The organism is Xanthomonas sp. WHRI 7064, from assembly GCF_040202355.2.
Lineage (GTDB): Bacteria > Pseudomonadota > Gammaproteobacteria > Xanthomonadales > Xanthomonadaceae > Xanthomonas > Xanthomonas arboricola.
In genome coordinates, this window is record NZ_CP167821.1 from 3,896,846 (window position 1) to 4,012,188 (window position 115,343).

The window sequence follows — 115,343 nt, forward strand, 5'->3', positions numbered from 1 at the left end:
TGAACTGGTTGTAGTCGCGCGCATTGTTGAAGGTCATGCGCCCCCCCAGGAACAACTGCGGCGCCACCTGCCATTCGGCCGCACCACTGAGGTTGTAGGACACCCCGGTGCGGCTTTCGCCCGCATACACCGGGTCGGTGTAGCGGTTGACCAGCCCGAGCAAGGCCGCCAGCGAGGCGGCATCGTAGGCGGCCTGCTGCAAAGTCGGATCGGTCGGGAAATACGGCGAGGCGTCGGTGCTGAAGTGCTGCACGCCGATGCTGGCATCGACCTTCCAGTTGACCGTCTGACCGGCGCTGCGGCCGCTCCAGTGCACCGGGAAACCCAGGTCCACATAGTCCTGCGGGCTGAAGTAACCGCCGTGCCCATAGGTGAAGCCGCTGAGGTTCCTGTCGTACTGCATGGCGGTGAGATTGACGCCGGCCGTCAGCGACTGGTGCTGGGTCTCCAGTGCGTGCACGTAAAAGCCAAGATCGACCTGGCGATGGTCGTTGTCGGCGACGTTGTTGCCGAGCAAAAGGTGCGCGGCAAGATTGGCATAACCGCCCAGCAGCCCATTGTCGGCAGTGGCCGACAACGACACGCCATTGCTGGTCACCCCGCCCCATTCGCGGCCGCTGCGTGCGTCCTGCGCGCCGGCAAACGACAGTACGCTGTCGGTCACCGCGCGCCGCGAGGCTTCGGCCGACCAGCTCACCGCATCGCCAAGCTCGCCGCGATAGCCGACGCCGCCGATGACGTTCTGTTCCTGGAAGCCGATCGGGGTGCTGCCGATGTCGGCACTGAACCCGCCATTGCGATAGCGCACACCGACGCCCACCCCGGTGTCGTCCTGGCTGAGCCGGCGCGTGCCATTGCCGGTGGCGGCCATGGTGTTGAGCGTGGCGGCCAGCCCGGTTGGGGTCTGTTGTGCGGCGGCCGTGCTGCCGGCCAGCGCACGCAACGCGGCCGCATCGCCGACAGCCAGCTGTTCGCTGAGCGCGGCGTTGCCGAGGATGTCGCGCGCCAGTTGGGCGATCGGCGTGTTGGAGGCGTTGATGCCGAGCAGGTAGGCCGGCAACGGTTCGTTGGCCAGCGCCGCCACGGCGGCGGCATTGCTGTTGTTGTTCTCGACCAGCAGCTCGTTGAACAGGCCGGTGTTCAAGGCGTAGCGACGCAGACGTTCGCGCGTGGCGGCGGTGTCGCCTTCGGTGGCGAGCAACTGGTACATCGACGAGCTGACCAGCGTATCGATCGGGCCGCGATCGGCCGCCAGCGCATCGTTGAGGGCGGTCTGCGGGCCGCTGCCGAAGCGGCTGGCGGTGACGTAATCGGTAGTCAGCGTGCCGGCATCGACGATGGTCGGGGTCAGGGTGACACCGAGCTTGCCGTCGCCGACCGCGAATTCGGCCTGGACCGGCATTTCGATATCGTCCAGGCGCCCCAGACCGTCTTCGCCATCGCGCGAGCGGTACAACGCGCCGCCGGCGAGGTTGTCGCTGTTTTCCGACTGCACCGCACGCAGTTCGTCGAGCACGCCGTTGCCGCTGCCGAGCGGCGGCAACGCCTGTGCGGCGGGCTTGGTCAGACGTGGACCAGCGTCTGCGGCGATCGGCGCAACCGCGCGCGCGGCAAGCAGCCCGTCGCCGCGCGACGACCCGCGCATGCGGCCGCTGGAGACCGGCAGCATAGCGGGCGCAGCGCCGGAGCTGACCGGCGGCGGCAACGTATCGCCGCCGTTGTCGGCAGACCCACCGACCGGCGCGGCAGTGGCGAACCGTGCAGAGCCCGGCGACGCCGCCACCGGTGCAACCGCCACGTCGCCATAGGCGCTACCGGCATCCATGCGCTCGGACAACACCGCCGGCGAGCGTGGCATGCCGCCGGTCATGCCGGAGAACGGATTGAGCGGGCGGCTGGAGGACGCGACCGCGGACGGACCGCGCGCGGACGGCAGGCCATTGTCCAGTTGCCCGGCCTGGCGCTGCTGCGCGGCCAGCGAGGCACGGAAATACTGCTCGGCCTTGCGGTTCTTGCCGGCGCTGCGATACACGCGGCCGGCCGCGGCCAGCACCTCCGGCGACTCCGGTGCCTGCGCCAGCGCGCGTTGCAGGTAATGCTCGGCATTGCGCAGGTCCGACTGCGCGGCCGCGCTGTTGGCGGCGGCAGTGAGCGTGTCCAGGTCGTCGGGATGACGCTGCAGGATCTGCTGGTAGATCGCCAGCGCCTGACGCTGGTCGCCGGAGGCGGCATACAGCCGTGCGAGCGCGGCCTGCGCATCGCGGCTGTCCGGCTGCTGGGCCAGGATCGGCGACAGCGCGTCGTAGGCGCCTTCCAGGTTGCCGAGTTCGCGCAGCGCATCCACCTGGCGCAGCGTGTAGGCGCTGCGCAGGCGTTGATAACGACGCAGCTGTTCCGGGGTCAGGGTGGTGGCCTGCAACTGGCGCAGCACCGCCGACAGTTCGGCGTCCTGGTGCGCGCGCAGCAGCACGCCGGCATATTGCAGGCGATCTTCGCTGCGCACCGTGGCGCCGGTGACCAGGCGCTGGGCCAGGGTCAGCGCGCGCGGGGCGTTGCCGGCATCGGCATGCGCGCCGGCCAGTGCGGCCAGCAACTGCGGGTCGTCGAGCTGATTGCCCAGCGCGGTTTCGGTGCGCGCCAGCAACTGCTGCGCGTCGCCCGGCCGGCCCTGCTCCACCAGCAACCGTGCCTGACGCGCCTGCAGTTCGATCCAGGCGGTGGTGCGCAGCTGGGTCATTTCCGGCGTGCGCGATGCGACCGGAATGCGCTCCAGGCTGTCGTAGGCGCCCTGCCAGTCGCCGCTTTCCTGCGCCAGCAAAGCGTTGGCATGCAGCGCTTCGGGTTGGTCGCCATGCACGGCGAGCAGGCCATCCATCACGCTGCGGGCCTGATCGGGGCGGCCGGTCTGTTGGTACAGGCGGGCCAGATCCAGACGGATCCAGGCATCGCCCGGGCGCTCGACCATCGCCGCTTCCAGCTCAGTCTGCGCGCTGACCGCATCGCCGGCTTCCAGCGCCTGGCGGGCGCGCGCGCGCTGCACGTTGGAACGCAGCAAGGCTTGCCCGCCGGCTTTGGCACGTTCTGCGGCAGGCAGGCGATTGAACAAGTCGCTGGCTTCCTGCATGCGGCCCTGGCGGCTGTACAAACCGACCAGGCCCTGCAGCGCGCCGGCATTGTCGGCGTCGTGCGACAGCGCCTTGCGGTAGCTGGCCTCGGCGGCGGCCGGGTCGCTGGCGGCCTGCAGGCCGCCCAGCGCCACCTGCGCGGCCGGTTCGTTGGGCAGCAGCTGCACCGCCTGCTCCACCAGCTGGCGCGCCTGGGCCAGATCGCCACGTGTGCGTGCGGCCTCGGCCTGCTGCAGCTGCAGCCAGTAGCGCGCGCTATCCAGCGCACCTTTCCATTTGCCGTTATTCGCCGCCGCCGGGCGCAGCAGTTCCTGCGCTTCGGCAAAGCGTTGCTGACGCAGGCGCACCGAGCCCAGGCCGCCGAGCGCTTCCGGATCCCGTGCACGTGCGCGCAACACCTGCGTGAAGCGTTGTTCGGCAGCTCCCAGATTGTTGGCGGCCAGCGCACGGAAGCCTTCGCCCAGCAGCACGCCATTGGGGTCGGCCGGCGCGGCGGCGGCCGCGCTGCGTTGTTCGCGCAGCTGGCCGAGTTTGGCGGTGACTTCCGCATCGGCCGGGGTGCCGGCCAGGAATGCCTGGTACAGCGGCGCATCGGCCATGCCGGCGTTGAGCCACAGCAGCGCCTGGCGCCAGCTGGTACGCGCCGGCCCGCCGACATCGGCGCGTTGCGCCAGCGTGCGCAGCTGCGCGATGCCGTCGCGGCGGGTGGGTTCTCGGTAACTCAGCACCTGCGCCAGCGCCAGCTGCACGGACGGGTTGCCCGGTTCGCTGGATTGCAGGCGTTGCAGGCCGTCGCGCGCACGCTCCCAGCCGGTGGGAGTACCGGCCAGCGACTGGTAGTACTCCAGCGCCAACGCCGGCGGCGGCGGCTTGCCGGCGAACAGCGCTTCGTAATTGCGCGCGGCTTCCACATAGCGCCCGGCTGCGGCGGCGCGGCGTGCGTTGCGCAGGTTCGGATCTTCGCCGGCAGCGCTGCTGCCACGGGCGCCGATCGCCACGCGCAGGCGCTGTGCCTGCGGCGATTGCGGGTGCGCGGCGTCGAGTTGCTGCAGGCGCTTGCGTGCTTCGGATTGACGGCCCTGCGCCAGATCGATCTGCGCCAGGCCGAGCAAGGCGTCGGGCTGATCCGGATCGACGCCGAGCAGCTTGCGCCAGGTGTCGGCGGCCAGATCGTCGCGGCCCTGGTCGTGCCAGTAATTGCCCTGCCCGACCAGTTGCTGGGTGGCGCTGGTCTGCGCCTGCACCGGCGAGGCGAGCAGGCACAGGTCGATCATGCCGACGAGGTACAGCGGGGTCAGTTTTTTGCGGAGCATGCAGGCGTTCTCCAGGCGGGCAGCAGGCGCCCGTCTGCGGCAAAGCGGTAACGGTTCTCAAGCCAGCCCTGTCCGAACAGGGCCAGCGTGCGTTCGAAGTACGGCAGCGCAGCGGCTGCGGCTTGCGCGGCGGCGGGAATGCGCTGCGCCTGCGCCTTGAGCAGCGCGGGCTGGCCCATCGCACTCAGGTACGGCAACAGCGCGGCAGAAAACCCGACCGGCAATGCACCGCTGCCCACGCCGCGCGCGGTGTCGATCTTTTCCGCAAACGGGGTCTGTGCAGCGAGCAGGTCGGCCGGGCCGGACAGGTCGCGCAGCAAGCCGCTGCGCAGCGGCTCGCCGGCATCGAGCATGCCAGCCCACAGATACACGCGGATCGCGTCGTAGCTGCCGACGTTGCCGCGCTTCGGATCGGGGCCAAGGCGCTCGCCATCCCACACCGTCCAGTCCGGCGCAAAGCCCACCGGCGCGCTCTCGCGCAACACGCGTGCAGCGTTGCTGGCGATCGCCGCCCACGGCCCCTTGGGGTCGGCGTTGGCGCAGCGCCGCAGCACCTGGATCGGCAGGTAGCTGGGATTGAGCGTCCAGCGCTGCTTCTCGGCAAAGCCGGTGCGGCCGGGCAGCAACATCGCGCCCAGGCCCGGCAGCGTGGCCACTTCCTGCTGGCGCATCAGTTGCAGGATCTGTTGGCCGGCCTTGAGGTAACCGGGCCGGCTCCACAGCCGGCCGGCTTCCAGCAGCGCGTAGGCAATCCACAGCTCGCCATCGCTGGCGGTATTGGCATCGAGCACGCGCCAGCTGCCGCTGCCATCGCGCCCCCACAACCATGCCGGCAGATTCAGGTCCGGACGGCCGCCACACAGATTGTGGCGGGTCCAGCCCAGCACCTTCTCGAACAGCACCTGGTCGTTGTTGACCAGGGCGAAGAACAGCGCATACGACTGACTTTCGGAGGTCGAGCGCTGGTCCGGATTGAGGAAATCCACCACCCGCCCGTCGGGCTGGATGTGCTTGTCGACGAAGGCATTCCACAGCGGCCACGGCCCGCATTGGCTGGCCGCCGCCGCTGCGCGCGTGGGCAGCAGCGCGGCCAGGCCGGCCAGCGCACCGGCGCGCAGCAGGCTGCGGCGCGTCATCGTCGCGGCGCTGTCGTGCGCGATCATGCGCTGCCGCCTTCGTTGAGCCGCTCGGCGGCATGCCGGCGCAGCAGCACGCGCGCGGCCAGCGCCAGCAACAGCGCCAGCAGCACTACGGTCAACGCCAGCCACACCGGGTGGTGCGAGAAGTACCAGCGCAACCAGGTCGGGAGCGGCAGATGGCCCACGTAATAGGTCTGGTTGCCGACCAGGCTGATGACCTTTTTCTGCTGCAGCAACACCACGCTGCCCTGGAAGTCCTTGAGCAGGGTCGGGTCGAACCAGGCGTCGAACAGCCGGCTCATGTTGGCCGGGTCTTCGCTCTGGAACGCGACCACGCTGCGGCCGGACTTCAACGGCGATTCGAAGCCCATCAACAGCACATCGTCAGGCTGCGGTTGCAGCGCGATTTCGGTGGTGGTCGGCAAGTCGGTGCGTTGCGCATCGAAGGACAGAAAGCGCGGCAGTTTTTCGAACACCCAATCGGTCAGTACAAAGCGGGTCGCCTGCCCGTCCTGGCCCACCGGCAGCTGTGCGCGCCATTGCTTGAACAGCGGCTGCGACTGCGCACTGCCGAGCAGCAACAGATCGCGGTCGGCGTGTTGCTGCACGGCGCCGGCACCGATGATCTGCGCATGCAGCGCCGGATACCCGGTGGAGGCGCCGAAGCGTCCGAGCAGGGTCAGCACATTGCCCAGGTCCTGGTCGCCCGGATTGTCCGGTAGCACGATGGTGGATTCGGACAGATCGGCCAGGCGCGTGAACGGGTAGCCGGCATTGGCGAACGCGGCCAGGTTCGGCATCGCCATGTAGTGGTGGAAGCCGCTCAGGTCGATGCTGGAATCGGCATCGATGGCGCCGGACACGTCCGGAAAGGTGTTCTTGCACTCCTCGCCCTGCGGGCGATCGAAGAAGAAGTGAAAGCGCAACTGGCTGTTGGCCGAGAACGCACCCACCGGCAATGTCAGATCCTGATGCACCGGCATGCTGCCGCGTGCGCCCAGGCTGTTCCACCAGCGCCTCGGGGTGGACTCGGCGAACGGGCGGCCGGTCAGCGGCAGCGTGGTCACGAACGACTCGTTGATGCTGACGTTGAGCGCGGACTTGTTATCCACGTCCGGCACCGTGTAGCGGTATTTCAGCGCAACCGGAATGCCGTCGCGCTCCCACACGAACAGGTCCGGCGGCAGCTGCAGGCCGACCCGGATCAGGTCCGGGTGATAGCCGCTGACATTGAGCTGGCCGGGCTGGGTCACCAGATCGCCGAAGCGCACCGGATGCTGGCTGGACACCCACTTGGGCGCGTCGTACGGCTGACGCGGCGCCGGCGCGCTGACCTCGCCGATGCGGGCGACCGCCCCGGTCAACGGCGCGCGCAAGGCCAGCGCGGTGGCGGCGCGTTGCAGGTCTTCGCTGTTGCGGCCGAGCACCAGCAGCAGCTTGCCATTGGGATCGGTCGGGTTGACCACCACTGCCACGGTCGGGCCACGGATATCGGCCACGCCACTGTCGGCGGTGGCGAACTGCTCCGGCAGCGTGCTGGGCGTGGCGAACACCACTGCGTTGCCGGTGGCCGGCAGCGCTTCGGTCGAGGCCGGGAACACCGCGCCGCGGTAACCGGCCAGGGTGCCGAACCACGAGGCCACCACGCCAGCCGCCTGCAGCGTGGCGTTGTCCGGGCGCTGCGGAAAGTAGAACGGCAATTCCAGCCGGCGCGTGTCGCGCACATCGAAGAACGGCACCGGCAACAACGCCAGGTTATTGGCCAGCGCCAGCGGCGTGGTGGTCAGCGACAGGCTGGTAGCCGCGTCCACATTCGCCCACAGGCTGCTGTGGTCCGGGTCTTCGCACTCGCGCGTGTAATGGCCGATCAACTGCAGGTTGAGCTGGTTGTAATCGGTGACCAGGCGCGGGTCGATCGGCAGATCGGCCGAGAGCAGCTTGCCGGCATTGGCCTTGTCGGCCGGCAAGGTGCCCACGGTGACGCCATTGATGGTGACCTTCAGATGCGACAGGTCCGGTAACAGCGCGGGCGAATAGCTGTATTTGAGGTTGAGCGTGGCGGCGGTGACGATCTCGTCGCTGCGCACGCTGAAGGGCACGCCGGCACTGCCCTGCACGCCGCGCAGGGTGATTTCGTAGTCGATGCCGAGCTCGCGCAGGCTGGAGCTGCGGGTGCTGCCAGCCGGCATCGGTGCCGGTGCGGGCGGCGCGCTCGCGGCGGTACCGGCCGGCCCGGTCGGCCTGGTCGTCGCCGTTGCCGGCACGGCCTGCTGCGCCTGCGCCAGGCCGGTCAGCAGGGTGAGCACACAGGTCAACACGGCCGGGGACATTCGCATCGGTTGCTTCTTGGCAGGGAAAAGGGAAACGGCAGGCATCACGCTCACGACTCCAGATCCAGCGCGCGCGCCGGGCGGAAGCCCTGACGCGCACTGAGCGCGATATGCCCGCCCAGGCGTCCGAAACCGCGCGCGCTGGCAGCCAGCACCTGGCCCATCGAACGCCAGAACGAATCGCGGTCGTGCTGGCCCCATTGCGATAGCCAGATGTCGGCGCGCGCAAAGGTCGAGGCCACCAGCCAGCGCTCCTGTTCCATCGACATCGCGGTGAACTGCACGCTGACCTGGCCATCGCGGTCCTGGCGTACCACCGCCGGCAAGGTCTGCTCCACGCCGCGATGACTCAGGCCGATCCGCACCGGCAAACCCGGCTCGATCGGCTGCGGCTGGGCGAGCCTGATCGCCATGCCGCCGGTGGAAAAATTCAATGAGCGGCTGGGCAGCACGCTGCCATCGGGCAGATACAGATTGACCGGGACATCCAGCGGCACGCGATGGGCGCTGCGCACCTGGCGGGTTTCGCTGGCGGTGGCGATGGTGGCGCCCAGCAGCACCATGTTGTAGAGCGTCCAGGCCAGGTTGAACCAGATCGTCTGCTGCTCGCCGCTGCCGCCGACATAGATCAGGCGCAGCACGCCGGCAGCCACACCGGCCAGGTTGAGCAACAGCAGGAACAGGTACGGCTTGGCGATCTGCGCGTCGAAATAACTGCGCGCCACCAGCCCGCCCTTGGGCGTGACATTGAACTTGCCCAGCTTGGGGTTGAGCAGCGCGACCAGGGTGGGACGGAAGATGTACCAGGCCAGCGTGGTCTCGTAGACCTCGTTCCACAGCAGATGGCGGAAGCGGCTCTGCACCCGCAGGTTGGTCAGATTGGCCTGCAGGAGGTGCGGCAACGCATAGGCCAGGATCATCAACGCCGAAGCCTGGATCACGTGCGCGCCGAAGAACAGATAGGCCAGCGGCGCAGTGAGATAGATGATGCGCGGCAAGCCGTAGAAGAAGTGCAGCATCGCGTTGAGGTAGCACAGCCGCTGCGAGAGCCTGAGCCCGCGCCCCAGCAGCGGATTGTCGATACGCGCGATCTGCGCCATGCCGCGCGCCCAGCGGATGCGTTGCGCCACATGCCCGGACAGGCTCTCGGTGGCCAGGCCTGCAGCCTGCGGCACCGCCAGATAGGCGGTGCGATAACCGCGGCGCTGCAATTTGAGCGCGGTGTGCGCATCTTCGGTCACGGTTTCCACCGCCACCCCGCCGACTTCTTCCAGCGCGCTGCGCTTGATCACCGCGCAGGAGCCGCAGAAGAACGTGGCGTTCCACTGGTCATTGCCATCCTGCAGCAGGCCGTAAAACAGCTCGCCTTCGTTGGGCACCTTGCCATGCGTGCCCAGGTTGCGTTCGAACGGGTCGGGCGAGAAGAAATAGTGCGGCATCTGCACCAGGGCCAGCCTGGTGTCGCGCAGGAACCAGCCCATCGCCACCTGCAGGAAACTGCGGGTGGGAATGTGGTCGCAATCGAAGATCGCCACGTACTCGCCGCTGCATTTCTTCAGCGCGGCATTGATGTTGCCGGCCTTGGCGTGCGCGTTGTTGGTGCGGGTGACGTAGTTGATGCCGACCTCGGCACAGAAGTCGCGGAACGCGTCGCGGCGGCCGTCATCAAGCAGATGGATGGTGATCTTGCCGGCCGGCCAATCGATCACGCTGGCCGCCAGCACGGTGGTGCGCACCACCGACAACGGCTCGTTGTAGGTGGGAATGAACACGTCCACGCTCGGCCACAGCGACTGGTCGGCCGGCAACGGCACCGGCTTGCGATCGAGCGGCCACAGCACCTGGAAATAGCCCAGCACCAGGATCACGAACGCATACAGCTCCGCGCCCAGCAGGCCCAGACCCAGGATGAAATCCACCGCGCTGCCCACGCCCATGGTCTGGGTCGTGCGCCACCAGATGTAGCGGCACGACACCGCCAGCGACATGCCCATCATTGTCAGGATCACCACCCGCCCGCCGCGCTTGCGCACCGCCAGCGCGACGGCGAACAGCACCCCTGAGAACACCAGTTGCTGGGTGACACCCATCGGCACGGCGACCACGAACACCAGCAGCAAGCCGCCCAGCAACCATAGCGCCCAGGTCGCCAGCGTGGGCAGCGGTGATCCGGAACGGAGGCTGGTAGCAGTCATCAGATAATCCTTCAAGCGTGGCGGCGTGCGGCAAAGCAAGGCGAAACAGGCGAGCGCAGTGGCGCTTGCCGGAAGTCACACGGTGGTGCTGATCAACGCGAGCGCAGTCGCTGCAGCGGGCTTTGCGTCGCGCTGGGCGCATCGGCCTGCAGCAGGCGCTGGAACAAGCGCTCCAACGGCGTCTGCGCCTGGCGCTCGCCCGGCTGCGCTGCAGGCGCTGCGGGCTCATCGAGCTGGCGCAATTTGCGCAGCGGCGCGAGCGCATCGAGCGGCGTGCCTGCCGTCTCTTCGACAGGCACTGACCGATGCGCCGCCGGCACTGATTGCACGGAAGGCACTGATGCCGCGGGCGCCGGCAGCGTCGCTGGCGTCTGCGCGGTATCCGTCGCAGCGGGGGTCTGTTCGACCGCTGCCGGGACCGGGGTTTGCGTCACTCCCGGCCTGCGCGGCGGCAGCTGGGTGTGGGCGAAATCCTGATAACCCTCGCTCGCCGGCGTCCCCAACCGCGCGAACAGGCCGGACACATCGTCATGCCCGGATGCTGCCTTGTTGTTCTTCGGTGCCATCACACTCCCCTTGCCCGACTTCAGCCCTTCATGCCGTCCGCATCAACACGAAGTTGCGCAGATCGACGCTGTCGCCTGGCGCGGTCTGCACCGCCAGGCCTGCCAGCATCCCCAGTTGCTGGAACCATCCTTCGTACACGCCCTGCAGGAACCCATCGCTCCACGCCGCGCCATCCAGTGCCACGCTCAACGGCGCGCTGGCGTGCTGGATCCGCACGTGGTCGGCGTGTTCGTGCATCGTGCACCGGCCCCAATCGCAGCGCTCCCACACTGCGTTGGCGGCCTGCTGCATCTCGTCCAGGGTCGTGCAGTGCGCCAGCCGGTGCTCGCGCGCGAAGCGCCGGCCGATGCGCGCCATCAACGGCGCCAGATCATCCTCGGGCAACTCGGCGCCGAACTCGGCGGCCATCGCACGCACAAAGCCCAGCCACTGCCGGGAGCAGCTGCGCGCGCGGTACAGCGACAATGGGTCGGGTGCAGTCATTGAGACGTCGCGCGGGAAGGAGGCCGTACATCAACATCGCGTGCATCAGAAGTGAAGCAAGCGTGATGCCAATGTTAACGAACCCATGCGGCCAATTGAGCGCTGCATCGCATTTTTTTCGGCCATTCCCTGACAGCTCTGTCAGGCCTCGGCACAAGCTGCCGCTACACGTCAGTTACTGCCGCGGGTGGTCACCCGCTTCCGGCATCGGCGGCAGGCCGAACACATCGCGCAGATAGCGCAGGTAACCGGCGTCTTCGCACATGCTCTTGCCCGGCGAGTCGCTGAGCTTTGCCACCGGCTGGCCATTGCAGCGGACCATCTTGATCACGATCTGCAGCGGTGTCGGCCCCAGGTCGTTGGTGAGGCTGGTACCGACCCCGAACGCCAGCCGACAGCGCGTGTGGAAGTGCGCGTACAGCCGCATCACCTTGTCGATGTTGAGGCCATCGCTGAACACCAGCACCTTCGTCGCGGGGTCGATGCGGTGTGCCTGCAGGTGGGCGATGACGCGCTCGCCCCATTCGAACGGGTCGCCCGAATCATGCCGCATGCCGTCGAACAACTTGCAGAAATACAGATCGAAGTCGCGCAGGAACGCGTCCAGCCCAACCACATCGGACAGGGCGATGCCCAGATCGCCGCGGTACTCGCGCGCCCACGATTCCAGCGCGGCCACCTGCGAGTCGCGCAACCGCGGCCCCAGTGCCTGGAACGCCTGCAGGTACTCGTGCGCCATCGTGCCCAGCGGGGTCAGGCCGTAATGCTTGGCGAAATACACATTGCTGGTGCCGACGAACTGCTCGCCCAGGCCATCGCGCAGCAACGGCAGCAGCTCACCGTGCCAGTGCCGCGAATAGCGCCGCCGGGTGCCGTAGTCGGCGATCTTGCAGCCGGCCGGCATGCTGCGCAGGCTGCTCACTTTCTCGCGCAGGCGGCTACGGCCTTCTTCGTAATCCGGCTCGGAGGTGTTGCGGAACCACACCTCGTTGATGATCGCCAGCAACGGCACTTCGAACAGGATGGTATGCAGCCACGGGCCGCGGATGGTCAGTTCGATCTCGCCCGGGTGGGTGGTCGATGCCGACAGCTGCAGGTATTTGCGGTCCAGATGGAACAGCGCCAGGAAGTCGGCAAAGTCCGGCTTGATGAAGCGCAGGCCGCGCAGATAAGCCACTTCGTCCTCGCGCAGCCGCAGCCGGCACAGCGCATCGATCTCGCGCGAAATTTCGTCGATGAACTGGGCCAGATCCACGCCGGGCGTGCGGCACTTGAAGCGGTAGTCGACCTGTGCGGCCGGATGCTGATGCAGCACCGCCTGCATCATGGTGAATTTATACAGGTCGGTGTCGAGCAGCGAATGGATGATCATGCTGCCGGATTATGCCCGCAGCGGCGATCGCACTGCGTGCAAATCCGCTGATGCCTCGGGAAGCGCTGCGCTGCGCAGCGGCGGTGCGCCTGTCGATTTGCCAGGCAAGTCACCTCGGCAATTGCGCCTGGCACTTCCCTGGAGAGTGCCAGGCGCCATCGCTCAGCGCGCCAGCACCTGCTGCGCTGGTTTGCCCTGCACGGTGAAGTCGCTGTCGCCCGGGCCACCGGCCTTGGGGTCGGTGTACCAGCACCACAGCGCGATGCCTTCCACGCCATGCGCCTGCAGCACCTTGCGCCACTGCTGCAACACCTGCAGTTGCAGGCGGGTGTCCACTGCAGCGGCGCGTTGCTCCGGGCTCTCCCAGGGCGCGGCCAGGCTGCCGCGTGCAGAACGCAGGCCCAGCTCTGCCACCCACACCGGCTTGCCGACGCGCTGGCCCAGTTGCTGCAGGCGCTGCGCGGCGGCGTTCATCTCGGCCGTGCGCGTGCCGGCCGCTTCGGACAGACGCGGATACAGGCTGGTGCCCACCGCATCGAACAAGGACCAGTAGCGGAAGCTTTCGGCGTGCTCCATGCCGTCGGCCACATACAGCAGCTTGCCGTGGTAGACCTTGCGCACTTCCGCCACCAGACCGGGCCACTGCGGCGCGTCTTGCAGCTTGCGCAGTTCGGTGCCGATCACCAGCGCTTCGGCGTGCTCGTCTTCGGCCAGTCTGGCCAACGGCAACAACGCGTTCTGATACGCTGCAAACCAGGCTGCCTGGTCGGTGGGCGCGGTGTCGCCGGCCCAATGCCCGGGGATCCACACATGCACCTTGAGCGTGGCCTGCAGGCCGGCCTGGTGGCTCTGCCGCAACGCCGCGCGCATGGCCTCCAAGCTGCTGTCGCTACCCAGCACCGGGTCGTTCGACTGCGGGTTGGCCTGCCACACAAACGCGACCAGCAACGCCTTGCTGGCGCCGGTCTTGGCCAGCGCGTCCAGCGACTGCCCCGCCGCCTCGCTTTCCCACGGCGCATTGGCCGAGACCTTGACGTTGGCGCCCATCCACGTCGATGCATCGGCGTTGCAGCCATTGACCAGCATGCACGCCCCGACCAGAAACGCGGCGCTCAGAACGCGTTTGAACATGTGGCAGATGCCTCGGTGGTGGACGCGGTCGTGGTAGGCGCACAGTCCATTGCACCGATGACCGCAGTGTTCTTGTCCGGCTGCACCATTGCAGCGGTGTCAGCAGGCGTGGTGGCACCGGCAGCGAGCTGCGTGGGTGCGGCCACATTCGCGGCAGTCGCAGCTGTGGGCTGCGCCTGCACGGCGTCCGCTGCCGGCGTCGCCGCGCCGGTCGGCAACGATACCGGCGCGCGCATGACCACCGGCTCGCCCTGCAGCAAGGATTGCGCATCGGCAGGCGCCGCACGCATCCAGCTACCCCACCCCTGCGGCTGTACCCAGGCCGCACCGATCAGGCCCAGCAACAGCAGGCCAGCGGCCTGACTACGCTGATCGGCATGCAGTGCGCGCAGCAGCAACGCTGCCGGCACCCACAGCAGCAGCAAGGCGTCGAACCCGGCCCAGCCGAAGGCGAACGACAACGCCGCCGCACAGATCACGGTGCCGGCACTGGCCAGCACGCCGCGCGTGAGCGCACTGCTGCGGCTGCGGGCCAGCAACGCCAGCACCGGGAAGCAGACCACCGCCGCCACGCCCCAGCGCACGGCCGGCAACCAGCCTTGCGCATGCTCGGCCAGCGGCAACGGCAGCGGATGCGCACCCTGCCCGATGCTGGACAGCGTCGGCCACGGTGCGTTGAACACGGTCAGATTGACGTAGGCCCACATACCGACCAGAAACGCGAACGGCAGGTAGCACACCAGGTAGAACGAACCCGGCGCCTTGCGCAGCATCTGCGGCGGCATCACCAGCAGCAACCACGGTGCCACCATCGTCGACAGCGCCAGTGTCTGCAGATCCAGGCACAGCAGGATGCACAACCAACCGGCGATGCGCAGATAGGTGAAGGCCTCTACCGGCGTCTGCAGGCGGCGCAGGGTGCGGCACAAGCCGTAGAACGCCAGCAGACCCACCGCCTGGCTTCCGCCTGCGGCGATCGGCAGCAGGAACAGTGGATTGCAGCCCACCAGCAGGGTCAAACCACTGGCCCAACCGCGCCCGAACACACCGGCCAGATCGCGCCACAGCAGCGACAGGAACAGCGCGTTGGCGGCGACCGCCAGGAATGGCCAGACCTGGAACGGCAGGTTCCAGCTGTCCAGCCCCAGATTGATCGCCCACGACAACAAGCCGGTTGCCGGCAAGCCGGCTGCTGGTGCGATTGCCGGTGCGGCGGAGCCGACCGACTGCAGCAGCAACGGCTGGCTCAGCAGCGACAGGGCCACCACGGCAACCAGAAACGCCGGCAGCCCGCTGTGACGACGCGAAACTGCCGACTCACTCTTCGAGTGCGGCGCGGCGCTCGTTTTCCGAATGCTTGCTGATGCCATGAGTGGTCTTCTCCCAGTAGAACGGATTGTGGATCAGCTGCCAGAGACCCTTGTAAGCGGCGATCGACTGCAGCGCCCAATAGAACGGCACGGTCAGCGCGTAGGGCGCCAGCTTGAAGTAGTCGCGTTTGAACGCAGCCACCAGCGTGATGTAGATGAAGAACGCATTGGCCAACAACAGATTGACCAACGACACGGTCGCCAGCCACGGCGGGAAAAAGCGCTCGAACGCGGTTGTCCCGGTGACTGCCCAGACCACATACAGCGCCCACAGCACCGGCACGCCCAACGCGGTGAAGAAACCGCCGCCAATAAAGAACTGAAAGCCCCAAAAGCCCTTGAACCCGGTGCTGCGATACAGATGCACCGGGTCGCGCATGTGCACCAGCCAGGTCTGCATATAGCCCTTGAGCCAGCGCGAACGCTGCCGGATCCAGTTGGGAATGCTGACGTTGGCTTCTTCGAACGTGGTGGAATTGACCACGTTGACGCGGTAGCCGTTCTGGATCAGCCGCACGCCCAGGTCGGCGTCTTCGGTGACGTTGTACGGGTCCCACGCGCGCACTTGGCGCAACACATCCAGACGGAAGTGGTTGGAGGTGCCGCCCAACGGAATCGGAATGCGCAGGTATTCCAGCGCCGGCAGGTAGAAATCGAACCAGAGCGTGTACTCCAGCGTGAACATCCGCGTCAGCCAGTTCTCGTCGGCGTTGTAGTAGTTCAACCGCGCCTGGATGCACACCACATCCTTTTCGGCCTTGCGGAACGCGGCCACCACGCGCTTGAGCTGATCCGGCTCGGGCTTGTCTTCGGCGTCGTAGATGGTGAGCAGTTCGCCGCGGGCAAAATGCAGCGCGTAGTTGCAGGCCTTGGGCTTGGTCTTGGGCTGCGACGGCGGCACCCGGATGATTTCGAAGAACGCCTCCAGGCCGAGTTTCTTGGCGGCCTCGATGGTGTCAAAATCGTCCGCCTCCAGCACCAGCTTCACGTCGAGCTTGCTGATCGGGTAATCCAGCTTGCGCAACGCATTGGCCAGGATCGGCAGGACTTCCGGCTCCTTGTACATCGGCACCAACACGGTATAGACCGGCAGGTCGTCATCGCGCAGCGCGGCCACTTCATCTTCGGTGACCTTGATGTCGATGCGGTGGCGCGAGCCGAACCACACCAGCAACAGCTTCAGCCCGAAGGTCGCCAGAAAGCCCAGCGCCACCAGCACGTTGACGGTGATCAGGGCCGGCACCGGAAACAGCACCATGGCGATCACCAGCACCGCGGCGATCGCCCACAGCGTGAACTTCTGTCCGCGCGTGACTACCTGGCGCGCCGAATAGGTCGGCGCATGCGCGGCGAGCAGGTTCAGTGCGTTGTCGGTGAGCTGCTCGTCGGCGTAACGCTGCAGGCTCCAGATGATGTCGAACTTGGCGGTGCCGACAAAACGCACGTCCTCGCCATAGTGCGCACGCGCCCAGGCAAACACCGCCGGGTCGGGATCGGCCACGGCCAGCACCAGCACGCCGTCTTCGCGACGCCACGGCAGCAGCAAGCGCTGCGCGTAACTTTCCAGATCGCCGGGAGTGAGCAGTTCCGGATCCGGCGGCTGCTGTACCAGATCGATGAACTCAAGGCCGAAGTGCGCGGCAACGATGGCGTAGAACCGCTGCGCCGGCACGCCGCGCTGGGCCAGGATCACATCGCCCAGGCGCGAGTTCCAGCGTTGCTGCAACGCCAGCGCCGAGCGCAGCTGTTCGTCGGTGATGACGCCTGCCGTGACCAGCGCGCGACCCAACAGACCGCGTTCGCGGCCGATGTCCGGTGCTCGTCCCAGCGCGTCCATTTCGCAGGTGACCGTCATTGTCGTGGCGTCCTTAGAACCGCCACCAGGCGGCCACAAATGGCCCACCTGCGGCAGCGGTGTTGCGGCCCATCACTGGTTGCTGATATCCCACCTGCCACTGACTGCCGCCCGGCGCGGTGTACAGCGTGGACAGCTGCAGCTTGGTGAGGTCGTAGTTGGTGCCGGTAGCGACGAAGCCGACGCCGCCAGCAGAGCCGGGCACGTCAAAGTTGTTGCGTCCGTTGCCCAGACCCTGGATCACGTTGACTTCGCCGAGCAGCAACCAGCTCGGGGTCAGGCTCAGGCCGGTAGACGCGTCCACCCGCACTTCGTCGGAAGCGGCACTGCCGCGCAGGCGCACCGCGCCACCTAGATCGACGTAGCCGTTGCGCCCGCCCAGCGTGTAACCACGGCCGCGGCTGTACCGCAGCTCCAGGCCATAGTCGCCAAGGCCAAGCGCAGGATCGGAATTCGCTTCGGGATTATTCGGATGGTAGGTCTTGCTGCGGCCGTAGGCCGGGATGCTGACCAATGCCTGCACCGAGCTGCGCCAGACGTCCTCTTGCGCGCTCGGCAGCGCATAGCGCAGGCCAACTTCCTGGTCCGCGAGACCAGTGGTGCTGGTGCGGGTCCGGCCATCGCCGCCGTAATTGCTGAAACCGACTTCGGTGAAATAGAAATTGCCGATGAAGCTCAGCTTGTCGGTCAAGCCATGCTCGACGTAGACATTCAGCTGGTCCTGGCGGCTACGCCCGTTTCCGTCGAATTGTTGGCCGTCACCAAACGTGGTGCGGTGATGGCTGTCGTCGAACCAACCGCGGCCATCGCTATGCAGCGCCTTGACGATCACCAGGGTGTCGCCCTGCGGCTGGGTCCAGGCGCCTGCCACGGCCGTGTCCGGCAAGGCCGCCATCAGGCAGCTCAGCGCGAGCGCCGACAGCGCAGCCACCGGCACGCGGCGAGCGGTTGAATCTAGAGAAGAGGGCGAGACAACCGGACTGGACTGCAGCGCGGCGGCGCACGGCTGACGTACCCGCAATTGTGGGTCGTTCTGTAAGGACATTTGCACGATTCCTGATGGGGGACCCGGAAGGGACAGGAAGCTAGTGATTGATCACACTTCGAGGCGAAACGTATCACAGTTAAGTGCCGCCACCCATCACTGATTTATCACAAATTTAACGCGAGCGAGCTCATCTCTTTTGCAACAATCGCGGCACCTGGGCGGCGGCGTGGGTCCAGATCGCCAGCCATACGCCAAGCCAGGTGAGCAGCCCCCGCTGGCCCGCCTCGAACTTGCGGAAATAGCGCCACAGGCCGCGGTGTTTGTGCCACTCGACAAAGAACGGCCGCGCACGACTGGACACGCCGCGCACGTGCACGACCCGTAGATCGTTGGCCACCGCCACCAGCGCGCCGGCCTGACGCGCACGCCGGCACAGGTCCAGGTCTTCGGCGTGCAGGCGGTAGGCACCGTCCCAGCCGTCGAGCCGGTCGAACAGGCTGCGTTGCATCAGCATCAAGGCACCGGAAATGGCGTCCACCACCTGCAGGGGCGCAGACGGATCGGCCGGCACCGCCAGCTGGACGGCCGCGCGCGGTGCGCGCAGCATCGCCGCAAAATCCGGATCGCGGCGGCGCACCGCGGCATCCGGCTGCCCGTGCTCGTCCACCTGCTCCACGCCCAACAGCACCGCCGTGTGCCCGGACGCGCGTGCGCACAGTTGCGCCAATGTGTCGCGCTCGATCATCAGGTCCGGGTTGATGAACACCAGCCAGGGCGCCTGCGAGTCGCGCGCGCCCTGGTTGCAGGCGCTCGCAAAACCCGGGTTGTCGGGATTGGCGATGAAGTGCAGCCGCGCATCGGCCAGCGCATGCCGCTGCACGACCACCAGGGTGTCGTCACTGGAAGCGTTGTCGACCACCCGGATCTCGCTGATGCCCTCGGCCGCGCGCAGCCGCGCCAGGCACGCATCGATGGTGCTGCTGCTCTGATAGGTGACGACGACGGCGGCAATCTGGACGGGAGTCATCCGGCCATTATCCGGTGCCGGGGCGGCGCAACGCCATCGTGCGTCTGCCAGCGCCGACATGGCGGCTGGCAGCAGCAGCAGGCATACTGCGCGCCCGGAACCGCCCAGCGGTTTTGCGCAGGCGCCGCCCACGGCGCGTCCCACATTTTTTAGTGTCGAGATGACGGCCAGCGACCTTTCGGTGTTGCGCTGCCTTTTCATCCCCTGCAGCGCAACCGCCTGATGGCGCGCGCGCCGCAACGACGGCCTGGCAGCGCCGTCCGTGTTGTCGCCGGCGCGCGCGCCGGGTCCGCCGCTTCGGCACCGATCGACTGGTCTATACCACTGACTCGCACCGCATTGCCGGAGCCGGGCGCATGAGCACCTCGCATCAGGTGCATGGCATGAGCCTGGAATTGGCGCTGCCCGACTGGCCGGTGTTGACCGCCGACGAAATCCGTCGCGTGCTGCAGCACTTTTCCGTTCCCGTCGGTGGCGAACTGATTCGCTGGCATAGCGCCCGCCCGTTTTCTGCCGCCGCCTGCGTGGACACCGCCAGCGGCACGCTCATCGTCAAGCGGCATCACCGCAGCGTGCGCAATGTCGCTGCGTTGCGCGAAGAGCACGTCTTCATGGCGCATCTGCGCTGGGCCGGCGCACCGGTGGTCGAGGTGCTGCACGATGCCGCGGGCCGCACCGCCCTGGCCGATGCGGACTGGGTCTACGAAGTACAGCGCGCAGGGCTCGGCCAGGACCTGTATCGGGATGCCTTGTCGTGGACGCCCTTTACCAGCGCCCCGCATGCGTCGGCGGCGGGTGCCGCGCTGGCACGCCTGCATCTGGCAGCGCAAGGGTTCGATGCGCCGCCACGCCGCAGCAGCGTGCTGGTGGCCAACCTGGCCCTGTTCGCGCAGGCCGACCCGCTCCGGGCGGTGGAACAGGCCTTGCTGTCGCGCCCCGGCCTGGCCGCCGATTTTCAGGACCGGCCCTGGCGCCGCGACCTGACCGACCACCTGCTGCCCTGGCACGCCCGGGCCTGGCCGGTGCTGTCGGCGCCCGGCGCCCTGCCGCCGCTGTGGACGCATGGCGACTGGCATGCCTCCAACCTGCTGTGGCGCACGCACGACGATGGCGACGTCGAGGTCAGCGCGGTGTTCGACTTCGGCCTGTGCGACCGCAGCTTTGCGATGTTTGACCTGGCCACGGCGATCGAACGCAATCTGATCCCATGGTTGAACCTGGATGCGGGGCAGCGCGCGCAGCCGCAGCTGGAGCAACTCGACGCCTTGCTGGATGGCTACGCGCGGCACTGCGCGCTGGGCGCCGCGCAGCTGCGGCAGCTGGCGGCCTTGCTGCCGATCGTGCATGCCGACTTCGCCCTGAGCGAGATCGAATACTTCGCCGGCATCACCCGCTCGGACGACAACGCCGATATCGCTTATCACCGTTACCTGCTCGGCCATGCGGACTGGTTTGCCAGCGCCGATGGCCAGTGCCTGCTCGATCACCTGCGCGCACGCGCGCGCCGGGTGCCATGAGCGTTTTTCCTCTTCCTTTTCGAGCCCTGCGCATGCACCTGCCCGCCCTCCTGCCCCACCGCCGCCCGCTTGCACTTGCACTTGCGCTGTGCATCGCCACGCCTGCACTCGCGCAGCAACAACCCGGTGCCGAGGCGGTCGAACTGGATGCGGTGAACGTGCGTGGCGAACGCGCCGACGCCAACACGGCCTTGACCGGCTTTGGCGCCACGCGGCTGCTGGATGCGCCGGCCTCGATCGCGGTGATCGAGCGCCAGCAATTGCTCGACCGTCAGGCACGCGTGCTCAGCGAGGTATTGCGCGCCGATGCCTCCGCCGGCGACGCCTACGCCCCGATCGGCTACTACGAGAATTTCGTCGTGCGTGGCTATTCGCTCAACGCCGCCAACAGTTACCGCATCAACGGCCTGAGCGCGGTGGGCGAGCAATCCATCGCGCTGGAAAACAAGCAGCAGGTGCAGATCCTCAAGGGCCTGGCCGGGCTGCAATCGGGTGTCAACGAACCGGCCGGGCTGATCGACTACCGCACCAAGCGGCCCGAGCACGTGCGCAGCGTGACCCTGGGCACCGACGAGCAGGGTTCGCGCTATGTGGCCGCCGACCTGGGCGACTGGTTCGGCGCCGAGCGCAGCCTGGGCCTGCGCGTCAATGCCGCGCGCGAAGACATCAACAGCTATGTCGACCACGCCGACGGTTATCGCAATTTCCTATCGCTGGCCGGCGACTGGAAGATCAGCCCGCAGTCGCTGCTGCAGCTGGATGTGGAGTATCAGCATCGCCAGCAACGCTCGGTGCCGGGTTATCAACTCTTGGGCGGCACCCAGGTACCGCGCGACATCGATGTGCATCGCCTGCTCGGCTACCAGCCGTGGTCGCGGCCGGTAGAGATGGATTCGCTCAATGCGCAGCTGCGCTACGCCTACCAATTCAACGACAACTGGCGCGCCACCGCTGAAGCGTCACGCAGCCGTTCGGTGATCAACGATTTCTCCGCGTTCGCCTGGGGCTGCTATGGCGCGGCCAGTTGCGCCGATATCGTCACCCCGAACTTCTTCAGCGCGCAAGGCGAGTACGACGTCTACGACTACCGCAGCCCCGACGACACCCGCGTGCACGATCAACTGCGCGCCACCGTGGAAGGCCATGTAGTCACCGGCGCGCTGGATCACCGCCTGAGCATCGGCGGCGATTGGCTGCGCCGCACCATCGATCACTTCGGTTCGGTCAATGAATTCGTCGGCAGCGGCAGCATCGACCGCGACCCGGAGGTGTTTGCACAGACCGACGTCGCGCTGGACCCGAAGCAACGCCGCCTGGACAGCCGCCAACGTGCCCTGGTGGTCGCCGACCGGATCGGGCTGGGACCGCAATGGGAGCTGTCGCTGGGCGCGCGTTACGTGCGCCTGGACGAGCGCAGCTTCGACCGCGATGGCGTGCTGGAGCGACGCACGCGCAAGGACACGCTGCTGCCGCAGGCCGCGCTGCTGTTCAAACCGCAGCAGCAGGTATCGCTGTACGCCAGCTACGCCAAGAGTCTGGCCGCCGGCGGCACCGCCCCGTGGTTTGCCGACAACGCCGATGAGATCCTGCCACCGACCAATGCCTACCAGCTGGAGACCGGCGCAAAATTCGAGCTCGACGGCCTGCGCCTGGGCGCGGCGCTGTTCGACATCCGCCAGGCCTACCAGTTCACCCAGCCGCAGGTCGATGGTGGCCTGCGCTATGTGCAACAGGGCCGCCTGCACAACCGCGGCCTGGAGTTGTCGGCCGATGGCGCGGCCACCGCGCAGCTGCGCATCTTCGCCAGCGTCGCGGCGATCCGCGCGCGCGCCGAAGACACCGACATTGCCGAGTACGAAGGCCATCAGGCCATCAACGTGCCCAAGCTGCGCGCCAGCCTGCAGGCCGATTACAGCGTGCCCGGCATCGATGGCCTGGCGCTGCTGGCAGGCGTGCAATACAGCGGGCGCAAGTTCGCCGACCGGCTCGGCAATGCCAGCGTGCCGGCCTACACGGTGGCCAACCTGGGCGCGCGTTACGCCACCGCGCTGGGCGGGCTGGCCACCACCTGGCGCCTGAACGTGGACAACGTGTTCGACAAGCGCTACTGGCGCGATAGCGGCGAATACCAGGGCGATGCCTATCTGTTCCCGGGCGCGCCGCGCACGGCGCGTCTGACTGTGCAGCTGGACTTCTAAACGCAGCCGCTGCGGCCATGCGATCCGCTGACGTCCGAGCTGCATGGGTTACGCGACAGCAGTGCTGCGCGGGCCGAGTGCGCTGCAGGTATCGGCTACAGGCGGTGAATGCGCTCGGCCTGCTCGCACGATTGCGTTGAACTGTTCTGCGTCCCTGCCCTCGATCCTTCTTCCATCAGACATCCTCCCCCAGACCTTCCATGTCATTGCTCGAATCTGCCGCCGTCGTGATCAACCTGCTCGGTGTCTGGCTGACCGCGCGGCGCATTCGCTGGTGCTGGCCGGTCGGCATCGTGGCGGTGGCGCTGTATGCATGGCTGTTCTATCAGTGGAAGCTGTACTCGGACATGCTGCTGCAAGGCGTCTACGTGCTGACCCAGCTGTACGGCTGGTGGCAGTGGCAGCGCGGGATGGCCGCACAGACACGCATTCGCCCGTTGCCGATGCCGCAGGCGGAGCTGTGGATCTCGCTGTGCATCGGTGCGGTGTTCGCCGCCGCGCTCGGTGCCTATATGCATCACCGCACCGATGCCGCACTGCCGTGGCTGGACGCAGCGCTGGCCAGCTTCAGCCTGGTCGCCAGCGTCTGGGCCGCACGCAAGCGCATCGCCAACTGGATACTGTGGGTCGTGCTCGATTGCGTCTACGTGGGCGTGTTCGTCAGCAAGGGGCTGTACCCCACCGCACTGCTGTATGCAGGCTTCGTGCTGCTGGCGCTGTATGGATGGCGCAGCTGGAAAACCCAACAGCAGCAGAACCCGGCAGGCCTTGCCTGAGCCACCTGCAGTTTGCGGGCGCGTTCTTCTTTACCATCGCCGCATGCACCTCTCTCACCCAACTGCCTTGCACCTGCGCCGCAGCCACCATCGGCGGATCGCCGCATGAGCGCGTCGCGCCAACACGCCATCACCGAAATCGTCTCCGCGCAGATCGCCGCCGGCGAATGGGGCCCGGATCAGCGCCTGCCGGTAGAGCGCGAGCTTGCCGAACGCTTCGGCTGCACCCGCATCACCTTGCGTGAGGCCTTGCAGCAACTGGAAGCGCAGGGCCGCATTTACCGCGAGAACCGGCGCGGCTGGTTCGTCAGCGCACCGCGCGTGCGCTACGACCCCACCAGCATCGCCGGCTTCATGCAGTACGTGGCGGCGCAAGGGCGCAAACCGCGCACCGAGTTGTTGAGTGCTACCCGTCAGGCCGCGGGGGCCGCCTACGCGGCCGCACTACGGCTGGAGACGCCGTACGAAGAAGTCTTCGTGCTGCAACGCCGGCGCTGGATCGACCGCCGCGCGGTACTGCTGGAAACCAACGTGGTGCTGGCCGCCTGGGCACCGGGCCTGCTGGAGCACGACCTGGCCGGCTCGCTGTCGAGCGTGTTCAACCAGAAACTCGGGCTGTTCCTGAGCCGCGCGCAATTGTCGATGCATCCGGCCGGGCTGGATGCCGCGCAAGCCCTGTTGCTGCAGTCCACCACCGGCACACCCTGCTTCCGGCTGCAGCGGATCAGCTTCGCCGAAGACGGCCGCGCGGTGGAACTGGATATCGAATCCTGGCGCCACGATGCGCTGGATGTGGTGGTACGCACCGAGGCACCGATGCGGTCGGCGCTTTAGCGCCGGGAATCGGGAATCGGGAATCGGGAATCGATGGTGAGCATCACGCGCTGCTTTCTTCGTTGCATCTGTAGTGCATCGTTGCGATCTCTTTGCGGCTGACAACGCGTCGCAAACGACCGAGCTGGATGCCGGTGCACGCTCAAGAAAGCGATGGATGACGCAGGCCGCAGCATCTGTGCCCGCCTAACAACTGCATTGTTGTTCGTGTCAGTCGCTCTTGGTCATTCCATCGCCGCTCCCGCCCAACGCAGCGGGCAGGCTCGGCCGCGACACCGCTATGCGTCGAACAGCGTGCGCTGCGGGTCAGGCGGCGGCAGGTCGGCGAGGAGTTGCGCGAGTTGATCGCGCTGCGCACGCAGCGGGTCGTGCATCAGGAAATTGGCCAGGCGTGCGTGCCAGGCCGGCCAGCGTGTGGCCAGTGCATCCATGTCGCCATCGGCAGGGCGGCCTTCGTGCGGCGAGGCGACAAAGGCGGTGTCGCACAGCACGTTGCGCCATCCCAGACCAGCCATGCGCAGGCTCAGGTCCACCAGTGCCGCATACCAGGAGCCATAGCTGCTGGCGTCCAGGCCGCCGGCCTTGCGCCGCGCGCTGCCACGTAGCAGCACCGCGTGGCCGATTGCCGACGGCAGTTCCGGATGCAGTGGCGGCATCGCTGCGCACGCAGCGGCGAGCCGCTCCGGCGCGGCAGGCATCGGATTGAGTTCGCCCAGGCGTGGCCAGCTGCAGGCTTCGCCCACATTGCTCCAGGGGGTGGCGGTGGCGATCGCCGCATCACGCGCAAAGCAGGCGTCGAGCTGATTCAACCAACCCGGCAGCGGGCAGGCATCCACACCCAGCACCACCACATCGGCATCGCCGCAGCCGCTGAGCATTTCGTCCAGATGGGCCACCTCGCCGAGCATGCGCTGACGACGGGTGTGATGCGCCTGCAGCCGCGTGCGCGCCAACCAGTGCGCGATCACCGCGCGGCCGCGCGGGCCGGCCTGCGCGTCGTCGGCCAGCCACACCCGCGTGCCGGCGGGCGTGGCGGCATCCAGTGCGCCCAGGCAGGCATCCAGGGCCTCGTCGTCGGTGCCGACCGGCACCAGCACGACGGGCAATGCCGCACTCATTGCGGCTTCTGGCTGGGTTTCAGCGGCTCCATGGCCTTGAACTTCTGACCGTATTCGTCGGTGAGATTGCGCGCTTCCTGCGGGTTGCGCACGATCGACGGGGTGATCAGCACGATGACTTCGCGGCGGTTGCTGTTACGGCTCTTGGATCCAAACAGCGCACCAACAACCGGCAATTTGCTCAGGAAGGGAATTCCGCTACTGCCATCACTGGTCGTGTCGTCGATCAAACCGGCCAACATGATCGTATCGCCGCTTTGTACGGCAGCTTCTGTCTTTACACGACGCGTATTGATATCGACGTTACAAGCGGCGGCATTAACTGTCGCAGTAGCCGAAGTACAGGCGGCGGGACGATCACCAGGACTGCTGACTTCCTGCACGATATCCAAGAACACCATACCGTCCTTAGTCACACGCGGACGCACTTTCAAAATTACACCCGTGTCGATGTACTGCACCGAGGAAAAGCTGCTGTCGCTTCCGAGTCCGGTATTGATAGACGTCGAATTGATCGCAATACGTGAGCCAACATTCAGCGTTGCCTCTGCGTTGTTGCGCACAAAAACAGAAGGTGTTTGCAGAAGACGAACATTGGTCACCTCATCAAGTGCATTGATGATCGCGGCCGCATTCTTGCCCAGGAACGTCCACTGAGCGCCACCTGTACCGGTGATCTTCCCCGCGATATCGCCCCAGATGTTTCTACCCGCTGCGCTTGCCAAGCCGGCACCAGCGCCAATTCCGGTGCCATTGACGGCCGAGTCTGCTGCAGCATTCACTGCATTTTCGAAGTACCAATTCACGCCGTAGCTTAGTTGGCCGGTCAAATTCACCTCAGCCACCTGCGCTTCGATATGCACCTGCATCGGCATCACGTCGAGCTTTTCGATGACGTCGCGGATCGAACTCCACGACTGCGGGGTGGAGCGCACCAGCAAGGTGTTGGTTTCAGCAACCGCCGACACGCCGACCTTGTCGCCTGCTACTTCCAGCGTCACCGCGCCATTGCCGTTGCTGCGCGGCGACAGTTGCAGGCTGCCGTTGCCCAGTCCACCGCTGCTGCTTCCACTGCCACTGCTGCCGCCGAAGCTGCTGCCATCGCTGCTCTCGCCGATGCTGCCGCCGGTGGTACCCGAGCTGCCGCCCATGCTGCTGTCGCGGTTGCCCAGCGCGCCGCCGAGCACGCTGGTTTCCGAGCCCGGGGCCAGCGATGCGTTGGAGTCGCTGTTGTTGCCGCGCCCACCGAACACTTCCGACAGGCGGTCGGCCAGGTCCTTGGCCTTGATGTACTTCAACTCATACGAGAACAGCCGCACGCCGCCGCCGGCGCTGTCGATGCGGTCCAGCCACTGCTGGATCTGGTCCAGGTAGCGCGGCTGCGGGGTGATCACCAGCACCGCGTTGGCGTTTTCCAGCGGCATGAAACGGAACATGCCGGCACTGGGCGTCTTGCTCTGTTCGCCGAATACCTTCTCCAGATCGGCCGAGACCTTTTCGGCCTTGCCGGACTGGATCGGGAACACGCCCACCGACATGCCCGACAGCCAGTCCACGTCGAAGATCTGCACGGTGCGCAGGTAGTTTTCCAGCTCGGCGCGGGTGCCGCCCAGGGTGATCACGTTGCGCGAGGGATCGGTGCCGACGATGGCGTTCGGGCGCGCATAGGGCTCGAGCACCTTCTTCATTTCGCTGGCGGAGATGAACTTCAACGGCACCACGCGCACTTCGAAACCGCGCGCGGCCGACGGCGATGCGGTGCTGGGCGCGACGGTGCCGGCCAGCGCCTGGTCGGCCGGCACGATGTTGTAGCGACCACCGCTGAACACCATGCGTGCGTTGTTCCAGCCCAGCACCATTTCCAGCAGGTTCAAGGCCTGCGCCGGCGAGACCGGATTGGGCGTGGCCAGGGTCACGGTGCCCTGCACGCCAGGGGCGATGACGTAGTTCTGCCCGAGCATGTCGCCCAGGATCGCCTTGACCACCGCCTGCACCGACTCGCCTTCGAAGTTGAAGGTGGCGCTGCCGCTGCTGGCCATGCCCAGCGTCGGTGCCGGCGCGCTCGCCGCGCTCTGGTTGATCATGGTGCCGCTGCCACGCCGGATCACCGGGGTGGGCTTGGCGCTGGCATTGCCCTCGGCGCGTTGCTCGGCGCTGGTCTGGGTGGCGCCGGCAGCGCCGACTTGCGGGTCCAGGCGCGCGTCGCGGCGCACGTCCGGCGGCGGAGTGGTGGCGCAACCGGCCAGCAGGCCGATCAGCAGGGACACGGGAAACAGGCGCTGCGTCATGCGTTCACTCATTGGGTCTGACCGGGGGTAGAGCCGCTCTGGCGCTGCTGTTGCAGCTGGCGGCGTCGGGCTTCGATACGTTCGCGGATGGCGCGCATCTGATCATCGGAGGGGCGTGGGGCTTCCTGGGCGCCATCGCTGCGCTGCGGCGGCACCGTCGGCGGTGTCTGCCCACCGGGCTGCTGTGGCGGCGTGGTGGGCTGGGTCTGCGGCGGCTGGGTCGGTGCGACCGCGGCGGCATCGGGCGACGGTAATGGCGGGACGGCGCCGGCAGCGCCGCGCGCGCCCGCATTGGCGGTGGGCGGTTGCCCACCCAGGCCGTTGAACACGTGCAGCTCCAGTGTCTGGGTGCCGCCGGGGCCTTCGATGGTTGCGCTGCGCGGCTGCAGGGCGAGCAGGCGCCAGCCCTTGACCGCTTCGCCGCCCAGCTGCACACGCACCGAATCCTGCGGATCCAGCGTCAGCGTGGCCATCTTGAAGTTGTCCGTCAGCAGCACGCCGGTCAGGCGCACCGTCGAGGCGGCGCTGCTGCCGTCGTTGCCGGACAGGAAGAACGGATGCGGCAGACGGTCTTCGGCGAAGGCCGGATGCGCGGCGATCTCCGAATATTTTTCGAACGCGCCCAGCCGTTCCGGCGCCGGTGCCGGCAGGGTGGGCAGGCGCTGCACCAGCGCCGGGTCGTCCGGCAGCAGCTCCACGCGCTTGCCCAGCCCGGCCACGGCCAGCACGCACACCAGCAGCGCCCAGCCGACCACGGTGGCCAGCAGCCAGGTGCGCAGGCCGATCATGTCAAGGCGCATTGCTGGCCTCCGCGGCGTCGGGGGCGGCGGGCGCGGCGTCGGTGTTCAACGGTGCGGCGCTGGCGCCAGGGCGCAGGTAGCCGGCCAGTTCGAAGGCGATATCCAGGCCGTTGCCGCTTTCGTTGGGCGAGAGTTGGTAGCGCTGCGCCATCACGTTGAGGTTGTCCACGAACAGGCGCGGGGTGCCGTTTTCCAGGCTGTACAGCACCGAGGCCAGCTCCGGGGTGCCGCAGCGCAGGCGTACCTGCACCGCAACGCGGGTGAAGCGGTCCTTGCTTTCCGGCTGTAGCGGCGAGCGGTTGCTGATCGCGCAGCTGCGGTTGCCGGGGCTGGCTTCCACCACCGCGCGTTCCAGCCGCTGCACCAGACCGGCCGAGGCCAGTTCGGCCGAGGTTTCCGGCAGGAAGCCCGGGCGGCTTTCCAGGGTCTGGCGCGCCTGCTGTAGCCGTTTGCTGATTTCCGGCGCCTGCTGCAGTTGCACGCGCACGCGTAGCTCGCGCTCGCGCAGCGCTTGCAGGTCGTCCTGCACGGCGATCATCGGCTGGGTGAACCAGGGGTGCACCAACACCAGATAGGCCACGCCGATCACCAGCAACAGCAGGCCCAAAGCGATCCAGCGATCGCGCTTAACGCTGCGTGGCATCGGCCGCCTCCTTGGCATCGGGACCGGCCAGTTCGGCGGTGATGGTGAAGCGGTCGACGTTGCGACCGGCATCGCTCTGCAACACGCCGGTCAGCGAGGGCGTGCGCCACAGCGGCGAGCCTTCCAGGCGCCGCACCAGCGAGGAGGCTTCGTTGCTCAAGCCGATCAACTGCAATTGCCCGCCTTCGACCGAGAATTTTTCCAGGTAGGTGCCGCCCGGCAGACGCCGGCTCAGCTCGTCCCAGATTTCCACCGAGGTGGGGCGGGTGGCGCGTTGCTGCTGAAAGAAGTTGGCCCCTTCGACCAGATCCAGCAATTGCTGGCGTTCGGCGGCGACCTGGCGCGCACGCGCGGCGTTGGCCTGCACCTTGGCACGCAAGTCGTCGGCGGCCTGGCGGCGGTTGTCCAGCAGCAGCCAGCCGGCCACGGCCAGCAGCACCAGTGCGGCGGCCGTGAGCAACAGATTCCAGCGCTGCATCGGGTCGCTGCGCCGCAGCCGCCGTGCCGGCGGCAGCAGGTTCACGCCCAATGGCAGGCCCTGCGCATTGGCGACATCGATGCCGGACAAGGCGCTGGCCCATGCGTCGGGCACGCCGTCCGGGCCATCGATCAGGCGCCGCGGCACCACCACCAGTTCGGCATCGAGCTGACCGTCTTCGCGCACGTCCAGCACGCGCGCATCGAAGTAGACCTGGTCGGCAGTGAACGGGGTTTGCCGATCGATCTCGAAGCGCGCCACATCCTGCAGGCGCGCCGCTGCCGCAGCAGGCAGGCGCAACGGACGACGCAAGGCATGCGCGGCCGGCAGCAGCCAATGCCGTGGCAGGCCTTCCAGCGCGGTCGGCAGCAAGGCATGGACTTCCTGCGGCTGCACCGGCCACGGCAGGCTGGCGATGGTCTCGCTGCTGTGATCGCGCTGACGCAGCAACTGCAATGCCTGCCCGTCGGGCTGCAACAACAGCCGCGACGGCGACAGGCCCAACTGCCATTGCCAGCGCTGCGGCAGCCAGGCCAGCAGCGATTGTTGCCACCAACGCCAGAAGCCTCCGGCTCCCGGCATGGCGCGTACGCCGATACGACCCAAGGTGTCCCGCCATGCGGTCATTGCACTGCTGCTCCCTCTTCCCAACGCAACACGGTATATGCCGACCCAGGTAATGCGGACGCACTGGTGGAGACCACCGCCCGCAACACAGCCTCGCGTCCCTGACTCAGTCGCGCCCGGCTCTCGATACTATAAGTGTCCGACCCACCGACCGTCGCCTCGCTGCCCGGCAAACCCGGCGGCGCGTCACGCTGGGCCAGCAGTTGCCGCGCATCCAGGCCCATCGCGGTCAGCACCGGGCCCGGCGCAAAGCGCGCTTCGGGGCGCGAGCGTCCGCTGTACAGGGTGAGGTTGGGCAACAGCTTGCGATACAGCTCGCCATCCATTCCCAGCACCAGGCGCAACTCGCCCAGCGTTTCAAACGGGCCATCCTTGGCACCGTACGGCAATCCGGCATCGGCATAATCGCGATCTTCCGCGCCGCCGCCGGGCTGGCTCAGCGAATCGCCATCGCGCCAGTCGACGATCGCGCCGGCAATGCGCGTATCGCGGCCCTGCTCGCCACCGACCGCGCGTACCAGGCCAGCCAGCAGCGCGGGCTCGGCCATGTTCAAGTCCACCTTGCCGCTTTCGTCGGTAATGCGGATCTCCACCGTGGCATCGTCCATCTGCCAACGATAGCGCCGGCCGTCTGCAAGCCAGCGCGCCTGGGTGTCGGTGCTTTGCAGGCGGGACAGTGCGTATTCCAGCCCGGAGCGCGCATATTCCTGCGCCTGCGCGCCATTGCGCAGCATGCTGCCCTGCAGCGCTTCCACCCGCGCGGTCAGCGCAAATGCGCCGATCATCGCGGTGAGCAGCGCAATCAGCCACAGCACCAACACCAGCGCGGCACCGCGCATTGCGCTCATTGCCCTGCTCCCGGGTTGCTGGATTGCGGCAAGGCCACCACCAGCGGCGGCCAGGCGGCACCGCCGCTACGGATCTCGATGCGCACCAGCAACGGCAGACGGTCGTGCCATTCCCACTGCGGCAACCATGCGCTCAGGCGGCCGCTCTGCGGATCCATGCCGCGATACCGAAAGCTCACCTGCTGCACGTCTTCGGCGAGTGTTTCCGGCGGCAGCGTGGTGCCCTCTTCGATCGACTTGCCCGATTGCAGCATGGTCAATGCGATCCGCAGCGTGCGCTGCTCGCCATCGCCGGCCACCGACAGATCGTGCAGGTACGGCCCGCCGCGGCCCAGGTAATCCGGTACATCGGCGGCAAAACGCATGCGCTGCGGCTCGCCGATGAACAGCATCGGCTGCTGACTCTGCGGGTCGATGCCCATCGCGATCGGCAGTGCCGCTGCCAGCCGCCGGCGCAGGAATTCTTCCACCGCACGCACGCGTTCGCTGCGCTGGGCGATCGCCTCGCCGCGCTGGCTGACCGCACTGGCCGAGCGCAAGGTGGCAAACGCCAATGCCAGCCCGCCGACCAGCAACATCGTCGCCAGCAACACTTCGATCAAGGTGAAACCGGCACTGCGCGAGCGACTCATGGCGCGCTGCCCGGCTGCGCCGCAGCCACCAGCCGCAAGGTGCGCCACTGCAGGACCTGGTTGGGCTGCTCGCCCCAGCGCACCACCAGGGTCAGCTGCAGCAGCGTGTGCGCACCGGGGGATATCGGCGCCTGCGGATTGCGTCGTGGTTCGTCGTACGGGCGCACATCCATCGACCAGCGGAAATGCCCGTCTTCGAAGGTGCCTTGTTGCTGCTCGGGCACCAGCGGCTTATCCATGCCCTGCGCTGCCAGCAACGATTGCGCATGCAGGGTGGCGCGCGTGCTCTCGTCAGCCGCACGCACCTGACGCGCGGCACCGGACAGCGATCCCAGCAACAGGCTCAACGCCAGCGCCAGCAACGCAAAGGCGACGATCACCTCGATCAGCGTGTAACCGCGCTGGCGCTTCATGGCGCCGGCGTCCGCAACTGCCCGGAACGCACTTCGCCGGTGATCCAGCCCACGTCCACGCGCCAGGTCGCGTCCTTGACGCGCAGATCGATGCGCCCGCCGGTGGACGCGCCATCGGGGAAGAACTGGATGGCGCCCTGATCCTGCCGCGACTGCACCTGGCGCGCGCCGGTGAAACGCACCTCCAGCGACGACGGCAGATCGCCGTGATGGCCGCCGGGGGCTTCCCAGCGGCGCTGCTGCGGATCGATCAGAAACCGTTGCGGCGTACCGGTGGCAATCGCCTGGGTGCGCGTATAGCGCAGCTGCGAGGCGATCGCCTTGCCGGCGGTGCGCAGGCGCATGCCGTCGATCCCGCCATTGAGCGCGGCGGCGGCCAGTACGCCGGCCATCGCGATCAGGGCGATGACCAGCAACATCTCCAGCAACGAACTGCCACGCGTGCGGGGACGACCAGGGCCGACCACTCCATGCGGATGACGCAACGGCTGACACGCAACGCGCATGGCGAACGGCTTATTGGTACTTGATGTCCGCGTCGTAACTGCTGCCACCGGGACGGCCGTCCTTGCCCAGGCTGATCAGATCGAACGGCTGGCCATCGCCGGGCGCGCGGTATTCGATGGTGTGGCCCCACGGGTCGTTGAGTTCGGCCGGCTTGGCATACGGGCCGAGCCAGCCGCTGCTGCCGCCGGGCTGGGTCACCAGATCATCGAGCTTGCTCGGCAACTTGCCGGTGTCGAGCTGGAAATTCTCGACCTTGCCGGCCAGGGTCTGGATCTGCGACTTGGCCAGGTTGGCCTTGCCGCGATCGGCACCACCGAGCACACGGCTACCGACCAGGGTCAGCACCGCGCCGATCAGGACGATGACGATGATGATTTCCAGCAGGCTCATGCCGGCCTGGCCTGCACGCGACGGACTACGGGTGATGGAGCGCTTGATCATGAACGATTTCCTTGCACGTCGATGAAAGATGCTGCCGCCAGAAGATGACACGGCGGGCATTGCAATGGTTCCCGCATGGGTGTCGCGCGGTCACCGGAAAGTTGTTGTGAATCCACCGCCACGTTATCCGATGGCATTGGTCAGGTCATACAGCGGCACCAGCACCGAAATGATGACAAGCCCCACCACCGAGGCCAGCACCAGCGTGATCAACGGCACCAGTGCGGCCAGCGCGCGGTCGATGGCTTGCGCGGTTTCCAGCTCGAAGGTGTCGGCGGTCTTGAGCAGCATCGTGTCCAGGGCGCCCGATTCTTCGCCGACCTGGATCATCTGCAGGGCCAGCCGCGGGAAGCGCTTGCCGCGTGCCAGCGACATCGCCAGACCATGGCCGTTCTTGACGTCGTCGGCCGCAGCGTCGACATCTTCGACCAGCGCCAGATTGGACATTACATTGCGCGCAATGCCGATTGCCGCCAGCAGCGGCACGCCGTTGCGCAGCAAGGTGCCCAGGGTGCGCGTCAGCCGTGCGGTTTCCAGGCGCGCGATCAGGCTGCCGACCACTTTCTGCCGCAGCAACCACTCATCCAGCGCGGCACGGAACGCGGCATTGCGGCGTTTGCGATCCAGCCACAACCCCAGCACGCCCGGCACCACGATCAGCACCACCCACCAGTCGCGCACCAGCAGGCCCACGCTCAATACCGCCTGGGTGAACCACGGCAAGGCCACGTCCAGGCTTTCGTACATCTGCGCGAACTGCGGCACCACATAGCCGAGCAGGAACAGCAACGCGCAGCCGACCACCGCCAGCAGGATCGCCGGATAGATCAATGCGTTGATCACCTTGCCGCGCAGCGCACGGCTGCGCTCCAGGTAATCGGCCAGGCGCTGCAGCGTGTCCTGCATGCTGCCGCCGGCTTCGCCCGCACGCACCATGTTGATGTAGAGCTTGGAAAACAGCCCGTGCTGGCGTTCCAGTGCCGAGGACAGCGGCGCGCCGCCACGCACGGTGTCGCGCACATCGCCGATCACGCGCCGGCTTTTGTCGTCTTCGGGCAGATCCATCAGGATCGACAAGGCGCGGTCCAGCGGCTGGCCGGCACCGATCAGCGTGGACAACTGCTGAGTGAATTGCACCAACGCGGCGTTGTCGAACGGCTTCTTGCGCAGCAGCATGCGCAGCGACGGCGAGTCGTTTTCACCGGTCGCCAGGCGCGTCTCCACCGGCAGGTGGCCCTGCTCCTGCAGGCGCAGCGCAACGTCCGCGTCGCTGGCCGCTTCCATCTGGCCATCGAGCATTTCGCCATGGGCGTCGAGCGCTTTGTAGCGGTACAGGGGCATCAGGCTGGAAGGCCGGGAGTGGGGAATCGGGAATCGGGAATCGGGAAAAGCAGGATCCTGCGCTGCGTTGGCGCGAGTAGGCGCAGCTGTGCGCGTGCGCGACGCGTTGCCGGGACCTTGCCCTGCTTATCTTCCGATCCTGAGCATCCGATGCTCGCTGTGGCTCCGTTGACTCTCACGCATCCTCCGTCACGCGCAGCACTTCTTCGATGGTGGTTTCGCCGCGCAAGGCCTTGGACAGGCCGTCCTCGTACATGGTGCGCATGCCGGCCTTGCGCGCCAGTTGTTCGATCTCGCCCATGCCGGCGCGGCGCATTACCGCGCGCCGCAATTCGTCGTTCATCACCAGGAATTCGACGATGGTGGTGCGGCCCAGGTAACCGGTCGGCGCGGCAGCCGAGGCACGCGGACGATACAGGTAAATCTCGCCGTCCGGTTGCAGCCGGCGCAGATTGAAGCGTTCGATCTCTTCCGGCGATGCCAGGTAGCGCTCGGCGTTGGCCAGGTCGAGTTTGCGCACCAGGCGCTGCGCCAGGATGCCGTTGATGGTGGAGGTGAGCAGATAGTCTTCCACACCCATGTCGAGCAGACGGGTGATGCCGCCGGCCGCGTTGTTGGTGTGCAGCGTGGACAGCACCAGATGGCCGGTGAGCGCGGACTGGATCGCGATGCGCGCGGTTTCCAGATCGCGCATTTCGCCGATCATGATGATGTCCGGATCCTGACGCACGATGCTGCGCAGCGCGTTGGCAAAATCCAGCCCGATCTGCGGTTTGGCCTGGATCTGGTTGATGCCTTCGATCTGGTATTCCACCGGGTCTTCGACGGTGATGATTTTCACATCCGAGGTGTTGAGCTGGCTCAACGCGGTGTACAGCGTGGTGGTCTTGCCCGAACCGGTCGGGCCGGTCACCAGCATGATGCCGTGCGGTTGCTCCAGCACCTTGCGGAACTGCGGCAGAAACTCTTCGGTGAAGCCGAGCTTGTAGAAATCGAACACCACCGTTTCGCGGTCGAGCAGGCGCATCACCACGCTCTCGCCGTGCGCGGTGGGCACGGTGCTGACACGCAGATCCAGCTCCTTGCCCTGCACGCGCAGCATGATGCGGCCGTCCTGCGGCAGCCGGCGTTCGGCGATGTTGAGCTTGGCCATGATCTTGATGCGGCTGATCACCGCGGCGGTGAGCTTGGCCGGCGGGCTTTCGCCTTCCACCAGCACACCGTCCACGCGGTAACGCACCTTGAGCCGGCTTTCGAACGGTTCGATATGGATGTCCGAAGCGCGCAGTTCCACGGCGTGCTGGATCACCAGATTGACCAGCCGGATCACCGGCGCTTCGGACGCCAGGTCGCGCAGCGCTTCGATATCGTCGCTGCTGTTGGCATCGCCATCGGCGGTTTCCACGATGGTGCCCATCGCGCTGCGGCCCTGGCCGTACCAGCGCTCGATCAGGTCATCGATTTCCGAGCGCAGGCCGACCTGCAGCAACAACGGGCAACCGGTCGCAAGCCGCACCGCGTCGATCGCGTAATCGTCGTAGGGATCGGCGATCCACAACTCCAGCCGGCCATCGCGTTCGCCGACCGGGCATAGATGAAATTGTTTGAGGAAGCGCAGCGACAGTCCCTGCACTTCCGGCAGCATTTCCGGCGGGGTATCGCCGAGCTGGCGTGCATCCACCAGCGGCAAACCCAGCACATCGGCGCAGGTCTCCGCATGATCGCGTTCGGACACCAGGCCCAGACGGCCCAGCAAGGCCAGCAGGCCCATACCGGATTCGGTCTGCAACTGGCGCGCGCGCAGCAGATCGGTGTCTTTCAGACGACGGCGTTCAAGCAGCGCTTCGACGATGCGTGTCTCCGCACTGCGATGCTCAATTGGATCGACGGCAACCGCGTTCACACTCGTCTCCACTGGTCCGGCGCCGACTGTAGCAGTTTGCCGCGACGATCAACCGTACGCATCTGAATCGTCCTGAAAAACGATGCCCCCGGTGGTTGGCCGGGGGCATCGGTCACACTATGGAACGGCTTACTGTCGTGCGACGAGCGTCAGCTTCGCGTAGTCGGCAGCGCCCACCAACTTGATGTAGTAGGTGCCGGCCTTGGGGGCGGTGAAACGCACGGTTTCGCTGTTGCCCGGGCGGGTCGACTTGGCGTCATAACTGGTGGCGCTGGGCTCGGCTTCATAGCTGACGTAGACCGACACATCGCCGGTGCCGCCATAGGTCATGAAACTGAGCACGGCACCGGCCTTGGCTTCGAAGCTGTACAGCGTGGAACTGGCGTAAGCACCGCTCAGGCCGGTCAACGGGGCCTTGTTGGTCAGGGCGATGGCGGTCGGCGCGCAGCTCTCGGTGGCCGGATCGCAGGGCTCCACCAGCACCGCTTCCAGCGCTGCCTTGGCATCGACGATACCGCTGCCGATCGGGGTGCTGGCCGGCGGGGTCACCGGGAAGCGACGGCTGGTCTGCTTGAGCAGAGCTTCCACCGCGGCCGGGGTCAGCGGGCCATCGCCCAGACCGATCGCCGCGCTCTGCACCAGGGCGACGACACCGGCCACGTGCGGCGATGCCATCGAGGTGCCACCCAAGCCCATATAGGTATAGGTGCCCGAGGTCGGCGTGGTCGCACCGGTGTAGCCGGCCTGCCAGATGTAACCGCCCGGATTGCCGTCCACGCTGCCACCGCCGCCCGGGCCGGACAGGTCGACCTTGCTGCCGTAGTTGGAGTAGTAGGTGATGCCGCCGGTGATGCGCGTGGCACCCACGGTGATGGTGTTGTTGCAGCTGGCCGGCGAATGGTTGGCCGCATCCTCGCCGCTGTTGCCGGCCGCCACCACCACGGTGGTGCCGCGCGCGACCGCGCCGTTGATCGCCAGCTGGGTAGCCGAATCGCAGGGCTCGCCACCGCCCAGGCTCATGTTGATCACCTCGGCCGGGTTGGTGTTGGCCGGCACGCCAGCGACCGTGCCGCCGGACGCCCAGACGATCGCATCGGCGATGTCGGAGGTGTAGCCGCCGCAACGGCCGAGCACGCGCACCGGCAGGATGGTCGCCTTCGGCGCCACGCCAGCCATGCCCACGCCGTTATTGGTCGCCTCGGCCACGGTGCCCGAGACGTGAGTGCCGTGCCAGGAGCTTTCCTGTGCCACCGAGCCGTCATAGCAGACGTTGTCGGCCTCTTCCCAGTCGCCGTAATCCAGCGCGCCCGGCACGCGGGCATCGGTGGGACGACGCGAGACTTCGGCATCGGTGATGAAGTCGTAACCCTGCAGCAGGTTGCCGGCAAAGTCCGGATGGCCCGGCAGGATGCCGGTATCCAGCACTGCCACCACCACGCCCGCGCCCTGCGACAGATCCCATGCGGCCGGTGCATTGATGCCGCCGTTGGGGTTGCTCAGATGCCACTGGTACTGCGCGTACAACGGGTCGTTGGGGACCAGTTGCGGGGTCACGTCGGTGGCCGCAACGCTCTTCTTGATGTCGACCGGGCGCAGCATGCGATCGATCTGCACATCGGCCACGGACGGGTCGTTCTTGAGCTCGACCACCACCTTGTCCACCTGGGCGGTGGTCAACGTGCTGGACAGCTTGATCAGGTCCGAGCCGATGCCGAGCTTGCGCACATACGTCGCCTTGGCGGCGGCTGCGCTGCTGCGTGCGCCGGTGCTCGCACCGACACGGCCGACCGCAGCCTGCACCGCGCTCAGCTTGCTGGCGCGATCAGTCGCGGCAGCAGTGTTGTCCTTGTAGCGCACGATCAGGCGGCTACTGAACGCAGCGCCGGCCGATGCTGCCTGGGTCGGTTCCTTGACCAGCAGTTTCGGGGCAGCAGCGAGCGTGCCCGATGCACCGAGTGCCATCATCAGGATGGCGCCGGTCAGCGGGGAGAGACGGAAATTCTTGTCGATCACGGTGAAGTCCTCTTCGTGTTTTTCGTCGATCAGCTGGGAGCGGTTCTCGAACTGCGGCGCAACTGCGATGCAGCGCGCTGCGTTCGATCAGCCACTCCTGGTAAGGCCATCACTCCATCGAATCCGTTGGCCGGCCCAGCCACGGTCCTTGCCCGCCCCCTCGGGCCTTGCTCTGGCGCGGCGGCGCACATCGGCGCCGCCGCGTGTCATGCAGCGGCGCGTTACCAGCCGAAGCCGGCGCCCACACCGATCGAACTGTCGTCACCGCTGAGTGCGCCGCCTACCGTCAGGGTGGCGCGTGGGCTGATCGCACGCTGATAGCCCACCGACAACGCCGACTCGCCGTTCTGGAAACCGACGCCGGCACCGACGCGGTTCTGCGTGGCGATGCCACCGACGCTGGCGGCCATGTTCAACATCGCCGAGCTCATCGCGCCCTGACGATCCAGGCGACGGTTCTGCCGACGCAGACGGTCTTCGATGTCGCCCTGGTAGGTCTCGAAGCTGTCGGCCATCGCGTTGTAGCGGCTGTCGGTATAGCTGTTGGCCGCGGCAACGCCGTTGTCCAGCTGGCCCTTGTTGACCGCATCGGTGGCTCGCGTGCCGGCGGCCACGTTGGCCACCTGACGCTCGCCGCCGACGCTGCCCACCGACACCGTGTTGGCACGATCGGCAACCGAGCCCTGACCCAGCGCGACCGCACCCTGCGCACTCGCACGTGCGCCCTGGCCGATCGCCGTGCCGGAGGCCGCACTGACCTGCGCGCCTTCGCCCATCGCCACCGCATTGGTCGCCACCGCGGCAATCTGCGTGTTGGCGCCGACCGCGGTGCTGCCATCGGCATTGACGCGCGCATTGCTGCCGATCGCGGTGTCGTTGGGGCCGTGCGCATACGCGCTGCCGCCAATCGCCGTGCCGGTCACGTGGTTGGCCACTGCCGCCGTGCCGACGGCGGTGGAGCTTGCGGCCGGGGTGATGCTGCCGACCACTGCGGCGGTGGGTGTGCCCTGCACGCTTGCGCCGGTATCGGCAACGGCATTGCTCGATGCGCTCACTGCGCTCGCAGCCACTGCAGGCACCCCTGCAGTGCGCAGCGACAGCGTGCGCGCCGCGGTGCTGGCCGTTGCGGTACCACCGCGTGCATCCAGCTCGGTGACCTTGCTGTCCAACGCGGTCAATGCCGCACCGACGTTGTTGTAGCTGGCACCCTGGATCACGTAGGTCGGCGCGACGAACACGCCCTGCGCACCGATCGCCGCGCCACCGCCGAGGAAGCTGGCGGCGTTGCTCAACGACTGGAACAGCTGGCCGCCATTGATCGCATCGGTACTGGCACCGGCAATCGCACCGTTGCCGACATTGACGATGCGGCGCGTGGCCGGGCCGCCGCGGCCATCGCCGCTACCCACCGAGACCACGTTGGCGTCATAGGTACGCGAGCCCGAGCCCAACGCCACCGAGTCGGCACCACTGGCACCGGCATTGGCACCCAGCGCCACCGCGTTGGCACCGCTCTGGCGCACGAAGGAGTTGTAGCCCAACGCCACACCGTTTTCGCCGATGGAATTGGTCTGCCGGCCCATCGCGGTGCTGTTCACGCCGCTGGCGCTGCTGTCCACACCCATGGCGCTGGCGCCGGTGGCCGAGGCGCGGCTGCCGGAGGCGATCGCCACGCTGCGTGCGCCGCTGGCGGTTGCGCCGGCGCCCGCCGCAGTGGCGCGATCACCGGTTGCGCTGGCCACCCCTTCACCGGTGGTTTGCACCATGCCGTTGGTGGTCTGCACATCGGCCGCCAGGGCATCCAGCTGGCCCTTGTTGACCGCATCGGTCGCCGCCTGGCCGTCGCTGACATTGACGATGCGACGCGTGGCCGGACCGCCGCGGCCATTGCCGCTGCCGATCGACACCGTGTCGGCTTCGTAGGTGCGCGAGCCCGAACCCAGCGCCACCGAATCGGCACCGGTCGCACCGGCGTTGGCACCCAGGGCCACACCATTGACCGCGCTCTGGCGCACGAACGAGTTGTAGCCCACCGACACCGCGTTCTCGCCGATCGCATTGACCTGACGGCCGACACCGGTGCTGTTGATGCCGGTTGCCGATGCATCCACACCGACCACGCTGGCGCCGACCGCATCAGCGCGGCTGTTGCCACCCAGGGCCAGCGTATTGTCGGCAAGGGCCGCCGCGCTCTGACCGAGCGCGGTGGCATTGACGCCGTCGGCATACGAATTCCAGCCGATCGCGGTGGTGTAGTCGGCCGTGGCCCACGCGCCCGCACCGAATGCAGCAGCGCCGGTGCCGGAAGCACGCGCCGGGATGAAGCCGAAGAACGTGCTGCCGCCGACGGCCACGCTTTCTTCGCCGGTAGCTTCGCTGAATTCGCCCACGGCCACTGCACTTGCGCCGGAGGCCAGTGCGGCGGCACCCACGGCGGTGCTGTAGTCGCTGGACGCCACCGCACCATAGCCCAGCGCCGACGACAGCCTGCCGCTGGATTCGCTGTAGCCACCGAAGGCGGCGCTGCCGACATTGGAGGCGGTGCTGCGGAAACCGGCCGCGGTGGCCTGGTTGTCCGATGCGACCGCTTCGCTGCCGAGCGCGGTCGCATAGGTCGAAATCGCCTGCGCGCCGGCACCGTTTGCGCTGGCGCCGACATCGCTGGCCAGGGCATTGCTGCCGACGGCGCTGCTGTTTTCGCCGGTGGCCTGGGCGTTGTTGCCCACCGCCGCTGCGCCGGTTCCGCTGGCCAGCGCACTCACGCCAACAGCCGTTGCATTATCGACCACCGCCTGCGCACCGGCACCCAACGCCGTGACGCCGGTACCGGTGGCATTGGCGCCCTCGCCTGCGGCCAGGGCGTTGTCGCCCTCGACGTAGGCGCCGGCATCGCTGTCATCGCTGCCGCTGGCCTGGAAGTACTTGCTGGTGGATTGCGCGGTTTCGGCAACGGCGTTGAGCTGATCCAGGTTCACCGCATCGGTGCCCTGCGTACCGGCGGCCACGTTGGTGATCTGACGCTCGTTACCGGCGCTGCCCACCGAGACCGCAAAGTCGCGATCGGCCACCGAATCGGCGCCCAGCGCCACGCTGCTTTCGCCGGTGGATTCGGCAAAATTGCCAAGCGCGGTGCTGTTGAGGCCCGGTGCCCATGCCGCACCGCCGAGCGCGGTGGAGAAGTCGCCGGAGGCTTCGGTCGGCAACAGGCCGAGCAGGGCGCCACCGACCGACACGCTGTTGTAGCCGCTGGCCACGCTGCCCTGGCCGGCCGCAACGCTGTAGTCGCCGGTTGCGGTGGCATCGCCACCCACGGCCACGGTATTGGAGCCGCTGGCGGTGCTGAAATTGCCCAGCGCGGTGCTGTTGAAACCGGTCGCACTGGAATAGCCGCCCAAGGCGGTGGAGTAGTTGGAGGTGGCCTCGGCACCGAAGCCGAACGCGGCTGCGCTGGTGCCATCGGCCACGCTTTCTGCGCCGACCGCAGTGGCCGACTCACCACTTGCGCTGGCGAAATAGCCCACCGCGGTGGTTTCGCTGCCATCGGCCACGCTCAGCGTGCCGGCGGCCAGGGAACCATCGCCATACGCACCTGCCGCCGCACCCAGCGCGGTGCTCTGCGCGCCGGTGGCTTCGCTCTCGCCACCCACGGCCACGGCGTAATCGCCGCTGGCCTGACTGAAGGCGCCGTTGGCGATGCTGCCGTAGCCACTGGCAGCGGCGTTGTAACCGGCCGCATTGGCGTACTGCGCGGTGGCGCTGGCACCGCTGCCGATGGCGACGGCGCCGATCGCAGTGGCCTGGCTGCTGGAGCCGAACGCGCTGCTGTAATCGCCGTCCGCGGTAGCGTTGGAGCCGGCTGCAGTGGCGTCCTCGCCCTGCGCATCGGCGGTGCCGGTGCCGGTGCCGGCAAATAGACGCGCAGTGGTTTCGGCGGTTTCGCCGACTGCGTTGAGCTGGTCCAGGTTCACCGCATCGGTACCCTCGGTACCGGCGGCGACATTGGTGATCTGGCGCTCGCCACCGACGCTGCCGACCGCCACCGTATTGTCGCGATCGGCAACCGCGCCGGCGCCCAGCGCCACGCTGTTGTCGGCGTAGGCCACGCTGTCAGTACCCAGTGCCGTGCTGCCCTGGCCCCACGCCACGCTGGCCACACCCACCGCAGTGGATGCAGCACCGTTGGCAAGGCTTTCATAACCGAGTGCGGTTGCGCCGCGCCCGCTGGCGATACTGCTGGCACCCAGCGCCGTGCTGTTATCGGCGAGCGCCGACGCATCGGAACCTGCCGCAACGCTGTCGGCGCCTTCGGCAATTGCGGTGCCGTCACCGGTGGCGACGAACGTGCGCGCGGTGTTGGCGGCGCCATCGGACACTGCCGTGAGCTGATCCAGATTGACCGCATCGGTGCCCTCCGTACCGGCAGCGACATTGGTGATCTGACGCTCGCCGCCAACCGTGCCCACCGACACCGTGCTGGCGCGATCGGCCACTGCGCCGACGCCGAGCGCAACGCTGTTGTCGACCGCAATCCGCGCGCCGTCGCCGATCGCAATGCTGTCTGCGCCTTCGACGACTGCTTCGGTGCCCAGCGCAATGCTGCGATCGCCATACCCGACTGACTGCGAACCGATGGCGATTGCACGCCCACCGCCGGCATAGGCGTTGTCGCCGATGGCGACCGAAACGCTGCCGCTGGCGGCCGAGGTGATGCCCACCGCGACGCTGCCCGCACCGTAGGCGGTGCTTTCCGCACCCACTGCGGTGCTGGTGTCGCCCCAGGCCACGCTGGCAAAGCCGAGCGCGGTGGATTCGAGGCCATTGGCGATGCTTTCGAAACCGATCGCGGTACCGCCACGACCATTGGCCACGCTGGTGCCGCCGACTGCAGTGCCATAGAAGCCCGATGCCGTGCTGTCGGCACCCACGGCGGTGGCATAGCGGTCGCTGGCGATACTGTTGAAGCCGAGCGCGGTGGCATTGTTGACATTGGCCACCGCACCACTGCCGACCGCCGTGGTGTTGACCGCTGACGCCAGGCTGCTCGAACCCAGCGCAGTGCTGTAATCCTCGTACGCCGATGCATTGGAACCGGCCGCAGTGCTGTCCACGCCTTCGGCAATCGCGGTGCCATCGCCGGTGGCCACGAACGTGCGCGCGGTGGTGGCGGCGACGTCGGACACGGCGGTGAGCTGATCGAGATTGACCGCATCGCTGCCTTCGGTACCGGCGGCGACGTTGGTGATCTGACGCTCGTCGCCAGCCGCACCCACCGACACGGTGTTGGCGCGCGTGGCCACCGAATTGGCGCCCAAGGCCACCGAGTTGGCGCCGCGTGCGGTGCTGTAGTAACCCAGCGCGGTGCTCAGCTCGCCGCTGGCCCAGGATTCCGGACCGACCGCGGTGGCACCTTCGCCAGGTGCATAGGCGAAGTAACCCACCGCGGTGGCTTCGGTGCCGGACGCTTCGCTGAGCGTGCCCACGGCGGTGGTGTAGCTGCCCGATGCGATCGCACCGGCGCCGAGCGCGGTGGAGGCTTCGCCGCTGGCCTGGGTCTGTACGAAGAAGCCCAGACCCGGGATGTAATCGACCGGACCACCGACAGCGGTGCTGCTGGTGCCGCTGGCGCTGGTCTGCGTGCCCACGGCGGTGGCGTAATCGCCTGCCGCGTTGGCAACCGCACCGAACGCGGAAGACTGCGCACCGGCCGCATACGCACCGACGCCGAACGACGAGGCGGCAAAGCCATCGGCATTGGCGCTGGCGCCGACTGCGGTTCCGCCGACGCCGGCACTGGTGGCGCCGGTGGTGACCGGCACGCCGCCACTGGTGATCAACGGCTCGCCGTCTTCGTCCACCGCAGCGCCGCCCACGGCCACGCTGCCGGGGCCGTTGGCCTGCGCGTTATGGCCGAATGCCGCGCTGTTCTGCCCGGACGCGAGTGCATTGGCGCCGACCGCGGTGGCATTGTCGGCCACCGCATTGGCACCGGTCCCCAGTGCGGTGGTCGCCGTGCCCACCGCATTGGCGGCATCGCCGGCAGCCAGCGCGCTATCGCCTTCGACATAGGCGCCGACGCTGTCTTCGCCCGGAGTCGCCTTGAAGAACGTGGCCGTGTCTTCGGCCACATCGGCCACGTCGCGCAACTGCGCCACGTTGACCGCGTCGGTGGCGTTGACGCCGGCGCTGACGTTGGTGATGCGGCGCGTGGCCGGGCCGCCGCGGCCATTGCCGCTGCCGACCGACACCACATCGTCTTCGTGGGTGCGCGAGCCTGCGCCCAGCGCCACCGAGTTGGCGCCGGTCACGCCGGCGTTGGCGCCGAGCGCCACGCCGTTTTCGCCGCTCTGGCGTACGAAGCTGTTGTAGCCGATGGCCACCGCGTTCTCGCCGATCGCATTGGTCTGGCGGCCGATCGCGCTGCTGTTCACGCCGCTGGCGCTGCTGTCGGCACCGCTGGCGAGCGCGCCGGTGGCGCTGGCGCGACTGCCGGCGCCGATGGCAGTGGCGTTGGCGGCAGGTGCTGATGCGCCGCGGCCGACCTCGACCGATTGCGCCATTGCAGAAAGGGGGAGTGCGATGCCGGCGCTACCCAGCGCCAGGGCGATCGCGGCAACCAGGCAACGGCTCTGGCGGCGGTCGATGAATGCGGCGGTGCTCACTGCGCCCGGGCTGTCGCCGCTGGCCAATTCCGATGCCACGGCCCACACGCCTAACGATTTGTTCCAGACCTTGCGATAAATCCGATTCATCGACGCACTGCTCCTGAATGTTGGGACTGGTTTTTTGACGAACACCCACCATCGCGAGGGCCTTCCAGCCGCTGCGATCCCCGTGGTGATTGGCGCCATGGGCCAAATGGCGGTGCGCGGGAAGCTGCACCCTGGATAGTCAAAAAGTGAACGCTACCCAACCATAGAACTGAGCGAAGTGTTAACAGCGGTCAAATCAGGCGTCAAGTTTTTGACAGAAAGCGAAGCTGAGTGTGTTTTCCATCACACTTCGGCTTGCTTTTATTCGTTTTTTGATAATTCTTTGGAAAACAGCGATCTAGATCATGCCCTGGAAGACATTTCCAAGCTGAATACGCATGTCCACAGCAGACAAAAAAGCCCGCTGGCAGGACGCCAGCAGGCTTGGTTGCGCAAAACCGCGCGCCGAACAGGTCAGAAATCGGGTCAGCGCTCCCCGCGCCGACCACTCAGCCCATCACGGTCCACAACGAGAGCGGTTTTACCCGCATCACTGCGCCAGGAAACCGACGTCAGCGCTCCCTCGCGCCGCCATGTGTCGGATCACTGGCGCGCCAACAGGCTCACTCCATCGAAGCTGCTGCCGTCGAGCCGGATGAAATAGGTTCCGGCACGCGGTGCGGTGAAGCGCACCGTCTGGCTGGTTCCGCTGCGGCTGGACATGCCGTCGTTGTCGGTCGCGCTCGGCGCGCGGCCCAAGGCGACATACAGCGCCGCCTGCCCGCTGCCGCCGAAGCTGATGAAGCTCAGCACCGCACCTGCGTTCGCTTCGAAGGCGAACACACCGGCGTCGCCGGCCACATTGGACAAGCCGCGCTCGGGCACGCTGTTGCGCAGCGTCTGCGCATCCAGCTGGCAACCCAGATCGCCGCTGTCGCAGCGGCGCAGTGCGCGATCGATCGCCGCGCCGGCATCCACGATGCCGCTGCCGGCCGGCGTGCTCAACGGCAACTGCACCGGAAACGCGCGCGCACTGCGCTTGAGCAGGCGTTCCAGCGCCGCAGGTGTCAGCGGCGGCTTGCCATCGGCGATCAGCGCGCTCTGCACCAGTGCGGCAGTCCCCGCCACGTGCGGGGAGGCCATCGAGGTTCCGGCAAAGCCAGGCCCGATGTAGTCGAACTGGCCGGACGTGGGCGTGGTCTTGCCGGTGTAACCGGTCTGCCAGATCCAACTGCCGATCGGGCCGTCGTACAAGGTGTCGGTTGCCAGATCGCGCGCACCGCCGCCGGGTGCGGCCAGATCGATCAAGCTGCCGAAATTGCTGTAGTACGCCAGGCCGCCGGTCAAGCGGGTGGCCGCCACCGACACCACATTGGCGCAGTTGGCCGGCACCGCACTGGACACATCCGAGCCATCGTTGCCGGCCGCCACCACCACGGTGGTACCACGCGACACCGCACCGTCGATCGCCGCCTGCGTGACCGAATCGCAGGGACCAAAGCCGCCCAGGCTCATGTTGATGATTTCCGCCGGGTCGCGATTGTCCGGCACGCCCTCCACATGCCCGCCGGACGCCCACACGATGGCATCGGTGATGTCCGAAAACGACCCGCCGCAGTGACCGAGCACGCGGACCGGCAGCACCTTGGCCTTGTAGGCCACACCGGCACCGCCAATGCCGTTGCCGGTGGTTTCGGCGATCGTGCCGGCCACGTGCGTGCCATGCCAGGAGCTGTCATGCGCCGCGGAAAAAATGCCGCACTCGCCGTCTTCGGCTTCCCAGTCGCCACGGTCCAGCGCACCCGCCACGCGTGCATCGGTCGGACGTCGCGACCGGCCGGCATCAGTGATGAAGTCGTAACCCTGCAGCAGATTGCCGGCCAGATCCGGGTGCGCCGGCAGGATGCCGGTGTCGATCACCGCCACCACCACGCCCTCGCCCTGCGCGATCTTCCACGCCGCCGGCGCATCGATGCCGCCGACCGGATCGGTGAGATGCCATTGATTGCTGGCCAGCAGCGGATCGTTGGGCAAGCTGCCGCCGCTGCTCTGCAACGGATAGGCGCGTGCATCGATCTGCGCATGTTCCACCGCCGGATCGGCTTGCAGCTCGCGCACCAGGCGGTCGGCGTCGCTGCGGCTGAGTTGCGTGGGCAGCCGGATCAACTCACCGCCCACCGCCAGGGTACGCACATGCGTCGGCGCCGCCTGCGCGCCGCTGCGCGCGGCCGGTGCCAGGCGCACTGCCGCGCGTGATGCCGCCGCAGTGATGGTGGCCGTGGACGCGGCGCCGACGTTGCGCGCGCTTACTGTGCCGCTGCGATAGGTGACGATGATGGCGTCGACCGGCGCGTCGCGCATGGCCTGCACCTGTTGCGCGGTGCGCATGCCGGCATCCGGTGTGGCGGCGCTGGCGATGCCGCTGGCGAGCGACAGCACGGCGCTGCAGGCAATAGCGAGGGTTCGGGAACGATGGGTCTGAATCACTATGACGTCCTCTTCAAGATGAAATGCAAATGAGTGAGCACGCAGCCGCCGCAAGCGCAGCCGCTGCGATGGCAAGAGCTGCGCTACCAGCCGAAGCCGGCACCCAGGCCGATCGACCGGTCGTCACCGCTGAGTGCGCCGCCCACCGTCAAGGTGGCGCGCGGGCTGATCGCACGCTGATAGCCCACCGACAACGCCGACTCGCCGTTCTGGAAACCGACGCCGGCACCGACGCGGTTCTGCGTGGCGATGCCACCGACGCTGGCGGCCATGTTCAACATCGCCGAGCTCATCGCGCCCTGACGATCCAGGCGACGGTTCTGCCGACGCAGACGGTCTTCGATGTCGCCCTGGTAGGTCTCGAAGCTGTCGGCCATCGCGTTGTAGCGGCTGTCGGTATAGCTGTTGGCTGCGGCAACGCCGTTGTCCAGCTGGCCCTTGTTGACCGCATCGGTGGCTCGCGTGCCGGCGGCCACGTTGGCCACCTGACGCTCGCCGCCGACGCTGCCCACCGACACCGTGTTGGCACGATCGGCAACCGACCCTTGCCCCAGCGCGACCGCACCTTGCGCACTGGCACGTGCGCCCTGGCCGATCGCCGTGCCGGAGGCCGCACTGACCTGCGCGCCTTCGCCCATCGCCACCGCATTGGTCGCCACCGCGGCAATCTGCGTATTGGCGCCGACCGCGGTGCTGCCATCGGCATTGACGCGCGCATTGCTGCCGATCGCGGTGTCGTTGGGGCCATGCGCATACGCGCTGCCGCCGATTGCGGTACCGGTCACGTGGTTGGCCACTGCGGCCGTGCCGACGGCGGTAGACGTTGCAGCCGGGGTGATGCTGCCGACCGTTGCGGCGGTGGGCGTGCCTTGGACCGCGTTGCTTGCGGCAAGCCCGCTCGCCGTTGCGGTGACTGAAGACACCGCGCTGTCGGCCATGCCGTCAGCCGCCAGCGATGTCGACAGCAGGCCATCGTCTGTCGCATCTGCGGTAGTGGCGACAATTGAGGCGTCCGCAGCAGGGGCTGGCGCCGTTGCCACACGCGCCGCAACCGAACGCGCCGCAGCGCCAGGCGTCGCCGTACCACCACGCGCATCCAGCTCGCTGACCTTGCTGTCCAGCGCAGTCAGTGCCTCGCCCACATTGCGGTAACTGCTGCCCTGGATCACGTAGGTCGGTGCAACGAACACGCCCTGCACACCGATTGCCGCACCACCGCCGAGGAAGCTGGCGGCATTGCTCAACGACTGGAACAGCTGGCCGCCGTTGATCGCATCGGTACTGGCACCGGCAATCGCACCATTGCCGACATTGACGATGCGGCGCGTGGCCGGGCCGCCGCGGCCATTGCCGTTGCCCACCGACACCACGTTGGCCTCGTAGCTGCGCGAACCTGCGCCCAGCGCAACCGAATCGGCACCGCTGGCACCGGCATTGGCACCGAGTGCGACGGCATCACGTCCACCCTCGCGGGTAAACGCGTTGTAGCCCACTGCCAGACTGTTGTTGCCCAGCGCATTGGATTGCACGCCCAATGCCACCGCCGCGCTGCCCGTTTCACCGACGAACACGCCCACGTTGGCATTGCGCCCGATCGCGATCGCATCGGGTGCATCCGCCTTGGCGTTGGTTCCCAGCGCGATATTGTCGCCATAGAGGATCGACGTATTGGCACCGCTCCCGATCGCGATGCTCCTGCTGGAGGTGGCACGCGCGTCATAGCCGATGCCGATGCCCTCCGCGCCCTCGGCCGATGCCAATGCCCCCAGCGACACCGTGCGCGGAGCGAACGACGCGGCGCTATGGCCGATCGCCACCGCGTCGGTATTGTTGTCGTTGGAGAACACGTTGGCGTTGTAGCCAAGCGCAACGGCGTAATCGCCGTCGCTGCGCGCACCGGCGCCGATGGCAACACCACCGACCCGGAACGCACCCGCCGGCCTGAGCGTGGAGCTGATCAGCGACATGCCGCCGAGCGTCACGCTGCGCTCGCCGGCGGCAACCGCCAGACTGCCCACGGCAACACTGCTCTCGCCAAGACTGGAGGCATTGAAGCCCACCGCCGTGGTCATGCTCGCATCGGCCCGCGCACCAAAACCGAAAGCCGACGCCGCCGTACTGCGCGCGGTCGAGAACGCACCCACCGCGGTGGCAACATCATCCTGCGCACGTGCGCTGAATCCCGCCGCCATCGATTGCTCACCGCTGGCCGCTGCGCCCGTGCCGACCGCGGTGGCGAAGCTGCGCGTGGCAATCGCCCCGCTGCCCAGCGCCGCTGCGCCGCGCGCCTGGGCCAGGGTGGCCTGTTCCTGCGCACCGACGATGGAACCCGCCGCATCGAATACCGGCACGGACGCGACGCCACCCACTGCAACGGCCGAGGCATCGGCCGCGCTGGCGTTGCGGCCGACGGCCACGGCATCGCGCCCGAGCGCCAGACTGCCCGAACCCAGCGCATTGGCACCATCGCCGATCGCGTTGCTGGCGCTCCCCAACGCCAGCGCATTGAGTCCGTCTACATGGGCAGCGACTTCGCCCGTATCGGTCTTGCCAATGGCCAGCGTGCTGTCGAGACGGTCGGCCACCGCACGCACGCTGTCGAGTTGGGCGACATTGACTGCGTCATTGGCCTCGGTGCCTGCCGCCACGCTGGTGATCTGCCGCGTCAGCCCCGCCTGCACATCGCCAACCGACACCGTGTTGCTGCGGTTCGCGTAGGAATGCGCGCCCAGTGCAACGGCACTGGAGGCAGAGCGGTTCCAGGCATCATCGACAAAATCGCCCACACGCGCGCCATAGCCGATCGCCACCGCATCGATGCCATTGGTTTCGGAATCTGCACCGATCGCGGTGTTGTTGCCGTTGAACCACGAGGTGCCGGCACGTGCGCCCAATGCGATGCTGTTTTCAGTGTAGGCGGTGCTGTCGTGACCGATCGAGATGCCACCATCGCCCATCGCCAATGAGAAGCCACCCAGCGACACCGTGCGTGGTGCGAACGAACCCGCGCTATGGCCGATAGCCACTGCATCGGTATTGCCTGGCGCATTGGGAAAGATGTTGGAATCGTAGCCAATGGCAATCGCATAATCGGACTGGCTCTGCGCACCTGCGCCGAGCGCGATGCTACCTGTTCCGGTGGCAGCGGTGATCGAGCCGAAGTTGCTGATGCCACCGACCACCACGCTCTGCACGCCACTGGCCAATGCGGTATCGCCCACCGCGATACTGCTGCTGCCTTGGCTGCGCGCCCGGTAACCGAAGGCCGTAGACGTGTCTCCGCTGGCACGCGAACTGTAGCCGCCGGCGGTGGAAAGAAAACCACTGGCCGTGGACAAGCCGCCGATGGCGGTGGCGCCGTCGTTGAAGGTCTGTGCGCGATAACCCAGCGCGCTGCTCTGCACGCCAGTGGCGCTGGCGCCGCTGCCTACAGCGCTGGAAAACGGATCCCCAGCCACTGCACCGCCGCCGACGGCGGTGGCCCCCACACCGGACGCCTGCGTGGCCTGTTCGCGTTGCCCGATGACAAATCCGGATGCGTCGTAGTCGTAGACCGTTGCCACGCTGCCGACGGCGGTTGCCGACTCCCCTGCGGCCGACACGTTGTGTCCGATCGCGGTGGCGTCGCGCTCCAAGGCCAGGCTTCCGCCGCCGAACGCGCTGGTTCCATCGCCCAGCGCATTACTCGCATTGCCCAGGGCCAGCGCATCCTGCCCATCCGCAAACGCCGGTGCATCGGCATCGGCCGCAGGCGTTGCCGCTGCTTGCGCGCTCGCTGTTGCAGGCGCGGCGCTGTCGCTTGTCGCCGCATCGGTGTCGCAACGCTGTTGGCCTTGGACCACCGTGCAATGTGCAAGCGCGTCGGCTTGCGTGGTCGTGGCCTGGGCAACTCCAGCCATGCCGGCAAGCGCCAGCAGCATTGCCGCCGCCAGCCTGCCGCGCGCATGCCCCGCAGATCGATATAGCGCTTGATTTCCCGTGTCGCGGGCAAGCCTTACCGTTCGGCGATGAGCACGCTGCTCACCACCGGCATCCAATTGAATTCGCTTCATTAACGACTTACTCCCCATTGGTCTGGCATGTAAAAACCGACCACCGTGCGATTGCATCGCACGGTCCCCCTGAGGTTTATCGAAAACGCACTCGCCCTGCTTCTGCAGCGGGAACTACCCGCGCAAAAGCATCCACGATCAATCCATAAAGTGCTGCAGAAACGCCACGAATCGAAGATTCATAACGTGGTCTGAATCTATTGAAAAACCAAAAGTTCAATTGAGATTGACGTCACACAAGCAGCATCACCAGATACTTCAACTAAATACCTAGTAGTTTTGATAGTTACTTAAAGTAAACCATGTTTCGACCTTCACTAAATGCAGTTCATCGCAACTGCGCCAATGCGACCGCAGGCGTTCGCCCCCATCGGCAACGCATGCAACGTGATGGCGACAAGCCTTGTGCTGGCCGCAGGCCAGGCTGGGAAACCGCGTTTTTCTCGAGTGTCCTGCCGATGCGCGCGCTGCGTGCAAGGACGTGGCAGCCATTGGCAGCTGCTTCAGGCGAGCCTGGCTCTTTCGGAGCCTGCAGTCGACCCAACCGCGGCCATGCATTTTCTTGCTCATAAAGCACCACGCATCGCCACGCTGCTCGCGGCAACGGTCGAATGACTCGATACCAACGCAAGCAGTCACGCAGCCCCGACACCGGAAACGACAACGGCCGTGTGCATCGCTGCACACGGCCGTCCAATGACACGGTTGGTACGGCGCTTCAGCTCACGCCGCACACCTCCCTACCCTCAACCGCACCAGACCCGCGCGTTGCGGAACATGCGCAGCCACGGCGAGTCCTCGCCCCAGTCGGCCGGGTGCCAGCTCAGGTTTGCTGTGCGCGGGGTGCGCTCCGGATGCGGCATCAGGATGGTGGCGCGGCCGTCGCTGCTGGTCAGGCCGGTGATGCCGTCCGGCGAGCCGTTCGGATTGAGCGGGTACTGCGATGCGACCGCGCCATCGCCATCGATGAAGCGCAGGGCCACACGGGCAGCCGCCTGATCCACCACGGTGTCGAACTCGGCGCGGCCTTCGCCATGCGCCACCGCCACCGGGATCCGCGAACCGGCCATGCCGCGCAGGAAGATCGACGGCGACTCCACCACCTCCAGCAAGGCGGTGCGCGCTTCGAACTGCTCGCTGCGATTGCGCAAAAAGCGCGGCCAGTGCTCGGCACCGGGAATGATGTCCTTGAGCTGGCTGAGCATCTGGCAGCCGTTGCACACGCCCAGCGCGAAGGTATCGCTGCGCGCAAAGAACGCGGCGAACGCGTCGCGCAAGGCCGAGCGCTCCAGGATCGAGGTGGCCCAGCCACGGCCGGCACCCAGCACGTCGCCGTAGCTGAAGCCGCCACAGGCGGCAAACCCGGAGAACTGCGCCAGATCCACGCGGCCTTCGATCAGGTCGCTCATGTGCACGTCGAACGCACGGAAACCGGCGCGCTCGAAGTTGTAGGCCATCTCGATCTGCCCGTTGACGCCCTGCTCGCGCAGGATCGCCACCTTGGGCCGCGCACCGGTCGCCACGAACGGCGCGGCCACGTCTTCGGAGGGATCGAACACCAGCTTCGGACGCAGGCCCGGCGCCTTGAAGTCGCGTGCCAGCGCGCGCTCTTCATCGGCGCTATCCGGGTTGTCGCGCAGTTTCTGCATGGCGTGCGTCACCGACCACCAGGCATCGAACAATTCTTCCCAACGCCACTCGGCCAGCACCCTGCCCTGCCCGCTCACGCGGATGCGTGGCGCGCCGGTAGGGCGTGCAATGCGCTGCGCGCACTCGGTCAGCGCATGCCGCTCGACCAGATCGGCAAACGCGGCGCGGTCCTCGCTGGCGATCTGCACCACCGCACCCAGTTCTTCGTTGAACAGGCTGCGGAACGCATCGTCGCCCCAGGCATCGAGGGTGATGTCCAGGCCCTGCCGCGAAGCGAACGCCATCTCGCACAGCGCCGCAAACGCACCGCCATCGCTGCGGTCGTGGTACGCCAGCAACAGGCCGCTCTCGCGCGCTGCGCGGATCAGTTCAAAGAAGCTGCGCAGCCGCTGCGCATCGTCCAGATCCGGCACCTCGCCGCCGAACGCCGGCAGCGCCGCAGCATCGGCATACACCTGCGCCAGCACCGAACCGCCCAGGCGCTGCTTGCCGCCACCCAGCCCGATCAACCACAGCTCGCTCTCTTCGTCGCTACGCAACAACGGCGTCAACTGCGTGCGCACATCGCCGACCGGCGCGAATGCACTGATGATCAATGAGACCGGTGAAACGCTCTTGTGGGTTTCACCGGGAATGGGGAATGGGGAATGGGGAATGGTGGAAGCGGAGGGCTGCGGCGTTTTGCCATTCCCGATTCCCGATTCTCCATTCCCGACAACCCACTGCGCCTGCATCGACAGCGAGTCCTTGCCCACCGGCACGCTCAGCTCGAGCGCCGGGCACAGCTCCATGCCGATCGCGCGCACCGCGTCGTACAGCAGGGCGTCTTCGCCGGCGTGACCGGCGGCGGCCATCCAGTTGGCCGACAGCTTGATGCTGTCCAGCGTCTGCACCGGCGCGGCGCACAGGTTGGTGATCGCCTCGCCCACCGCCATGCGCGCCGACGCGGCGGCGTTCAACAACGCCAGCGGGGTGCGCTCGCCGATCGACATCGCCTCGCCGGCGAAGGTGTCGAAGCCGGCCAGGGTGATCGCGCAATCGGCCAGCGGCAGCTGCCACGGCCCGATCATCTGCTCGCGCGCGGTCAGGCCGCCCACGCTGCGGTCGCCGATGGTCACCAGAAAGCTCTTGGACGCCACCGTGGGATGCGCCAGCACGCGCAGGCCGGCCTGCTGCAAGTCCAGCGCGGCGGTCTGCAGCACCGGCCACTGCGGCGCCGGCGGATGCACCGCATCGCGATGCATCTTCGGTGCCTTGCCGAAGAGCACGTCCATCGGCAGGTCGATCGGGAGCGGGGAATCGGGAGTGGGGAATGGGGAATGGTGAGAAGCGACATCGGCAGCCGGCAGCGTGCTGTTGCCATTCCCGATTCCCGAATCCCGATTCCCGGCGTCGAGGACGCCATAGCCAACCACCAGCCGCTCCTCGGCCGTGGCCACGCCGACGGCGGCAAACGGGCAGCGTTCGCGCGCGCAGATGGCGGCGAATTCGTCCAGGCGTGCCTGCGGTACGCCCAGCACGTAGCGCTCCTGCGATTCGTTGCACCACAGTTCCAGCGGCGACAGCGAGGGGTCGTCGGTGAGCACGCGGCCCAGGTCGATGATGCCGCCCACCCCGGAGTCGTGCAGCAACTCGGGGATGGCGTTGGACAGGCCGCCGGCGCCCACGTCGTGGAACCAGCGGATCGGGTTATCGGTGCCCAGCGCCACGCAGCGGTCGATGACCTCCTGGCAGCGGCGCTCCATCTCCGGGTTTTCGCGCTGCACGCTGGCGAAATCCAGCGCCTCGGCACTGTCGCCGGCCGCCACCGAGCTGGCCGCACCGCCGCCCAGGCCGATCAGCATCGCCGGGCCGCCCAGCACGATCACCGCATCGCCGGGCTGCAGGCGCAGCTTCTCGACCTGATTGCGATCGATCGCGCCCAGGCCGCCGGCCAGCATGATCGGCTTGTCGTAGGCGCGGGTCAGGCCCTCACCTTCGGCAAGCTCGAAACTGCGGAAATAGCCGAGCAGGTTCGGCCGGCCGAATTCGTTGTTGAACGCGGCGCCGCCGAGCGGGCCGTCGAGCATGATGTCCAGCGCCGGGGCCATGCGCGGGTTCAGCGCGCGCGGCGCCTCCCACGGCTGCGGCAGGGTCGGGATGCGCAGATGCGACACCGTGAACCCGGTCAGCCCGGCCTTGGGCTTGCCGCCGCGGCCGGTGGCGCCTTCGTCGCGGATCTCGCCACCGGCACCAGTGGCGGCGCCGGGAAACGGCGCGATCGCGGTCGGGTGGTTATGCGTTTCGACCTTGATCGCAAACGCCGACGGCAGCACCGCCTCGGCACGGTACTCGCCACTGGCCGGATCCGGGCGATAGCGCGCGGCCGGCACGCCTTCCACCACCGCCGCGTTGTCACTGTAGGCCGACAAGGTGTGCTGCGGGGTCTGCTGGTGGGTATGCTTGATCATGCGGAACAGCGAGCGTTCCTGCGGCTTGCCGTCGATGGTCCAGCTGGCATTGAAGATCTTGTGCCGGCAGTGCTCGGAATTGGCCTGGGCGAACATCATCAGCTCGACATCGGCCGGGTCGCGGCCCAGCTCGGCAAAGCGTTCGCGCAGGTAGTCGATCTCGTCCTGCGCCAGGGCCAGGCCGAGGTCGCGGTTGGCCTGTTCCAGCGCCGCCAGCGGCACGCGCTGCAACTGTCCGCGATCGGGTACGTTGAACAGCGCCTCGGCGGCCGCGGCCGAGCCGAGCAGCGACTGCGTCATCGGGTCGTGCAGCAGCTTGGCCACGGCGGCCTGCATCGCTTCGTCGGCCGGCCAGCCGGCCAGATCGATGCGGGTGCCGCGCTCCACGCGCTGGATCGGCTGCCCGGCCCCGCGCACCAGTTCGGTGGCCTTGCTCGACCACGGCGACAAGGTGCCCAGACGCGGCACCACATAGCGCGAGGAAGCATCCTCGGCCTGCGGCGCGGGGGCGGCTTCGGCCTGCAGGATCCGCTGCAAGGTGGCCTGGTCGGGCGCTTGCCCGGCCTCGGCGCGGATGAAGTACACGTGCCAGGCGCCGGTGATGCGCAGCGCGGGAACGAGGGTTTGCAGGCGGGTTTCGAGCCGAGCGCGGCGGAACGGCGAAAGGGCGGAAGCGCCCTCGAGGACCATCATGTCCGGGGAACCGTGTCAGAAACGGGGCTGCAGATTGTAACGGAGCTGATGCGTCGGCGCCGGACCCGGCGTGGGTGGGCCACCGATCCATGCGGTGATCATTCGCACAGCCCGGGCCGGATTCGGTGCGTGCCGGCCGATGCGGCGACGGCAAAGGCGGATGGCGATGCCAGCAGGGATTGTCGCGCCCAGCTGCCTTTGGGCCGGTCTCCGCGATGGCAACGTCGGCAGCGCAGGCCAATGCCAGCCCACCGCCGCTCTCACCGCATCAACCGTGCAGCCAGCCCGACCCTGAAACGCAAGGAGGCCGGAATGCATGCATTCCGGCCTCCTGATCGATCACACCGACCGCCGCAGCGGCCAGCATCCCGGCGCCGCTGCGGGATACCTCAGCGGCTGCCGCCGGCAGTGCTGACCGCGCGCTTTTCCAGCGCCTCACGCAGCTGCGCCGGCGGCAGGTAGCCACCGAGCTGGGTGCCGTCCGGCGCAAAGATCGCCGGGGTGCCGTTGACGCCCAGACGCTGGCCCAGCGTGTATTCCATCGACACCGGGTTCTTGCAGTCCTTGGCATTCACCGGCTGCCCGGACTTGGCCGCGGTCAGTGCCTGCTTGCGGTCGGCCGCGCACCACACCGCGATCATTTCCTTGTGGTCCTGGCTGCCCAGGCCCATGCGCGGAAACGCCAGATATTCCACCGCGATCCCCTGCTTGTTGAGCTCGCCGATCTCGCTGTGCAGCTTGCGGCAGTAGCCGCATTCCACGTCGGTGAACACCGTCACGGTGTACTTGGGGTTTGCCGGTGCGAACACGATGCGGTCGGCCTTGGGCACGGTCTCCAGCTGCTTGCGGCGGTAGGCCAGCAGGCCCGGGCTGGCAGCGAACTGCTTGTTCTGGATGTCGAACGGCTGCGCCTGGATCAGGTAACGGCCGTCGTCGCTGACGTACAGCACCTGCCCGCCGACCACCACTTCGCGGAAACCGGGAAACGGCGCGGCGCCGATGTAGTCCGGCTTGAAATCCGGATCCAGCGCCTTGAGCGCGACGCTCACACGCTGGTCCACATTGCCCGCAGCGGCGGGAGCAGCGGCGGCAGCTGGCTTGGCGCCGGCATTGCTTGCCGCAGGCTGCGAGGATTGCGCGCAGGCGGTAAGGCTGATTGCGCCCAGCAGCGCGGCGATGGCAAGACGATACATTCACGCATCCAGTGGAATGGGGTGCCTGGATTCTCGCACAGCGCAGATGAAGCCAGGCAGCGAGCGGGACGCTTTGTTTGCCGGCGGAGCCGCTGAATGGGCCGCGGGGGGGATGCCGCTGCGCCTGCGACCGCAGTCAGCCGCGCGGATGATGGGCGGCGTGCAACTTCTGCAGGTGCTGACGCGCCACCAGGGTGTAGATCTGCGTGGTGGACAGCGAGCTGTGACCCAGCAGCATCTGCAGCGCGCGCAGGTCCGCACCGTGGTTGAGCAGATGGGTGGCAAAGCTGTGCCGCAGCCCGTGCGGGCTGACCGTGGCGGGGTCGATCCCGGCCACCGCCGCATAGCGTTTGACCAGCGCCCAGAACTGCTGGCGGCTGGGCGGCTGCCGCGCTGCATCGATGAACAACGGCACCTGCCCGTCCACTGCCGCCACTGCCTTGTGGCTGGCCAGCAGTGGGCGCGCCTGGCTCAGATACCGCTCCAGCCAGTGCTGGGATTCCTCGCCCAGCGGGACCAGCCGCTCCTTGCTGCCCTTGCCGGTGACACGCAACACGCCCTGGCGCAGGTTGACCCCCACCGCCGGCAGGTTGACCAGTTCGCTGACGCGCAGGCCGGCCGCATACATCAGCTCGAGCATTGCGCGGTCGCGCAGGCCCAGCGGCGTGTCGATCTCGGGCGCGGCCAACAGCGCCTCGATCTGCGTTTCGGTCAGCGCCTTGGGCAGCGAGCGCGGCAAACGTGGCGGGTCCAGCAGTGCGGTGGGGTCGTCGCTGCGCAGGCCATCGCGCAGACACAAGCCATAGAACGCACGCAGGGTCGACAACAGCCGGGCATTGCTGCGCGGCGAATAACGCGCCTCGGTGCGCCAGCGCAGATAGTCGAACAACGCCGCCCGATCGACACCCAGCAGGCCGCCGCCAGCACCGTCGCGCCAGCGCGCCAGCCCTTCCAGGTCGCGCTGGTAACTGTCCAGGGTCTGCCGTGCCACGCCCTGCTCGGCCCATAACCGGTCCAGGAAGCGTTCGATGGCGGCAGCATCGGCGGCCTGCACCGGTGGCAGGTGTTGCGCCAGTTGGCGACGTTCGGCGGGACTGCTGGCTGACATCGCAACAGCATAGAGCGTGACATGCGATTTGCGGCGCGCCGTGTCGGCCAGGAGCGGGATTGGCGGTGCGGCTTGCCTCGACAAGCCACCCAGCACATCGCTCCTGACTCGACGCACAGGCCCGGCCCGGCGCGGGATTGCCGCAGCGCGACGTTGCCCGATCGCCTGCGCCGGCTATGCTCGCGGCATGACCTCGTCCCCTTCACCGCGCAGCGCGCGCCCGCCCGCCCTGGTGGTCTGGCGCCTGCTGGCCCTGTGCTACGACGCCTGGCCGGTCCTGGCGCTATGGATGCTGATCTCCGCCGCGTTCACGCTGGGCTTTACGCTTGCCGGGCACCCGGCCCGCGAAAACATTGCCCCCTTCAGCGGCTGGCAATGGCTGCTGTGGCTGTGCTGCTGGATCGCCGCCGGGGTGTACGCCACCGTCAGCTGGCGACGGGGTGGCCAGACCCTGGGCATGCGCCCGTGGCGGTTGTCGCTGGTCGGGCCGCAAGCCTCCTGGCGCGCGCTCTGGATCCGCTATGCCGTCGGCACGCTGTCGCTGGCCCTGGCTGGCGCAGGGTTCTGGTGGGCCTGGCTGGACCGCGATCGCCTGGCCTGGCACGACCGCGCCAGCGGCACCCGGCTGCAGCGCACGCCCAAGCGCTGAAACGACCAGGCCGGCCTCTTGCCGATCTTTACGCCAGGCGCCGCAGGAGTGCGGCGGTCATGCGATCTACTGACCGCCTACACGCGTGGAGCGGCAACCGCTGCTCAGAACAGGCAGAGCAAGGTTCCGAACACACTGAACCGCCGCATCGGCGTCAGCTACTGCGCCGTCGGAACAGCCATGCCGACACGCCCAGCATCACCATCGGCGGCAGCGCGTAGGCGATGCGGTAATCCAGCTTGAGTGCGCCGGCCATGCGGCCGAAGAACAGCTGCAGCAGCCAGAACCCCAGCGCGAACAGGATGCCCAGGAACAGCCGCTTGCCCAGGCCGCCGCTACGCAGCGAACCGAACGAGAACGGGATTGCCGCCAGGCACAGCGCCAATACGTTGAGCGGATAGAACCAGCGGCTCCAGTACTGGTCTTCGTAGTCGCGTGCGTCCAGGCCGTTGCGGCGGCGGTACTCGATGCTCTGTTCCAGATCGCGCGCGGATAGGTTGCGCGGCTTGGCCAGCCCGGCCGCCAGTGCCGCCGGGCTGAGCTGGGATTGCCACGGCAGCTCGGGGAAGGTTTCGCGCTGCACCGAGCGCTCCTGGAAGGTGTCGCGGCGCACCTGGCGCAGCGTCCAGGTCCCGTTGCGGTTCTCGGCCAGCGCGGCGTAGGTCAGCTGCTGCATGCGGCCGCTGGCATCGAGGTGGTACAGCCGCACATCGTGCAGGTCCAGCGCGGTGCCGCCGCCGTCGAGCAGCTTTTCTTCGCCGCTGAGCGCATTGAGGAAGGTGTCGCCCTCGCGCGCCCACAGGCCGGAATAGCGCGAGCCGGCCATGTTGCTGTTGTAGCGGGCGCTGGTCTTGAGGGTATCGGCCTGGTTCTGTGCCCACGGCCCCACCGTCTCGCCACTGATCACCATGGTGGCGGTCAGCAGCGCCATGGCCGCCACCACCGAGGCCGACATACGCTTGCGCGACACGCCCAGCGCGCGCAGCGCGGTGAGCTCGGACGTTGCCGCCAGCTGGCCCAGGCCCATCAAGGCGCCGATCACCGCCGCGGTGGGAAACAAGGTGTAGGCCCGGCGCGGCACGGTATAGGCCACATAGGCCACCGCATGGCCAAAGCTGTAGCTGCCCTGGCCGATGCTTTTGGCCTCGCTGGCGAAGGCGTTGACCAGGTCCAGGCCGAGCAGCACCGCCCATGTCAGCAGCACGGTGAACAACACCGCACGCCCGATGTACCAGTCATGCACCCGCGGCATCAGCCTCATGCGCGCACCCTCGGCCGACGCACGCGGCCATCGCGCGCATACGCCCAGATCGCCACCGCCAGCAGCGGCAGGGTTAGCCACCACAGACCGAGCGCGGCCGGCGTCTTGCCATTGGCGATCCACTGGGTGCCGACGATCATCAGATTGGTGCCCACCATGTACGCCAGGAAGGCCAGCATGATCCGGCCATACCGCTGCTGCCGCGGCGCGCTGCGCGACAGCGGCAGGGTCAGCAGCGCGAAGGCCAGCGCCAGCAGCGGCGGTGCCAGGCGCTCATGCAGCTGCGCGCGCGCGGCCGGGCGCTGGTCCGACAGCAACTGCGTGGTCCACATCACTTCCGGGTCGTTGGCATCGTGCACCTGGGTCCGGTCGGGCAAGGCCACATCGTTGCTGGCGAACTTCATCAGGCGGTAGTCCAGGGTATTGCCGGCGGCCGGGCCCTCGATGCGGTAGCCGTCCTCCAGGCGCAGATAACGGTCGGCCTTGCCTTCGAAGAACATCGCGCCGCGGTCGGCGGTGACCACATCGATGCGGTCGTCCTTCTGGCGCTGCATGAAGACCTTGCCCAGGCCCTTGCCGTCGGCCGAGATCGTGGTCAGGTACACCACCCCGCCACCAGACAGCGGGGTGAACTTGCCCGACTCCAGGCCGGCCATCACGATGCTGCGGTTGGCGTCTTCCAGCATGGTCTCGGCGGTGCGGCTGGCCCAGGGGCCCAGCCACAGCGAGCACAGCCCGATCACCACCACCACCGGCACCACCAGCATCAGCATCGGCCGCAACATGCGCCGCGGGCCCACACCGATAGCCGTGATGACGGCCATTTCTGAATCGCGGTACAGCCGCGCCAGTGCCAATAACAGCCCCAGCATCAGCGCCAGCGGCAGGATGATCGGCAGATACGCAACGAATTGCAGGCCCACCTGAGACAGCAGCAAGCGAGCAGGGATGCGGCCATCGGCGATATTGCCGAGGATATCCACCAGCACACCGCCGACGCTGACGACCAGCAGCACGATCAAGGTGGCCAGGAAGCTCTGGGTGAAATCGCTAAGCAGGTATCGATCGAGCTTCGGCATGGGGTGGGCTTGTTTTAAACTCTCGGATTCGTTCGCGGCGGCGCCAGCCTAGTCCGGTTGGCGTAAACAGCCCGCGATTGTACGGATTTGCCTACGGAATCTGATCAATGGCCCTGCAATTCACCCTGAACCAAGACGCGCCGGCAAGCGCCGCCGTCGACTGCATCGTGGTTGGCGTGTTCGCCGACAAGACCCTGTCGCCCGCTGCCCAGGCACTCGATAGCGCCAGCCAGGGCCGTCTGACGGCCCTGGTGGCACGTGGCGATGTGGCTGCCAAGACCGGTAGCACCAGCCTGCTGCACGACCTGCCCGGCGTCGCCGCCCCGCGCGTGCTGGTGGTCGGCCTGGGCGAGGCCGGCAAGTTTGGCGTGGCGCCGTACCTCAAGGCGATCGGCGACGCGACCCGCGCGCTGAAGACCGGCCCGGTCGGCACCGCCCTGCTCACCCTGACCGAATTGCCGGTCAAGGCGCGCGACAGCGCCTGGAACATCCGCCAGGCCATCATCGTCAGCGACCACGCCGCTTACCGTTACACCGCCACGCTGGGCAAGAAGAAGGTCGACGAGACCGGCCTGACCACGCTGGCGATCGCCGGCGACGACGCCCGTGCACTGGCCGTGGGCGTGGCCACCGCCGAGGGCGTGGAATTCGCCCGCGAGCTGGGCAACCTGCCGCCGAACTACTGCACCCCGGCCTATCTGGCCGAAACCGCCGCCGCGTTCGCCGGCAAGTTCCCCGGCGCCGAGGCCGAGATCCTGGACGAGACGCAGATGGAGTCGCTCGGCATGGGCTCGCTGCTGTCGGTGGCGCGTGGCTCGGCCAACCGCCCGCGGCTGATCGTGCTGAAGTGGAACGGCGGCGGCGACGCGCGTCCGTACGTGCTGGTCGGCAAGGGCATCACCTTCGACACCGGCGGCGTCAACCTCAAGACGCAGGGCGGCATCGAGGAAATGAAGTACGACATGTGCGGCGGCGCCAACGTCATCGGCACCTTCGTGGCCACCGTCAAGGCCGAGCTGCCGATCAACCTGGTGGTGGTGGTGCCGGCGGTGGAAAACGCCATTGACGGCAATGCCTATCGCCCCTCCGATGTGATCACCAGCATGTCCGGCAAGACCATCGAGGTCGGCAACACCGACGCCGAAGGCCGCCTGATCCTGTGCGATGCGCTGACCTACGCCGAGCGCTTCAACCCCGAAGCATTGGTGGACGTGGCCACGCTGACCGGCGCCTGCATGGTGGCGCTGGGCCACCAGACCGCCGGCCTGATGAGCAAGCACGACGACCTGGCCAACGAACTGCTGGCCGCCGGCGAGCACGTGTTCGACCGCGCCTGGCGCCTGCCGCTGTGGGACGAGTACCAGGGCCTGCTGGATTCCACCTTCGCCGACGTCTACAACATCGGCGGCCGCTGGGGCGGCGCGATCACCGCCGGCTGCTTCCTGTCGCGCTTCACCGAGAACCAGCGCTGGGCGCATCTGGACATCGCCGGCGTCGCCAGCGACGAAGGCAAGCGCGGCATGGCCACCGGCCGCCCGGTGGGGCTGTTGACCCAGTGGTTGCTGGACCGCGCCGAAGGTGGGAATTGAAAATCGGGAATAGGGAATCGTGAAAGCCCTTTCCTTTCAGGCACCGCCGCGACCTTCGAGGTCGCGGCGGTGCCGTGACCATTCCCAATTCTCCTCTCCCGATTCCCTGCCCTGATGCCCCGTGCCGACTTTTACCTGATCGCCAAACCGCGCTTCCTCAACGAACCGCTGCGGCTGGTCTGCGAGCTGGCGCGCAAGGCCAACGACGCCAACCTGTCCACGCTGATCCTGGCGCGCGACGCCGCGCAGGCCGAGGCACTGGACGACCTGCTGTGGGCATTCGACGACGAGGCCTACATCCCGCACCAGATCGCCGGCACCGATGAGGAAGACGAACTGGCGCCGGTGCTGATCGCCGCGCCGGAGTTCGATGCCCCCTCGCGCCCGCTGGTGATCAACCTGCGCGACGACCCCTACCTGGGCGCCTGCGACCGCGTACTGGAAGTTGTCCCGGCCGACCCCGCCGCCCGCGAACCGCTGCGCGAGCGCTGGAAGCAGTACAAGGCCCTGGGCCTGGAACTGACCAAGTACGACATGTGAATCGGGAATGGGGAATCGAGAATTGAACGTCGACTGCCCCGTAGACCTTCACTTTTCAACACACCTGCTTTCCCCATTCCCTATTCCCGACTCTCCATTTCCCGCCTTATGACCACCCTCGCCTCCAGCTACGAACCCTCTTCCTTCGAATCGCGCCTGTACGCGCAGTGGGAGGCGGCCGGTTATTTCGTGCCGTCCGGCAAGGGTGAGCCGTATACCGTGCTGCTGCCGCCGCCGAATGTGACCGGGACGCTGCACATGGGCCATGCGTTCCAGCAGACGCTGATGGACGCGTTGGTGCGCTATCACCGCATGCGCGGCTTCGACACGCTGTGGCAGGTGGGCACCGACCACGCCGGCATCGCCACCGAGATGGTGGTGTCGCGCAACCTGGCCCTGGAAGGCAATGGCGAAACGCGCGACTCGCTCGGGCGCGAGGGCTTCATCGCCAAGGTGTGGGAATGGAAGGCCGAGTCCGGCGACACCATCGAGCGCCAGATGCGCCGGCTGGGCACCTCCAGCGACTGGTCGCGCAGCACCTTCACCATGGACCCGCAACCGTCGGCCGCGGTCAACGAAGCCTTCGTGCGCTGGTACGAGCAGGGCCTGATCTATCGCGGCCAGCGCCTGGTCAACTGGGACCCGGTGCTGAAGACCGCGATCTCCGACCTGGAAGTGGAAAACGTCGAAGAAGACGGCTTCCTGTGGTCGATCCGCTATCCGCTGGCCGATGGCGTGACCTACGAGCACGTCGAACACGATGCCGACGGCGCCGAGACACTGCGCGAAACCCGCGATTACCTGGTGGTCGCCACCACGCGCCCGGAAACCATGCTGGGCGATACCGCAGTGATGGTGCATCCGGAAGATCCGCGCTACGCCACGCTGCACAGCGCCCGCATCGTGCTGCCGCTGACCGGCCGGCAGGTGCCAGTGATCACCGACGATTATGTCGACCGCGCCTTCGGCACCGGCGTGGTCAAGGTCACGCCTGCGCATGACTTCAACGATTACCAGGTGGGCGTGCGACATGACCTGCCGCTGATCAATCTGTTCACCGTCACCGCCACCATCAACGAGAATGCGCCGGAGCGCTATCGCGGCCTGGATCGTTATGACGCCCGCAAGCTGGTGCTGTCGGAACTGGAAGACTTGGGCGTATTGGTCGAAACCAAGCCACACAAGCTGCAGGTGCCGCGCGGCGATCGCACCGGCCAGGTGATCGAGCCCTATCTGACCGACCAGTGGTTCGTGAAGATGGACGCGCTGGCCAGGCGCGGCCTGGAGCTGGTCGAAAGCGGCCAGGTCAAGTTCGTGCCGCCGAACTGGATCAACACCTATCGCCACTGGATGGAGAACATCCAGGACTGGTGCATCAGCCGTCAGCTGTGGTGGGGCCATCGCATCCCGGCGTGGTTCGACGAGGCAGGCAAGTGCTATGTCGGCCACGACGAAGCCGAGGTGCGCGCGAAACACGGCCTGGGTGCCGACGTCGCGCTGCACCAGGACAGTGACGTGCTGGAAACCTGGTTCTCCTCGCAACTGTGGCCGTTCTCCACGCTGGGCTGGCCGGATGCGAGCGCGATGGCCGAGCGCGGCTTCGAGCGCTACCTGCCGTCGTCGGTGCTGGTCACCGGCTTCGACATCATCTTCTTCTGGGTGGCGCGCATGATCATGGCCACCGACAGCTTCACCGGCCAGGTGCCGTTCCGCGATGTCTACATCACCGGCCTGATCCGCGATGCGCAGGGCCAGAAGATGTCCAAGTCCAAGGGCAACGTGCTCGATCCGCTGGATATCATCGACGGCATCAGCATCGAAGACCTGGTGGCCAAGCGCACCAACGGGCTGATGCAGCCGCGCATGGCCGAGAAGATCGAAAAAGCCACGCGCAAGGAATTCCCGGACGGCATCATCGCCCACGGTGCCGACGCGTTGCGCTTCACCATCGCCGCGCTGGCCACGCATGGCCGCGACATCAAGTTCGATCTTGGCCGCGCCGAAGGCTACAAGAACTTCTGCAACAAGCTATGGAACGCCACGCGCTTTGTGCTGATGAACACCGAAGGCGCGCGCTTTGCCGGCGTACCGCAGCCGCGCACCGAAGCCGAACAGTGGATTCTGGCGCGCCTGGACAAGGTCACCGCAGAAACCCACGCGCACTACGCCAACTACCGCTTCGATCTGCTCGCGCAATCGCTGTACGAGTTCGCCTGGAATGCGTTCTGCGACTGGTTCGTCGAACTGGCCAAGCCCGCGCTCAATGGCCAGGACTGCGAAGCTGCCGCCAGCACGCGGCATACCCTGCTCTACGTGCTCGAAGCATTATTGCGCCTGCTGCACCCGCTCACCCCATTCGTCACCGAAGAACTGTGGCAGCAGGTCGCACCGCGCCTGGGCATCACCGCCGCCACGATCTCGCTGCAGGCATTCCCGCAGGCCGGCGATATCGATACCGCCAGCTACGCCGGCGCAGAGGCCGATGTCGAATGGCTGAAGTCGATGGTATCGGCACTGCGTCGTGTGCGCAGCGAGTTGAACGTACCGCCGTCCAAGCAGGTACGCCTGCTGCTGCAGGCCGGCACTGCCGACGATCGCGCCCGTATTGGCCGCTTTGCCTCGCAGCTGTCGTTTCTGCTCAAGCTCGAAGCGATCGACTGGCTCGATGCCGGCCAGGACACCCCGCCGTCGGCCACGGCCATCGTCGGTGAGCTGACCCTGCTGGTGCCGCTGGAAGGCCTGGTCGACATGGATGCCGAACGCACGCGCCTGGACAAGGAAATCAAGCGCGTGGAAGGCGAGATCGGCAAGTGCAATGGCAAGCTGGGCAACGCCACCTTCGTGCAGAACGCGCCGGCCGTGGTGGTCGAGCAGGAACGCGCGCGCCTGAACGACTGGACCACGCAGCTGACCGGCCTGCGCGAACAACGCGCTAAGATCTAGCGCCGCCAACACACACAGCGCCCGCACTGATGCGGGCGTTGCGGGAAAAGTGCAACGCTGCACGCATCGCAGCGTTGCCTGTAGCAGACGCGTTACAGCTTGCCTGCGCCGGCCTTGGCCTTGACGTCTGCAGCCACCTTGTTGGCGGCCAGCAAGCTATAGGTATACGGCGGCTTCCAGCCGATGTTGCTGTTCCACGAGCAGTTCAGCGCCTTGCCGTTGAGCAGCGAACCCTGGTCGCGATATACGCTGCCCTTGTAGTCGCCGGCGATCTTGTCGCAGCTGCTCACGCCGCTGATGTCGAACGCATTGTTCTCCGAGAAGATCTTCGACTCCTTGCCCACACCGTGCGCGTGCGAGAACGGATAGACCTTATTGCTGGTGCTGCCGACGTGGTAGTTGTTGTACAGGTGCACCTGGCCGAAACGCACACGCGGCGCGCGTGCCGAGATGTTCTCGAACAAGGTGTTGTGGATGGTCACCTTGAGCTTGCCGCTGTCGGTGCTGGAGGCGCTGTCGCTGGAGCCGATCAGGCTGTTCTTCTCGTGCGACTTGAACGCCGAGTAGGAGATGGTGACGAAGTTGGCACCCTTCTTGACGTCCATCGCACCGTCGTGATGCTGCTTGGGGCGGCCGTTGGCGGTGCCGTTCTGGTCGTCGGTGCGGCGACCGTCGGTGAAGGTGACATGGTCCACCCAGACGTTGGTGGCCGCTTCCACGGTCAGGCCGTCGTATTCGGAATTCCAGTTACCGTTATCGCCGTCGTCGGCATCCCACTTCGGCTCCGGATCCCACGGATTTTCGATGGTGAGATTGCGCACGATGACGTCGTTGGCCTTGATGTAGAAATAGCCCTCGCGGATTTCCGCATTGGTACCGAGGCCGATCAACGTGGTTTTGGTCGGGATGTCCAACCGCGCACGGGTCTTCATGTCCGAGGTCTTGGTGTACGCCTTGCCTTCGCTGATGTCGATGACACCCTTGACCTTGATGATGCGGCCGTTGCTGCCCGCCTTGGCTTTCAACGCGGCCTTCAACTGCGCTGCCGTGCTGACGGTGTAGATGTCCGCCGCCGCGGCTTTGGAGCCACCCTTGGTTCCGCCGTTCTGGGTAGCCCAACCGGTGGTGGCCACGTCCAGCGACGGATCTGCAGCGTAGGCTGCAGGAGACAACAACGCAGCACTCAGAACGACGCCCACAACGGTACGACCAACGACTGTCGATGCTTTCGACATGGTGATGAATTCTCTTGGATGAGTGACGCGATGGCGCGCCGCATGAGACGACGCGCTCCCCGATGCAATCGCCCAGGCCATCAAGGCCAGTCCCCTAGCGAACGCGACTCGATCCTAATGCTTATGAAAAGTATTGAATAGTCTGTTTCTGAAAATTATTTTTCTGTTTGCATGTACTTCGCATGCAGCGCACACACGTAAATGCAGCACCCGTTTTGCGGGCGCTGCATTCGGTGTTGCGGTGGTAACGCTTACAGCTTGCCGGCGCCGGCCTTGGCCTTGACGTCCGCAGCGACCTTGTCGGCCGACAGCAGGCTATAGGTATACGGCGGGGTCCAGCCGATGTTGCTATTCCACGAGCAAGTCAGCGCCTTGCCGTTGAGCAGCGAGCCCTGGTCGCGGTACACGCTGCCGCCGTAATCGGCCGCAATCTTGTCGCAGCTGCTCACCCCACTGATGTCGAACACGTTGCGCTCGGAGAAGATCTTGGACTCCTTGCCCACGCCGTGCGCGTGAGAGAACGGGTAGACCTTATTGCTGGTGCTGCCGACGTGGTAGTTGTTGTACAGGTGCACCTGGCCGAAGCGCACCCGCGGCGCGCGTGCGGAAATGTTCTCGAACAAGGTGTTGTGGATGGTCACCTTGAGCTTGCCGCTGTCGGTGCTGGAGGCGCTGTCGCTGGAGCCAATCAGGTCGTTCTTCTCGTGCGACTTGAACGCAGAGTAGGAAATGGTGACGAAGTTGGCGCCCTTCTTGACGTCCATTGCGCCGTCGTGATGCTGCTTGGGGCGACCGTTGGCGGTGCCGTTCTGATCGTCGGTGCGGCGACCGTCGGTGAAGGTGACATGGTCCACCCACACATTGGTTGCGCCCTCGACCGTGAGGCCGTCGTACTCGGAATTCCAGTTGCCGGCACTGCCGTCATCCGGATCCCAGACCGGCTCCGGATCCCACGGATTTTCGATGGTGAGGTTGCGGATGATGACGTCGTTGGCCTTGACGTAGAAGTAGCCTTCGCGGATCTCCGCGTTGCTGGTGATGCCGATCAGCGTGGTCTTGGTCGGGATATCCAACCGCGCGCGGGTCTTCATGTCCGAGGTCTTGGTATACGGCGTGCCCTCGCTGATATCGATGATGCCGCTGATCTTGATGATGCGCCCGTTGCTGCCCACGCTGGCCTTCAGCGCGTTCTTCAGCTCGGCGGCAGTCTTGACCGTGTAGATGTTGGCAGCGGCCGCCTTGGAGCCGCCCTTGGTCCCTCCGTTCTGTGTTGCCCAACCAGTGGTTGCAACTTCCAGTGCAGGATCGGCGCAGGCAACGCCAACGACCAGCAACGACCCGACAAACAGCGACGCGGCGGCCGCCGTTGAAAATTTCGGCTTCATCTTGATGTCTCCCTCGGATGGGTTCGATGCGCCGCGCGGCGGCACACCCCTCGTCTAGCAGGCGCGGAACATACTTTTCATCTCTGTAATGTTCAGTTCCGCGGCACCGATACTAGGAGCATCGCAATGGCTTGTATCTAGCCGATGCATCGATGTGCACGCGCAGTCACGCAAACGGTTGCGGGACACGCAAGAGAAGACAAAACGCTGCAATCAAGACACGCAGAGACAGGCGTAAGGACACTGCAGCGCAGCATGATCCGCATCGCAATGCAGACGGACACAGGTCCAGCACGGTGTGCCGCCACGATCACATGCCTGCGTGTTTTTTCTGACGCATACAGCGGCCGCAATGCGATGTATCGCCATCGTGCGGCGTCGCGCACGGCTGGACGCAATTGATCACGCCGCTGAAAACGTCAAATACGAGATGGCGAAATAATCACCATGACGCACGCAAGCGCGTCATGGCAGATGACGGCGCGCAGGCGGCCGACCCAAACGCTGCGATGGAGGAAAAGTGCGGCCTGTTGCGATCGATTGCAGCGACATGCAAGGCTCAGGTCACGGTGCGCGATTGCCTGATTACCCGAGCGTATTTCGTAACGACAAAGCCGCATGCTGCGAACCGAAAGCTCCGGAGCGGTCGTCTGACCGTGACCCAAGAGCAGACTGGCGTCTCCAGGTCGTGAGCCCCTTCAACAGGGCAACCGCGCGGCAGGTATCAGGTGTATGCGCGCGGTTCAAGCAGCACGCGCGAAACCACTCCCATCAGCTACCGCCGATGGCGCTCAGGAAAACCCTTCGAAGGACAACTCGATCGCCATCACCAACGCATCTTCGCGACCGGTGTTGGAGGGGTAGTAGCGTGGGCGCCGTCCGATTTCATTGAAACCTTCGGAGTGATACAGCGCAATCGCCGACGGGTTGGACGGGCGTACTTCCAGAAACGCGCGACGCGCGCCGCGATCGCAGGCACCCTTGATCAGCGCGCGCAACAGCACCCGGCCATGCCCCTGCGATTGCGCCTCCGGTGCGATGCAGACATTGAGCACGTGCGCCTCGTCAGCGGCGATGCTGATCACCCCGTAGCCAATGACCTGCCCGCCCTGCTCCATCACCCAGCCCGGATAGCCGGCCTGCAGGCAGTCGCGAAAGATGCTGCGCGTCCACGGGAACGGATAGGCGCGGTGTTCGATCTCCATCACCACATCCAGATCGCTCTCGCGCATGGCGCGCAGCGAGGTGGGCAGCGGCACGTTCAAGGCGCTCATGCCGGATCCCGACGCCGCCGCAGCGCACGCAGTTGCGGCCACAGCGCGCGCTTGGCTGCCGGATTGCCACGTAACTCGGCCAGCGGCCAGGACGCCATCAACGCCTGGGTATTCGGATCGCCCGGATTGCAGCCGGAGGCGCGCAGCAATGCCATCTGCAGGCGATCGGGCATGCCGACCCGGCTGCGCCGTTGCGGCGCCGTCGAAGCCGCAGTCGTGACCGCCTGCGGCACGTCGGCCGGTGCGGCCGGTGCGCTGCGACGCACCACAGGCGGTGCCGCAGGCGCCGGCGTTGGCAGCGCGCGCTCCACGCGCGGCGGTGCCGCCGCCGGCGCACGCTCGCTCGTCTCGTCAGGCGCCGCCGCCACGTCCACGCTGTCGCGGTCCAGATACACCGTGTGCCCCAACGCCTGCAGGTACGACACCTGCAAATCGGACCACATCGGCTCGGAGGCCAATTGACTCATGGCAGCTCGGGCGTGCGCCGCCAGCGCCGCCACAGCCACATTACCGGGCCGGACAGCGCATACAGCACGCCAATCACCAGCAGCGAACGCGCCAGATCGATCACCAGCAACGCGATCACCACCGTGGCGATCGCCAGTGCCAGGAACGGCACACGGTCGGCGCGCGGACCACGCGCGCCGCCCTTGAAACTCCAGAACCGGATCCGGCTGACCATCAGCAAGGCCGCCACCACGGTGACCGCAAGCGCCAGGTAACGCAGCTGCTCGCCATCAAAGCCCAGGCTGTCGTCGGCAAACGCCCACACGAAGGACATCATCAGGCCGGCAGCCGCCGGGCTGGCCAGGCCGATGAACCAGCGCTTGTCGACCACGCCCACCTGCGTATTGAAGCGTGCCAGCCGCAGCGCCGCGCAGGCCGCATACAGAAACGCGGCCGACCAGCCGACCCGGCCCATCACGTTGCTGTCGTACTTCAATGCCGACAGCGACCAGTGGTACATCACCAGCGCCGGGGCCATGCCGAAGCTGACCAGATCGGCCAGCGAGTCGTACTGCACGCCGAATTCGCTGCTGGTATTGGTCAGGCGCGCGACCCGGCCGTCCAGCCCGTCCATCACCGCGGCCACGAACACCGCCATGGCGGCCTGGACGAATTGCCCATTGGCGGCGGCGATGATGGCGTAGAAACCGGAAAACAGCCCGGCGGTGGTGAACAGGTTCGGCAGCAGGTAGATCGTGCGCGAGCGCGGGGGCGGTCTCATCTCATCCATCCGGCAAGTGTAGGGCCTGAGGTCCGTCCGGCGGTAGCGCGCTTGCATCGTACGCGCCCGCCCGCGGCGTCACTTGCCAGCGCGGGCCGCGGATGCTGCAATCGCCGCGGGAATCATCCAGGGGAAGCCATATGCACCTGTCGTCCGGGCTTTGCGCCCTGCTGATGCTGGTCAGCGCCGCCGCCGGCGCCACCGATCTATATAAATGGAAGGACGCCAAGGGCGTCACCCACTACACCGAAACCCCGCCACCGACCGGCCAGCGCTACGAAGCGCGCCGGATCGATGCGCGCAACGGCACCGCCGCCATCGCCGCGCCGGAAGCCGCCACGCCCGAATCGGCCGACTGCCTGACCGCACGCCGCAACCTGGAACTGCTCAGCGGCAAGGGCGAGGTCACCATGGGCGCCGGTGCCGACGGCAAGCCTGGCACCCCACTGGACCCGGACGCCCGCGCGGCGCAGCGCAATCTCGCCGAGGCGGCCGCCAAGGCCTATTGCAAGCCGGCAGCGAGCGGCAATCCGGCTATCTGAACCGGCCCGGGACCGGCCACCTGCCGGTCCATGCATCCGGCCGATCGGCCGGTGCCACTGACCGGCAGGGCGCGAGACTGGCAAACTATGGGCTTTCCGCCCAAGCGAAGCCCGATGCGTCTTTCCCAGTTCCACCTGCACACCACCAAGGAAACCCCGGCCGACGCCGAGCTGGTCAGCCACCGTCTGATGCTGCGCGCGGGCATGATCCGCAAGCTGGCCTCCGGGCTGTACACCTGGTCGCCACTGGGTCTGCGCGTGCTGCGCAAGGTCGAGGCCATCGTGCGCGAGGAGATGAACCGCGCCGGGGCGGTGGAAGTGCTGTTCCCCACCATCCAGCCGCGCGAGCTGTGGGACGCCACCGGCCGTTGGGAGAAGTTCGGCGGGCAGTTGCTCAAGATCAAGGATCGCAAGGAGCAGGAGTTCTGCTACAGCCCGACCGCCGAAGAGGCCGCGGCCGAATTCGCGCGCCAGGAGATCAACAGCTACAAGCAGCTGCCGCTGAACTTCTACCAGATCCAGACCAAGTTCCGCGATGAGATCCGCCCGCGCTTCGGCGTGATGCGTGCACGCGAATTCCTGATGAAGGACGCCTATTCCTTCCATCTCACCGATGCCGACATGGCGCGCGAGTACGACAACATGCGCGCGGCCTATACCCGCATCTTCACCCGCCTTGGGCTGGAATTCCGCGCCGTGCAGGCCGACTCCGGCGCCATCGGCGGCGACGCCTCGCAGGAATTCCATGTCATCGCCGCCTCCGGCGAGGACTCGCTGGCGTTCTCCACCGGCTCCGATTACGCCGCCAACGTGGAAACCGCCAGCGCCGCCCTGCCCGCCCCGCGCGCTGCGGCTGGCGAGGCGATGCGCCAGGTCGCAACGCCCACCCAGAAGACCTGCGAAGACGTCGCCCAGTTGCTGGGCATCGCGCTGCAGCGCACGGTCAAGTCGGTGGCGGTGATGACCGAAGCCGGCTTCGTGCTGGTGCTGGTGCGCGGCGATCATGCCGTCAACGAGATCAAGCTCGGCAAGGTCGCCGGCCTGGCCGGCTACCGTCTGGCCAACGAAACCGAAATCCGCGACCACCTCGGCTGCGAGCCGGGCTTCCTGGGCCCGGTCAATACCGCGCGCCCGGTGCGCGTGGTGGCCGATCGCGATGTCGCGGCACTGGCCGATTTCGTGGTCGGCGCCAATGTGCCCGGCGCGCACCTGGTGGGCGTCAACTGGGGCCGCGACCTGCCCGAACCGGAAACCGTTGCCGATGTGCGCAACGTCATCGACGGCGAACGCGCGGCCGATGGCGGCGAGCTGCGACTGGCCCGCGGCATCGAGGTGGGCCATGTGTTCCAGCTCGGCAGCCAGTATGCGCAGGCATTGCAGGCCACCGTGATCGACGAGAACGGCAAGCCCGCAGTGATGAAGATGGGCTGCTACGGCATCGGCATTTCGCGCATCGTGGCCGCGGCGATCGAGCAGAACCATGACGATGCCGGCATCGTCTGGCCTGCGCCGATGGCACCGTGGCAGGTGGTGGTCTGCATCATCAACCCCAAGCAGGATGCGCAGGTGGTTGCCGCCGCTCAGGCATTGCTGGACGAATTGATCGCCGCAGGGATCGAAGCGGCGCTGGACGACCGCGGCCTGCGCCCGGGCGCGATGTTTGCCGATATGGAACTATTGGGTATTCCGCATCGGGTGGTGGTCTCCGAACGTGGATTGGCCGCTGGTACATTTGAATATCGCGCCCGCACTGCAGAGGCAGCAGAAAACCTGGATAAGGCCGGGTTATTCTCCCGCCTGGGTCGTTGATCAAATCACCCGAAACTACTTCAATTGGATGAACACAAGGCGCCGAATTATTTCGGCGCATTTGTCACTTGGGTTTTCTGACATTATGATGACCAGCGCTGCCACGGACCGGCATTCTTTTCTCTCTCATCTTCCGGAGTAGTGATGTCGATCGATCTTAGCGGCCTGTCGGCCAAGCAATTGGGTGCACTGATCAAAAACGCGAAAAAGCAGCAGACCGTGGTTGCCAAGCGCGCCCCGATTGCCAAGGTTCGCACGCAGCTGACCCGCGCGGCAAAAGCCCAGGGTTATTCCATCGAAGAATTGTTTGGCGCCAGCGCCGGTCCGGGTCGTCCGGCTGCCGCTGCCAAGCCGGGCCCGCGCGCTGGCCGCAAGCTGGGCAAGGTTCCGCCGAAGTATCGCAACCCCGCCAATCCCCAGGAAGCCTGGACCGGCCGCGGCAAGCAGCCGCGCTGGCTGGCCGAACTGACCGCCGCCGGCAAGAAGGTCGAAGACTTTCTGATCAGCAAGGTCAGCGCCAGGAAGACCCCGGCCAAGAAGGCCGCGCCGCGCAAAGCCGCCACCAAGCGCGCGACCAAGAAGCCCAAGGCGGCTTGATTGTTACCAATAAAAAACGCCGGCAGTGCCGGCGTTTTTTATTGCGCGTTTTTCTACCGGTCATAAATTCTTGCGGGCCGGAATCAACAGATTGCCGAACAGCAATCCGGCCATCAAGGCCATCACGATATTGGTCACCGCCAATAGCGCGGCCTGTCCGACGCTGACATCCTGTTGCTGTACCAGGGTCAGAAAGCCACGCAGGCTGACACTGCCCGGAACCAGCATGATGATGCCGGGCAAACGGATCAATGCCCCGGGTTTTTGCACCACACGCCCAAACAGATTACCGGCGGCGGTCAATGCCATGGCCGATGCAAAGACGCCGGCCGGGCCACCCCAGGCATGCCCGGCATAGCGCGCGATGACATACCCGGACATGGCCGCCGCCATGATCCATAAATAATCGCGTCGATTGGCCTTGAACAACACCGCAAACGCATAAGCGGCCACCAGCAGCGAGGCCCACTCCACCCAGCCGGACTGTGGGCGCAATGCGGCCACCTGCGGGTGCAGGCCGAGCACCTGGGTCAGCGTCACCGCGATGACCGCACCGACGGTGAGCTTGAGCACCGTGGTCACCGCACCGGCCAGCCGCGCCGTGCCCGAGACCCAGTGCTGGCTGGCCAGCTCGTTGAAGGCATTGGTCAACGACATGCCGGGCAGCAGCACCACCAGCGAGGCGATGATCACCGTATTGAGGTTCAGTGGCCCGACCAGCGAAGCCACCACGGCGGCCACCACCCCGGCCAGCAGGCCGGCCAGTGCCTCGCCGGCTTCCTTGGTCGCCGGCCGCCTGTCGGTGTACTGGGTCAGCAGGCCGATCGACATCCCGATCGCGCCGGCGGTGGCGATATCCAGCCAGGGCAGTTTCCACAGCCCTGCCACGCCGGCGGCGGCCAGCCCGAATGCCAGCACCTGCATGGTCTTGCCGCGCCGATCGACCTCGCGGTCCAGCCGCCGCAGCGCGGTGTGGCCCTGCGCAATGCTCATGCGCCCGTTGGCCACGCCGTCGGCCACGTAATCGGCCACGCTGAGCTTGTAAAGGTCATTCTCGCCCGGGGCCAGCCGGATCACCCGGGTGATGTCGCTGGAGCCGATGGCCTTGGTCGGGTCGCTGAAGCTCAAAATGATCCCGGTGGGATTGGACCAGGGCTCGCAGTCCAGGCCCAGCTTCTGCGACAGTCCGACCACGGCGGCCTCAAGACGCTGCGCAGTGGTGCCGTAGGAATGCAGGCGTCCGGCGATTTCCGAAACAAAGGCGACGCGCTGGGCATAGGTGGCGCTGGCGGACGGTTGGACGACGGTGGCAGCGGACATGCGTGGCGGGTCGGATCGGAGAAACGCCGTCTGGCGAGGCCGCCAGTGTATGCCGCAGCGCACCTGGCCGGCGTGCCGATTGTCTGTGCCGGGACCGCAGGTGCGAAGCGTCCCCATCATTCGCTCACGCCGGGCGCGGTATGCTGGCGCCACGGACAGGCCACCCATGATCAAAGCGCAACCTCCACGCATCGAACAAGACTCGCAGGATCACGCACAGGTCCGCCTTGCTGGCAGTTGGGTCCTGGCGACCGCATTGCCCCAGGCCGAGCTGCTGCAGGCCGTGCCCGAAGGGGTCCGGCGCATCGACGCGCGCGGCATCGGGCAGCTGGATTCGGCCGGCGTGCTGCAGCTGCTGCGCTTCGCCAGCCGCATGGGCCTGAAGGAAGATGCCATCGATTTCCGCGATGAGCACCAGGCGCTGGTGTGCACCATCGAGGAACTCAACGACGAACGCCCCAAGCCCAAACGCGACTACGGCTTCGTCGCCGCGCTGGACCGTCTGGGCCGCACCACCCACGGCGTCGGTCAGGGCATTCTGGAGCTGAACAGTTTTCTGGGCGAGAACCTGGTCAAGATCGCGCGGCTGATCCACGAGCCGCGCCGCTTCCGCCTGACCTCCACCGTGCACCACATGGAGCAGGTCGGCCTGGATGCGGTGCCGCTGGTGGTGCTGCTGTCGTATCTGGTCGGCGCGGTGATCGCGTTCCTGGGCTCGACCATCCTGCGCGACTTCGGCGCGGAGATTTACGTGGTGGAGCTGGTGTCGATCGCCTTCCTGCGCGAGTTCGCGGTGCTGCTGACCGCCATCGTGCTGGCCGGGCGCACCGCCAGCGCCTTCACTGCGCAGATCGGTGCGATGAAATCGCGCGAGGAAGTGGATGCCATCCGCACCCTGGGTCTGGACCCGATCGACTTGCTGGTGATCCCGCGCCTGCTCGCGCTGATCTTCACCCTGCCGCTGCTGACCTTCATCGCGATGATCGCCGGCCTGGCCGGTGGCGTCACCGTGGGCGCGTTCGATCTGGATATCCCGCCGCAGATGTACCTGGCGCGCATGCACGACACCATCCAGCTGCGGCATTTTCTGGTCGGGCTGTCGAAGGCGCCGCTGTTTGCGCTGGTGATCGGCCTGATCGGCTGTCTGGAAGGCCTGAAGGTCAGCGGCACCGCGCAGTCGGTTGGCGAGCGCACCACCTCCTCGGTGGTGCAGACGATTTCCTTGGTCATCATCCTCGACGCGATCGCCGCGCTGTGGTTCATGAAGATGGGGTGGTGATGAGACCGGGATTCGACATTCGGGATTCGGGATTCGTGCAAGGCACAAGCGCAGCTGGCGCCCTGACACTCGGGAGAGCCGTGCTGTGACCAATCCGGAATCCCAAATCCCCAATCCCGGCACAGAGATCGACGCCGACGACGACCAGCTGGCGATTTCGGTACGCGGGCTGACCAATCGCTTCGGCAGCCAGGTCGTGCACGAGGAGCTGGATCTGGACGTGCGTCGCGGCGAGATCCTGGGCGTGGTCGGCGGCTCGGGCACCGGCAAGTCGGTACTGATGCGCAGCATCCTGGGCCTGCGCGAGCCGGACGCCGGCAGCATCCAGGTGCTGGGGGCGGATGCGCGCTCGGGCCGTTTCGCCGACCGCCAGCACATCACCCGCAATACCGGGGTGCTGTTTCAGGACGGCGCGCTGTTCTCGTCGATGACCGTCGGCGAAAACGTGCAGGTCCCGCTGAAGGAACATCACGGCGAGTTTCCCGAGCGCTGGTATTTCGAGCTGGCGCTGCTGAAGATCAAGCTGGCCGGCCTGCCGGCCGATGCACTGGACAAGCTGCCCTCGCAGCTGTCCGGCGGCATGCGCAAGCGCGCCGGCCTGGCGCGGGCGCTGGCGCTGGATCCGCCGCTGCTGTTTCTGGACGAGCCCACCGCCGGGCTGGACCCGATCGGCGCGGCCGCCTTCGACCGGTTGATCCGCACCCTGCAGCAGGCGCTGGGCCTGACCGTGTTCCTGATCACGCATGACCTGGATACGCTGTACGCCATCTGCGACCGCATCGCGGTGCTGGCCGATCGCAAGGTGATCGCCAACGCGCCGCTGGCCGAAGTCGAGCAGATCGACCACCCCTGGATCCAGGAATATTTCCACGGTCCACGCGCCCGCGCCGCGCGCGCGGCCAAGACCGACTCCACCGAGACCGCCTGAGCATGGAAACCAAAGCCAATTACGTCCTGATCGGCGCCTTCACCATCGTGGCGGGCCTGGCCCTGCTGCTGTTCGGGCTATGGGCCGCAAAATACTCCTCCGACCGTACCTGGCAGCAATACCGGGTGGTGTTCCGCGAGGCGGTGACCGGCCTGACGGTCGGCAGCCCGGTGCAATACAACGGCATCGCGGTCGGCTCGATCACCGAGCTGACGCTGGCGCCGAACGACCCGCGCCAGGTGGTCGCGCACGTGCGGGTGAACTCCACCACGCCGATCAAGAGCGACACGCGCGCCAAGCTGGCCATCACCAGCCTGACCGGCCCGTCGATCATCCAGCTCTCCGGCGGCACGCCCGAGGCACCGTCGCTGACCACCATCGACAAGAGCGATGCGCCGATCATCCAAACCACGCCGTCGGCCTTGCAGAACATCACCGACACCGCCAATCGCATCGTCGAGCGCATGGACCAGATGCTCTCGGACAAGAACGTGGCCAGCATCACCGCCACCTTGCAGAATCTGGAAAAGATCAGCGGCGGCATCGCCGATCGCGACGAAGGCATGCAGGCGCTGATCGTCAGCGCGCGCGATGCCGCACGCAATCTGGACACCACCCTGACCACCACCAACGGCACCATCAAGCGGCTGGACCAGAACCTGGTGCAGCAGCTGCCGGGCATCCTGGAAAAGCTCGATGCCACCCTGGTCAAGCTGGATTCGGCCGCCGGCAACGCCGACAACATCCTTGGCGAGAACCGCGCGGCCATCAATAGTTTTGCCAACGATGGCCTGGGCCAGCTCGGGCCCACGCTGACCGAATTGCGCGGCCTGATCCGCGACCTGCGCCGGGTCAGCGACAAACTGGACAACAACCCTGCGCGCTACCTGCTCGGCCGCGACGCACCCAAGGAGTTCGAACCGAAATGACTGCCATGCGCCTGTTGCGTCCCATGTTGTGCGTCTCGTTGCTGGCGCTGGGCGGCTGCTCGGTGTTGACCGGCGGCGACAAGAAGCCGGCCACCATCTACGCACCTAACGTGCGGATTGCGCCGAACCCGTCCTGGCCGCAGGTAACCTGGCAGCTGTCGGTGTCCAAGCCCAGCGCCGCGCGGGTGATCGACAGCCCGCGTATCAACGTGCGCCCGACCCCGGGCGAGTTGCAGGTCTATCACGGCGCAGGCTGGGCGCAGCCGGCCACCGACATGCTGGAAGACAGCGTGGTCCGCGCGTTCGAGGACTCCGGCAAGATCGCAGCCGTCGCCCGTATCGGCACCGGCATCCGCTCCGACTACAAGCTGGCGATCGACCTGCGCCGCTTCGAGTCCGATTACGCCGGCCAGTCGCTGCCCTCGGCCACCATCGAACTCAATGCCAAACTGCTGCACGCCGCCGATCAGCGCGTGGTGGCCTCGCGCACCTTCCTGGTTGCACGCCCGTCCAGCGGCACCGACACGGCTGCGGTGGCAGCGGCATTCGAACAGGCGATGACGCAGGTCACTACCGAACTGGTCGGCTGGACCTTGATCACCGGCCAGCAGGACAGCCAGAGCCTGCCGCGTTCGTTGTAAGCGCAGGCGACAGATCTTAGAGTGGATAACAAAGCACTTCACGCCGGTCTACCGCGGGGCGGCTGATCTGCGGCCTGGCTGCAGGGCCCTTGCCCGCCCACCATCGCGGGACACGCCGCAAGTACGTCCATCTAGGCTCTTCTGCGGCATCCATGCCGCATAAGGTCCCGCGACGGTGGGCGGGCAAGGACCAGTCGAGATGGTCGGTGTGCATGGCTTTCAACAAAGCAGCCAACAAACTGTCTGGTGCGGTGTCCTCACCGATTGCGGGACCGTGTGGCGGCATGGATGCCGCCACCGAGCCCCCAGGGGCGGGTTCACGGCGTGTCCCGCGAGCGGTGAGGGCACCGCGCCCTCGACCCACTCAGCGTTTGACTCGGACTGCTGACTGCATCCACCAAGATGTGGACAACAAAACCACTGCACTCACCGCCAGCCTAGCGCTCGCTACGCTTCGTTAGCCGCTCTTATGGCTGGGACACGCGCGGCGCAATCTGACGAAAGGTCAGATTGATGCGCTCGCCGATGGGCTTTGCGGTGCGCGGCAATGCATGCTTGTAGTGGCGCTGGGTATCGCCTGCCATCAGCAGCAGATCGCCGTGCCCCAATTCCAGCGTCTGCTTCAACGCAGCATCGTCGCGATGCTTGAATGCAAAGCGCCGCGTCGCGCCCAGGCTTACCGAGGCGATCAATGGTCGCGCTCCCAACTCCGGCTCGTCGTCGCTATGCCAGCCCATCGCATCGTTGCCGCTGCGGTAGCGGTTGGCCAGCACGCTGTTGAACGGCGCCCCGGTCTCGGCCTGCAGGCGTGCGCGTAAAGGCTGCAATACCTCCAGCCACGGCTGCGGCGCGAACTGCGTGCCCGAGTAGCGATAGTTGGCGTCCGCATCGCCCATCCAGCTGCTCAGACGCGGCGAATCGACCGTGCGCCCGAACATGCGGATGCGATGTACCTCCCACTGCACCTGCGTCAGCAGCGCCTGCAGCAGCGCATCGGCCTGCGCGCGCGGCAACCAGCCGCGACACCAGGCGATCTCCGCTTGCGGCAATGCCACCCGAATCTTCATGCATCAAACGCTAGCACGCGCCCGCTGAGTGGAGGCTGCGCGGCGCGGATGAATCGATCCGATTTGCCGCCGTCACATCGAATCCCGGAAAATGCGCAGCAGCCATCGAGCCAACGGGAGCGGAGCAATGTCGGAAGCAGGAGTCGGCGCAAATGCGCCAGAGACGGTCGAGCGCGACGTAATGGAGTACGACGTCGTCACCGTCGGCGCCGGTCCGGCCGGGCTGGCCTTTGCGATCCGGCTCAAGCAGCTCGATCCGGCCATCAGCGTCTGCGTGATCGAAAAATCCAGCACCATCGGTGCGCATATCCTGTCCGGCGCGGTGATCGAGCCGGGCCCGCTGGATGCCTTGCTGCCGGGCTGGCGCGACAACCCGCCGCCGATCTGCGTGGCTGCCACCGACGACGAATTCTGGTTTCTCGGCAAGGACAGCGCGCGCAAGTTCCCGGTGGTGCCGCCGGGCATGCGCAACCACGGCAACTTCATCGTCAGCCTGGGCGCAATGTGCGCCTGGCTGGCGCCGCAGGCCGAAGCGCTGGGGGTGGAGATCTACCCCGGCTTTGCCGCCGCCGAAACCCTGCACGACGACAACGACCAGGTCATCGGCGTGCGTATCGGCGACATGGGCGTGGCCAAGGACGGTTCGCACAAGCCCGGTTACACCGCCGGCATCGATATCCGTGCCAAGGTCACCGTGCTGGCCGAAGGCGCGCGCGGGCATCTGACCAAGCGCCTGCTCAAACGCTTCGACCTCACCGCCGATGCCGACCCGCAGGGCTATTCGATCGGCATCAAGGAGCTGTGGCAGGTACCGGAGGGACGCGTCAGTCCCGGCAAGATCGTGCACACGCTAGGCTGGCCGGCCGACAACCGCACCTACGGCGGCAGCTTCCTGTATCACCTGGACAACAACCAGATCGCGCTCGGTTATGTGAGCGGACTGGACTACAGCGACCCGAAGTACCAGCCGTGGGAAGCCTTCCAGCAATGGAAGAACCACGCGCTGATCAAGCCATTGCTGGAAGGCGGCAGCATCCTCTCGGCCGGCGCGCGCGCCATCGTCACCGGCGGCTGGCAATCGCTGCCGAAGGTGGAAATGCCCGGTGCCCTGCTGATCGGCGACACCGCCGGCCTGCTCAACGTGCCCAAGATCAAGGGCACCCATCAGGCGATCCGCAGCGGCATGCTGGCCGCCGAACATCTGGTGCAATCGCAGCTGGCGCCGCAAGGCTTCGACGCCAAGTTGCGCGCGTCCGATGCGATGGCCGAGTTGAAGCAGGTGCGCAACATCAAGCCCGGCTTTAAGAAGGGTTTGTGGTTCGGCCTGCTCAATGCCGCCTGGGAAACGGCGCTCAAGGGCGCCTCGCCATGGACGCTGAAGAACAAACCCGACTGGTCGGCATTGCACAAGATCGGCGATTACGAGCAACCCAACCGCGACTACGGCACGCGCGAGCTCGCCCCGCGCGACCGCCTGCAGGCGGTCTACTTCGCCGCCACCGAGCACGACGAAGACCAGCCCGTGCATCTGAAGGTGCTGGACACCGACGTCTGCGCCACCCGCTGCGTGCAGGAATACGACAATCCCTGCACCCGCTTCTGCCCGGCCAACGTCTACGAAATGGTCGCAGACACTGGCAGCCCCTCCGGCAAGCGCCTGCAGATCAACGCCGCCAACTGCGTGCACTGCAAGACCTGCGACATCAAGGACCCGTACGAGATCATCACCTGGGTCACGCCGGAGGGTGGTTCGGGCCCGAACTACCAGAATCTGTGATTAATCAGTGGCGTACCGCGTGACCGGCAGTCTTTCCAAACTTGTGGCTGCGGCACGTCGCTCGGTAGAACTCCATGGTGGCGGTTTCTCCGGCGCTACTGCGGTCGCGACGCGGGCGTTCAAAGTGGTCCGTGCCCTCGGGATACGCGGCTTTCTGGAACGGGTGCGATTGGCTGGACGCAAGCAGCCGGTAGCTCCCCGCCTGTCGGACCAGGCATCGTTCGGCACGCCAGTGCCCTTGTCGCAGTTGCAGTTAAAAGTTGGCGTGATGGTGCACGTCTTCTATACCGACCTGATCGACGAATTCGCACAGTCGCTCCAGCACATGCCGGTGGGTTATGACTTGCTGGTATCGGTGATGGATGAAACAGCCGCAGCTCAGGCGCGCGAGCGCTTTTCAAAGCTCCCGCAGATCCAGAAGCTCGAGATACGCGTCGTGCCCAATCGCGGCCGTGACATCGCACCGCTATTGGTGACGTTTCGCGAGCAGATCCTGGCATTGGATGTTGTCGGCCATCTGCACACGAAAAAGTCGCTATATACCGGCAGCGAACAAGGCGAGTGGCGTCGCTACCTGGTGTCGTCCCTGATGGGGAGCCCGGAGCGCATCGCCTGGCAGCTGGGAATGTTTCAGGCCGAACCACGCCTTGGCATGCTCTACCCTGCGAGCTACGAACAGGTACCGCTGTGGGCACATACCTGGCTGAGTAATTTTGAGGTCTGCCGCACGCTGGCTCAACGACTCGGATTCGACATCGACGCGTCGGAATACATCGACTTTCCCGCAGGATCGATGTTCTGGGCGAAGGTGGACGCACTGCGGTCTTTGTACGCACTGAATCTAGAGCTCGAGGATTTTCCTGAAGAGCACGGCCAGATCGACGGCACCCTGCACCACGCGGTGGAACGCATATTCGTTGCTGTGGTGCGCCATCAGCAGTATCGCATCGGCATCTTGCCGCAAGACGGCACGCTGTCACTCAGCAGCGAGGGTGGACGCAATTGGCAGGCGGCGTTCGAGACGCCAATCGCCACGCGATTGACACTGTCGTCCCTGCAGGCTCGACTGGTGTCGCTGGATATCTTCGATACCTTGGTGGTGAGGCCGTTCCTGTTTCCGGCGGGTGCCCGCGCCTATCTTTCCCACCTGATAGCAAGCCAATTCGGGGTCGGAAATTTTCTCGAACTACGCGAACTTGCCGAGTCAAAAGCGCGCTATCAGCGTGGCGCCGATGTCGATCTATCGGGTATCTACGCCACACTGGCTGGCCTGCCCGATGCGAAGGGACTTCCGATCGATGCCCTCCAGGCACTGGAAGTGGCCCTGGAAGCCAGATTGCTGCGACCACGCCGGGGCGTGATCGCAGCAGCGACGCAACTAAAACAACGTGGCATCCGCCTGGTTGCGCTTTCAGACATGTATCTGGATAGCGCATTGCTGCGGCAGGTCCTGCCACCAGAAGTCAGCGCACTGCCGGCTGCCTGGTATGTGTCTTGCGAGACGGGGTGGCGCAAGGATGCCGACAATGTCTGGAAGGAGCTGCCAGCCATCGAAAAAATCGATGCATCGCGGTGGCTGCATGTCGGCGACAACGAACACGCAGATATCCAGCGTCCACAGATGCATAAGCTGTTGACACCAGTGCATGTGCTTCGGCCATCCGCACTGCTGGAGGTGATTCCTGCATTGCGCCCGCTGAGACCCTCTTCGGGTGCGGCAACCCGGTGGCAGGACCAGTTGTGGCTTGGCCTGCTGGCCAATCGGTTCGCCGACCTTGCCGACCGGTATCCGGAAACGTTGATGCCCTTGCCGATTCTTTCACCGGCATGTCTGGGCTATGTGGTGATCGGCCCGCTGATCTTCGATTATCTCGCCTGGCTGATCCGCACGGCGAAGCAACGCAATATCGAAACGATCTTGTTCCTGAGCCGGGAAGGCCACCTGCTGGAGCAGGGATTTCAGCTGATAAGGCAGACTTCGCCTTCACTGCAGCAGCTGCATGGCAAGTATCTGCTGGCATCGCGGCGGGGAACCGGAACCCCTTCGCTGCATGCGCCAGATGATCTTGCATTGCTGCTGGACAGCACCTACACCGGGACACTGGGCAACCTGGTACAGGCGCGCCTGGGAGAGGCTGCAGCACATATTCTGGAACGTCGCCTGGGCCGCTCGGTCATGCAACGCGATGTCTACCTGCCGGAGATGCATGCCGAGCTGCTGGAACTGATTGCCCCGGCGATCAACGAACTGCTGGCGCTTGCCGAAACTGAAAGGACGGCCTACCTGCATTACTGGAGAGCGACTGCAGGTGACGGTACCGCCATGGTGGCCGACATAGGTTATTCCGGCACCATCCAGGCCAACCTCACAAGATTGACCGGACAGCCGCTGGGTGGCGCTTATTTTGCATTGAACGATCGTGCCACGAAGGTCACTGCCCAGAGCTGGGCAGCTGCCCGCTATTTTGATGGCCGTACCGAGGGCGACCCGGAGCAGTCAACGATCCTGCGCCACGATCTGCTTCTGGAAACACTGCTCACCGCTCCTTCGCCGCAATTTTCCTGCTTCACAGCCGCCACCGGCGTTCCGACTGCGGTCTACGCCCATCCGGAACTGTCGGCACCGCAATGGGCGACGATCGCACAGGTGCACGAAGGTGCGTTGGCGTTCATTGCAGACGTCTGCCAGGTTGCGCAGGACCAAAGCTACCTGCTGGACTTCGACCGAACCTCGGTCCAGATCCCGCTGCAATGCATCGGTTCCGGACGCTGGCAGGCGCCGTGGTTGGCGGATCTGCAACTGGACGACCGTTTCACCGGACGCGGCGTGGTCCGGGCCGGATGACCTGACGGCCGTCCGGCCTCGCCTCACGATTGAGGCGTCAGAATTGTCACACCGGTCTTCTGGCGCAACTCATCCAGCTCCACTCCCTCGGCCGCCTCCACCAGCACCAACCCGCCATCGGTGACGTCGAATACCGCCAAGTCGGTGATGATGCGATCGACCACGCCGACGCCAGTCAATGGCAGGTCGCATTCGCGCAGGATCTTGTGGCTGCCGTCCTTGGCGACGTGTTCCATCAGCACGACAACGCGCTTGACGCCGGCCACCAGGTCCATCGCGCCGCCCATGCCTTTGACCATCTTGCCGGGCACCATCCAGTTGGCCAGGTCGCCGCGCTCGGTGACCTGCATCGCACCGAGAATCGCCAGATCGATGTGCCCGCCGCGGATCATTGCAAACGAGTCGTGGCTACCGAAATAACTGGCGCCGGCACGCGCGGTGACTGTCTGCTTGCCGGCATTGATCAGGTCCGCATCCACCTGGTCCTCGCTGGGAAACGGGCCGATGCCGAGCAGGCCGTTTTCCGATTGCAGCCATACGTCCACGCCATCGGGAATGTGGTTGGCCACCAGCGTCGGCAGGCCGATGCCCAGGTTGACGTAGGCACCATCGGTCAACTCGCGCGCCGCACGTGCGGCCATCTGGTCTCTGGTCCAGGCCATCAGTGCTGTCCTCCGCGCACGGTGCGCTGTTCGATGCGTTTTTCCGGGGTGGCGTTGAGCACCAGCCGGTCGACATAGATGCCGGGCAGATGCACCTGGTCCGGATCGATCGTGCCCACCTCCACGATTTCCTCGACCTCGGCGACGCAGACGCGACCGGCCATGGCGCAGGCCGGGTTGAAGTTGCGCGCAGTCTTGCGGAACACCAGATTGCCGGCCGTATCCGCACGCCAGGCCTTGACCAGCGCGACGTCGGCCTGCAGCGCGGTTTCCATCACGTACTGCTTGCCGTCGAATTGCCGGGTTTCCTTGCCCTGGGCGACGATGGTGCCGTAACCGGTTGCGGTATAGAACGCGGGAATTCCCGCACCGCCCGCGCGCAAGCGCTCGGCCAGCGTGCCTTGCGGGTTGAACTCCAGCTCCAGTTCGCCGGCCAGGTACTGCCGCTCGAATTCCTTGTTCTCGCCCACGTAGGACGAAATCATCTTGCGGATCTGCCGGGTGGCCAATAATTGACCCAGCCCGAATCCATCAACGCCTGCGTTGTTGGAGATAACGGTCAATCCGCTGACCCCGCTCGCGCGCACTGCCGCGATCAGCGCTTCCGGGATTCCGCACAATCCGAAGCCGCCGACCGCCAGGGTCTGGCCATCGGCCAGCACCCCATCCAGCGCCGCCCCGGCGTCGGCATAGCGTTTGCCGCTTGCCGCACCACGTCCACCATTGCTCATCACCGCCCTCGCCTCGCTGATGTGAAGCGGCCATTCTAGCCGCTGACTGTTCCCTGTCCCCGATCGCAATTCCGCCACACCCAAGACACGGCACAGCCGCTAAACTCGGAATTCCCCCACCCCAGGAATTGCCCATGACGCTACCCGCCTTCAAGGCCTACGATATTCGCGGCCGCGTGCCGGATGAACTCAACGAGGACTTGGCGCGCCGCATCGGCGTGGCATTGGCGGCGCAGCTGGAGCAAGGGCCCGTGGTCTTGGGCCACGATGTGCGCCTGGCCAGTCCCGGCCTGCAGGAAGCGCTCTCGGCCGGCCTGCGCGCCAGCGGCCGCGAAGTGATCGACATCGGCCTGTGCGGCACCGAGGAGGTCTATTTCCAGACCGATTACCTCAAGGCGGCCGGCGGCGTGATGGTCACCGCCAGTCATAACCCGATGGACTACAACGGCATGAAGCTGGTCCGCGAGCAGGCGCGACCGATCAGCTCCGACACCGGCCTGTTCGCGATCCGCGACACCGTCGCTGCCGATACCGCCGCGCCGGGCGAGCCCACCGCAAGCGAGCAGAGCCGCACCGACAAGACCGCCTACCTTGAGCATCTGCTCAGCTACGTGGACCGCAGCACGCTCAAGCCGCTCAAGCTGGTGGTCAACGCCGGCAACGGTGGCGCCGGCCTGATCGTCGACCTGCTTGCTCCGCAGCTGCCGTTCGAGTTCATCCGCGTCTTCCACGAACCCGATGGCAACTTCCCCAACGGCATCCCCAACCCACTGCTGCCGGAAAACCGCGACGCCACCGCCCGGGCGGTCAAGGAACACGGCGCCGACTTCGGTATCGCCTGGGACGGCGACTTCGATCGCTGCTTCTTCTTCGACCACACCGGCCGCTTCATCGAAGGCTATTACCTGGTCGGCCTGCTGGCGCAGGCGATCCTGGCCAAGCAGCCGGGTGGCAAGGTCGTGCACGACCCGCGCCTGACCTGGAACACCGTCGAGATGGTCGAGGACGCCGGCGGCATCCCGGTGCTGTGCAAGAGCGGCCATGCCTTCATCAAGGAAAAGATGCGCAGCGAAAACGCCGTGTATGGCGGCGAGATGAGCGCGCACCACTATTTCCGCGAGTTCGCCTACGCCGACTCCGGCATGATCCCGTGGTTGTTGATCGCCGAGCTGGTGTCGCAGTCCGGTCGTTCGCTGGCGGATCTAGTCGAGGCGCGCATGCAGAAATTCCCCTGCAGCGGCGAGATCAACTTCAAGGTGGACGATGCCAAGGCGGCGGTTGCACGCGTGATGGATCACTACGGCGATCAGTCGCCGGAACTGGACTACACCGATGGCATCAGTGCCGACTTCGGCCAATGGCGTTTCAACCTGCGCAGCTCCAACACCGAGCCGCTGCTGCGTCTGAACGTGGAAACGCGTGGCGATGCCGCACTGCTGGAAACGCGTACGCAGGAAATTTCCGATCTGCTGCGCGGCTGATTCACCCCCTCTCCCACCTTTAGACGCACTTTGGAGTTTCCCCCGCCCATGAGCGACGTCCTACCTATCATCCTGTCCGGCGGTTCCGGCACGCGCCTGTGGCCGTTGTCGCGCGAATCGTACCCCAAGCAGTTCCTGCCGCTGGTCGGCGAGCACAGCATGCTGCAGGCCACTTGGCTGCGTTCCGCCCCGGTGGCGGCGCATGCACCCATCGTGGTGGCCAACGAAGAACACCGCTTCATGGCCGCCGAGCAGTTGCAGCAGTTGGGCGTGAAGCCGTCGGCCATCCTGCTTGAGCCCAAGGGTCGCAATACCGCACCGGCCATCGCCGTTGCTGCACTGGAAGCGACTCGCGACGGTAGCGATCCGCTGCTGCTGGTGCTGCCGTCCGATCACGTGATTCAGGATGAAGCGGCATTCCAGGCCGCGGTCACGTTGGCGGCGACTGCAGCCGAACAAGGCAAGCTGGTCACCTTCGGCATCAAGCCCACCGCGCCCGAAACCGGCTACGGCTATATCAAGGCCAGCGCGGGTACCGGCGTCAGCGCCGTTGAACGCTTCGTGGAAAAGCCCGATTTGGCCACCGCGCAAGGCTATCTGGCTAGCGGCGAGTATTACTGGAACAGCGGCATGTTCCTGTTCCGTGCCTCGCGCTATCTGGAAGAACTGCGCAAGTTCCAGCCTGCCATTGCCGATGCATGCCAGAAGGCGTGGGAAGGCGGCAAGCGCGACGCCGACTTCACCCGTCTGGACAAGGATGCGTTCGCCTCCAGCCCGTCGGATTCGATCGACTATGCGGTGATGGAAAAGACCGCCGATGCGGTGGTGGTGCCGCTGGATGCCGGCTGGAACGATGTCGGTTCGTGGTCGTCGCTGCTGGACGTGTCCAAGCAGGACGCCGACGGCAACGCGCATCATGGCGACGTGATCCAGGTCGACTGCCGCAACACCTACGCCTACGGCTCGCGCTTGATTGCCATGGTCGGCCTGGAAGACGTGGTCGTCGTCGAGACGCCGGATGCCGTGCTGGTCGGTCACCGCGATCGCATCCAGGAGGTCAAGGACGTGGTGGGCCAGATCAAGACGGCTGGCCGTTCCGAGGCCACCTGGCATCGCAAGGTCTATCGCCCGTGGGGTGCTTACGATTCGATCGACATGGGTCACCGTCACCAGGTCAAGCGCATCACCGTCAAGCCCGGCGCCGTGCTCAGCCTGCAGATGCATCACCACCGCGCTGAACACTGGATCGTCGTCAGCGGCACCGCAGAAGTCACGCGTGGCGAAGAGGTGCTGCTGCTCACCGAGAACCAGAGTACCTATATTCCGCTTGGCGTCACCCATCGCCTACGCAATCCGGGCAAGTTGCCGCTGGAACTGATCGAAGTGCAGTCAGGCAGCTATCTGGGCGAAGACGACATCGTGCGTTTCGAAGACACCTACGGGCGTACCTGATCGGTCGCTTGCAGGACTCTGCAACACATACGCAAACAGCCGGGGATTCCCGGCTGTTTGTTTTTGCGGCCTGCATGGATCAGCGGAACTATCGCCACCGCCCGGAGTCGCCGATTTACTCTCTGGCAGCGGCGATTTCGGCAATCACGCGCTGCAGGCCGAGCTGCCAGTCCGGCAACACGATGTCGAAATCGCGCTGCAGTTTGTCGATCGACAGCCGCGAGTACGCCGGCCGCTTTGCGGGCGTCGGATAGTCGGCGGTCGTGATCGGCACCACGCGCGGTGCACGCGACAACAGGCCTGCGCTGACGGCTTGCTGGAAGATCGCCTCGGCAAAGCCATGCCAGCTGGTCTGCCCTGCAGCCGTGAGGTGCCAGGTACCCGACGTGCCGGGTGTGCGTTGGCGCAGCAACTGCGCAGTGACATCGGCAATCAGGGCGGCGGGTGTCGGTGTTCCGACCTGATCGGCCACCACCCGCAGCTCATCGCGCTCGGCACCGACACGCAACATGGTGCGCAGGAAATTCGCGCCGTGCGAGGCATACACCCATGCCGTGCGCAGGATCAGATGCTGCGCACCCGAAGCACGGATCGCCTCCTCGCCAGCAAGCTTGGTCTCGCCATACACGCCCAGCGGCGAGGTGTGCGCATCCTCCGGATACGGCGCGGCGCCCTGACCGTCGAAGACGTAGTCGGTCGAGTAATGCACCAGCGGTACGTTGTTGGATGCACACCATGCCGCGATGACGCCGGGCGAGGTCGCATTGGCGCGCAGTGCGCCGTCGCGGTCCTGCTCGGCGCGATCCACTGCGGTATAGGCGGCGGCATTGACGACACGGCTCGGGCCGATCCGGTCCAGCAAGGACGTCAGCGTCTGCGGTGCGTCGAAGTCTGCCGTCTCGCAGGCACTGCCGTCGGGCAACTGCCCGCTGCGCGTGGTGGCGTGTACTGCACCATCAGCTTCCAGTGCGCGCAGCAGCTCGGTGCCGACCTGCCCGTTCGCCCCAAAGACCAAGGTGGTCACGGGGTAAACACCGGCAAGCGATCGACCGCCACGTCACCCAGGAACGGCGCGTCGGCATCCTTGGCAGACAACAACGGATCGCTGATCGGCCAATCGATCCCGATCGCAGCGTCGTCCCAGCGCACGCCGGCATCGGCTTCCTTGACATAGACGTCGGTGCACAGGTAACTGAACACTGCACGTTCGGACAACACCGCAAAGCCGTGCGCGAAGCCTTCCGGAATCCAGAACTGCTTCTTGTTCTCCGCGCTCAGCACCACCGCCGCCCATTGACCGAAGTTGGGCGAGCCGTGACGCACATCGACGGCGACGTCATAGACCTCGCCCTCCAGCACGCTGACCAGCTTGCCCTGCGGACGCGGCCATTGGTAGTGCAGACCACGCAGCACGCCCTTGGCGGAGGTGGACACGTTGCTCTGCACGAATTGCGTCGGCAAGCCGTGCTGACCGAAGCGTTCGGCATTCCATGTTTCGAAGAAATAGCCGCGCGCATCGCCGAACACTGCCGGCTCGATGACGACGCAACCAGGTAGACGCGTTTCGATCACTTTCAAGGCACTACTCCTCGTACGGCCAATTCGTGCAGATACCTGCCATAGTCATTCTTCAACAACGGCGCCGCCAGGCGCTCCAGCTGCTCCGCATCGATCCAGCCCTGACCAAATGCGATTTCTTCCGGGCAGCACACCTGCAGGCCCTGGCGCATCTGGATGGTCTCGATGAAATTGGCCGCTTCGTGCAATGACTGATGCGTACCGGTATCCAGCCATGCATACCCGCGCCCCAGCGGCTCCAGGTGCAGATTGCCGGCATCGAGATAGCAGCGATTGAGATCGGTGATCTCCAGCTCGCCGCGCGGCGAAGGCTTCAACGCAGCCGCGTAGTCGCTGGCCTTGCCGTCATAGAAATACAAGCCAGTGACGGCGTAGTTGGAACGGGGCTTTTCCGGCTTTTCGGCAATGTCGATGACCTTGCCTTGTTGATCGAATTCGGCAACGCCATAGCGCTCCGGGTCGTTGACCCAGTAACCGAAGACGGTTGCACCTTGCTCACGCGCATCGGCGCGGCGCAAGGTATCGGTCAGACCATGCCCGTGGAAGATATTGTCGCCCAACACCAGGCAACTCGGCTTGCCGTCGACGAACTCGCGACCGATCAGATAGGCCTGCGCCAGGCCGTCAGGGCTGGGCTGCACGGCATACTGGATACTGACGCCCCACTGGGAACCATCGCCCAGCAGCGACTGGAACAGCGCCTGCTCGTGCGGCGTATTGATGATCAGGATGTCGCGGATACCCGCGAGCATCAGCACGCTCAGCGGGTAGTAGATCATCGGCTTGTCGTACACCGGCAACAGCTGCTTGCTGACGCCCTTGGTGATCGGGTACAGGCGCGTGCCGGAGCCGCCCGCCAGAATGATGCCTTTACGTTGTGTCATCAGGGATGTCCTGTTGAGGCCCGCACACGCTTGCATGCGCGGGCTCTTGCTAAGGGCTCGCGTTAGGCCGCGGCGCCGATCCGTTCCAGCCGATAGCTGCCATCCAGCACGCCCTGCACCCAGGTCTGGTTGGTCAGGTACCACTCCACCGTCTGCGTGATGCCTTGCTCGAAGGTATACGCCGGCTCCCAACCCAGCTCGCTCTTCAACTTGGAGGCATCGATCGCGTAGCGACGGTCATGTCCGGGGCGATCGGTGACATAGGTGATCTGGCTCGCGCGCGGCTTGCCATCCTCACGCGGGCGGTGCTGATCCAGCAGTGCGCAGATCGCCTGCACGACCTCGATGTTCTGGCGCTCGGAGTTGCCGCCCACGTTGTAGGTCTCGCCGACCTTGCCCTTGGCCAGCACGGTGCGGATCGCCTCGCAGTGGTCGCTGACGAACAACCAGTCGCGCACCTGCTTGCCATCGCCGTACACCGGCAACGGCTCGCCGGCCAGCGCCTTGGCGATCACCAGCGGAATGAGCTTTTCCGGGAAATGGTATGGGCCGTAATTGTTCGAGCAGTTGGTGGTCAGCACCGGCAGCCCGTAGGTGTGGTGGAACGCGCGTACCAAGTGATCCGAGGCCGCCTTGGACGCCGAATACGGAGAATTGGGCGCATACGGCGTAGTCTCGGTGAACTTGCCGGTCTCGCCCAGCGTGCCATAGACCTCGTCGGTGGACACATGCAGGAACCGGAAGGCCTCGCGACGCGCATCCGGCAGCGCCTTCCAGTAGTCGCGCACGGCCTCGAGCAAGGCCAGGGTGCCGACCACGTTGGTCTGGATGAACGCGCCAGGGCCTTCGATCGAGCGATCCACATGGCTTTCGGCGGCGAAGTTCAACACTGCGTCCGGCTGATGTTCCTGCAGCAGACGGGTCACGAGCGCGCCGTCGCCGATGTCGCCCTTGACGAAGACGTGGTCGGCATTGCCTTCCAGCGACGCCAGCGTGTTCAGGTTTCCCGCATAGGTGAGCGCATCGAGATTGATCACGCGGATGCCGCGTGCGACTGCCTCAAGAACAAAATTTCCGCCGATAAAACCGGCCCCGCCGGTCACTAGCCAAGTCGCCACTGTCTACCCCTCCTGGTCGCGCGCACTGCGCTGCGTTTTTTATAAACCACACAGGATATACGGTCAGAGCAATACCGGGCCTAAGCATTGCCCACACAACGCTCGGAAGTGTTGCGCCGCAGCATCCATACGCCATCGCATGGTGCGCCTTGCACGGTTAGAATGACCGCACTCCCGAGCCTGCCGCCGCGGCCGGGCCTTCCCGCAACAGCTGAAGGATCTCGTACACGATGAAAATCCTCGTCGCCTACAAGCGCGTGGTGGACTACAACGTCCGCATTCAGGTCAAGCCCGATGGCTCCGGTGTGGTCACCGACGGCGTCAAGCTTTCACCGAACCCGTTCGACGAAATCGCCCTGGAAGAGGCGTTGCGCCTGCGCGACGCCGGCATCGCCACCGAGGTGGTGGTCGCCACCCTGGCACCGGCAGATGCTGCGGCGCATCTGCGCAATGGCCTGGCCATGGGCGCCAACCGCGCCATCCACGTGGTCACCGACGCGGCCATCCAGCCGCTGACCGCCGCGCGCACCCTGCTCAAGCTGGTCGAGAAGGAACAGCCGGACCTGGTCATCCTGGGCAAGCAGGCGATCGACGACGACGCCAATCAGACCGGCCAGATGCTGGCCACTCTGTGGGGCCGCCCGCAGGCGACCTTCGCCGGCAAGCTGGTGGTCGCCGATGGCAAGGCCACGGTGACCCGCGAAGTCGACGCCGGCCTGGAGACGCTGGAAGTGGACCTGCCGGCAGTGGTCACCACCGATTTACGCTTGAACGAGCCACGCTTCATCAAGCTGCCGGACATCATGAAGGCCAAGAGCAAGCCGCTGGAAACGCTGGCCTTTGCCGATCTCGGCGTCGATGCGCACGACAGCCTGGCCACTACCCACTACGCGCCGCCGTCCAAGCGCAGCCGCGGCGTGATGGTCAAGGACGCCGCCGAGCTGGTGGCCGCACTCAAGCAGAAGGGGTTGCTGTAATGGCCAAGGTTCTCATCGTTGCCGAACATCTCAACGGCCAGCTCAATGCGGCCACCGCCAAGACCCTCAGCGCCGCGCTGGCGGTGTCGGCCGAGTGCATCGACATCGTCGTGCTGGCGGCCGATCCGGCCGTGGTTGCGGCCCAGGCCGCACAGCTGGCGGGTGTTGCTCGCGTGCTGACAGTGGCAAACGCCGCCAATGAACACGCCATCGCGCAGGTGCTGGGGCCGCAGATCGCCCAGCTCGCCGGCCAGGGCTACACCCACGTGTTCGGCCCCTCGACCACGTTCGGCAAGGATCTGATGCCGGTCGTGGCCGCGCTGCTAGGCGTCAACCAGGTCTCCGACCTGATGGCGGTCGAAGATGCCTACACCTTCAAGCGCCCGATCTACGCCGGCAACGCGATCATCACGGTGAAAGCGCCGGCCGACCAGGTCGTGGTCGCCACCGTGCGCAGCGCCTCCTGGCCGGAAGCGGCAACCGGCGGCAGTGCAGCAATCGAGTCCGTCGCTGTGGATGCCGTGCTGCCGACCCACACCCGCTTCGTCGGCCTGGCCGCAGGCAGCTCCGATCGTCCGGATCTGCAGAGCGCCAAGCGCGTGGTCTCCGGCGGCCGCGGCGTCGGCTCGGCCGAGAACTTCCAGCACATCTACAGCCTGGCCGACAAGCTTAGCGCCGCCGTGGGCGCCTCGCGCGCCGCCGTGGACGCCGGCTACGTACCGAACGAGCTGCAGGTCGGCCAGACCGGCAAGATCATCGCGCCCGAGCTGTACGTGGCGATCGGCATCAGCGGGGCGATCCAGCATCTGACCGGCATCAAGGACGCCGGCACGATCGTGGCGATCAACAAAGACCCGGAGTCGCCGATCTTCGAGATTGCCGACATCGGGTTGGTGGGGGATTTGTTCACCCTGCTGCCGGAGCTGGAGGCCGCGCTGGGCTGAGGCCCTTCTGCTGCAATGGATTCATCTTCGCCTCCCAGCATCGACGGTGCCGCAAGATTGCGGCACCGTCTGGATTATCTGGCCGCCTTCGTGTTGCTGCTGTGCGCGGGGTACGTCGCCGTATTGGTCTGGGTGGACCACGGAAACGGGACGTTTTCGCGGCTGAGCGAGGTCTGGCAGTTGATGTCGCTCGCAATCGTGCCCGTCTCCATCACGTACCTGTTCCGGTACTGGCGCTGGCACTGGCTCCTCCGCCGCAAGGGGCATCACGTACCGGTGTTACCCGGCCTGGCTGGCTATCTGGCGGGCTTTGCCCTGACCGCAACGCCCGGCAAGGCCGGCGAACTGATGCGGATTCGCTATTTCGCGCGCATGGGCATCCCGGCCGAGCGCACGCTGGGCGTCTTCGTCTTCGAGCGCGCGTCCGATCTGCTGGTCATCCTGTCCTTGTCGCTGCTGGCTGCGTCGGTGTTCCCCACCCTGGGCGCCCTGGTGGCCGTGGTGCTGGGATTTGTCTGTGTACTGTTCGGCGCGGCGGCGTGGCCTGCGCTATTGAATAGTCTGGCACGTGTGACCGAGCGCCTTCCCGGCCGCTGGCTGCGACGCCTGGCCCGCTTCTGCCTTGCGGCAGCGTTGGAGCTGCGTAGCTGCCTGGATCTGCGCGCGTTCGGGCAGAGCACGCTTGCCGGATGCCTCGCCTGGGGACTGACATCGGCTGTCTTCGTGAGCCTGTGCGTTGGCATGGGCTTGCAGCTGGACCCCATGGTCGCGCTCGGTATTTATCCACTCGCGATGCTGATCGGCGCGCTGTCGTTCGTCCCCGGTGGCGTCGGCACCACCGAATTGGCCATCGTGTTGATGCTCAATCGGCTCGGGATCTCTACCCCGGAGGCGATTGCGGTCGCCGTCGCGGCGCGCCTGGTCACGCTCTGGTACGCCATTGTCGTCGGCGCGGTGGCCATGCTGATCGCAGAATTTGCATCGCGGGAAGAAGCAGGTTGATCGACTAGGTATAATCGCGGCCCCGCAATGGATCGCCAGGCAGTCGATGTCCGCTCCTACCAGCAGCTCCACCCGTCCGGTTGTTTCGGGACGCGCCCTTTGCGTGGATCTGGATGGCACGCTTTTGAATTCCGACATCCTCTACGAGTCGGTGCTGGCTCTGCTGGCTCGAAATCCGCTGTACCTGTTCTTGCTGCCGCTGTGGCTATTGCGCGGCAAGGCTGCGCTAAAGCGAGAACTTGCCTCCCGCGTCGTCCTGCCTGCGGAGACCCTGCCCTACAACCACCAGGTGCTGGAGCTGCTACGCACCACGACGCAGCGCCCGCGCGTGCTATGCACGGCGTCCGACGCGCTCCTGGTGAAGCCTATTGCAGACCATCTGGGCCTGTTCGAGCAGGTGATCGCCAGTGATGGCAAACGCAATCTGTCCGGTCGCAACAAGGCAGATGTGCTGGTCGACGCGTTTGGTCAGGGCAACTTCGATTACGCAGGCAACGGCAGCGTGGATTTGCATGTGTGGGAAAAGGCCGGTGGCGCCTGGGTGGTCAACAATGGCGCTGCACTCGCCAAGGCTGCTGCGCAGCGGACGACCGTGCATGCGCATTGGCCTGCTCCGCCGCGTGCCCGTGCATGGCTGAAGGCGTTGCGCCTGCATCAGTGGCTGAAGAATCTGCTGGTGTTCGTTCCCCTGCTGACCGCACACCGCTTCCTGGATCTGGAATCGGTGGTGCAATCCACGATTGCGCTGGTGGCGTTCGGGCTATGCGCCTCCGGCGTCTATGTACTCAACGACCTGCTGGACCTGACGCCTGATCGCCAGCACCCGCGCAAGCGCAAACGCCCGTTCGCGGCAGGTCGGCTTCCTCTTTTGCAGGGCCTGCTGGTCGCCCCTGCGCTAACCGTCGCCGGCCTTCTGCTGTCGTTGGCATGCAGCATCGAATTCACCCTGGTATTGCTTGCCTACTACGTCATGACATTGGCGTACTCGCTGCGCTTGAAACGCATCGTGATGATCGACGTTGTGCTGCTCGCAGCCCTCTACACCGTACGCATCATCGGCGGCGCCATGGCGATCGGCGTCGAACTGTCGTTCTGGCTGTTGGCGTTTTCGATGTTCATGTTCCTGTCGCTGGCCCTGCTCAAGCGCTATACCGAACTGCATGCCATGTTGAGCAGCGGCAAGACCAGGGCCAGTGGTCGTGCCTATTCAGTGGAAGATCTCTCGCTGCTGCAATCCATGGGCGCGGCGGCTGGCTACATTGCGGTGATGGTGATGGCGCTGTACATCAACAGCCCCGAGAGTGTGGAGCTGTACCGCAATCCCAAGCTGCTGTGGCTGGTGTGTCCGGTGCTGCTGTACTGGGTGAGCCGGGTCTGGATCATCGCCCATCGCGGAGAGATGCATGATGACCCAATCGTGTTCGCTGCCACCGATCGCGTGAGCCAGATCGTTGTGGTGCTGTGCGGGTTGTTCGCCCTGAGCGCCATCTGATGGCGGCGGGGCAGTCCTGGGGGCGCTATCCCAGAGCACACCAGACGCTGCTACCGATCCATGATCGCGCGGCACGTCTGCCGGCATTCGATGGCTTTGCCCTGCCTCGTGGTAACGGACGCAGTTATGGCGACAGCTGCCTGAACCCGGATGGTGCACTGCTGTGCGCACGTGGGCTTGACCGATTCATCGCGTTCGATCCAGGCAATGGCGTCCTGCGCTGTGAGGCGGGAGTCACCCTTGCCGAAATCATCGAGCTGGCGTTGCCGCAAGGCTGGTTCCTGCCAGTGACACCCGGCACTCGCTACGTCACCGTCGCCGGCGCGATCGCCAACGATGTGCATGGCAAGAACCACCATCGCACCGGCAATTTTGGCCACCATGTGCGCGCATTCGAGCTGCTGCGCAGCGACGGTGAGCGGCGGCTGTGCACCCCGGATGACGCCGATCTCTGGTTTGCGGCCACAGTGGGAGGGCTCGGCCTGACCGGCCTGATCACCTGGGCCGAAATTCAGCTACGCCGTGTCGGCAGTCCCACGCTGGAAGCAGAAAATATCCGCTTTGGCTCGCTCGACGAATTTTTCGCCTTATCGGCCGCATCTGCCGACAGCCACGAGTACAGCGTGGCCTGGATCGATTGCCTGGCAAGCGGCAAGGCACGCGGACGCGGGCACTTCACCCGCGCCGATCACTGCACCGGGCTCGCCCAGGAGCGACCGAAATCGCCAGGCGCAGGCTTGTCCATGCCGGTCACGCCACCGATTTCGTTGGTGAACAAGTTGTCTCTGCGGCCTTTCAATGCGCTTTACTACTGGCGCCAGCCGGCATCGCACAGACGCTTCGTCAGCCACCTGTTGCCGTTCTTTTACCCGCTGGACGGTATCCGCGACTGGAACCGGATGTACGGCCCATCCGGTTTTCTGCAGTATCAATGTGTATTGCCGCCTGCAACCGCACGTGACGGGGTCGACGCGCTGCTTGCCGAGATCGCGCGCAGCGGCAGCGGCTCGTTCCTGGCAGTGCTGAAAGAATTCGGCAACACACCTTCCATCGGCATGCTGTCTTTCCCGAGGCCCGGGACGACATTGGCATTGGACTTTCCCAATACCGGTCCTGACGTACTCCGCCTGCTTGAGCGACTGGACCGCATCGTCGACGAGGCAGGCGGCGCTCTGTACCCTGCCAAGGATGCACGTATGGCTGCACAGTCGTTTCAGCGCGCCTATGGCCGCTGGCGCGAGTTCGGCAGCTATCTCGACCCACGTTTTTCTTCCGGCTTCTGGCGCCGGGTCACGGAGTAGACATGCAACGCGTCCTCATCATCGGTGCCACCTCGGCCATCGCCGAAGCAACCGCCCGACGCTACGCCGCACGCGGGGCGGCCATCCATCTGCTCGGCCGACAGGCAACGCGCCTTGAGACGATCGCAGCGGACCTGACCACACGCGGTGGCAGGAGCAGCATCGGCGTCCTCGACGTCAACGACAGCGCACGTCATGGCGAAATATTGGACGCTGCCTGGGCGGCGCTTGGTGGCGTTGATGTTGTGCTGATCGCACATGGCACGCTGCCGGACCAGGCTGCGTGTAACGCATCGGTCGAACTGTCGCTTCGTGAGTTCGCAACCAACGGCACTTCCACCATTGCCCTGTGCGCGGCGATTGTTCCGCGACTGACGTCGGGCGCCACGCTTGCAGTCATTTCTTCGGTGGCGGGAGACCGCGGCCGAGCCAGCAACTACCTCTACGGCAGCGCCAAGGCGGCTGTGACTGCATACCTGAGCGGTCTGGGCCAGCGCCTGCGCCCGGACGGCATCAACGTGCTCACGATCAAGCCGGGCTTCGTCGACACACCCATGACCGCGGCCTTCAAAAAGGGCGCGCTGTGGGCAAAGCCGGACCAGATCGCCAAGGGAATTATCGGTGCAGTGGACAAGCGTCGCGCCGTGGCCTATCTGCCAGCATTTTGGTGGGCCATCATGCTGGTGATCAAAAACATACCCGAATTCGTTTTCCGCAGGATCAAGCTCTGACATGACCGACAAACACGCCAAGATCGTCATCACCGGTGCCGCAGGGCTGGTCGGCCAAAATCTGATCGTCGAGCTCGAACAACAGGGCTACACCCAACTGGTGGCGATCGACAAGCACGCCCATAACCTGCAGATCCTGCGCGGACTGCATCCTGCCGTGCGCGTGGTGCACGCGGATCTGGCCGAGCCCGGCGACTGGGCCCGCGAGTTCGAGGGTGCGGCCTGCGTTGCCCAATTGCATGCACAGATCACCGGCAAGACCACCGAGCTTTTCACCCGCAACAACCTGGTGGCCACCTCTCACGTGCTCAATGCCTGCCGCGCGGCCAACGTGCCGTATCTGGTCCACATCAGTTCCTCGGTGGTTAACTCGGTGGCCAAGGACGACTACACCAAGACCAAACGCGCGCAGGAGGAGATGGTGGTCGCGAGCGGACTGCGCCACTGCGTGCTACGCCCGACCCTGATGTTCGGTTGGTTCGACCCCAAGCACCTGGGCTGGCTGTCGCGCTTCATGGCCAAGACGCCAGTATTTCCGATTCCGGGCGACGGCAAGTTCATGCGCCAGCCCCTGTACGAGCGCGACTTCTGCCGCTGCATCGCCAAGTGCATCGAACGCGAGCCCGACGGAGAGGTCTACGACATCGTCGGCGACACCCGGGTGGACTACGTCGACATCATCAAGACGATCAAGCGGGTCAAGAAGCTGCACACCCTGATCGTGCATATCCCGATCGGGTTCTTTGCCTTCCTGCTGCGCGTGTATTCGATCTTCAGCGCAAAGCCGCCGTTCACCGCCGACCAACTCAAGGCGCTCAGCGCGGGCGACGACTTCAAGGGCATCGACACTGAAGCGGTATTCGGCGTACGGCAGACGCCGTTCGAGGACGCGATCCGGGAGAGCTATACCGATCCACGGTATAGCCGCATCGTGCTGCAGCGCTGAAGAGACCCGACGTCGATGAACCTGCGCAGCGACTACCGGATCAATCTGAGGAGATACGATCTCGGCCTTTTCTTCCTTGCCTTTGCCTTGGTCTGCCTGAAATCAAATGACGCCCTGGCGCATCCACAGTTGTGGGCGGAAGACGCCGTTCTTTTCCTGAAAGACCAGATAGAGCAGCAGGGACTGCTGCTGTTCAGACCATACGCAGGCTATCTGCACGCCGCGCCGCGGTTGGTGACATGGTGCGCGTCCTTCGTAAGCGCGGCATACACGCCGCTCATCTACAACGCCAGCGCGATCGCCATTGCCGCAGCATCGATTTTCATTTGCGTAAAGAACCTGCGACCGGTGATTCCGCCGTATCTGGTCCTGAGCGTGTTCTTGCTCACCCCGACGAATGGGGAGGTGTTCGGCACGATCACCAACATCCAATGGTTCCTGCAATTTCCGCTGATCACCTACTGCTTCATCGCCACGAAGGCCAGCAATCCGATCGCCAGGCATGTGCTCAAGGGTGTTTTCGCCATCGCCGCGCTAACCGGCCCCTTCTCGATCATCTGCCTTGCGCTGATGGCGCTGAGCTTGATCGGCTTCCTCGCCCTGCGCGTCACCAGACGCTCGAACCTGCTTTCCATCGCTACCCAGTACCTCGAGCAGCGCGACTTCGGCGCCTGGACGGTGGTGGCGGCGTGCGCGGTGATTCAACTGTCGTTCCTGTACACATCGGCGCCGGAACACCCACAGTACACCTCCCTCGCCCGCCTCGTGGTCGGCTCGCTTGGGCAGGCCGCTCCGTTGCATATCCTGGGCTACAACCCGCTTCGGCCTGTGTTCTGGCCGATCGGCTATGCGGCAGCCGGCATGTACATCCTGTTTTTCAGCAGGCTCGCCCCTGTGGCCCGTATTGGCGTGCTTCTCTCCTTGGCCTTCGCGATCCTCGAAGTGTTGGCCGCAGCGCACAAGGTCACCGTCGAACCACTGCTGTCGCTGCTCCACGGCGACCGTTATTTCTTCGCATTGAAAATCGTCTTCTGGTGGGTCTTCTTCATCGTTCTGAAGGATCTGCTGGGCAGCGAAAGGCAGGGCGCCAGATGCACGCTGCTATTGCTGCTGTTTATCTGCCTGTTGAACAAGGACCACATGCTGCGGCCGCGCTTTGTCGACTACGGACCCGCTGCAGAACTGCGCAAACTCGATGAGCCGGGCTCGCATACCATCAAGTTCAATCCCGAGGGCTGGGAAGCCACCATCACCACAAAGGAATGATACCAGTGCTACCGCATGCGCCATTTTCCTGATGGGCACGGCGCGTGAACGGGTCTCCGATGGATAGGAAGCGACAACGATTTGACTAGCGTTTGCAGTGGAACACGCGCCAATACCTACGTGGGGCGCGGCGTATAAAGCCATTTTTATTGACTGTATGTTCCTTTTTTGGGTGCATGGACGCCGGTTGCTCCGGCCTTATCCCGGATGCCGCCGGGAAAACGAATGCTTCGCATGCTGCGCGACGGCATCCGCGCCCCCCTTGCCAGAGCCCTTGCTCCCTCACTTTTCGAAGAAATGCCCATGTTCCGCCTATTTCGTAAATGGCATGCGATTGTCATCCTGAGCATGTCGCTGCTCGCATGCCAGCAGTCTCCGCACCCTGGCCTCGTGCAGGGCGGCGGCTGCCCGCCGAAGCAGTCCCCCTATATCAAGCAGGCGCCGAGCATCGACGGGCGCATCACCTACTGCGATCAGGGCGACGCTTCCACCGGCGAGATCAGGACAACGGCATATCCCGCCGGGACGCGCCGCGTCACTGTGATGATGGCGGGGTATCCCGGTACAGAGGGCGTTCGTGTCCTGGCGGTCGCTACCGACGGCAGTTTCACTTTGGCACTGAAGGCAGACAAGATCGGAGACAGCTGGAAGCCGGTCACCTTGCAATTGCCCGAGGCGGCCCAGGCGCACGCGTTCTACCTTCGGCTCGTCGACGATGCGACCGGCACGTTCGGCTGGGCAGGCATGGGCTTTGATCGTGCCGGCCTGGCCACGACGCTGCCCACCCACGCGCTGCCAATGGCATTGGCGATCCTGACCGCGCATCTGTGGCTGATCCTCGCCGGCTGGCTGCTGCCGCGAACGTGGACTGCGCCGGCGCGTGCGCTTTGCGCGGTGCTGGCGCTCGGCGCGGCATCCGGCTGCGTCATTGCGAGCTACATTGCATCTCCCGCCCTCGGCGGAATCATCGCCTACGGCGCTGCTGCCCTGCCGCTGCTCGCGTTGCCGCTGCGGCTGTGCCGGGGGCGGGCGCCGATTGCCGATGCCGTCGCGCTGCACCGCCTCTTCTTTCCCTCGTTCCTGCTGGCATTGCTGATTCTCTGGATCGGTCTTTATCCGTTTTCATGGGACGGACAGGATTGGCAGATCGCCGCCAATCGTTGGCGGAACCTGCCGATGGACTCGTGGCTGCCGCTCACCTTCGCCGACATGGTTTCGGCTGGGCGCCTGGACGTGCCGATGATCGGCGACTGGCTGAGCAGCGATCGGCCGCCGCTGCAATCGGGCCTGTATCTGTTGTTCTTCCATTCCTGGCTGCCGCACGGCGGCCTGATCTATCAGGCCCTGTCGACGTGGGCGCAAGCGCTGGTGCTCGTGCCGCTGCTCGTCCTGGTCGGCACGCTGCCGCGGCGTTCGCAACGGGCCGCGATCGTCTTCGCGCTCGCGCTTTCCCCGCTGGTGCTGCTCAACGGCCTGTTCGTATGGCCCAAGCTCTTCGCGGCGACGTTTTGCGCCATCTTCCACATCGCCCTGTTTGGACCGGCCAGCATCGCCAGGCCGGCACGCTGGTCGATGGCCGGGCTTGCGGCAGCCTTGGCCATGCTGTCGCATGGCGGAGCGCTGTTCGTCCTGGTGGGGTCCACGGCCGCGTTCCTGCTACTGAAGCGCGGGCAAGCGTTGCCGGTGCTGGTCAAGACCGGCGCCCTTGCGGTGGCTGCCTACCTGCCTTGGGTCGCCTACCAGCGCCTCGTCGACCCGCCAGGCGACAGACTGCTGAAATGGCATTTCGCCGGCCACGTCCCGGTCACCCACGATTCCTTCTTCCACGTACTGAGCGCCGCCTATGCCGATCTCGGCCTCGACCAATGGCTCGCCGGGCGCGCCTCCAACCTTAACAGCCTGATGCATGGCAGTTTCAGCTTTTTCGGCGAGGCCTTGGCGCTGTTCTGGAATCGCAGTCCTGCCGCGATCGCCACTGTCGTCGAGAACAGCTTTTTCTACGGCGCGTATTCCATGTGGTTCGCGTCGCCGCTGTGGCTGCTGCCCTGTGTTGCCTATGCGTTCGCCAAGCGTCGCAGCCTGCGCCCGGTGCGGTTTCCCTCCGACCTGGCGCTCGCCGCCGCGCTGTCGTTCCTGTTCTGGATCCTGGTGATCTACGAACCTGGACAGACGGTCATCCATCAGGGCGCCTACTTCAGCTTCCTGATAAGCATGCTGGTGATACTGCTCATGCTGGCTCAGTGTTTTCCGCTGGCGCTCTATGCCGTCGTCGCGCTCAACGTCGCGGTCGCTGCACTTGCCTACGCCTTCGACAGGCCCTTTGATGGCGCGTCCTGCGCGATCCATATCGGTGCCACGCTGGCATTGGCCGGGGGCTTGCTCGCCGCCTGCAGCCTGGCTTCACCGGAAGCGATGGACGACGAGAACCGCCGGTGTTGACCCCTGCATTGCGGCGCTCGGCGCTGCGCCTGGCGCAGGCAACGCTCGCGTTCGCACTGCTGTGGTGCAGTGCGGGCACGGCCGCCGCGGTGACGATACCGGCCATAGATGGGGGATGCCGTGCCGCTTCATCGGCAAGCCTACGCCCGAGTGAGCGCGTGGCCATATCGGCCATCACTTATTGCGCGCAAGGCGACGCCACGCGCGCGACGCTAGCGGTAACCGTCAAGAGAAAATCCCTGCAGCGACTGCAACTGTTCACCGCCGGCTACATCAAGGGCGGTTCGGTACGGCTTCTCGCCCAGCAAAGCGGCCAAGCCCCGATCGCGCTTCTGCCAGAGAAGAGCGACGACGAACAATGGCAACCCCTCTATTTTTCCGTGCCATCCGGCTGGGCCCCAGGCGACATCACCTTCACGCTTACGGATGATGCGACAGGCGGATTTGGCTGGGGTGGTCTCGGCCTAGGCAAGCGGCGCCATCTCGCTGGCGATGCCAGCGCCTATGCGATCGTCGCCCTGCATGCGGTTGCGATTGCCGGCCTGCTGTTGCTGCCGGGCTTGTTATGGCGATCATGCATCGGCCCATTGCCGCTCAGCCTGCTGCCGGTTCCAGGCATCATCCTGCTTGCGTTGAACGGCCTCGCTTTGTGGATACTGCCGGCATCGGCCGCGCAGTGGCTTCGCGCCGGCTTGGCCGGCATCTATTTGCTTTTTGCCGTCGCGCTCTTGTACCGCCGTCGGATCGGGCGTGACGGCCCCGGAACGCCAAGGTCGGGAGATCGCATCTTCATTATCGCGATCGTGTTGGCCTTGCTGCAGGCGATCAGCATCGGCCTCAATCCCCAGGGTGTCGCGCAGGAATACGGCGGCGACGGAGAGCTTCCGGGCAGAATGGTCGCATCTCCCCCGGACCATGTGATTCCTTACGGTACCGCCGTCTATCTCCTTCATCGTTACGATGGCGATGAAAAGAGATTCGAGTATTTTGGCGAATGGTCCATCGGCTCGCGCGGTCCGTTGGTGCCGCTGGGCATCAACACCTTGCTGCAGCTTTTCGGTGCCGCCCCGGGCGATCCACCGTCCTCGGCGCGAGTGCAATGGCCTGGGGTGGACTCGGGCGTGGATCTGGCGAGGCTCTTCGGATGGATGCTCAATGCGCTCCCCATCCTCGGGGCGCTGCACCTGATGGGTGCGTTGAACGTGCCCGCCGAGCGGCGCCACCGCGCCGCGCTCTGGCTGGCGCTGGCGCCATTGCTGACCATCAACGTGGTGTTCCTGTGGCCCAAGCTGCTGGCTGCCTACTTCGTCATGCTGGTCGTCGGCGACGTCCTGAATCGCCGTTACTCACGCGCGGGGGTATTTGCGGCGCTCGCCTGGCTGAGCCATCCGGTGGGCGCATTGATGTTGCCTGTTAGTGGCCTACTGCTTGTTGCCCAACGGCGCGGCCCCGGGTTCTGGCAAAGCAGCGCGGCGGCCAGCAGTCGGTTCCTGGGCATGTTGTTGCTGGTCATGCTCCCCTGGCTTTACTACAAGTGGCAGTTGGGCCATGGCGATGCGTTCATGAGCTACGTATTTGCCGACGGACGCGGCATCAAGCCGGCGCTCGGAGTAGGCAGTTGGCTAGCGGCAAGAGTCTCCAACCTGTGGATGACACTGACTCCCGCCGCGTTCTTCTTTTCCGACGCCATGCACGACTGGATATTCGGTCCTGTGCAGGATTCCTTGCGATGGACCATTCAGTACGCGAAATCGCTGCCTGGACAACTCGGCTTCGGTGCCTTTGGTTTCGCCTATGCGGCGCTGGTGCGCTCGCCGCCGGATGCGGTCCTGCGCGATCTGCGCAACTGCATCTTCGGGGCCGGGCTGGCTACCATGCTGATCTATTGGGGATACAGCACCGATGGGCTGGGCAGAAATTGCCTGGAAGTGCTGACGCCATTTGTGATCGTCTACGCCTGCGCCACATGGCCCGTATCCAAAGCCGCCTTCGCCACGATGATGTCGATCGTCGCGCTAGAGTCAATGTGGGTGGCCCTTTCCGGCTTCCTGCTGAATCCGGCATTCCGTCTTGCGTCCGTGGCGTGGGACGGCTGGTTCCTGTTCGGACTGAGCGCAGCCACACCGCTGATCCTGGCCTTTCACGCCTGGCGTGCTCCATATGGCGCCCCAGGCCCTGCGGACCCAACGCACCCCGCCACCGCATCACCCATGGCGATGACACGCTAAACTTGCCTCCTGCCTGCCACGTCCCCAGTGACTACCGGCGCTGGCGACCCTCTACTGAAGCCAATGACATGACCTCAAAGAAGAACTACGCGATCGTCGGCGCCGGCCCCATGGGCCTGATGGCAGCCGTTCGGCTCCTCGACGCCGGCCACAGCGTGGATATCTACGAACGCGACGACCGCATCGGCGGCATGTCCGCGACCTTCGATTTCGATGGCCTTCCCATCGAACGCTACTATCATTTCATCTGCAAGACCGACGATCCGTTGTTCGCTCTGCTGGGCCGTTACGGCCTGTCCGACAAGCTGCATTGGACCGATACCAAGATGGGCTATTTCTACAACGGAAAGCTCTACAAATGGGGAACGCCGTTCGCGCTACTGGGCTTCCCGCACCTTGGGCCGATCAGCAAGTTCCGCTACGCCTTGCACGTCATGTATACCAAAGGCATCAAGGACTGGACGGCGCTGGACAAGGTCAATGCGACCACGTGGATCCGCAAGTGGATCGGCGACAAGGCGTACGATGTGATGTGGAAGGACGCATTCCGACTGAAATTTTTCGAGTACAAGGACAATCTGTCCGCCAGCTGGATCGGTACGCGCATCAAGCGGATCGCATTGTCGCGGCGCAGCCTCATGCACGAGAGCCTCGGCTACCTGGATGGCGGCTCGATGACCCTGCTGGACAAGATGGCCGCAGACATCACCGCTCGCGGAGGCCGCATTCTGCTGTCGCAGGGCATCGACGAAGTGGTCAGCGAAAACGGCAGCGTCAGCGGCGTTCGCGCGGGCGGTCAGTTCCTGCCCTACGATGCCGTCGTATCCACCGCGCCCATCCAGTATGTGCCAGCGATGGTCCCGGGCCTGCCTCCCGATTTCAGCGCCCAGATCCGCGCCATCGAAAATATTCCGGTCGCCTGTGTCATCCTCAAATTGAAGCAGGCGGTCAGCGAAAATTTCTGGATGAATATCAGCGACCCGAACATCGCGATTCCGGGTGTGATCGAATACAGCAACCTTAATCCCACCACGCCGCCGGGACAGAAGATCCTGTACGCCCCGTTCTACATGCCCAAGACCCATCCGAAATGGAGCATGAGTAACGAAGCGCTGATCGAAGAGGTGCTCGGCTACTTGCCGAAGCTGAATCCGTCATTCCAGCGCGACTGGGTCCTGGCAACCCACTGCCACCGCTATGAATTCGCGCAGACCATCTGCCCGCCGGGCTTCCAGGATCGCCTCCCGGCGATGCGGACGCCACTGAATGGGTTTTTCATGGCCGACACTGCTTACTACTATCCCGAAGACCGTTCGATCTCCGAGAGCCTGCAGACGGCTGACCGCCTGGCAGAAGCCGTGCTTCGCGCATGACATCGCGCAAGTTCATCAAGTTCTTGCTGGCGGGAGGAACCGCTGCCGCCGCCAACTTCGGCTCGCGCATCCTGCTCGGCCATGTCATGCCGTACACAGGGTCGATCGTGGTGGCCTATCTCATCGGCATGCTCACGGCGTTCGTGCTCAACCGCATGTTCGTCTTCGAAGCCGCCAGCACCGGCCTGAAACATCAGGCCATCTGGTTCACGCTGATCAATATCGCTGCCGTGCTGCAGACGCTCGTCTGCAGCCTGGTCTTCGCACGCTGGATTTTTCCGGCGATGGGCATGCGTTTCCATCCTGAAACGCTGGCGCACGCGATCGGCGTCGCGGTACCGGTCTTCACCAGCTATTTTGGCCACAAGGCCCTCACCTTCAAAGAGCGGCCGGCATGAACGGTGTCGCCATGCGCCATGCAAGCGGCGGCCTTGGTCAGGGCCGGCCCTATCCGACATGGTTGATAGCGGTGGCAGTGGGCCTGATCGCACTCGCTGCGCGTCTGCTTTACATCGAACACTTTGCCGTCAGCATGCCTTTCTGGGATCAATGGGACGGGGAAGGCGACAATCTGCTGAAACCGCTGCTGTCGGGCTCGCTAGGCTTGGCCGAGCTGTTGCATGCGCACAACGAACATCGGATTCTTCCGACGAAGTTGGTGACGCTGGCGAGCTATCTCGCAACCGGGCAGTGGAACAACGTCTACGAAGCCAGAATCAGCGCGGCGATCTACGCAATGATTCCCGCCATTTTGGTCTGGCACGGCATGCGCATCGGCGCGTCGCTGCGCTCGCGTTTCTTGTTGGTCGCGGTGGCGATCTGCGCAGCGGTTCTGCCCTACTCCTGGGAGAACTTCCTGGTCGGCTTCCAGAGCCAGTTCTACTTCCTGATCCTGTTTGCGGTCTTGGCGATCTCGCTTGCTGCAGCGAGACATGATCGTGTCGTCGCCATCAGCGGCGTTGTCGCGCTTTCCGTAATCAGCGTGCTCACGATGGCATCCGGCCTGCTGACGCCGGTCGCAGCGGCGATTACGTATGCGCTGGCCGCCTGGCTGCTGCCGGGGCGCAAGTGGCCGCCGGTACTGGCCATTTGTCTGCTGATGGCCATCGCCGTGGCGGCTTACAAAGCCATGCCGGTCATTCCCCAGCACGCGGTCATGCGCGCGCAATCCGCGCTCGAACTGCTTGGCGGCCTGACGCGCGTGTTGAGCTGGCCGGTGCGCGGCATGCACGCGCCTGCGCTGCTGCTTTGGCTCCCGGGCGTTCTCGGCGTGGTGTTGACGCTCCATGCCCGACCGGCCGACAAGACGGACATCACAATGGCCGGCTTGCTGGCCTGGGGCGGCCTGCAGGCGGCCGCCATCGCCTACGGTCGTGGACACGACCTGGTGGAGCTGTCCCCGCGCTATACGGAGATTCTCATTCCCGGGTTGTTCGCAAATGCCTGGTTCGCCATCCGCCTAGTGCAGCTCCGTCATACCTTTACCGCGCTGGCCCAACGTGGAACTTATGCAGTGGCAGCGCTTTTTATGCTGACCCTATTCGGTGGCTGGGTCGAGCGATTCCACGTCGATATGGAGGCGCTGCGCGCACGCCACGAAGCAACGCAAGCTCAGGCGCAAGGCGTGCTGTACTACATCGCCTCCAAGGATGACGTAACGTTCGAAAGCGGGCAGTTGCCGCTGCCTTATCCGAATTCGCAGCGGCTACACCAGCTCCTGCACGATCCGTATCTTCTCCAGGCGCTTTCCGGCAGCGACCGGCCCAGGCAGCTGGAAAGCTTTGCCTCGCCGAACGATGTGCGCTAGCAGCGGCTAGCGAGCGCCAGCAATTGCGGCACCAGAAGCGGCGCTCAAGGCTCTCCAGCGACGAGCGTTCCCATCACGCATGCCGATGCAACCTTGTCGCGTCCATATAACAGGAAGACGCGATAGCTTCCGGGCTGGATGGCAGGCAACCATGCTCTTTGGTTGTAGCCCGATCGCAGCAGCGCCGGCTTACCGAACGCCTCTGCGACATCCGGTCGTTCTCCCCCAGCCACGATGGGAACCGCGTACGACGCCGCAGCGGAGTTCAGCACGAGGGTCGCACCATCCGGCACCGCGTCAGCGGCATCGGCCATCCAGCCGGCGAACGTAACCCAGCCGCGCGACCTGACCCGGGCCTGCTGGGCCGGCTTGCCGTCGACCGCATCCAGGCTGCAGCGCCCCCCGGCAGGCAAGTCGGAGACCGGCCCGGCATATTTCGCGAATGCCGGCTCGGTCGCCGCAGCGATGCCTTCGTCGGAAATCGGCGGCTGCCTATAGCACCCGGTGAGCATCACGCCGATCGCCAGCGCAAACCAAGGCAGCCGGCTCCTCATCCCGACGCCTGCGACACAACGGCGCGCGCTCATGCAAGCGCTCGACCCGAAAGTTGCGGCTCCCAAGGGCGTGGCGGATAGGCCAGCGTGAACGGAGTGGATTCCACCGTGAGGTTGACATTGTAGTAAGGATCCTGCTGCAACGCCTTGCCCCAGCGCGCCTTCATGAAGCTTTCTTCGCGCTTGAAGCGGGCGATCTTCTCCGGGGTCGTTTCGTAGCCGCGCGAAGCCGATTCGTGGTGGTAGAGCTCGGCGAACGGGGTCCACAGGTTGCGGTAGCCGGCTTCGCGAACGCGCAGGCAAAAGTCGACGTCGTTGAAAGCCACTTCCAGTTGCTCGTCCAATCCGCCGACTTGCTCGAATACCGAGCGACGCACGATCGCACAGGCCGCAGTCACTGCGCTCAAACTCTGCGCCAGACCACCGCGATGCTTATCGCCGGGCCAGCCACGCGCCATGCCCACATAGCAGTGACCGGCCACGCCGCCGATGCCGAGGATCACGCCGGCATGCTGGATCGTGTTGTTCGGGTAGTACAGCATCGCGCCCACCACACCGATCTCCGGACGCAGCGCGTGGGCGACCATCTCGTCCAGCCAGTCGCGACTGATGACTTCGATATCGTTGTTGAGCAGCCCCAGCACCGTCCCGCGCGCAACGCGCGCGCCGGCGTTATTGATCGCCGAGTAATTGAACGGATGCGGATACGGCAACACGCGAACGCGCGGATCCTGCTGCACCTGCGCGAAATACTCCCTGGAGGCCTGCTCCTGGGAATCGTTGTCGATGACCACGATCTCGTAGTTCGGATAATCGGTACGTTCCAGAATCGAATCGATGCACTGCTTGAGCAGATCGATGCGGTCGCGGGTGGGAATCAGCAGACTGACCAGAGGCCGCGATTCGGGTAACGGATAGGAAATACGGAAGTAGCCGCTGTAGCTCGACATCTCCAGCACCTTGCCGCCGTTGCCGGTGCGATCCAAATGCGATTGAACTGCACGCAGCGCGGCAAGGTGTGCATACGATTTCTCGCCTGGCGCCATCGCGGTAGAGCCGCTGATCATGCGCCAGTGATACAGCACGAACGGAAGATGGCCGATCGTATGGTGCGGGAGCTTTTCGGCGACCCGTAACGTCAGATCCCAATCCTGGGCGCCCTCGAACCCTTCGAGGAACCCGCCGACCGCACGTACGACTTCGGTACGATAAACGGTCAAGTGGCAGACGCAATTCTGCGAAAGGAATAGATCTGGATTCCAGTCCGACTTGAAATAGGGATCCGAGCGTTTCCCCTCAACGTCTATCTTGTCTTCGTCGGTAAACAGCATCTGCCAGTGCGGATTGTTCTCGAACGCCTGGACACTCTTGAGCAGCGCCAGGGGATGCAATTCGTCATCGTGGTCAAGCAATGCCACAAACTCACCGCGGGCCATTTGCAGCGCCGTGTTCGATGCCGCAGAAATATGTCCGTTCTGCTCGCGTCGCTGGAACCGCACGCGCTCGTCGAGCTCAGCATATTCGACAAGCAAACGCATCACCGCAGGATCGGTGGAAGCATCGTCGGCGATGCACAACTCCCAATGTGGATACACCTGCTCGCGCACGCTTTCGATGCAGCGGCGCAACCAACGCTCGGGAGTGTTATAGGTCGGCACGATGACCGATACCAGCGGTCTGCGCGCCAAGGAAGCGAGTTCGGCGTTGACGGCCTCCTCCCATGCAGCGTCACGGCAATCGTAAAATTCCTGCCACACTTCGTAATCGGAGAACGACCCCGAGGACATGCGCGCCGAATACTCGTGATAGAGGCGATCAGCCATCTTGCGAAGGCCCTTGGTCAACACGTCGATCGTCGTTCGTGCCAAGAGTCTAAGCTTGCTTACACTGCCTTTGCGCTGTGCGAGCGATGTGCTGAATAACCGCTGCATAGCTTCGCCGCGCTCGATGCGCCGCAAGTGAAGAGATGAATGACTGAAATCCATCGGAGCCACCGATGGATCGAAGCGGATGCGTGTGGTCGGCTCCACCAGACGGATCACGATCTCGAATCGGCACGTTTCTCCGCTGAGTAGGTTCAACGGAAGATCGATGCGATCGGCCTCACCAAGTTGCCTGACACGGTAGGATGGATACAGCACCGGCGCGAACATGCGCCCGCGATAGATAGACAACTCGCCGCTGAGCAGATACCAGCCCCCGGCTAGATCTTCGCCTTCCCAATGCAATTGCACCTGGGGATCGCTGCCAGAGGCGCGCCACCTTGCGTCGTGCGCTGCGGTGGTCGGGAATGTCGAGGCCAGCGGCGCAATCTGCTGCAGGGGAATAACGCTAAGTGCAAGTGTTTCGGACATCTAGCCCTCGGGGAAAGTCCCTCGGGTCACCGAGGGTAGGTATTCTACAGGATAAACGGGCTGTAAACCCCTCGCCAGCGTTTCCGCATGGCGGTCCGGATCCAGCGAAAAGGCGGGGCTATCAAGCGACAGGCATGGGCTATAAGCTGGGTCTGCAGCGAGGACCTGCTGCCAACGCGCCATCATCGTGGCGACCTCGCCGGCGAACCGCGCCTGCTTCTCTGGATCATCTTCAACGCCCCGGCTAGCCGATTCGTGATGATAGGCCTGGGCGTGTGGCGTCCACGCATTCTCGTAACCCTGTGCCCGTAGCCGCAAACAGAAATCGACGTCATTGAAGGCCACCGCGATCGATTCATCCAGGCCTCCAACGGCGACATAGGCCGCACGCGTCACCGCCAGACAGGCTGCGGTGACCGCCGAATAGCGCTGCACCACAAGAGCACGCCCGTATTCGCCGGCAAAATCGTTCGGCGCATTGGCAAAGGCATGCGCCGCCACGCCACCGATGCCCAGCACCACGCCTGCGTGTTGCAGCGAGCCGTCCGGGTAAAACAGCTTGGCACCGATGGCTCCTGCGCCTGGGCGCGAAGCCAGCCGCACCATCTGCTGTAGCCAGCCCGCATCGGTGATCTCGATATCGTTGTTGAGCAATACCACGATCTCGGCGGCGCACTGCGCCACGGCATAATTGTTGATCGCAGAATAATTGAACGGACGATCGTAACGCAGTACCCGTACCCGAGGATCCTGGACGATCGTGTTGAAATAGGTATGCGATTGGGCTTCGACGGAACCGTTATCCACCACGGTGATGCGATAGCGCGAATACGCTGTCGTGGCGAGAAGAGTACCAATGCACCGCTCAAGAAGATCGATACGGTCGCGCGTCGGGATGATGATCTCGACCTCCGGCTCGGCACCCAATCGGTAATCCACACGCAGGCGCTTGTGCCCCAGGACTTCGATCTGAGCGTCCTGTGCGCGCAATGCGGGCACGAGCACGCGCGCACGCGCCGCCGCATTCACCTCGTTACGCGCAAATGGCGCATAGATGGGACCGACATCGCCCCTCACGTGGCGCAGCACATGCGGCAAGTGCAGCGGGGTTGCGCCGCGCTCGTGAATCAATGCGCAAAGCAGCGAGAACCACGGCACTTCCGGATCCAGGCCATCGAGTAGGCCGTCCTCGACCTCTTTCCTGCGTACGAACGCACTGCGCCCCAGATAGTCCTGTTCGTACCAGCGCAAACGATCCCAAACCGGCTTGAATAGGGGCGCGAATCGCTGCCCTTGTTCCTGCACCCTGTCTTCGTCGCTGTAGAGCACGGCCGCTGCGGGAAACAAACAAGCAGCAGTGTTCAGGACCTTGACGGTCATTGGATGAATGCGATCGTCCGCCGCAAGCACAGCGACGAAGATCCCTTGAGCGGCGCGCAGACGAGCGCCCAGCAACGCGGAAGCACCCATCATGCGGATCGAGGGTATCGCACGGCCCTGCGGCCATTCGCCAAGCTGCCGGGCATCGGCCACGATCTCGACCGACTGCCCGGCCAGACATGCAAGCGCTTCAAGGCAGGCCGAAAAATTCGACCCTTCTTGGTCGTGCAATATCAGCGAGAGAACGGGAACCTGCGCCGAAGTGGTGTTAGGCGCTGACGACACCAGCTCCGCCAGCAGCCGATCCTCGCGTAGCGCCCAGGTCGCATAACCAGCATCACGCGCCCTGGCATCACGGCGTTCAGCACAAAGCAGCGCCTGCAATGATGCGGATGCACCCTGCTCGCGCCATTGCACCCGCGCATCATCGACGAACTCCAACGCCGCTTGTGGCGTATCACGCAACCGCTCGCCGACACCACCACGTAATAACAACCAGAACGCTTCGCGTTCGCTCAATCGGTAAATCTCCAGCGCCCCCACCTCAAACCTTGCATATGCGTCAGTCGGATCGAACCGTAGCGCCTGCAATGGAGCGGAGAAATGCACCACCGCATCCAACACGCCACGACCGACAGATAGCGCGAGATCGATGCGGGTGTCTTCGGCAATCCCATTGCCATAATCGGGATAAAGGCAGGGGTTCACCAAGCGTCCGTCCACTTCCCGCAACGTACCACGCAGCCTGTACCACCCGGCGGCTAGAGGGAATGCCGACTGGGTCAACGCAAACTGTGGATCAAGCCCAACAGATTCCCAGGTCGTGAGGTCGCCGGAGGCCACGCAAGCCACATGGGCCAACGGTATCGCGTCCAGGTGCAGTCGCGTTGGGGATCGTTGACTAAGCTCCGATACAGTCACCGCAGCTTCCACCATTTGCGCTCTTGTATCCTCGTAAGCATGGCCATCTGCTGGCTCTGCGTCGCAGCCAGGGCATCCAGCTTTGCTTCCAGGGCACGCAACACACCGGCGGTCTCCACCCTCGTCAGTACCTCGCCGAGCCTATCGGTCAGTTCGCTCTGCTGAGTGCCCCAGTGCTCGATCGAGTCAACCAGACGGTCGTCGGTGGCGA

At 65.6% G+C, this 115,343-nt stretch carries 83 protein-coding genes (2 of these 83 running past the window's edge); 33 read left to right on the forward strand and 50 right to left on the reverse strand.

Annotated elements, in window-relative coordinates; all coding sequences use genetic code 11:
- The 12 genes from ABQY74_RS16570 to ABQY74_RS16625 all read right to left on the reverse strand — a co-directional run.
- Positions 1–4,438, reverse strand: the 5' portion of a protein-coding gene (locus tag ABQY74_RS16570) for a cellulose biosynthesis protein BcsC (RefSeq protein ID WP_126968303.1). 98 nt of this gene lie to the left of the window's left edge; the window shows 4,438 of its 4,536 coding nt (coding positions 1–4,438); the start codon lies at positions 4,436–4,438; the stop codon falls past the left edge of the window.
- Entirely contained in the window at positions 4,420–5,601 is a 1,182-nt protein-coding gene (bcsZ, locus tag ABQY74_RS16575; protein ID WP_039525480.1) for a cellulose synthase complex periplasmic endoglucanase BcsZ, read from the reverse strand. The genes ABQY74_RS16570 and bcsZ overlap by 19 nt, the downstream gene beginning before the upstream one ends.
- On the reverse strand, positions 5,598–7,913 hold the full coding sequence (gene bcsB / locus ABQY74_RS16580; RefSeq protein ID WP_102253429.1) for a cellulose biosynthesis cyclic di-GMP-binding regulatory protein BcsB: 2,316 nt from the start codon (positions 7,911–7,913) through the stop codon (positions 5,598–5,600). The genes bcsZ and bcsB overlap by 4 nt, the downstream gene beginning before the upstream one ends.
- A 44-nt stretch (positions 7,914–7,957) precedes the next feature.
- On the reverse strand, positions 7,958–10,102 hold the full coding sequence (gene bcsA / locus ABQY74_RS16585) for a UDP-forming cellulose synthase catalytic subunit (RefSeq protein ID WP_349792365.1): 2,145 nt from the start codon (positions 10,100–10,102) through the stop codon (positions 7,958–7,960).
- A 92-nt stretch (positions 10,103–10,194) separates the two neighbouring features.
- Positions 10,195–10,668: a hypothetical protein gene (locus ABQY74_RS16590; protein WP_349792366.1), complete on the reverse strand. Its 474-nt coding sequence runs from the start codon at positions 10,666–10,668 to the stop codon at positions 10,195–10,197.
- Between the two features lie 28 nt (positions 10,669–10,696).
- Complete coding sequence (gene bcsD / locus ABQY74_RS16595) at positions 10,697–11,152, reverse strand: cellulose biosynthesis protein BcsD (RefSeq protein WP_349792368.1); 456 nt, start codon at positions 11,150–11,152, stop codon at positions 10,697–10,699.
- Between the two features lie 175 nt (positions 11,153–11,327).
- Positions 11,328–12,524, reverse strand: coding sequence for a nicotinate phosphoribosyltransferase (pncB, locus tag ABQY74_RS16600; protein WP_102596697.1), 1,197 nt, complete (start codon positions 12,522–12,524; stop codon positions 11,328–11,330).
- 162 nt (positions 12,525–12,686) lie between these two features.
- Positions 12,687–13,655, reverse strand: coding sequence for a glycosidase-like protein (locus ABQY74_RS16605; RefSeq protein WP_349792370.1), 969 nt, complete (start codon positions 13,653–13,655; stop codon positions 12,687–12,689).
- A complete protein-coding gene (locus ABQY74_RS16610) occupies positions 13,637–14,923 on the reverse strand; it encodes a hypothetical protein (RefSeq protein ID WP_181098391.1) in 1,287 nt (428 codons plus the stop codon). The genes ABQY74_RS16605 and ABQY74_RS16610 overlap by 19 nt, the downstream gene beginning before the upstream one ends.
- Positions 14,924–14,972: 49 nt before the next feature.
- Complete coding sequence (locus tag ABQY74_RS16615) at positions 14,973–16,880, reverse strand: glycosyltransferase family 2 protein (protein ID WP_039518961.1); 1,908 nt, start codon at positions 16,878–16,880, stop codon at positions 14,973–14,975.
- Between the two features lie 13 nt (positions 16,881–16,893).
- The gene (locus ABQY74_RS16620; RefSeq protein WP_181109748.1) at positions 16,894–17,925 is read right to left on the reverse strand and encodes a hypothetical protein; all 1,032 of its coding nucleotides are present in this window, start codon (positions 17,923–17,925) and stop codon (positions 16,894–16,896) included.
- Positions 17,926–18,055: 130 nt separating this feature from the next.
- Positions 18,056–18,895, reverse strand: coding sequence for a glycosyltransferase family 2 protein (locus tag ABQY74_RS16625; protein WP_349792374.1), 840 nt, complete (start codon positions 18,893–18,895; stop codon positions 18,056–18,058).
- Positions 18,896–19,251: 356 nt separating this feature from the next.
- Here ABQY74_RS16625 and ABQY74_RS16630 point away from each other — a divergent pair, with 356 nt between their 5' ends.
- The 4 genes from ABQY74_RS16630 to ABQY74_RS16645 all read left to right on the forward strand — a co-directional run bounded on the left by ABQY74_RS16630 (position 19,252) and on the right by ABQY74_RS16645 (position 24,220).
- Entirely contained in the window at positions 19,252–20,412 is a 1,161-nt protein-coding gene (locus ABQY74_RS16630; RefSeq protein ID WP_349792376.1) for an aminoglycoside phosphotransferase family protein, read from the forward strand.
- Between the two features lie 32 nt (positions 20,413–20,444).
- The gene (locus ABQY74_RS16635; RefSeq protein WP_349792378.1) at positions 20,445–22,610 is read left to right on the forward strand and encodes a TonB-dependent receptor; all 2,166 of its coding nucleotides are present in this window, start codon (positions 20,445–20,447) and stop codon (positions 22,608–22,610) included.
- A gap of 200 nt (positions 22,611–22,810) precedes the next feature.
- A complete protein-coding gene (pnuC, locus tag ABQY74_RS16640; protein ID WP_349792380.1) occupies positions 22,811–23,386 on the forward strand; it encodes a nicotinamide riboside transporter PnuC in 576 nt (191 codons plus the stop codon).
- A 105-nt stretch (positions 23,387–23,491) separates the two neighbouring features.
- Positions 23,492–24,220: a UTRA domain-containing protein gene (locus tag ABQY74_RS16645; RefSeq protein ID WP_102583488.1), complete on the forward strand. Its 729-nt coding sequence runs from the start codon at positions 23,492–23,494 to the stop codon at positions 24,218–24,220.
- Positions 24,221–24,498: 278 nt separating this feature from the next.
- Here the strand turns inward: ABQY74_RS16645 and ABQY74_RS16650 are convergent, their stop codons facing one another.
- From ABQY74_RS16650 to ABQY74_RS16725, 16 genes are all read right to left on the reverse strand, one after another.
- On the reverse strand, positions 24,499–25,338 hold the full coding sequence (locus tag ABQY74_RS16650) for a glycosyltransferase family 2 protein (RefSeq protein ID WP_039525445.1): 840 nt from the start codon (positions 25,336–25,338) through the stop codon (positions 24,499–24,501).
- Positions 25,335–27,638: a type II secretion system secretin GspD gene (gspD, locus tag ABQY74_RS16655; protein WP_039518944.1), complete on the reverse strand. Its 2,304-nt coding sequence runs from the start codon at positions 27,636–27,638 to the stop codon at positions 25,335–25,337. Before gspD ends, ABQY74_RS16650 begins: the two co-directional genes overlap by 4 nt.
- Positions 27,635–28,426, reverse strand: a complete 792-nt coding sequence (xpsN, locus tag ABQY74_RS16660; protein ID WP_065032854.1) for a type II secretion system protein XpsN — start codon at positions 28,424–28,426, stop codon at positions 27,635–27,637. Before xpsN ends, gspD begins: the two co-directional genes overlap by 4 nt.
- Entirely contained in the window at positions 28,416–29,069 is a 654-nt protein-coding gene (gene gspM / locus ABQY74_RS16665; protein WP_349792383.1) for a type II secretion system protein GspM, read from the reverse strand. Before gspM ends, xpsN begins: the two co-directional genes overlap by 11 nt.
- Positions 29,053–30,174 (reverse strand): PilN domain-containing protein, encoded by a 1,122-nt coding sequence (locus ABQY74_RS16670; RefSeq protein ID WP_104544599.1) that lies wholly within the window; start codon positions 30,172–30,174, stop codon positions 29,053–29,055. Before ABQY74_RS16670 ends, gspM begins: the two co-directional genes overlap by 17 nt.
- Positions 30,171–31,022 (reverse strand): general secretion pathway protein GspK, encoded by an 852-nt coding sequence (locus ABQY74_RS16675; protein WP_016901924.1) that lies wholly within the window; start codon positions 31,020–31,022, stop codon positions 30,171–30,173. Before ABQY74_RS16675 ends, ABQY74_RS16670 begins: the two co-directional genes overlap by 4 nt.
- On the reverse strand, positions 31,019–31,654 hold the full coding sequence (locus tag ABQY74_RS16680) for a type II secretion system protein J (RefSeq protein ID WP_102580542.1): 636 nt from the start codon (positions 31,652–31,654) through the stop codon (positions 31,019–31,021). Before ABQY74_RS16680 ends, ABQY74_RS16675 begins: the two co-directional genes overlap by 4 nt.
- Positions 31,651–32,067, reverse strand: coding sequence for a prepilin-type N-terminal cleavage/methylation domain-containing protein (locus ABQY74_RS16685; RefSeq protein WP_024939116.1), 417 nt, complete (start codon positions 32,065–32,067; stop codon positions 31,651–31,653). Before ABQY74_RS16685 ends, ABQY74_RS16680 begins: the two co-directional genes overlap by 4 nt.
- The gene (locus tag ABQY74_RS16690; RefSeq protein ID WP_039525438.1) at positions 32,064–32,573 is read right to left on the reverse strand and encodes a GspH/FimT family pseudopilin; all 510 of its coding nucleotides are present in this window, start codon (positions 32,571–32,573) and stop codon (positions 32,064–32,066) included. Before ABQY74_RS16690 ends, ABQY74_RS16685 begins: the two co-directional genes overlap by 4 nt.
- Before the next feature lie 10 nt (positions 32,574–32,583).
- Entirely contained in the window at positions 32,584–33,015 is a 432-nt protein-coding gene (gene gspG / locus ABQY74_RS16695) for a type II secretion system major pseudopilin GspG (protein WP_016901930.1), read from the reverse strand.
- A gap of 123 nt (positions 33,016–33,138) precedes the next feature.
- Positions 33,139–34,356 (reverse strand): type II secretion system F family protein, encoded by a 1,218-nt coding sequence (locus ABQY74_RS16700; RefSeq protein WP_047129329.1) that lies wholly within the window; start codon positions 34,354–34,356, stop codon positions 33,139–33,141.
- A 175-nt stretch (positions 34,357–34,531) separates the two neighbouring features.
- Positions 34,532–36,259, reverse strand: coding sequence for a type II secretion system ATPase GspE (gene gspE, locus ABQY74_RS16705; protein WP_029218997.1), 1,728 nt, complete (start codon positions 36,257–36,259; stop codon positions 34,532–34,534).
- Positions 36,260–36,388: 129 nt separating this feature from the next.
- Entirely contained in the window at positions 36,389–38,272 is a 1,884-nt protein-coding gene (locus ABQY74_RS16710) for a diffusible signal factor-reguated S8 family serine peptidase (protein ID WP_102583493.1), read from the reverse strand.
- 221 nt (positions 38,273–38,493) lie between these two features.
- On the reverse strand, positions 38,494–45,021 hold the full coding sequence (locus ABQY74_RS16715) for an ESPR-type extended signal peptide-containing protein (RefSeq protein WP_349792386.1): 6,528 nt from the start codon (positions 45,019–45,021) through the stop codon (positions 38,494–38,496).
- 543 nt (positions 45,022–45,564) lie between these two features.
- Positions 45,565–47,448, reverse strand: coding sequence for a S8 family peptidase (locus ABQY74_RS16720; RefSeq protein ID WP_181098393.1), 1,884 nt, complete (start codon positions 47,446–47,448; stop codon positions 45,565–45,567).
- An 83-nt stretch (positions 47,449–47,531) separates the two neighbouring features.
- Complete coding sequence (locus ABQY74_RS16725) at positions 47,532–51,500, reverse strand: YadA-like family protein (RefSeq protein WP_349792388.1); 3,969 nt, start codon at positions 51,498–51,500, stop codon at positions 47,532–47,534.
- A 321-nt stretch (positions 51,501–51,821) separates the two neighbouring features.
- Between ABQY74_RS16725 and ABQY74_RS16730 the strand changes: the two genes are divergently transcribed.
- A complete protein-coding gene (locus tag ABQY74_RS16730; RefSeq protein ID WP_349792390.1) occupies positions 51,822–52,115 on the forward strand; it encodes a hypothetical protein in 294 nt (97 codons plus the stop codon).
- A gap of 131 nt (positions 52,116–52,246) precedes the next feature.
- Here ABQY74_RS16730 and purL read toward each other — a convergent pair whose 3' ends face one another.
- From purL to xerD, 3 genes are all read right to left on the reverse strand, one after another.
- The gene (gene purL / locus ABQY74_RS16735; RefSeq protein WP_349792391.1) at positions 52,247–56,293 is read right to left on the reverse strand and encodes a phosphoribosylformylglycinamidine synthase; all 4,047 of its coding nucleotides are present in this window, start codon (positions 56,291–56,293) and stop codon (positions 52,247–52,249) included.
- Positions 56,294–56,682: 389 nt separating this feature from the next.
- A complete protein-coding gene (locus ABQY74_RS16740; protein ID WP_016902881.1) occupies positions 56,683–57,486 on the reverse strand; it encodes a DsbC family protein in 804 nt (267 codons plus the stop codon).
- A 136-nt stretch (positions 57,487–57,622) separates the two neighbouring features.
- Positions 57,623–58,594, reverse strand: a complete 972-nt coding sequence (xerD, locus tag ABQY74_RS16745; RefSeq protein ID WP_102583496.1) for a site-specific tyrosine recombinase XerD — start codon at positions 58,592–58,594, stop codon at positions 57,623–57,625.
- Positions 58,595–58,781: 187 nt separating this feature from the next.
- Here xerD and ABQY74_RS16750 point away from each other — a divergent pair, with 187 nt between their 5' ends.
- Positions 58,782–59,243 carry an RDD family protein gene (locus ABQY74_RS16750; RefSeq protein WP_102583497.1) on the forward strand — a complete coding sequence of 154 codons (462 nt, stop codon included), beginning with the start codon at positions 58,782–58,784 and terminating at the stop codon, positions 59,241–59,243.
- 154 nt (positions 59,244–59,397) lie between these two features.
- Here ABQY74_RS16750 and lptG read toward each other — a convergent pair whose 3' ends face one another.
- Together lptG and lptF are read right to left on the reverse strand one after the other, a co-directional pair.
- A complete protein-coding gene (lptG, locus tag ABQY74_RS16755; RefSeq protein ID WP_024939127.1) occupies positions 59,398–60,504 on the reverse strand; it encodes an LPS export ABC transporter permease LptG in 1,107 nt (368 codons plus the stop codon).
- Positions 60,501–61,583: an LPS export ABC transporter permease LptF gene (gene lptF, locus ABQY74_RS16760; RefSeq protein ID WP_024939128.1), complete on the reverse strand. Its 1,083-nt coding sequence runs from the start codon at positions 61,581–61,583 to the stop codon at positions 60,501–60,503. The genes lptG and lptF overlap by 4 nt, the downstream gene beginning before the upstream one ends.
- A 107-nt stretch (positions 61,584–61,690) precedes the next feature.
- Here lptF and ABQY74_RS16765 point away from each other — a divergent pair, with 107 nt between their 5' ends.
- The 3 genes from ABQY74_RS16765 (at position 61,691) to ABQY74_RS16775 (ending at position 66,655) form a co-directional block, all read left to right on the forward strand.
- A complete protein-coding gene (locus ABQY74_RS16765; protein WP_065048770.1) occupies positions 61,691–63,172 on the forward strand; it encodes a leucyl aminopeptidase in 1,482 nt (493 codons plus the stop codon).
- Positions 63,173–63,286: 114 nt separating this feature from the next.
- Positions 63,287–63,712, forward strand: a complete 426-nt coding sequence (locus tag ABQY74_RS16770; protein ID WP_016902887.1) for a DNA polymerase III subunit chi — start codon at positions 63,287–63,289, stop codon at positions 63,710–63,712.
- 108 nt (positions 63,713–63,820) lie between these two features.
- Positions 63,821–66,655, forward strand: coding sequence for a valine--tRNA ligase (locus tag ABQY74_RS16775; RefSeq protein ID WP_104599991.1), 2,835 nt, complete (start codon positions 63,821–63,823; stop codon positions 66,653–66,655).
- A gap of 92 nt (positions 66,656–66,747) precedes the next feature.
- Here the strand turns inward: ABQY74_RS16775 and ABQY74_RS16780 are convergent, their stop codons facing one another.
- The 5 genes from ABQY74_RS16780 to pssA all read right to left on the reverse strand — a co-directional run bounded on the left by ABQY74_RS16780 (position 66,748) and on the right by pssA (position 71,786).
- Complete coding sequence (locus ABQY74_RS16780) at positions 66,748–67,890, reverse strand: pectate lyase (protein WP_349792393.1); 1,143 nt, start codon at positions 67,888–67,890, stop codon at positions 66,748–66,750.
- Between the two features lie 251 nt (positions 67,891–68,141).
- Complete coding sequence (locus ABQY74_RS16785) at positions 68,142–69,275, reverse strand: polysaccharide lyase family 1 protein (RefSeq protein ID WP_039518897.1); 1,134 nt, start codon at positions 69,273–69,275, stop codon at positions 68,142–68,144.
- 791 nt (positions 69,276–70,066) lie between these two features.
- Positions 70,067–70,549, reverse strand: coding sequence for a ribosomal protein S18-alanine N-acetyltransferase (gene rimI, locus ABQY74_RS16790; RefSeq protein WP_024939133.1), 483 nt, complete (start codon positions 70,547–70,549; stop codon positions 70,067–70,069).
- Positions 70,546–71,016: an alanine acetyltransferase gene (locus tag ABQY74_RS16795; protein ID WP_102251254.1), complete on the reverse strand. Its 471-nt coding sequence runs from the start codon at positions 71,014–71,016 to the stop codon at positions 70,546–70,548. The genes rimI and ABQY74_RS16795 overlap by 4 nt, the downstream gene beginning before the upstream one ends.
- Entirely contained in the window at positions 71,013–71,786 is a 774-nt protein-coding gene (gene pssA, locus ABQY74_RS16800) for a CDP-diacylglycerol--serine O-phosphatidyltransferase (RefSeq protein WP_016902892.1), read from the reverse strand. The genes ABQY74_RS16795 and pssA overlap by 4 nt, the downstream gene beginning before the upstream one ends.
- Before the next feature lie 131 nt (positions 71,787–71,917).
- Between pssA and ABQY74_RS16805 the strand changes: the two genes are divergently transcribed.
- From ABQY74_RS16805 to ABQY74_RS16815, 3 genes are all read left to right on the forward strand, one after another.
- Entirely contained in the window at positions 71,918–72,319 is a 402-nt protein-coding gene (locus ABQY74_RS16805) for a DUF4124 domain-containing protein (protein WP_349792396.1), read from the forward strand.
- 114 nt (positions 72,320–72,433) lie between these two features.
- Positions 72,434–74,128: a proline--tRNA ligase gene (locus tag ABQY74_RS16810; protein WP_167763682.1), complete on the forward strand. Its 1,695-nt coding sequence runs from the start codon at positions 72,434–72,436 to the stop codon at positions 74,126–74,128.
- A 144-nt stretch (positions 74,129–74,272) separates the two neighbouring features.
- On the forward strand, positions 74,273–74,725 hold the full coding sequence (locus tag ABQY74_RS16815; RefSeq protein WP_016902895.1) for an H-NS family nucleoid-associated regulatory protein: 453 nt from the start codon (positions 74,273–74,275) through the stop codon (positions 74,723–74,725).
- A gap of 60 nt (positions 74,726–74,785) precedes the next feature.
- Here the strand turns inward: ABQY74_RS16815 and ABQY74_RS16820 are convergent, their stop codons facing one another.
- The gene (locus tag ABQY74_RS16820) at positions 74,786–76,045 is read right to left on the reverse strand and encodes a threonine/serine exporter ThrE family protein (RefSeq protein ID WP_039518883.1); all 1,260 of its coding nucleotides are present in this window, start codon (positions 76,043–76,045) and stop codon (positions 74,786–74,788) included.
- 49 nt (positions 76,046–76,094) lie between these two features.
- Between ABQY74_RS16820 and ABQY74_RS16825 the strand changes: the two genes are divergently transcribed.
- The 4 genes from ABQY74_RS16825 (at position 76,095) to ABQY74_RS16840 (ending at position 79,822) form a co-directional block, all read left to right on the forward strand.
- Complete coding sequence (locus ABQY74_RS16825) at positions 76,095–77,324, forward strand: MlaE family ABC transporter permease (RefSeq protein WP_372469938.1); 1,230 nt, start codon at positions 76,095–76,097, stop codon at positions 77,322–77,324.
- Positions 77,325–77,409: 85 nt separating this feature from the next.
- Entirely contained in the window at positions 77,410–78,252 is an 843-nt protein-coding gene (locus tag ABQY74_RS16830) for an ABC transporter ATP-binding protein (protein ID WP_104595069.1), read from the forward strand.
- Positions 78,253–78,254: 2 nt separating this feature from the next.
- Positions 78,255–79,181 (forward strand): MlaD family protein, encoded by a 927-nt coding sequence (locus ABQY74_RS16835; protein ID WP_016903957.1) that lies wholly within the window; start codon positions 78,255–78,257, stop codon positions 79,179–79,181.
- A complete protein-coding gene (locus ABQY74_RS16840; RefSeq protein ID WP_026064687.1) occupies positions 79,178–79,822 on the forward strand; it encodes an ABC-type transport auxiliary lipoprotein family protein in 645 nt (214 codons plus the stop codon). Before ABQY74_RS16835 ends, ABQY74_RS16840 begins: the two co-directional genes overlap by 4 nt.
- 467 nt (positions 79,823–80,289) lie before the next feature.
- On the opposite strand, the gene ABQY74_RS16845 is transcribed toward ABQY74_RS16840, so the two are convergent.
- Positions 80,290–80,889 (reverse strand): alpha-ketoglutarate-dependent dioxygenase AlkB, encoded by a 600-nt coding sequence (locus ABQY74_RS16845; protein WP_349792400.1) that lies wholly within the window; start codon positions 80,887–80,889, stop codon positions 80,290–80,292.
- A 127-nt stretch (positions 80,890–81,016) separates the two neighbouring features.
- On the opposite strand from ABQY74_RS16845, the gene ABQY74_RS16850 reads away from it, so the two are divergent.
- Positions 81,017–82,666, forward strand: a complete 1,650-nt coding sequence (locus ABQY74_RS16850) for an electron transfer flavoprotein-ubiquinone oxidoreductase (protein ID WP_016903954.1) — start codon at positions 81,017–81,019, stop codon at positions 82,664–82,666.
- Positions 82,667–82,934: 268 nt separating this feature from the next.
- On the forward strand, positions 82,935–85,511 hold the full coding sequence (locus ABQY74_RS16855) for a rhamnan synthesis F family protein (protein ID WP_372470100.1): 2,577 nt from the start codon (positions 82,935–82,937) through the stop codon (positions 85,509–85,511).
- A 23-nt stretch (positions 85,512–85,534) separates the two neighbouring features.
- On the opposite strand, the gene ABQY74_RS16860 is transcribed toward ABQY74_RS16855, so the two are convergent.
- A complete protein-coding gene (locus ABQY74_RS16860) occupies positions 85,535–86,173 on the reverse strand; it encodes a CoA transferase subunit B (protein WP_349792402.1) in 639 nt (212 codons plus the stop codon).
- Positions 86,173–86,904 (reverse strand): CoA transferase subunit A, encoded by a 732-nt coding sequence (locus tag ABQY74_RS16865; protein WP_349792404.1) that lies wholly within the window; start codon positions 86,902–86,904, stop codon positions 86,173–86,175. Before ABQY74_RS16865 ends, ABQY74_RS16860 begins: the two co-directional genes overlap by 1 nt.
- 134 nt (positions 86,905–87,038) lie before the next feature.
- Between ABQY74_RS16865 and ABQY74_RS16870 the strand changes: the two genes are divergently transcribed.
- Positions 87,039–88,385, forward strand: a complete 1,347-nt coding sequence (locus ABQY74_RS16870) for a phosphomannomutase/phosphoglucomutase (protein WP_039518857.1) — start codon at positions 87,039–87,041, stop codon at positions 88,383–88,385.
- Positions 88,386–88,433: 48 nt separating this feature from the next.
- Positions 88,434–89,837 carry a mannose-1-phosphate guanylyltransferase/mannose-6-phosphate isomerase gene (locus ABQY74_RS16875; protein ID WP_047127291.1) on the forward strand — a complete coding sequence of 468 codons (1,404 nt, stop codon included), beginning with the start codon at positions 88,434–88,436 and terminating at the stop codon, positions 89,835–89,837.
- 115 nt (positions 89,838–89,952) lie between these two features.
- Here the strand turns inward: ABQY74_RS16875 and rfbD are convergent, their stop codons facing one another.
- The 4 genes from rfbD to rfbB form a co-directional block, all read right to left on the reverse strand.
- On the reverse strand, positions 89,953–90,861 hold the full coding sequence (rfbD, locus tag ABQY74_RS16880) for a dTDP-4-dehydrorhamnose reductase (RefSeq protein WP_349792407.1): 909 nt from the start codon (positions 90,859–90,861) through the stop codon (positions 89,953–89,955).
- The gene (gene rfbC, locus ABQY74_RS16885; protein ID WP_016903935.1) at positions 90,858–91,415 is read right to left on the reverse strand and encodes a dTDP-4-dehydrorhamnose 3,5-epimerase; all 558 of its coding nucleotides are present in this window, start codon (positions 91,413–91,415) and stop codon (positions 90,858–90,860) included. Before rfbC ends, rfbD begins: the two co-directional genes overlap by 4 nt.
- Positions 91,412–92,299: a glucose-1-phosphate thymidylyltransferase RfbA gene (gene rfbA / locus ABQY74_RS16890; protein WP_349792409.1), complete on the reverse strand. Its 888-nt coding sequence runs from the start codon at positions 92,297–92,299 to the stop codon at positions 91,412–91,414. The genes rfbC and rfbA overlap by 4 nt, the downstream gene beginning before the upstream one ends.
- Before the next feature lie 62 nt (positions 92,300–92,361).
- On the reverse strand, positions 92,362–93,417 hold the full coding sequence (gene rfbB, locus ABQY74_RS16895) for a dTDP-glucose 4,6-dehydratase (RefSeq protein ID WP_349792411.1): 1,056 nt from the start codon (positions 93,415–93,417) through the stop codon (positions 92,362–92,364).
- 230 nt (positions 93,418–93,647) lie between these two features.
- Between rfbB and ABQY74_RS16900 the strand changes: the two genes are divergently transcribed.
- The 13 genes from ABQY74_RS16900 (at position 93,648) to ABQY74_RS16960 (ending at position 109,923) form a co-directional block, all read left to right on the forward strand.
- Positions 93,648–94,394 carry an electron transfer flavoprotein subunit beta/FixA family protein gene (locus ABQY74_RS16900; RefSeq protein ID WP_016903938.1) on the forward strand — a complete coding sequence of 249 codons (747 nt, stop codon included), beginning with the start codon at positions 93,648–93,650 and terminating at the stop codon, positions 94,392–94,394.
- Positions 94,394–95,338 carry an electron transfer flavoprotein subunit alpha/FixB family protein gene (locus ABQY74_RS16905; RefSeq protein WP_104574534.1) on the forward strand — a complete coding sequence of 315 codons (945 nt, stop codon included), beginning with the start codon at positions 94,394–94,396 and terminating at the stop codon, positions 95,336–95,338. Before ABQY74_RS16900 ends, ABQY74_RS16905 begins: the two co-directional genes overlap by 1 nt.
- 15 nt (positions 95,339–95,353) lie before the next feature.
- Positions 95,354–96,340, forward strand: coding sequence for a lysylphosphatidylglycerol synthase transmembrane domain-containing protein (locus tag ABQY74_RS16910; protein ID WP_104555231.1), 987 nt, complete (start codon positions 95,354–95,356; stop codon positions 96,338–96,340).
- Between the two features lie 103 nt (positions 96,341–96,443).
- Positions 96,444–97,832: a UbiA family prenyltransferase gene (locus ABQY74_RS16915; RefSeq protein ID WP_065032871.1), complete on the forward strand. Its 1,389-nt coding sequence runs from the start codon at positions 96,444–96,446 to the stop codon at positions 97,830–97,832.
- A complete protein-coding gene (locus ABQY74_RS16920; RefSeq protein WP_104555230.1) occupies positions 97,832–99,133 on the forward strand; it encodes an FAD-binding oxidoreductase in 1,302 nt (433 codons plus the stop codon). Before ABQY74_RS16915 ends, ABQY74_RS16920 begins: the two co-directional genes overlap by 1 nt.
- A gap of 2 nt (positions 99,134–99,135) precedes the next feature.
- The gene (locus ABQY74_RS16925; protein ID WP_104555229.1) at positions 99,136–99,864 is read left to right on the forward strand and encodes an SDR family oxidoreductase; all 729 of its coding nucleotides are present in this window, start codon (positions 99,136–99,138) and stop codon (positions 99,862–99,864) included.
- 1 nt (position 99,865) lies between these two features.
- Positions 99,866–100,810, forward strand: a complete 945-nt coding sequence (locus tag ABQY74_RS16930) for an NAD-dependent epimerase/dehydratase family protein (RefSeq protein ID WP_349792415.1) — start codon at positions 99,866–99,868, stop codon at positions 100,808–100,810.
- 15 nt (positions 100,811–100,825) lie between these two features.
- Positions 100,826–102,076, forward strand: coding sequence for a hypothetical protein (locus ABQY74_RS16935; protein ID WP_349792417.1), 1,251 nt, complete (start codon positions 100,826–100,828; stop codon positions 102,074–102,076).
- Between the two features lie 234 nt (positions 102,077–102,310).
- On the forward strand, positions 102,311–104,515 hold the full coding sequence (locus ABQY74_RS16940) for a hypothetical protein (protein WP_349792419.1): 2,205 nt from the start codon (positions 102,311–102,313) through the stop codon (positions 104,513–104,515).
- Positions 104,509–106,743 (forward strand): hypothetical protein, encoded by a 2,235-nt coding sequence (locus ABQY74_RS16945; protein WP_349792421.1) that lies wholly within the window; start codon positions 104,509–104,511, stop codon positions 106,741–106,743. The genes ABQY74_RS16940 and ABQY74_RS16945 overlap by 7 nt, the downstream gene beginning before the upstream one ends.
- Before the next feature lie 68 nt (positions 106,744–106,811).
- A complete protein-coding gene (locus ABQY74_RS16950; RefSeq protein WP_349792423.1) occupies positions 106,812–108,116 on the forward strand; it encodes an NAD(P)/FAD-dependent oxidoreductase in 1,305 nt (434 codons plus the stop codon).
- A complete protein-coding gene (locus tag ABQY74_RS16955) occupies positions 108,113–108,514 on the forward strand; it encodes a GtrA family protein (protein ID WP_179568611.1) in 402 nt (133 codons plus the stop codon). Before ABQY74_RS16950 ends, ABQY74_RS16955 begins: the two co-directional genes overlap by 4 nt.
- Complete coding sequence (locus ABQY74_RS16960; RefSeq protein WP_349792426.1) at positions 108,511–109,923, forward strand: hypothetical protein; 1,413 nt, start codon at positions 108,511–108,513, stop codon at positions 109,921–109,923. Before ABQY74_RS16955 ends, ABQY74_RS16960 begins: the two co-directional genes overlap by 4 nt.
- A gap of 44 nt (positions 109,924–109,967) precedes the next feature.
- Here ABQY74_RS16960 and ABQY74_RS16965 read toward each other — a convergent pair whose 3' ends face one another.
- From ABQY74_RS16965 to ABQY74_RS16980, 4 genes are all read right to left on the reverse strand, one after another.
- A complete protein-coding gene (locus ABQY74_RS16965) occupies positions 109,968–110,510 on the reverse strand; it encodes a hypothetical protein (RefSeq protein ID WP_349792428.1) in 543 nt (180 codons plus the stop codon).
- A complete protein-coding gene (locus ABQY74_RS16970; protein ID WP_349792430.1) occupies positions 110,507–112,831 on the reverse strand; it encodes a glycosyltransferase family 2 protein in 2,325 nt (774 codons plus the stop codon). Before ABQY74_RS16970 ends, ABQY74_RS16965 begins: the two co-directional genes overlap by 4 nt.
- On the reverse strand, positions 112,832–115,054 hold the full coding sequence (locus ABQY74_RS16975; protein WP_349792432.1) for a glycosyltransferase family 2 protein: 2,223 nt from the start codon (positions 115,052–115,054) through the stop codon (positions 112,832–112,834).
- A 74-nt stretch (positions 115,055–115,128) separates the two neighbouring features.
- Positions 115,129–115,343 carry the final stretch of a class I SAM-dependent methyltransferase gene (locus ABQY74_RS16980; RefSeq protein ID WP_349792434.1) on the reverse strand. 1,906 nt of this gene lie beyond the right edge of the window, so 215 of the gene's 2,121 nt are visible here — the last part of the coding sequence; the start codon falls outside the window, past its right edge; its stop codon occupies positions 115,129–115,131.

Bases quoted from the DNA above. Each gene is read 5' to 3' on its own strand.
- ABQY74_RS16845 (WP_349792400.1), bottom strand. From the start codon at position 80,889: ATGAAGATTCGGGTGGCATTGCCGCAAGCGGAGATCGCCTGGTGTCGC.
- ABQY74_RS16650 (WP_039525445.1), bottom strand. From the start codon at position 25,338: ATGAGTGCGGCATTGCCCGTCGTGCTGGTGCCGGTCGGCACCGACGAC.
- pssA (WP_016902892.1), bottom strand. From the start codon at position 71,786: ATGGATGAGATGAGACCGCCCCCGCGCTCGCGCACGATCTACCTGCTG.
- ABQY74_RS16905 (WP_104574534.1), top strand. From the start codon at position 94,394: ATGGCCAAGGTTCTCATCGTTGCCGAACATCTCAACGGCCAGCTCAAT.
- ABQY74_RS16690 (WP_039525438.1), bottom strand. From the start codon at position 32,573: ATGCGCGTTGCGTGTCAGCCGTTGCGTCATCCGCATGGAGTGGTCGGC.
- ABQY74_RS16935 (WP_349792417.1), top strand. From the start codon at position 100,826: ATGAACCTGCGCAGCGACTACCGGATCAATCTGAGGAGATACGATCTC.
- ABQY74_RS16795 (WP_102251254.1), bottom strand. From the start codon at position 71,016: ATGAGTCAATTGGCCTCCGAGCCGATGTGGTCCGATTTGCAGGTGTCG.
- ABQY74_RS16590 (WP_349792366.1), bottom strand. From the start codon at position 10,668: ATGGCACCGAAGAACAACAAGGCAGCATCCGGGCATGACGATGTGTCC.
- ABQY74_RS16645 (WP_102583488.1), top strand. From the start codon at position 23,492: ATGAGCGCGTCGCGCCAACACGCCATCACCGAAATCGTCTCCGCGCAG.
- ABQY74_RS16770 (WP_016902887.1), top strand. From the start codon at position 63,287: ATGCCCCGTGCCGACTTTTACCTGATCGCCAAACCGCGCTTCCTCAAC.
- ABQY74_RS16670 (WP_104544599.1), bottom strand. From the start codon at position 30,174: ATGACCGCATGGCGGGACACCTTGGGTCGTATCGGCGTACGCGCCATG.
- ABQY74_RS16730 (WP_349792390.1), top strand. From the start codon at position 51,822: ATGCAGTTCATCGCAACTGCGCCAATGCGACCGCAGGCGTTCGCCCCC.
- ABQY74_RS16850 (WP_016903954.1), top strand. From the start codon at position 81,017: ATGTCGGAAGCAGGAGTCGGCGCAAATGCGCCAGAGACGGTCGAGCGC.
- ABQY74_RS16870 (WP_039518857.1), top strand. From the start codon at position 87,039: ATGACGCTACCCGCCTTCAAGGCCTACGATATTCGCGGCCGCGTGCCG.
- lptF (WP_024939128.1), bottom strand. From the start codon at position 61,583: ATGCCGAAGCTCGATCGATACCTGCTTAGCGATTTCACCCAGAGCTTC.
- bcsD (WP_349792368.1), bottom strand. From the start codon at position 11,152: ATGACTGCACCCGACCCATTGTCGCTGTACCGCGCGCGCAGCTGCTCC.
- ABQY74_RS16875 (WP_047127291.1), top strand. From the start codon at position 88,434: ATGAGCGACGTCCTACCTATCATCCTGTCCGGCGGTTCCGGCACGCGC.
- ABQY74_RS16925 (WP_104555229.1), top strand. From the start codon at position 99,136: ATGCAACGCGTCCTCATCATCGGTGCCACCTCGGCCATCGCCGAAGCA.
- ABQY74_RS16635 (WP_349792378.1), top strand. From the start codon at position 20,445: ATGCACCTGCCCGCCCTCCTGCCCCACCGCCGCCCGCTTGCACTTGCA.
- purL (WP_349792391.1), bottom strand. From the start codon at position 56,293: ATGATGGTCCTCGAGGGCGCTTCCGCCCTTTCGCCGTTCCGCCGCGCT.
- ABQY74_RS16700 (WP_047129329.1), bottom strand. From the start codon at position 34,356: ATGCCCCTGTACCGCTACAAAGCGCTCGACGCCCATGGCGAAATGCTC.
- ABQY74_RS16955 (WP_179568611.1), top strand. From the start codon at position 108,113: ATGACATCGCGCAAGTTCATCAAGTTCTTGCTGGCGGGAGGAACCGCT.
- rimI (WP_024939133.1), bottom strand. From the start codon at position 70,549: ATGAGCGCCTTGAACGTGCCGCTGCCCACCTCGCTGCGCGCCATGCGC.
- ABQY74_RS16960 (WP_349792426.1), top strand. From the start codon at position 108,511: ATGAACGGTGTCGCCATGCGCCATGCAAGCGGCGGCCTTGGTCAGGGC.
- ABQY74_RS16970 (WP_349792430.1), bottom strand. From the start codon at position 112,831: ATGTCCGAAACACTTGCACTTAGCGTTATTCCCCTGCAGCAGATTGCG.
- ABQY74_RS16920 (WP_104555230.1), top strand. From the start codon at position 97,832: ATGGCGGCGGGGCAGTCCTGGGGGCGCTATCCCAGAGCACACCAGACG.
- ABQY74_RS16715 (WP_349792386.1), bottom strand. From the start codon at position 45,021: ATGAATCGGATTTATCGCAAGGTCTGGAACAAATCGTTAGGCGTGTGG.
- gspM (WP_349792383.1), bottom strand. From the start codon at position 29,069: ATGCCACGCAGCGTTAAGCGCGATCGCTGGATCGCTTTGGGCCTGCTG.
- bcsZ (WP_039525480.1), bottom strand. From the start codon at position 5,601: ATGATCGCGCACGACAGCGCCGCGACGATGACGCGCCGCAGCCTGCTG.
- ABQY74_RS16615 (WP_039518961.1), bottom strand. From the start codon at position 16,880: ATGACGGTCACCTGCGAAATGGACGCGCTGGGACGAGCACCGGACATC.
- ABQY74_RS16630 (WP_349792376.1), top strand. From the start codon at position 19,252: ATGAGCACCTCGCATCAGGTGCATGGCATGAGCCTGGAATTGGCGCTG.
- ABQY74_RS16900 (WP_016903938.1), top strand. From the start codon at position 93,648: ATGAAAATCCTCGTCGCCTACAAGCGCGTGGTGGACTACAACGTCCGC.
- ABQY74_RS16865 (WP_349792404.1), bottom strand. From the start codon at position 86,904: ATGAGCAATGGTGGACGTGGTGCGGCAAGCGGCAAACGCTATGCCGAC.
- ABQY74_RS16675 (WP_016901924.1), bottom strand. From the start codon at position 31,022: ATGAGCGCAATGCGCGGTGCCGCGCTGGTGTTGGTGCTGTGGCTGATT.
- ABQY74_RS16765 (WP_065048770.1), top strand. From the start codon at position 61,691: ATGGCCCTGCAATTCACCCTGAACCAAGACGCGCCGGCAAGCGCCGCC.
- ABQY74_RS16820 (WP_039518883.1), bottom strand. From the start codon at position 76,045: ATGTCCGCTGCCACCGTCGTCCAACCGTCCGCCAGCGCCACCTATGCC.
- ABQY74_RS16810 (WP_167763682.1), top strand. From the start codon at position 72,434: ATGCGTCTTTCCCAGTTCCACCTGCACACCACCAAGGAAACCCCGGCC.
- rfbA (WP_349792409.1), bottom strand. From the start codon at position 92,299: ATGACACAACGTAAAGGCATCATTCTGGCGGGCGGCTCCGGCACGCGC.
- ABQY74_RS16855 (WP_372470100.1), top strand. From the start codon at position 82,935: ATGGTGCACGTCTTCTATACCGACCTGATCGACGAATTCGCACAGTCG.
- ABQY74_RS16815 (WP_016902895.1), top strand. From the start codon at position 74,273: ATGTCGATCGATCTTAGCGGCCTGTCGGCCAAGCAATTGGGTGCACTG.
- ABQY74_RS16930 (WP_349792415.1), top strand. From the start codon at position 99,866: ATGACCGACAAACACGCCAAGATCGTCATCACCGGTGCCGCAGGGCTG.
- ABQY74_RS16740 (WP_016902881.1), bottom strand. From the start codon at position 57,486: ATGTATCGTCTTGCCATCGCCGCGCTGCTGGGCGCAATCAGCCTTACC.
- ABQY74_RS16840 (WP_026064687.1), top strand. From the start codon at position 79,178: ATGACTGCCATGCGCCTGTTGCGTCCCATGTTGTGCGTCTCGTTGCTG.
- ABQY74_RS16965 (WP_349792428.1), bottom strand. From the start codon at position 110,510: ATGAGCGCGCGCCGTTGTGTCGCAGGCGTCGGGATGAGGAGCCGGCTG.
- ABQY74_RS16680 (WP_102580542.1), bottom strand. From the start codon at position 31,654: ATGAGTCGCTCGCGCAGTGCCGGTTTCACCTTGATCGAAGTGTTGCTG.
- ABQY74_RS16605 (WP_349792370.1), bottom strand. From the start codon at position 13,655: ATGTTCAAACGCGTTCTGAGCGCCGCGTTTCTGGTCGGGGCGTGCATG.
- ABQY74_RS16785 (WP_039518897.1), bottom strand. From the start codon at position 69,275: ATGAAGCCGAAATTTTCAACGGCGGCCGCCGCGTCGCTGTTTGTCGGG.
- ABQY74_RS16950 (WP_349792423.1), top strand. From the start codon at position 106,812: ATGACCTCAAAGAAGAACTACGCGATCGTCGGCGCCGGCCCCATGGGC.
- ABQY74_RS16940 (WP_349792419.1), top strand. From the start codon at position 102,311: ATGCTGCGCGACGGCATCCGCGCCCCCCTTGCCAGAGCCCTTGCTCCC.
- pncB (WP_102596697.1), bottom strand. From the start codon at position 12,524: ATGATCATCCATTCGCTGCTCGACACCGACCTGTATAAATTCACCATG.
- ABQY74_RS16805 (WP_349792396.1), top strand. From the start codon at position 71,918: ATGCACCTGTCGTCCGGGCTTTGCGCCCTGCTGATGCTGGTCAGCGCC.
- bcsA (WP_349792365.1), bottom strand. From the start codon at position 10,102: ATGACTGCTACCAGCCTCCGTTCCGGATCACCGCTGCCCACGCTGGCG.
- gspD (WP_039518944.1), bottom strand. From the start codon at position 27,638: ATGAGTGAACGCATGACGCAGCGCCTGTTTCCCGTGTCCCTGCTGATC.
- pnuC (WP_349792380.1), top strand. From the start codon at position 22,811: ATGTCATTGCTCGAATCTGCCGCCGTCGTGATCAACCTGCTCGGTGTC.
- bcsB (WP_102253429.1), bottom strand. From the start codon at position 7,913: ATGCGAATGTCCCCGGCCGTGTTGACCTGTGTGCTCACCCTGCTGACC.
- ABQY74_RS16825 (WP_372469938.1), top strand. From the start codon at position 76,095: ATGCCGCAGCGCACCTGGCCGGCGTGCCGATTGTCTGTGCCGGGACCG.
- ABQY74_RS16625 (WP_349792374.1), bottom strand. From the start codon at position 18,895: ATGACTCCCGTCCAGATTGCCGCCGTCGTCGTCACCTATCAGAGCAGC.
- ABQY74_RS16685 (WP_024939116.1), bottom strand. From the start codon at position 32,067: ATGAAGCGCCAGCGCGGTTACACGCTGATCGAGGTGATCGTCGCCTTT.
- ABQY74_RS16750 (WP_102583497.1), top strand. From the start codon at position 58,782: ATGACCTCGTCCCCTTCACCGCGCAGCGCGCGCCCGCCCGCCCTGGTG.
- ABQY74_RS16835 (WP_016903957.1), top strand. From the start codon at position 78,255: ATGGAAACCAAAGCCAATTACGTCCTGATCGGCGCCTTCACCATCGTG.
- xerD (WP_102583496.1), bottom strand. From the start codon at position 58,594: ATGTCAGCCAGCAGTCCCGCCGAACGTCGCCAACTGGCGCAACACCTG.
- xpsN (WP_065032854.1), bottom strand. From the start codon at position 28,426: ATGCGCCTTGACATGATCGGCCTGCGCACCTGGCTGCTGGCCACCGTG.
- ABQY74_RS16620 (WP_181109748.1), bottom strand. From the start codon at position 17,925: ATGTCCTTACAGAACGACCCACAATTGCGGGTACGTCAGCCGTGCGCC.
- gspG (WP_016901930.1), bottom strand. From the start codon at position 33,015: ATGATCAAGCGCTCCATCACCCGTAGTCCGTCGCGTGCAGGCCAGGCC.
- lptG (WP_024939127.1), bottom strand. From the start codon at position 60,504: ATGAGGCTGATGCCGCGGGTGCATGACTGGTACATCGGGCGTGCGGTG.
- ABQY74_RS16910 (WP_104555231.1), top strand. From the start codon at position 95,354: ATGGATTCATCTTCGCCTCCCAGCATCGACGGTGCCGCAAGATTGCGG.
- ABQY74_RS16775 (WP_104599991.1), top strand. From the start codon at position 63,821: ATGACCACCCTCGCCTCCAGCTACGAACCCTCTTCCTTCGAATCGCGC.
- ABQY74_RS16780 (WP_349792393.1), bottom strand. From the start codon at position 67,890: ATGTCGAAAGCATCGACAGTCGTTGGTCGTACCGTTGTGGGCGTCGTT.
- ABQY74_RS16725 (WP_349792388.1), bottom strand. From the start codon at position 51,500: ATGAAGCGAATTCAATTGGATGCCGGTGGTGAGCAGCGTGCTCATCGC.
- ABQY74_RS16860 (WP_349792402.1), bottom strand. From the start codon at position 86,173: ATGGCCTGGACCAGAGACCAGATGGCCGCACGTGCGGCGCGCGAGTTG.